The sequence below is a fragment of the Nocardia brasiliensis NBRC 14402 genome (assembly GCF_000308475.2).
Taxonomy (GTDB): domain Bacteria; phylum Actinomycetota; class Actinomycetes; order Mycobacteriales; family Mycobacteriaceae; genus Nocardia; species Nocardia brasiliensis.
Genome location: NZ_BAFT02000098.1, coordinates 57,672 through 171,863, shown reverse-complemented (window position 1 = coordinate 171,863; position 114,192 = coordinate 57,672). Strand labels below are relative to the sequence as shown.

General features: G+C 68.8%; 107 protein-coding genes (2 of these 107 running past the window's edge). 57 read left to right on the top strand and 50 right to left on the bottom strand.

What is annotated here, in order from left to right; all coding sequences use genetic code 11:
* Nucleotides 1-111, bottom strand: partial view of a helix-turn-helix domain-containing protein gene (locus TY25_RS33245; RefSeq protein WP_042262910.1) — the start only. The gene continues 477 nt to the left of window position 1, outside the view; only the first 111 of its 588 coding nucleotides appear in the window; it begins with the start codon at nt 109-111; the stop codon falls past the left edge of the window.
* Between the two features lie 157 nt (nt 112-268).
* Here TY25_RS33245 and TY25_RS33240 point away from each other — a divergent pair, with 157 nt between their 5' ends.
* Nucleotides 269-1,462 (top strand): MFS transporter, encoded by a 1,194-nt coding sequence (locus TY25_RS33240; protein WP_042262908.1) that lies wholly within the window; start codon nt 269-271, stop codon nt 1,460-1,462.
* Between the two features lie 21 nt (nt 1,463-1,483).
* Here the strand turns inward: TY25_RS33240 and TY25_RS33235 are convergent, their stop codons facing one another.
* Entirely contained in the window at nt 1,484-3,367 is a 1,884-nt protein-coding gene (locus tag TY25_RS33235) for an ABC transporter ATP-binding protein/permease (protein WP_088607231.1), read from the bottom strand.
* Between the two features lie 89 nt (nt 3,368-3,456).
* Here TY25_RS33235 and TY25_RS33230 point away from each other — a divergent pair, with 89 nt between their 5' ends.
* The 7 genes from TY25_RS33230 to TY25_RS33200 all read left to right on the top strand — a co-directional run bounded on the left by TY25_RS33230 (nt 3,457) and on the right by TY25_RS33200 (nt 9,549).
* Nucleotides 3,457-3,726 (top strand): DUF2277 domain-containing protein, encoded by a 270-nt coding sequence (locus TY25_RS33230; RefSeq protein WP_014983676.1) that lies wholly within the window; start codon nt 3,457-3,459, stop codon nt 3,724-3,726.
* Between the two features lie 121 nt (nt 3,727-3,847).
* The gene (locus TY25_RS33225; RefSeq protein WP_172595783.1) at nt 3,848-4,432 is read left to right on the top strand and encodes a biotin transporter BioY; all 585 of its coding nucleotides are present in this window, start codon (nt 3,848-3,850) and stop codon (nt 4,430-4,432) included.
* Entirely contained in the window at nt 4,425-5,546 is a 1,122-nt protein-coding gene (locus TY25_RS33220) for a class I adenylate-forming enzyme family protein (RefSeq protein ID WP_042262905.1), read from the top strand. Before TY25_RS33225 ends, TY25_RS33220 begins: the two co-directional genes overlap by 8 nt.
* Nucleotides 5,543-6,670, top strand: a complete 1,128-nt coding sequence (locus TY25_RS33215; protein ID WP_042262904.1) for a thiolase family protein — start codon at nt 5,543-5,545, stop codon at nt 6,668-6,670. Before TY25_RS33220 ends, TY25_RS33215 begins: the two co-directional genes overlap by 4 nt.
* 218 nt (nt 6,671-6,888) lie before the next feature.
* Complete coding sequence (locus TY25_RS33210; RefSeq protein WP_042262902.1) at nt 6,889-7,569, top strand: energy-coupling factor ABC transporter ATP-binding protein; 681 nt, start codon at nt 6,889-6,891, stop codon at nt 7,567-7,569.
* Entirely contained in the window at nt 7,566-8,168 is a 603-nt protein-coding gene (locus tag TY25_RS33205; protein WP_042262900.1) for an energy-coupling factor transporter transmembrane component T family protein, read from the top strand. Before TY25_RS33210 ends, TY25_RS33205 begins: the two co-directional genes overlap by 4 nt.
* Nucleotides 8,161-9,549 (top strand): AMP-binding protein, encoded by a 1,389-nt coding sequence (locus tag TY25_RS33200; protein WP_042262897.1) that lies wholly within the window; start codon nt 8,161-8,163, stop codon nt 9,547-9,549. The genes TY25_RS33205 and TY25_RS33200 overlap by 8 nt, the downstream gene beginning before the upstream one ends.
* On the opposite strand, the gene TY25_RS33195 is transcribed toward TY25_RS33200, so the two are convergent.
* Nucleotides 9,546-9,938, bottom strand: coding sequence for a hypothetical protein (locus TY25_RS33195; protein WP_042263091.1), 393 nt, complete (start codon nt 9,936-9,938; stop codon nt 9,546-9,548). The two genes, TY25_RS33200 and TY25_RS33195, sit on opposite strands and share 4 nt — an antisense overlap.
* 41 nt (nt 9,939-9,979) lie before the next feature.
* Between TY25_RS33195 and TY25_RS33190 the strand changes: the two genes are divergently transcribed.
* Nucleotides 9,980-10,750 carry an AraC family transcriptional regulator gene (locus tag TY25_RS33190; RefSeq protein ID WP_042262894.1) on the top strand — a complete coding sequence of 257 codons (771 nt, stop codon included), beginning with the start codon at nt 9,980-9,982 and terminating at the stop codon, nt 10,748-10,750.
* 3 nt (nt 10,751-10,753) lie between these two features.
* On the opposite strand, the gene TY25_RS33185 is transcribed toward TY25_RS33190, so the two are convergent.
* Entirely contained in the window at nt 10,754-11,788 is a 1,035-nt protein-coding gene (locus TY25_RS33185) for a fused (3R)-hydroxyacyl-ACP dehydratase subunits HadA/HadB (RefSeq protein WP_172595784.1), read from the bottom strand.
* 349 nt (nt 11,789-12,137) lie between these two features.
* Between TY25_RS33185 and TY25_RS33180 the strand changes: the two genes are divergently transcribed.
* Nucleotides 12,138-13,646, top strand: a complete 1,509-nt coding sequence (locus TY25_RS33180; protein ID WP_162184245.1) for a M1 family metallopeptidase — start codon at nt 12,138-12,140, stop codon at nt 13,644-13,646.
* Between the two features lie 60 nt (nt 13,647-13,706).
* On the opposite strand, the gene argS is transcribed toward TY25_RS33180, so the two are convergent.
* Both argS and TY25_RS33170 read right to left on the bottom strand, forming a co-directional pair.
* Nucleotides 13,707-15,470, bottom strand: a complete 1,764-nt coding sequence (gene argS / locus TY25_RS33175; RefSeq protein ID WP_042262887.1) for an arginine--tRNA ligase — start codon at nt 15,468-15,470, stop codon at nt 13,707-13,709.
* Nucleotides 15,471-15,541: 71 nt separating this feature from the next.
* Nucleotides 15,542-16,690: a lactonase family protein gene (locus TY25_RS33170; RefSeq protein WP_201773738.1), complete on the bottom strand. Its 1,149-nt coding sequence runs from the start codon at nt 16,688-16,690 to the stop codon at nt 15,542-15,544.
* Nucleotides 16,691-17,051: 361 nt separating this feature from the next.
* Here TY25_RS33170 and TY25_RS33165 point away from each other — a divergent pair, with 361 nt between their 5' ends.
* Together TY25_RS33165 and TY25_RS33160 are read left to right on the top strand one after the other, a co-directional pair.
* Nucleotides 17,052-17,237 carry a hypothetical protein gene (locus tag TY25_RS33165; protein WP_014983689.1) on the top strand — a complete coding sequence of 62 codons (186 nt, stop codon included), beginning with the start codon at nt 17,052-17,054 and terminating at the stop codon, nt 17,235-17,237.
* Between the two features lie 116 nt (nt 17,238-17,353).
* Nucleotides 17,354-19,231, top strand: coding sequence for a cutinase family protein (locus TY25_RS33160; protein ID WP_042262883.1), 1,878 nt, complete (start codon nt 17,354-17,356; stop codon nt 19,229-19,231).
* A 28-nt stretch (nt 19,232-19,259) separates the two neighbouring features.
* Here the strand turns inward: TY25_RS33160 and TY25_RS33155 are convergent, their stop codons facing one another.
* The 10 genes from TY25_RS33155 to TY25_RS42965 form a co-directional block, all read right to left on the bottom strand.
* Nucleotides 19,260-19,937, bottom strand: a complete 678-nt coding sequence (locus TY25_RS33155) for a GntR family transcriptional regulator (RefSeq protein WP_042262880.1) — start codon at nt 19,935-19,937, stop codon at nt 19,260-19,262.
* Between the two features lie 53 nt (nt 19,938-19,990).
* Nucleotides 19,991-21,415, bottom strand: coding sequence for an amino acid permease (locus TY25_RS33150; RefSeq protein WP_042262878.1), 1,425 nt, complete (start codon nt 21,413-21,415; stop codon nt 19,991-19,993).
* A gap of 31 nt (nt 21,416-21,446) precedes the next feature.
* Nucleotides 21,447-22,448: a proline racemase family protein gene (locus TY25_RS33145; protein WP_042262876.1), complete on the bottom strand. Its 1,002-nt coding sequence runs from the start codon at nt 22,446-22,448 to the stop codon at nt 21,447-21,449.
* Nucleotides 22,448-23,866, bottom strand: a complete 1,419-nt coding sequence (locus TY25_RS33140) for an FAD-dependent oxidoreductase (protein ID WP_042262873.1) — start codon at nt 23,864-23,866, stop codon at nt 22,448-22,450. Before TY25_RS33140 ends, TY25_RS33145 begins: the two co-directional genes overlap by 1 nt.
* On the bottom strand, nt 23,863-24,462 hold the full coding sequence (locus TY25_RS41305) for a (2Fe-2S)-binding protein (protein ID WP_063602781.1): 600 nt from the start codon (nt 24,460-24,462) through the stop codon (nt 23,863-23,865). The genes TY25_RS33140 and TY25_RS41305 overlap by 4 nt, the downstream gene beginning before the upstream one ends.
* Complete coding sequence (locus tag TY25_RS33130) at nt 24,459-24,650, bottom strand: hypothetical protein (RefSeq protein WP_042262871.1); 192 nt, start codon at nt 24,648-24,650, stop codon at nt 24,459-24,461. Before TY25_RS33130 ends, TY25_RS41305 begins: the two co-directional genes overlap by 4 nt.
* Nucleotides 24,647-25,870 (bottom strand): NAD(P)/FAD-dependent oxidoreductase, encoded by a 1,224-nt coding sequence (locus TY25_RS33125; RefSeq protein WP_042262869.1) that lies wholly within the window; start codon nt 25,868-25,870, stop codon nt 24,647-24,649. Before TY25_RS33125 ends, TY25_RS33130 begins: the two co-directional genes overlap by 4 nt.
* The gene (locus TY25_RS33120) at nt 25,867-27,336 is read right to left on the bottom strand and encodes an aldehyde dehydrogenase (NADP(+)) (RefSeq protein WP_081869255.1); all 1,470 of its coding nucleotides are present in this window, start codon (nt 27,334-27,336) and stop codon (nt 25,867-25,869) included. Before TY25_RS33120 ends, TY25_RS33125 begins: the two co-directional genes overlap by 4 nt.
* 25 nt (nt 27,337-27,361) lie before the next feature.
* Entirely contained in the window at nt 27,362-28,273 is a 912-nt protein-coding gene (locus tag TY25_RS33115; RefSeq protein WP_042262866.1) for a dihydrodipicolinate synthase family protein, read from the bottom strand.
* 825 nt (nt 28,274-29,098) lie between these two features.
* Nucleotides 29,099-29,473, bottom strand: a complete 375-nt coding sequence (locus tag TY25_RS42965; protein WP_146154012.1) for a hypothetical protein — start codon at nt 29,471-29,473, stop codon at nt 29,099-29,101.
* 28 nt (nt 29,474-29,501) lie between these two features.
* Between TY25_RS42965 and TY25_RS33110 the strand changes: the two genes are divergently transcribed.
* A complete protein-coding gene (locus TY25_RS33110; RefSeq protein ID WP_042262864.1) occupies nt 29,502-30,719 on the top strand; it encodes a family 2 encapsulin nanocompartment cargo protein terpene cyclase in 1,218 nt (405 codons plus the stop codon).
* Nucleotides 30,720-30,806: 87 nt separating this feature from the next.
* Here the strand turns inward: TY25_RS33110 and TY25_RS42100 are convergent, their stop codons facing one another.
* From TY25_RS42100 to TY25_RS33095, 3 genes are all read right to left on the bottom strand, one after another.
* A complete protein-coding gene (locus TY25_RS42100) occupies nt 30,807-31,463 on the bottom strand; it encodes a TetR/AcrR family transcriptional regulator (RefSeq protein WP_081869254.1) in 657 nt (218 codons plus the stop codon).
* A 235-nt stretch (nt 31,464-31,698) separates the two neighbouring features.
* Nucleotides 31,699-32,256 (bottom strand): QsdR family transcriptional regulator, encoded by a 558-nt coding sequence (locus TY25_RS33100; RefSeq protein ID WP_052383361.1) that lies wholly within the window; start codon nt 32,254-32,256, stop codon nt 31,699-31,701.
* A gap of 73 nt (nt 32,257-32,329) precedes the next feature.
* Nucleotides 32,330-32,755 carry a hypothetical protein gene (locus TY25_RS33095; protein ID WP_042262858.1) on the bottom strand — a complete coding sequence of 142 codons (426 nt, stop codon included), beginning with the start codon at nt 32,753-32,755 and terminating at the stop codon, nt 32,330-32,332.
* Nucleotides 32,756-32,941: 186 nt separating this feature from the next.
* Here TY25_RS33095 and TY25_RS40945 point away from each other — a divergent pair, with 186 nt between their 5' ends.
* Together TY25_RS40945 and ilvD are read left to right on the top strand one after the other, a co-directional pair.
* Nucleotides 32,942-33,706: an alpha/beta fold hydrolase gene (locus TY25_RS40945; RefSeq protein WP_052383360.1), complete on the top strand. Its 765-nt coding sequence runs from the start codon at nt 32,942-32,944 to the stop codon at nt 33,704-33,706.
* A 60-nt stretch (nt 33,707-33,766) separates the two neighbouring features.
* Nucleotides 33,767-35,473 (top strand): dihydroxy-acid dehydratase, encoded by a 1,707-nt coding sequence (gene ilvD / locus TY25_RS33085; protein ID WP_042262856.1) that lies wholly within the window; start codon nt 33,767-33,769, stop codon nt 35,471-35,473.
* A gap of 45 nt (nt 35,474-35,518) precedes the next feature.
* On the opposite strand, the gene TY25_RS33080 is transcribed toward ilvD, so the two are convergent.
* Nucleotides 35,519-36,841, bottom strand: a complete 1,323-nt coding sequence (locus tag TY25_RS33080; RefSeq protein WP_052383359.1) for a phosphatase PAP2 family protein — start codon at nt 36,839-36,841, stop codon at nt 35,519-35,521.
* Between the two features lie 79 nt (nt 36,842-36,920).
* Nucleotides 36,921-38,174, bottom strand: coding sequence for an NADH:flavin oxidoreductase/NADH oxidase family protein (locus TY25_RS33075; RefSeq protein WP_042262854.1), 1,254 nt, complete (start codon nt 38,172-38,174; stop codon nt 36,921-36,923).
* A gap of 145 nt (nt 38,175-38,319) precedes the next feature.
* Here TY25_RS33075 and TY25_RS33070 point away from each other — a divergent pair, with 145 nt between their 5' ends.
* The 3 genes from TY25_RS33070 to TY25_RS33060 all read left to right on the top strand — a co-directional run bounded on the left by TY25_RS33070 (nt 38,320) and on the right by TY25_RS33060 (nt 41,572).
* The gene (locus TY25_RS33070) at nt 38,320-38,895 is read left to right on the top strand and encodes a TetR/AcrR family transcriptional regulator (RefSeq protein ID WP_042262851.1); all 576 of its coding nucleotides are present in this window, start codon (nt 38,320-38,322) and stop codon (nt 38,893-38,895) included.
* 68 nt (nt 38,896-38,963) lie between these two features.
* The gene (locus TY25_RS33065; protein ID WP_042263075.1) at nt 38,964-40,985 is read left to right on the top strand and encodes an MMPL family transporter; all 2,022 of its coding nucleotides are present in this window, start codon (nt 38,964-38,966) and stop codon (nt 40,983-40,985) included.
* Nucleotides 40,985-41,572: a hypothetical protein gene (locus TY25_RS33060; protein ID WP_042262849.1), complete on the top strand. Its 588-nt coding sequence runs from the start codon at nt 40,985-40,987 to the stop codon at nt 41,570-41,572. Before TY25_RS33065 ends, TY25_RS33060 begins: the two co-directional genes overlap by 1 nt.
* Before the next feature lie 4 nt (nt 41,573-41,576).
* On the opposite strand, the gene TY25_RS33055 is transcribed toward TY25_RS33060, so the two are convergent.
* The 4 genes from TY25_RS33055 to TY25_RS33040 all read right to left on the bottom strand — a co-directional run bounded on the left by TY25_RS33055 (nt 41,577) and on the right by TY25_RS33040 (nt 45,150).
* Nucleotides 41,577-42,041, bottom strand: a complete 465-nt coding sequence (locus TY25_RS33055; RefSeq protein WP_052383358.1) for an NUDIX hydrolase — start codon at nt 42,039-42,041, stop codon at nt 41,577-41,579.
* 52 nt (nt 42,042-42,093) lie between these two features.
* Nucleotides 42,094-42,795 carry an NUDIX hydrolase gene (locus tag TY25_RS33050; protein ID WP_052383357.1) on the bottom strand — a complete coding sequence of 234 codons (702 nt, stop codon included), beginning with the start codon at nt 42,793-42,795 and terminating at the stop codon, nt 42,094-42,096.
* A 43-nt stretch (nt 42,796-42,838) separates the two neighbouring features.
* Nucleotides 42,839-44,563: a DUF3556 domain-containing protein gene (locus TY25_RS33045; protein WP_042262843.1), complete on the bottom strand. Its 1,725-nt coding sequence runs from the start codon at nt 44,561-44,563 to the stop codon at nt 42,839-42,841.
* A gap of 167 nt (nt 44,564-44,730) precedes the next feature.
* On the bottom strand, nt 44,731-45,150 hold the full coding sequence (locus tag TY25_RS33040) for a pyridoxamine 5'-phosphate oxidase family protein (RefSeq protein ID WP_172595785.1): 420 nt from the start codon (nt 45,148-45,150) through the stop codon (nt 44,731-44,733).
* A gap of 302 nt (nt 45,151-45,452) precedes the next feature.
* Between TY25_RS33040 and TY25_RS33035 the strand changes: the two genes are divergently transcribed.
* Nucleotides 45,453-45,971 (top strand): lytic polysaccharide monooxygenase auxiliary activity family 9 protein, encoded by a 519-nt coding sequence (locus TY25_RS33035; protein WP_029893104.1) that lies wholly within the window; start codon nt 45,453-45,455, stop codon nt 45,969-45,971.
* Between the two features lie 4 nt (nt 45,972-45,975).
* Here TY25_RS33035 and TY25_RS33030 read toward each other — a convergent pair whose 3' ends face one another.
* Genes TY25_RS33030 through TY25_RS33005 form a run of 6 tightly spaced genes read right to left on the bottom strand, consistent with a single transcriptional unit; the run spans nt 45,976 to nt 52,764 of the window.
* Nucleotides 45,976-47,031 (bottom strand): N-acetylglucosamine kinase, encoded by a 1,056-nt coding sequence (locus tag TY25_RS33030; RefSeq protein ID WP_042263068.1) that lies wholly within the window; start codon nt 47,029-47,031, stop codon nt 45,976-45,978.
* 44 nt (nt 47,032-47,075) lie between these two features.
* Nucleotides 47,076-48,365 carry a 6-phospho-beta-glucosidase gene (locus TY25_RS33025; RefSeq protein ID WP_088606914.1) on the bottom strand — a complete coding sequence of 430 codons (1,290 nt, stop codon included), beginning with the start codon at nt 48,363-48,365 and terminating at the stop codon, nt 47,076-47,078.
* Nucleotides 48,365-49,255 carry a carbohydrate ABC transporter permease gene (locus TY25_RS33020; RefSeq protein ID WP_042262841.1) on the bottom strand — a complete coding sequence of 297 codons (891 nt, stop codon included), beginning with the start codon at nt 49,253-49,255 and terminating at the stop codon, nt 48,365-48,367. The genes TY25_RS33025 and TY25_RS33020 overlap by 1 nt, the downstream gene beginning before the upstream one ends.
* Before the next feature lie 3 nt (nt 49,256-49,258).
* Nucleotides 49,259-50,215: a carbohydrate ABC transporter permease gene (locus tag TY25_RS33015; protein WP_042262839.1), complete on the bottom strand. Its 957-nt coding sequence runs from the start codon at nt 50,213-50,215 to the stop codon at nt 49,259-49,261.
* Between the two features lie 7 nt (nt 50,216-50,222).
* Nucleotides 50,223-51,557 carry an extracellular solute-binding protein gene (locus tag TY25_RS33010; protein WP_042262837.1) on the bottom strand — a complete coding sequence of 445 codons (1,335 nt, stop codon included), beginning with the start codon at nt 51,555-51,557 and terminating at the stop codon, nt 50,223-50,225.
* A gap of 22 nt (nt 51,558-51,579) precedes the next feature.
* The gene (locus tag TY25_RS33005) at nt 51,580-52,764 is read right to left on the bottom strand and encodes an ROK family transcriptional regulator (RefSeq protein ID WP_226887407.1); all 1,185 of its coding nucleotides are present in this window, start codon (nt 52,762-52,764) and stop codon (nt 51,580-51,582) included.
* 225 nt (nt 52,765-52,989) lie between these two features.
* On the opposite strand from TY25_RS33005, the gene TY25_RS33000 reads away from it, so the two are divergent.
* Together TY25_RS33000 and TY25_RS32995 are read left to right on the top strand one after the other, a co-directional pair.
* Entirely contained in the window at nt 52,990-54,399 is a 1,410-nt protein-coding gene (locus tag TY25_RS33000; RefSeq protein ID WP_052383356.1) for a metallophosphoesterase, read from the top strand.
* A gap of 97 nt (nt 54,400-54,496) precedes the next feature.
* Nucleotides 54,497-55,579 (top strand): ADP-ribosylglycohydrolase family protein, encoded by a 1,083-nt coding sequence (locus tag TY25_RS32995; RefSeq protein ID WP_226887406.1) that lies wholly within the window; start codon nt 54,497-54,499, stop codon nt 55,577-55,579.
* A gap of 92 nt (nt 55,580-55,671) precedes the next feature.
* On the opposite strand, the gene katG is transcribed toward TY25_RS32995, so the two are convergent.
* Nucleotides 55,672-57,900, bottom strand: coding sequence for a catalase/peroxidase HPI (gene katG / locus TY25_RS32990; RefSeq protein WP_042262834.1), 2,229 nt, complete (start codon nt 57,898-57,900; stop codon nt 55,672-55,674).
* A gap of 263 nt (nt 57,901-58,163) precedes the next feature.
* Between katG and msrB the strand changes: the two genes are divergently transcribed.
* Together msrB and msrA are read left to right on the top strand one after the other, a co-directional pair.
* Nucleotides 58,164-58,619, top strand: coding sequence for a peptide-methionine (R)-S-oxide reductase MsrB (msrB, locus tag TY25_RS32985; protein ID WP_014983723.1), 456 nt, complete (start codon nt 58,164-58,166; stop codon nt 58,617-58,619).
* The gene (gene msrA, locus TY25_RS32980; protein WP_014983724.1) at nt 58,616-59,131 is read left to right on the top strand and encodes a peptide-methionine (S)-S-oxide reductase MsrA; all 516 of its coding nucleotides are present in this window, start codon (nt 58,616-58,618) and stop codon (nt 59,129-59,131) included. The genes msrB and msrA overlap by 4 nt, the downstream gene beginning before the upstream one ends.
* 79 nt (nt 59,132-59,210) lie before the next feature.
* Here the strand turns inward: msrA and TY25_RS32975 are convergent, their stop codons facing one another.
* From TY25_RS32975 to TY25_RS32965, 3 genes are all read right to left on the bottom strand, one after another.
* Nucleotides 59,211-60,215, bottom strand: coding sequence for an LLM class flavin-dependent oxidoreductase (locus TY25_RS32975; RefSeq protein WP_042262833.1), 1,005 nt, complete (start codon nt 60,213-60,215; stop codon nt 59,211-59,213).
* Nucleotides 60,216-60,233: 18 nt separating this feature from the next.
* The gene (locus tag TY25_RS32970; RefSeq protein ID WP_226887405.1) at nt 60,234-60,527 is read right to left on the bottom strand and encodes an ArsR/SmtB family transcription factor; all 294 of its coding nucleotides are present in this window, start codon (nt 60,525-60,527) and stop codon (nt 60,234-60,236) included.
* A 162-nt stretch (nt 60,528-60,689) separates the two neighbouring features.
* Nucleotides 60,690-61,433, bottom strand: a complete 744-nt coding sequence (locus TY25_RS32965; RefSeq protein ID WP_042262831.1) for a ferritin-like domain-containing protein — start codon at nt 61,431-61,433, stop codon at nt 60,690-60,692.
* A gap of 127 nt (nt 61,434-61,560) precedes the next feature.
* Here TY25_RS32965 and TY25_RS32960 point away from each other — a divergent pair, with 127 nt between their 5' ends.
* The 3 genes from TY25_RS32960 to TY25_RS32955 all read left to right on the top strand — a co-directional run bounded on the left by TY25_RS32960 (nt 61,561) and on the right by TY25_RS32955 (nt 63,931).
* Nucleotides 61,561-62,433, top strand: a complete 873-nt coding sequence (locus TY25_RS32960; RefSeq protein WP_042262829.1) for an NAD(P)-dependent oxidoreductase — start codon at nt 61,561-61,563, stop codon at nt 62,431-62,433.
* A gap of 45 nt (nt 62,434-62,478) precedes the next feature.
* Nucleotides 62,479-62,625 carry a hypothetical protein gene (locus tag TY25_RS41300; protein WP_014983729.1) on the top strand — a complete coding sequence of 49 codons (147 nt, stop codon included), beginning with the start codon at nt 62,479-62,481 and terminating at the stop codon, nt 62,623-62,625.
* Between the two features lie 355 nt (nt 62,626-62,980).
* Nucleotides 62,981-63,931: a hypothetical protein gene (locus tag TY25_RS32955; protein WP_201773736.1), complete on the top strand. Its 951-nt coding sequence runs from the start codon at nt 62,981-62,983 to the stop codon at nt 63,929-63,931.
* Between the two features lie 43 nt (nt 63,932-63,974).
* Here the strand turns inward: TY25_RS32955 and TY25_RS32950 are convergent, their stop codons facing one another.
* The gene (locus tag TY25_RS32950) at nt 63,975-64,967 is read right to left on the bottom strand and encodes an EamA family transporter (protein WP_042262827.1); all 993 of its coding nucleotides are present in this window, start codon (nt 64,965-64,967) and stop codon (nt 63,975-63,977) included.
* A 38-nt stretch (nt 64,968-65,005) separates the two neighbouring features.
* Between TY25_RS32950 and TY25_RS32945 the strand changes: the two genes are divergently transcribed.
* Nucleotides 65,006-65,536, top strand: coding sequence for a CGNR zinc finger domain-containing protein (locus TY25_RS32945; RefSeq protein ID WP_042262826.1), 531 nt, complete (start codon nt 65,006-65,008; stop codon nt 65,534-65,536).
* Here the strand turns inward: TY25_RS32945 and TY25_RS32940 are convergent.
* The 5 genes from TY25_RS32940 to TY25_RS32920 form a co-directional block, all read right to left on the bottom strand.
* Nucleotides 65,533-66,081, bottom strand: a complete 549-nt coding sequence (locus tag TY25_RS32940; RefSeq protein WP_042262825.1) for a YaeQ family protein — start codon at nt 66,079-66,081, stop codon at nt 65,533-65,535. The genes TY25_RS32945 and TY25_RS32940 overlap by 4 nt on opposite strands.
* 12 nt (nt 66,082-66,093) lie before the next feature.
* Nucleotides 66,094-66,582, bottom strand: coding sequence for a hypothetical protein (locus TY25_RS32935; protein ID WP_146154011.1), 489 nt, complete (start codon nt 66,580-66,582; stop codon nt 66,094-66,096).
* Between the two features lie 340 nt (nt 66,583-66,922).
* The gene (locus TY25_RS32930; protein WP_042262822.1) at nt 66,923-67,348 is read right to left on the bottom strand and encodes a hypothetical protein; all 426 of its coding nucleotides are present in this window, start codon (nt 67,346-67,348) and stop codon (nt 66,923-66,925) included.
* A gap of 20 nt (nt 67,349-67,368) precedes the next feature.
* Nucleotides 67,369-68,829 carry a M20/M25/M40 family metallo-hydrolase gene (locus TY25_RS32925; protein ID WP_226887404.1) on the bottom strand — a complete coding sequence of 487 codons (1,461 nt, stop codon included), beginning with the start codon at nt 68,827-68,829 and terminating at the stop codon, nt 67,369-67,371.
* A gap of 44 nt (nt 68,830-68,873) precedes the next feature.
* Complete coding sequence (locus tag TY25_RS32920) at nt 68,874-70,808, bottom strand: ABC transporter ATP-binding protein (RefSeq protein ID WP_042263051.1); 1,935 nt, start codon at nt 70,806-70,808, stop codon at nt 68,874-68,876.
* A 216-nt stretch (nt 70,809-71,024) separates the two neighbouring features.
* Between TY25_RS32920 and TY25_RS42960 the strand changes: the two genes are divergently transcribed.
* The 7 genes from TY25_RS42960 to TY25_RS32895 are packed head-to-tail and all read left to right on the top strand — an operon-like array spanning nt 71,025 to nt 77,488.
* Nucleotides 71,025-71,189 carry a hypothetical protein gene (locus TY25_RS42960; protein WP_156055156.1) on the top strand — a complete coding sequence of 55 codons (165 nt, stop codon included), beginning with the start codon at nt 71,025-71,027 and terminating at the stop codon, nt 71,187-71,189.
* A gap of 11 nt (nt 71,190-71,200) precedes the next feature.
* A complete protein-coding gene (locus TY25_RS32915; protein ID WP_041562616.1) occupies nt 71,201-71,380 on the top strand; it encodes a hypothetical protein in 180 nt (59 codons plus the stop codon).
* A gap of 16 nt (nt 71,381-71,396) precedes the next feature.
* A complete protein-coding gene (locus tag TY25_RS32910; protein ID WP_042262820.1) occupies nt 71,397-71,576 on the top strand; it encodes an FDLD family class I lanthipeptide in 180 nt (59 codons plus the stop codon).
* Between the two features lie 16 nt (nt 71,577-71,592).
* Nucleotides 71,593-71,760 carry a hypothetical protein gene (locus TY25_RS42955; RefSeq protein WP_156055155.1) on the top strand — a complete coding sequence of 56 codons (168 nt, stop codon included), beginning with the start codon at nt 71,593-71,595 and terminating at the stop codon, nt 71,758-71,760.
* 14 nt (nt 71,761-71,774) lie between these two features.
* Nucleotides 71,775-73,088, top strand: a complete 1,314-nt coding sequence (locus TY25_RS32905) for a lanthionine synthetase C family protein (protein ID WP_052383355.1) — start codon at nt 71,775-71,777, stop codon at nt 73,086-73,088.
* Nucleotides 73,089-73,102: 14 nt separating this feature from the next.
* On the top strand, nt 73,103-74,362 hold the full coding sequence (locus TY25_RS32900; RefSeq protein ID WP_052383354.1) for a lanthionine synthetase C family protein: 1,260 nt from the start codon (nt 73,103-73,105) through the stop codon (nt 74,360-74,362).
* A gap of 9 nt (nt 74,363-74,371) precedes the next feature.
* Nucleotides 74,372-77,488, top strand: coding sequence for a lantibiotic dehydratase (locus TY25_RS32895; protein WP_042262819.1), 3,117 nt, complete (start codon nt 74,372-74,374; stop codon nt 77,486-77,488).
* Here TY25_RS32895 and TY25_RS32890 read toward each other — a convergent pair.
* The 4 genes from TY25_RS32890 to TY25_RS32875 all read right to left on the bottom strand — a co-directional run bounded on the left by TY25_RS32890 (nt 77,481) and on the right by TY25_RS32875 (nt 83,789).
* A complete protein-coding gene (locus tag TY25_RS32890) occupies nt 77,481-78,167 on the bottom strand; it encodes a response regulator transcription factor (RefSeq protein WP_146154010.1) in 687 nt (228 codons plus the stop codon). The two genes, TY25_RS32895 and TY25_RS32890, sit on opposite strands and share 8 nt — an antisense overlap.
* Nucleotides 78,168-78,350: 183 nt before the next feature.
* Complete coding sequence (gene dnaE / locus TY25_RS32885) at nt 78,351-81,905, bottom strand: DNA polymerase III subunit alpha (protein ID WP_201773740.1); 3,555 nt, start codon at nt 81,903-81,905, stop codon at nt 78,351-78,353.
* Nucleotides 81,906-82,000: 95 nt separating this feature from the next.
* Complete coding sequence (locus TY25_RS32880; RefSeq protein WP_042262817.1) at nt 82,001-82,945, bottom strand: LysR family transcriptional regulator; 945 nt, start codon at nt 82,943-82,945, stop codon at nt 82,001-82,003.
* A gap of 70 nt (nt 82,946-83,015) precedes the next feature.
* Nucleotides 83,016-83,789, bottom strand: a complete 774-nt coding sequence (locus TY25_RS32875; protein ID WP_042262816.1) for an enoyl-CoA hydratase — start codon at nt 83,787-83,789, stop codon at nt 83,016-83,018.
* Nucleotides 83,790-83,944: 155 nt separating this feature from the next.
* On the opposite strand from TY25_RS32875, the gene TY25_RS32870 reads away from it, so the two are divergent.
* Nucleotides 83,945-84,688, top strand: coding sequence for a glutamine amidotransferase (locus TY25_RS32870; RefSeq protein ID WP_042262812.1), 744 nt, complete (start codon nt 83,945-83,947; stop codon nt 84,686-84,688).
* Between the two features lie 7 nt (nt 84,689-84,695).
* Here the strand turns inward: TY25_RS32870 and TY25_RS32865 are convergent, their stop codons facing one another.
* Nucleotides 84,696-85,163: a DUF6194 family protein gene (locus TY25_RS32865; RefSeq protein ID WP_042262809.1), complete on the bottom strand. Its 468-nt coding sequence runs from the start codon at nt 85,161-85,163 to the stop codon at nt 84,696-84,698.
* Nucleotides 85,164-85,225: 62 nt separating this feature from the next.
* Between TY25_RS32865 and TY25_RS32860 the strand changes: the two genes are divergently transcribed.
* Nucleotides 85,226-85,939 (top strand): MerR family transcriptional regulator, encoded by a 714-nt coding sequence (locus TY25_RS32860; RefSeq protein WP_042263037.1) that lies wholly within the window; start codon nt 85,226-85,228, stop codon nt 85,937-85,939.
* 207 nt (nt 85,940-86,146) lie between these two features.
* Here the strand turns inward: TY25_RS32860 and TY25_RS32855 are convergent, their stop codons facing one another.
* Nucleotides 86,147-86,710 (bottom strand): TerD family protein, encoded by a 564-nt coding sequence (locus TY25_RS32855; RefSeq protein ID WP_042262807.1) that lies wholly within the window; start codon nt 86,708-86,710, stop codon nt 86,147-86,149.
* Between the two features lie 164 nt (nt 86,711-86,874).
* On the opposite strand from TY25_RS32855, the gene TY25_RS32850 reads away from it, so the two are divergent.
* The 4 genes from TY25_RS32850 to TY25_RS32840 are packed head-to-tail and all read left to right on the top strand — an operon-like array spanning nt 86,875 to nt 90,177.
* On the top strand, nt 86,875-88,395 hold the full coding sequence (locus tag TY25_RS32850; protein WP_042262805.1) for a MutS-related protein: 1,521 nt from the start codon (nt 86,875-86,877) through the stop codon (nt 88,393-88,395).
* The gene (locus tag TY25_RS32845; protein ID WP_052383352.1) at nt 88,392-89,672 is read left to right on the top strand and encodes a MutS-related protein; all 1,281 of its coding nucleotides are present in this window, start codon (nt 88,392-88,394) and stop codon (nt 89,670-89,672) included. Before TY25_RS32850 ends, TY25_RS32845 begins: the two co-directional genes overlap by 4 nt.
* 11 nt (nt 89,673-89,683) lie before the next feature.
* Entirely contained in the window at nt 89,684-89,872 is a 189-nt protein-coding gene (locus tag TY25_RS42095) for a hypothetical protein (RefSeq protein WP_156055152.1), read from the top strand.
* Nucleotides 89,873-89,928: 56 nt separating this feature from the next.
* Entirely contained in the window at nt 89,929-90,177 is a 249-nt protein-coding gene (locus tag TY25_RS32840) for a hypothetical protein (protein ID WP_042262803.1), read from the top strand.
* On the opposite strand, the gene TY25_RS32835 is transcribed toward TY25_RS32840, so the two are convergent.
* On the bottom strand, nt 90,140-90,727 hold the full coding sequence (locus TY25_RS32835; protein ID WP_226887403.1) for a TetR/AcrR family transcriptional regulator: 588 nt from the start codon (nt 90,725-90,727) through the stop codon (nt 90,140-90,142). The genes TY25_RS32840 and TY25_RS32835 overlap by 38 nt on opposite strands.
* Nucleotides 90,728-90,962: 235 nt before the next feature.
* Between TY25_RS32835 and abc-f the strand changes: the two genes are divergently transcribed.
* Together abc-f and TY25_RS32825 are read left to right on the top strand one after the other, a co-directional pair.
* Nucleotides 90,963-92,570 carry a ribosomal protection-like ABC-F family protein gene (abc-f, locus tag TY25_RS32830; RefSeq protein ID WP_063602780.1) on the top strand — a complete coding sequence of 536 codons (1,608 nt, stop codon included), beginning with the start codon at nt 90,963-90,965 and terminating at the stop codon, nt 92,568-92,570.
* 86 nt (nt 92,571-92,656) lie between these two features.
* Nucleotides 92,657-93,265: a CatB-related O-acetyltransferase gene (locus TY25_RS32825; RefSeq protein WP_063602784.1), complete on the top strand. Its 609-nt coding sequence runs from the start codon at nt 92,657-92,659 to the stop codon at nt 93,263-93,265.
* Between the two features lie 11 nt (nt 93,266-93,276).
* Here the strand turns inward: TY25_RS32825 and TY25_RS32820 are convergent, their stop codons facing one another.
* The gene (locus TY25_RS32820) at nt 93,277-94,347 is read right to left on the bottom strand and encodes a radical SAM protein (protein WP_226887402.1); all 1,071 of its coding nucleotides are present in this window, start codon (nt 94,345-94,347) and stop codon (nt 93,277-93,279) included.
* A gap of 201 nt (nt 94,348-94,548) precedes the next feature.
* On the opposite strand from TY25_RS32820, the gene TY25_RS44525 reads away from it, so the two are divergent.
* The 3 genes from TY25_RS44525 (at nt 94,549) to TY25_RS32810 (ending at nt 98,999) form a co-directional block, all read left to right on the top strand.
* Nucleotides 94,549-94,680 (top strand): hypothetical protein, encoded by a 132-nt coding sequence (locus tag TY25_RS44525; RefSeq protein WP_256656732.1) that lies wholly within the window; start codon nt 94,549-94,551, stop codon nt 94,678-94,680.
* A 95-nt stretch (nt 94,681-94,775) separates the two neighbouring features.
* Nucleotides 94,776-97,373, top strand: coding sequence for a class IV lanthionine synthetase LanL (gene lanL / locus TY25_RS32815; protein ID WP_052383350.1), 2,598 nt, complete (start codon nt 94,776-94,778; stop codon nt 97,371-97,373).
* Nucleotides 97,374-97,451: 78 nt separating this feature from the next.
* Nucleotides 97,452-98,999 (top strand): sulfatase family protein, encoded by a 1,548-nt coding sequence (locus TY25_RS32810; protein WP_146154009.1) that lies wholly within the window; start codon nt 97,452-97,454, stop codon nt 98,997-98,999.
* 20 nt (nt 99,000-99,019) lie between these two features.
* On the opposite strand, the gene TY25_RS32805 is transcribed toward TY25_RS32810, so the two are convergent.
* On the bottom strand, nt 99,020-100,252 hold the full coding sequence (locus TY25_RS32805) for an ROK family transcriptional regulator (protein WP_042262796.1): 1,233 nt from the start codon (nt 100,250-100,252) through the stop codon (nt 99,020-99,022).
* A 139-nt stretch (nt 100,253-100,391) separates the two neighbouring features.
* Here TY25_RS32805 and TY25_RS32800 point away from each other — a divergent pair, with 139 nt between their 5' ends.
* From TY25_RS32800 to TY25_RS32745, 12 genes are all read left to right on the top strand, one after another.
* Nucleotides 100,392-101,441, top strand: coding sequence for a substrate-binding domain-containing protein (locus TY25_RS32800; RefSeq protein ID WP_042262794.1), 1,050 nt, complete (start codon nt 100,392-100,394; stop codon nt 101,439-101,441).
* A complete protein-coding gene (locus tag TY25_RS32795; RefSeq protein ID WP_042262792.1) occupies nt 101,432-102,946 on the top strand; it encodes a sugar ABC transporter ATP-binding protein in 1,515 nt (504 codons plus the stop codon). The genes TY25_RS32800 and TY25_RS32795 overlap by 10 nt, the downstream gene beginning before the upstream one ends.
* Nucleotides 102,943-104,001 carry an ABC transporter permease gene (locus TY25_RS32790; protein WP_088606911.1) on the top strand — a complete coding sequence of 353 codons (1,059 nt, stop codon included), beginning with the start codon at nt 102,943-102,945 and terminating at the stop codon, nt 103,999-104,001. Before TY25_RS32795 ends, TY25_RS32790 begins: the two co-directional genes overlap by 4 nt.
* 36 nt (nt 104,002-104,037) lie before the next feature.
* On the top strand, nt 104,038-104,937 hold the full coding sequence (locus tag TY25_RS32785; RefSeq protein WP_042262790.1) for an SMP-30/gluconolactonase/LRE family protein: 900 nt from the start codon (nt 104,038-104,040) through the stop codon (nt 104,935-104,937).
* Complete coding sequence (locus TY25_RS32780; protein ID WP_042262788.1) at nt 104,930-105,541, top strand: bifunctional 4-hydroxy-2-oxoglutarate aldolase/2-dehydro-3-deoxy-phosphogluconate aldolase; 612 nt, start codon at nt 104,930-104,932, stop codon at nt 105,539-105,541. The genes TY25_RS32785 and TY25_RS32780 overlap by 8 nt, the downstream gene beginning before the upstream one ends.
* 29 nt (nt 105,542-105,570) lie before the next feature.
* Entirely contained in the window at nt 105,571-106,515 is a 945-nt protein-coding gene (locus TY25_RS32775; protein WP_042262786.1) for a sugar kinase, read from the top strand.
* 11 nt (nt 106,516-106,526) lie between these two features.
* Nucleotides 106,527-107,282 (top strand): SDR family NAD(P)-dependent oxidoreductase, encoded by a 756-nt coding sequence (locus tag TY25_RS32770; protein WP_172595786.1) that lies wholly within the window; start codon nt 106,527-106,529, stop codon nt 107,280-107,282.
* Nucleotides 107,279-108,424, top strand: a complete 1,146-nt coding sequence (dgoD, locus tag TY25_RS32765) for a galactonate dehydratase (protein ID WP_042262781.1) — start codon at nt 107,279-107,281, stop codon at nt 108,422-108,424. The genes TY25_RS32770 and dgoD overlap by 4 nt, the downstream gene beginning before the upstream one ends.
* 340 nt (nt 108,425-108,764) lie before the next feature.
* A complete protein-coding gene (locus TY25_RS32760; RefSeq protein WP_081869251.1) occupies nt 108,765-110,591 on the top strand; it encodes a hypothetical protein in 1,827 nt (608 codons plus the stop codon).
* Nucleotide 110,592: 1 nt separating this feature from the next.
* Nucleotides 110,593-112,089 carry an exosortase/archaeosortase family protein gene (locus TY25_RS32755; protein ID WP_042262779.1) on the top strand — a complete coding sequence of 499 codons (1,497 nt, stop codon included), beginning with the start codon at nt 110,593-110,595 and terminating at the stop codon, nt 112,087-112,089.
* The gene (locus TY25_RS32750) at nt 112,086-113,555 is read left to right on the top strand and encodes a glycosyltransferase (RefSeq protein ID WP_042262777.1); all 1,470 of its coding nucleotides are present in this window, start codon (nt 112,086-112,088) and stop codon (nt 113,553-113,555) included. The genes TY25_RS32755 and TY25_RS32750 overlap by 4 nt, the downstream gene beginning before the upstream one ends.
* Nucleotides 113,552-114,192, top strand: partial view of an ArnT family glycosyltransferase gene (locus TY25_RS32745; RefSeq protein WP_042262775.1) — the 5' portion only. Its footprint extends 1,018 nt past the window's final position; 641 of the gene's 1,659 nt are visible here — the first part of the coding sequence; the start codon lies at nt 113,552-113,554; the stop codon falls past the right edge of the window. Before TY25_RS32750 ends, TY25_RS32745 begins: the two co-directional genes overlap by 4 nt.

The window sequence follows — 114,192 nt, the reverse complement described above, 5'->3', positions numbered from 1 at the left end:
GCCGGTGGCGCGGGCCAGGTCGGCCAGGCTGAAGCCCTGCCGTTCCCGCGCCCGGCGTAGGCGCGGCGCGATCTGCTCGATTACGGCGCCGACGCTCGGTTGATCATCCATGGGGCCGAGTAAACCAATCCGTCCCGGTATCGGCAACATCCTTTGCCGATACCGGGCAGTGAGACCGATGCTCGGCTCGGAGGTGATCCGACATGAACCGAACAACGGATACGGCAACGCTATTCGCGCGGGACGCGCATATCGAGGGAGTCCGGCGATGAGCGCCACCGTACAGCTCACCGACGGCCGGACCGACCGGCTGCCGCTGGGCGTCTATCTACTGGGTTTCAGCCTGTTCGCGATGGGGACCGCGGAGTTCCTGCTGGCCGGGGTGCTGCCGGAAGCGGCCCTCGACCTGGACGTGTCGCTGTCCGCGGCGGGGTTGCTCATCACCGCGTTCGCGCTGGGCGTCGTGTGCGGCGGCCCGCCGTTCGCGGTGCTGAGTCTGCGGTGGCCGCGGCGCACCGCGCTGGTGGTGACCCAGGGCGTGTTCGCCGCGAGCATCGCGGTGGGCCTGCTGGGCGGGTACGAGGTGCTGCTCGTCTCCCGGGTGGTGGCAGGCATCGCGTACGCGGGCTTCTTCGCGGTCGCGTCGGTGACCGCGATCGGGCTGGTCACCCCGGACCGCAACGCCCGGGCGTCCGGGGTGGTGGTGAGCGGGCTCAGCGTCGCGATGGTGGCGGGCGGTCCCGCGGGCACGCTGCTGAGTCATTTCACCGAGTGGCGCGGTGGGTTCTGGGCCGTCGTGCTGCTGACGGTCGCGGGGATCCTCGGCTGCCTGCTCGGAATACCCAGTGCCACAACGGCAGCCGGGACCGTGCCGAGCGTGCGACGGGAGCTGGCCACGATGCGCAGGCCGCGGTTGTGGCTCGTCTACGCGATCACCATCCTGACCACGGCGGCGTACATGATCACGTTCAACTACCTGGCGGCCATGCTCGCCTCGGACACCGGCATCGCGCCCGTCTGGATTCCTGCGGTGCTCGCGCTGTTCGGCGTCGGGGCCTTCCTCGGCCTGTCGATCGGCGGCCGGATCTCCGATCGGCGCCCGCACCTGGCCCTCGGCGCGGGGGCGGCGGCGATCGTGCTGCTGTCGGTGGTCCTCGCGCTCGCGATGACCCAGGTCTGGATCGTGGTGCCGGTGGTGTTCCTGCTCGGCGTCGCGGCGTTCGTGCTCAATCCGGCGCTGTACGGCCGGGTGTTCGCGATCGCGGGGGACGCGCCCACCCTCGCGGGCGCCACCACCGTCTCGGCGTTCCAGCTGGGCATCAGCGGCACCCCGGTGCTGGCCGCGCTCCCCCTCGGCCGCGGCGCCGCCCTCACCTCGGTGTGCGTGATCGGCGCGGTGCTGGCGGTGCTCGCGTTGCCGCTGATCCGGTTCGATCGAGCGCGCGCGGGTTCCCGGCCCTGACCCGCCCGGCCGGCGGCGACCCTACCCGTAGGACCAGCGGCCGCCGCCGGCCAGCTCCAGCCGGGTGTCGTGATACTGATCGACCGTGCTGCGATGCGCGGTGCTCACCAGGATCAGCTCGGGCAGCTCGGCGCGGAGCAAGGTGTAGAGCGCGAACTCCAGGCCCTCGTCCATCGCCGAGGTCGCCTCGTCCAGGAACGCGGCCCGCGGCCGGATCAGCAGCAGTCGCGCGAAGGCCAGCCGCTGTTGCTCACCGGGGGACAGGATGTTCGACCAGTCGGCGTCCTCGTCCAATCTTGTTGCCAGATGGCCGAGTTGAACCCTGTGCAGGGCGTCGGCGACAGCCTTGCCGGGCACACTGTCCGGCGCGGCGGGATAGGTGACGGCCGCGCGCAAGGGGCCCAGCGGCAGGTACGGCAGCTGGGCGATGAACAGTGTGCCGGGGGTTTCCGGCTTTCCGACGAGACCGTCTGTGTAGGGCCACATTTCGGCCAGCGCGCGCATCAGGGTGGTCTTGCCGCTGCCGGACAGTCCTTTGACGACTACCGCGTCACCGGCGCGCAGGCGCAGGTTCAGGCCCTCGATCAGGATCGTGCCGTCCGGTTTGCGCACCTCGATATCGGTGAGTTCCACTGTGTCGGCGGTGATCTGGACCGGCAGCGTCGGCAGTGTCCGGGCCTGCTCGCTCGCCGTGACCAGACCGTCGAGCCGCAGCAGCGTGGCCCGCAGCACCGCGAACTCGCTGTAGCTGTTGCGGAAATACGACAGCGCGCCTTGGATCTGGCCGAAGGCCGTCCCGGTCTGCTGCACGTCGCCGAGTGTCAGTGTCCCGCTGAAGAAATGCGGGGCCTGCAGCAACCAGGGGAACACCACGGCCACCTCGCTGGCGGCCTGGTTCCAGCCGATGAACTGGGTGGTCAGCCGGACCAGGCGGCGATAGACCAGCAGTACTTCGGCGAAAAGCGCGCGCAGGCCCCGCTGTTCGGTCTGCTCGCCGCGATAGAACGCCACCCGTTCGGCGTTGTCGCGCAGCCGGACCAGGGCGTAGCGGAAGTTCGCGGTCACCGCCTGGTAGCGGAAGCCGAGGCCGATCAGCGGGCGGCCGATCCAGAAGGCGACCGCGGTGACCAGCAGCACGTACAGGTAGACCAGAAACACCATGGCCTTGGGGATCTCGACGCCGAAGAGGGTCAGCGTCCCTGACAGATCCCACAGGATTCTGGTGAACGACACCACCGAGACCACCGAGGTGACCGCCCCGAGCGACAACGACCGCGCGCGGCCGGTCATCTCGGTCACGTCGTGCTGGATCCGCTGATCCGGGTTGTCGATCGGCGCATCGATGAACCGGGTGCGGTAATAGGCCCGGCCGTCGATCCATTCGCTGGTCATCCGTTCGGTCAGCCAACGGCGCCACCGGATTTCGAAGCGTTGCCCGAGGTAGAAGTCCAGCTGGGTGCGGGCCACGTCGAGGATGCCGAGCACGGCGAAGACGAGCAGCGAATGCCAGAACGCGTGCTCGGCGTCGGCCAGGGCGGCGCTGTCGCCGCGGCCGAGCGCCTCGGCGGCGTTCTGCAGGGCCGAGAACATGTCGTTGCCCTGATAGGAGAGCAGCACCTTCACCCGGACCGAGAGCACGGCGATGATCAGCAACACCCCGGCGAGCGGGATCGTGCGCCAGGCTGTCCGACCGCGGAAGAACCCGCCGGTGGTCCGCCGGAAGTGCCGTCCCCAGGTGGTGATCCGCAGCAGCACGGTCACGACGATCAGGAAGACCAGGCCGGTGAGCGCGGACGCGAGGAGCACCCACTGCGTGGACGCGACCAGTTCGTCGCTCCAGTCTCGTGACGCGTTCAGCTCGGCCTCCGATCGGGTCCGGCGAGGTCGGGTGCGTGCGTCGGTCACACTACTGCCCACCTGCGCTTATTCCGGGGATCCCGGCGGTCGACGCGTTCGGGCCGCGCGGTGTCGGTGGGGCGGATTAGCCTCGGGGTATGTGTCGAAACATCACCGCCCTCCGGGGGCTGGAACCTGCCGCGACACCGGAGGAGATCCAGGCCGCGGCATTGCAGTACGTGCGTAAGGTCGGCGGCCTGTCCAGCATCTCCGCCACGACGAAACCCGCGGTCGACGCGGCCGTCGCCGAGATCGCGGCGATCACCACCCGGCTGCTGGATCAACTGCCCGATCGCAAGGTCCCGCCGAAGTCGGTGCCGCCGCTGCGCAGGCCCGAGGTGCAGGCGCGGATCCGCGCGCGCGGCTGAGTCTGCGACCACGAGCGCTGCGCCTGCGCGAGCCGGCCTGCGACCGCGGGCGGAGCGGGGTCCGGAAGCGGTGCGGCGCCTGCTATCTTGAACGTCGTTCAAGTCGCTAGCGGAGGAAATCGTGGACGGTGTCGAGGACCCTCGGAGGTCGAGGGTCGGTATTTCCGCGCGGGACATGGCGCAGATCGCGGTCTTCGCGGCGCTGATCGCGGCGATGGGCCTGCCCGGCGCCATCACGGTCGGCTTCAGCGGTGTGCCGATCACGGTGCAGACGCTGGGCGTGATCCTTGCGGGCGCGGTGCTCGGGGCGCGCAAGGGCACGGCCGCGGTGGTGGTCTTCCTCGCGCTGACCATGATCGGGCTGCCGCTGCTGTCCGGTGGGCGCACCGGACTGACCGCGATGGCGGGGCCGAGCGCCGGATACCTGGTCGGCTGGATTCCCGCCGCGCTGGTCATCGGCCTGCTGACCGCGCGCATTCTGCCGAAGTATCCGATCGTGCTCGGGCTGCTGATCAACGCGCTCGGCGGCATCCTGGTGATCTATCTGTTCGGCACCCTCGGCCTGCTGCTGCGGACCGACCTCGACGTCCGGCACGCGATCACGACCAACTTCGCGTTCATTCCCGGCGACCTGGCCAAGGTCGTCGTCGCCTCGATCGTCGCGAAGGGCGTGCACCGCGCGTACCCCGGGCTGATCCGTGCGTGATCCGGAGCTCGGTGGCTCCGGTGCTCGGCCCGCCATCGAATTCGACGGCCGCACTTACACTTACGCCGAACTGGACCGGGCGATCGAGCAGTGGATCGAGCGGCATCCGGGCACGACGAGCTACGACGCGTCGGCGCTAGACGTGCCGGACGCGCTGATCTGCGTCTGCGCGGCCGCGCGGCTCGGCGTGCCGGTGTTCGTCGAGAACCCCGCCGCCCGCCCGGCGCGCACCGATCTTCCGGCCTCGGCATTTCTGCTGGTGACCACCTCCGGCTCCACCGGCCGGCCGCGGCCGCTCGCCAGGACCGCCGCGTCCTGGTACGACAGCTTCCCGGCGTTCACCGCGATCACCGGCGTCACCGCCGCGGATCGGGTGCTGATTACCGGCCCGCTGCACGCGACCATGCACCTGTTCGCCGCGTTGCACGCGCTGTGGCTGGGGGCCTGCGTGACCGACGATCCGGCGCGCGCCACGGTGGTGCACGCGGTGCCCGCGGTGTTGCGCGAGGTGGTGGGCCGCGCGCCCGCGCTGCGGACGGCGATCGTCGCGGGGATCGCCCTGGACGACGGTGCGCGGGCCGCGGCGGCGGGCCTCGAGCTGATCGAGTACTACGGCTCCGCAGAGGTGTCGCTCGTCGCGGCCCGCCGGGTGCCGGAACCGCTGCGCTTGCTCGACGGTGTCGAGGCGGAGATCCGCGCCGGACTGCTGTACGTGCGCACGCCGTATCGGGTGCTCGGCGCGCCGGAGTGGTTCGGCGTCGGCGATCTCGCGGAGCTCGGGCCCGAGCGCGAACTCACGGTGCGGGGCCGGGGCGAGTCCGCGATCAACGTGGGCGGCACCACCGTGCTCGCGGAGGACGTCGAGCGGGTGCTCGGCGCGATCGACGGGGTGGCCGCCGTCGCGGTGATCGGTGCACCGCATGCCGTGCTCGGCGAGATCGTCACGGCCGCAGTGCAACTCGACGGCGAGGTGGGCATCGGCGCGGTGCGCGCGCACGCCCGCCGGGTGCTGCTGAAAGAGGCGATGCCGCGGCGCTGGGTGCCGCTGCCCGCGCTGCCGCGCACGGCTAGTGGCAAGGTGGCTCGGGGTGAGCTGAAAGACTTGCTGGCATGAACCGTCGCCCCGTCCTCGTCGCGCCGCGGCGCACACCGATCGGCAACGCCGGGCACGGGTTCGCCACCCTGACCACGACCGAGCTCGCCGCGCCCGTACTGCGGGAGGTGTACTCGACCTTGCGCGCGGCCGGGATCGACGCCGAGATCGACGACGTCGTGCTCGGCAATTGCCTCGGGCCGGGCGGCGATCCGGCCCGGATCGCGGCGCTGGCGGCCGGCTTCGGTACCGAGGTCCCCGGCGTCACCGTCGACCGGCAGTGCGGGTCCGGACTGGACGCGGTGATGCAGGCGGCGTTGCGCGTGCAGAGCGGTGCCGACGAGCTGATTCTGGCCGGCGGTGTCGAGTCGGCGAGCACCGCGCCGTGGCGGTTCTGGCCGCCGGCCGGGGACGCCGAACCGGTGCGCTACACCCGAGCTCCCTTTGCGCCGCAAGGCTTTCCCGACCCCGACATGGGGGCCGCGGCCGACGACCTCGCGCGCGTGCGCGGGATCAGCCGCGAGCGGCAGGACGCCTACGCGGCGCGGTCGCACAGCGCCGCCGCGGCCGCGGACTTCTCGGCCGAACTCGTACCGATCGGCGACGTCCGGCGCGACGAGCGGATTCGGGCGGGTCTTACCGAGGCGCGACTCGCGCGGCTGCGCCCCAGTTTCGGCGCCGACGGCACGGCCACCGCGGGCAACTCGTGCGGGATCTCCGACGGGGCCGCGGTGGTCGCGGTCACCACCGAGGCGGGTGCGGCAGGACTGCCCGCGCTGCGGATCCTCGGATCCGCCGTGGCCGGGTCCGATCCGGCCCATCCCGGGCTCGGGCCGGTGCCCGCGATCCGGAAGCTGTTGTGGCGCACCGGTGTCGGCGTCGCCGATCTCGGGATCGTCGAGATCACCGAGGCGTTCGCGTCGGTGGTGCTGGCGGTGTCGGACGAACTCGGCCTCGACGAGTCGACGATCTGCCCGCAGGGCGGAGCGATCGCGATGGGTCATCCCTGGGGCGCGTCCGGCGCGATCCTGCTGGTGCGGTTGGCGAGTCAGATGCTGTGCCCGGACGGTCCGGCCCTGGGCCTGGCGGCGTGCGCCATCGGCGGCGGGCAGGGGATCGCGATGCTGGTGGAGCGGGTGTCGTGAGTGAGCGAACCATGTCACAGCGTGCTTCGCGCACGACGGGGCCGAGCGCTAGCGAGGTGCGGTCGTGAGTGAGCGGAGTGAGCGAACCATGTCACAGCGTGCTTCGCGCACGACGGGGCCGAGCGTCAGCGAGGTGCGGTCGTGAGTGAGCGGAGTGAGCGAACCATGTCACAGCGTGCTTCGCGCACGACGGGGCCGAGCGCTAGCGAGGCGCAGTCGTGAGTGAGATCCGGTTCGACAGGGTCGGGCATGCGTTCGGCGAGCGAAAAGTGTTGCGCGGCATCGATCTGCGCATCACCGAGCGCCGGGTCGGCATCATCGGGGCGAACGGGTCCGGCAAATCGACGCTGGCCCGCATGATCAACGGTCTGCTCACGCCGACTTCGGGCACGGTAACGGTGGACGGCGTCGACGTCGCGCGCAAGGGCGCGCAGGTGCGGCGCAAGGTCGGTTTCGTCTTCACCGATCCGGACACCCAGATCGTGATGCCCACGGTGGCCGAGGATCTCGCGTTCTCGCTGCGCCGGTCCGGCCTGAGCAAGGCGGAGGTGGCGGCGCGCGTCCAGGAGATGCTGGGGCGCTTCCGGCTCGATCAGCACGCCGATCATCCTTCACACCTGTTGTCCGGCGGGCAGAAACAACTGCTCGCGCTCGGCGCGGTGCTGATCCGCAGGCCGGAGGTGATCATCGCCGACGAGCCGACCACACTGCTCGACCTGCGCAACGCCCGGGTGGTCGCCGCCGCGCTGGATGCGATGGACCAGCAGGTGATCGTGGTGACCCATCAGCTCGCGCTGCTGGAGGGTTTCGAGCGGGTCATCGTGATCGACGACGGTCTGGTGGCGTTCGACGGAACCCCCGCGGCCGCGGTGCCCGCCTACCGGGCGCTGGTCGAATGATCGGGCTGTACCGGCCGGGGGACTCGCTGCTGCACCGGCTGCCCGCGGGCGCGAAACTGCTGCTGCTGATCGCGGCGATCGTCGCGGCGACGGTGTTGCTGCGCAGTCCGATTCAGGTCGGTCTGGCCGCGCTGGCGGTGGCCGGGTTGTTCGCGCTGGCGCGCATTCCGTGGCGCGTCGCGGTGGCGCAGCTGCGACCGGTGGTGTGGATGCTGTTGATCATCGCCGTCTTTCAGGTGCTGATCACCTCACCGGCGCGGGCGGTGGTGGTGTGCGGCGTGCTGTTGATCTCGGTGGCGCTCGCGGCGCTCGTCACGCTCACCACCCGCGTGACCGACCTGCTCGACACCGTGACCCGGGCGCTCGGGCCGCTGCGCCGGATCGGCGTCGACCCGGAACGGATCGGGCTGCTGCTGGCGCTGGCCATCCGCTGCGTGCCGTTGCTGGCCGGGATCGTGCACGAGGTGGCCGAGGCACGCCGGGCCAGGGGCCTGCAATGGTCGATGACAGCGCTGGCCACGCCCGTGCTGGTGCGGGCGTTGCGCACCGCCGACGCCATGGGCGAGGCATTGGCGGCGAGAGGAGTCGACGATGAGTGAGCTGCTCGCCGCGCGGATCGAGCGCCGCGCCGCCGCGGCCCCGGCGGCCATCGCCGTCGAATCCGGCCCGGAGCGCGTCGCTTACGGCGAGTTCTGGGATCGGGTCATCCGCACCGCGGCCGGACTGCACGGCATGCACCGGGTTGCCGTGCTGCCGACCTCGGATGTCGAATCGCTGGTGGTCGTGACGGCGGCCTGTCACAGCGGGGTGAGTGTCGTGCTGTTGCACCGGCACCTGATGCCGGACCAGCTGGCCACGGTGCTTGCACTCGCGCGGCCCGGCGCGGTGGTCGCCGCAGCCGGGCAGCATCGGCGACTGCGGAAGATGGGCTTCGACGGTCCGGTCCGGACGGCCGCCGAACTGGCTGGGACCGGCCCGTCGGGCCGAGCGCGCCCGGACACGGAATTGCTGGTCGGCATCACCTCCGGCACCACCGGCGCGCCGAAACTGTTCGTCCGCGACCAGAATTCGTGGGCCACCACCCTCGACCGCTCCGACGCCACCTTCGACATCGGCGCCGGTGACCGGGTCGCCGCGCCCGGCGTGCTCGACCATACCCATTTCCTGTACGGGGCGCTGCACGCGCTCACCCGGGGCGCGACCGTGGACCTGCGGCCGGTCATGACCGCGCTGAACGACGGTGCGACCCATCTGTATTCGGTGCCGACCATCGCCTGGGACGTGGTGCGCTCCGGCGCCGGGCCGTTGCCCGGCGTCCGGGAGGTGCTGTCCTCCGCGGCACGCTGGCCGCGTCCCGGCAGGCAGGCGCTGCGGGCGGTGCTGCCGAACGCGGAACTCGTGCACTTCTACGGCGCGTCCGAGTTGAGCTTCGTGTCGTTCGATCGCGGACTCGGTGACACCGACGAGAATTCGGCCGGTGAGCTGTTCGACGGTGTCGACGCGCAGATCAGGGACGGCCTGGTGTTCGTGCGCAGCGACATGCTCTTCGACGGCTATCTCACCGCGGACGGCATCACCGGCGGCCCGGTGGACGGTTGGATGACGGTGGGCGATCGCGGCGCGGTGCGGGGAAATCGCCTGCGGCTCTTCGGTCGCGACAGCGAGATGCTGATCCGGGCGGGACTCAATGTGGAGCCCGCCGCCATCGAGGCGGCGCTCACCGCGCTGCCCGGGGTCGCCGAGGCCGCCTGTATCGGTATCCCCGACGCCCGGATGGGGGAAGCGCCCGCCGCTGCGATCGTCGTCGGCGCGAGCGCCCCGAGCCTGGACGAGATCTGGCGGCATCTGCGCACGACGTTGCCCAGCCCCAGCATTCCGGTGCAGGTCCGGGTGCTCGACAGTTTGCCGCGCACGCCCCGCGGCAAGCTCGACCGGCAGGTGCTCGCTAAGATCTTTGTGCCGCAAGGTGATCCCGGCTAGCCAGCCCATTCGGTAAGCGCCAGTGCGAGTACCGCCACGGCGAGCAGGGCGAGCGCGAACACGTCGATCCGGAAGACGCGTGTGGTCGCGGCGCTCAGTTCGCGCCGCCCGATGCTCATCGCCAGTGCGAGAAAGCTGGTCATGCTGATGCCGACCGCGATCATGGCGGCGACCTGGATCGACGCGAGGAACGCGGCGGCGATGGTGCCGGCCCCGATCATCGCCAGCAGCAGCGCGCGATGTCGCAGCAGCAGCTCCAGGTCGCGGGAACCAGCGCGCGTCCCGTACATCGCGGCAGCCCGGCGCGGGGCGAACGCCACGGTGCCGGGCAGCAGGTGGATCACCCCGATCACCACCAGCGCCGCCCGCGCGACATACTCGAATCCCATTTCCGGCCCGCCTTTCCCGACGTTGTCGTAGTCGTGCAAGCATGGCGATCATGGACGGTGCGCCACTTCCAGAAACGAGCTGTCTTGCGCCCGCGACCGTGTGGTTGTGGCCCGGCCACGCGGTCTATCGCGGCCCCTCGTTACAGCTCGACGCGCACAGCGGCTCGGTGCACTGTCTCGCGGTCGGCCTCGACGCGCCGTTCACCCTGCACGTCGACGGAATCTCGAAAGCCGTTCGCACCGCGTTGATTCCGCCGCGGCGGGAGCATCGGCTGGTCGCGGGCGGCGCGCAAATGCTGTTCTGCTACATCGATCCGACGTCGCCGCACGCGAAGTCGTGCTGGGACCGAATGACCGCGAGCACGGCCGGGATCGGCCTGGCACACAGCAACGAACACGACCTGCTCGCCTTCGTCGCGCGCGCGGAGTTCGACCCCGTGGCCGCGATCGAACTGGCCTGTGGTTCCCGTAGATCCGCGGTGGACCCCAGGATCGCGGGTGCCGCCGCGGCGCTGCTGGCGCACCCGGCCGGCGCGAACTCGGCGGGCGAACTGGCCGCGGCGGCCCACCTTTCGACCTCCCGTTTCCTGCACCTGTTCGCCGCCCAGTCCGGTACCAGCTTCCGCCGCTACCGGCTCTGGGCGCGCATCCTCTCGGTCGGGCGCGCCGTTTCCAAGGGCGCGGACCTGACCACCGCCGCCGTCGAAGCCGGCTTCGCCAGCCCGTCGCACCTCACCGACACGTTCCACGCCATGTTCGGTCTGCCGCCGTCGCGTCTGCTGCCCGGGACGCGACTCGTGGTGCTCGACTGAACGTCAGCGGAAGCGGACGTCCGCCGTGGCGAGGCCGAAGATCTTGCGGCCCGCGGACTTCGCAGTGATGGCGATGACCGCGCTGCGGGTCTCGGGGTCGAGCGACTTGACCCGGCCGGTGAACTCGATGGTGCCGACATTGCGGGCCTCGACGACGGTGTAGTTCGAGAGGCGGACGCCGTAGCGGGTCATCGCGCCCGGGTCGCCGAGCCAGCCGGTGATGAACCCCGCGCCCAGCCCCATGGTGAGCATCCCGTGCGCGATCACGTCGGGGAGCCCCGTGAGGGCGGCGACGTCGTCGTGCCAGTGGATCGGGTTGGCGTCACCCGCGACGCCCGCGTAGTTCACCAGATCACCGCGGGTGAGCCGGGTGGTGCGGGCCGGGAGTTCGGTGCCGACGGTGAGGTCTTCGAAACGAATCGCGGTGTGCGGCACCCGGGTTCGGCTCACCTCGGAGGGGATCGAAGCGACCGGGACGCCGGCCGGATCGACCTTCGGCGCGGCGTCGCCGGGGTTGATCCGGGTGAACACCTCGATGCCGTGCATGATCACCCGCTCGATCGCCGCGCCGATGCCCTCGGCGACGTCCTCGGCGGTGAGCCCGACCACGGTGGTGTGCATGACCTGCATGACCTGCCCCGACTGGTCGGAGAAGATGTTCTTGACGGTGAGCAGATCCTTGCCCGCGACCCGGCGCACCGCCTCGAGTTCGACGTCGCCGATCAGGCGGTCGCCGGTGACCACCGGCTGATACATCTCGAAGACCTGATCGGTCTGCACGAACCCGTCGTATCCGGTGATGACGGTCTCGAAGAGCCGGCGATTGGCCAGCATGGCCGCGATCGAGATGAACGTGGTCGGTGCGACGAGACCGGTGTAGCCGAGTTCGTCGGCCGCGTCCTCGCTCCAGTGCGCGGGATGGAAATCCTGTACCGCCCGCGCGTATTCGCGGATCTTCTCCCGGCCGACCTCGTAGTAGTCGTCGGCCCGGTAGTGGTGCCCGACCAACCCGGCCACGTCGAACGCTGCTTCTGTCACGCCGCTCCTCGTCTCAGACCTTTCAGGCATCCCGATCGGCGCACCGCATCGCGGGCCGATGCGGTCGGCTCCGTCGCCTGAACATGTGTCGGGGGAGCGTATCCGACCGGTTTCGATGCGTCCGACCCAGCTCCACCGGTCGGATCGACCCGGGCCGTCGTGCGAAGAGTTCCGGCGTCCGGAAATTCTTCCGGGCCGGTCGGAATTCCCCAGTTGATCTCCAGTCGAGCGGACCGAAACGATGTGTTTCTCTGGTATCGAAAGATCTTGGGCGAGACGCGAATCCGCGTGCACGACACATTGGAGTTCTTTTATGACGAGGCGTTTTCCCGTGTTGCACTCTGTTTCGGTGCGAGCCGTTCCGCTGCTGGTGGCGGCGGCTTTGATCTCGAGTACAGGCACGGCCGCCGCAGCACCGCTGACCGGTATCGGTGATCCCAATTTCCCGAATATCGGCAGCGCCGCCTACGACGTTTCCAATTACAGCATCGACCTGAAGTTCGATCCGTCCTCGGGCCGGCTGTCCGGGTCGACGACGATCACGGCGAAAGCCAAGCAGGATTTGAAGGCCGGGTCCGCGATCGGGTTCGACTTCCTTTTGCAGACCCAGTCCGTGCTGATCAACAACAAGGCCGCCAAATACACCCTGGGCAAGGACAAGCTGGCGGTGACGCTGCCCGCCAACCTGGCCGTCGGCGCCGAGTTCACCACGGTGGTCGCCTACAACGACATCCCGTCGCGGGTGGCGAACGCGGCGGGCGCGCGCAACTGGGTGGAGAACCCCAACGGCGCGCTGATCTCCAACGAGCCCTTCTCCGCCGAATGGTGGTATCCGAGCAACGATCACCCGACCGACAAGGCGACCTATGCGGTGTCGGTGCTCGCACCGGAGAACATGGACGTCCTGTCCAACGGCGTGGAAACCACTGTGACGCAGAATATTCCGGGCTGGAAGCGGCACAACTGGCTCAGCAAGAACCCGCAGATGACCTACGCGACCTACCTGGCGATCGGCAAGTACGAGCGCGGCGGACAGGGTGCGGGCACGCCCGCCCGGCCCAACCTGACCGCCTACGCGACGGATCTGGATCCGACCGTGCGGGCCAATGCCAAGGCCAGCATCGAGCGGACACCCGAGATCGTCGACTGGCTGGCCAGTCAGCTCACGCCGTACCCGTTCGAATCCACCGGTGGCGTGGTGGACGCGAAGATGGGTGGCTTCGCGCTGGAAACCCAGACCATGCCCACCTACACCGACGGCTTCTTCAAGCGCGGTAAGAACGATTCGGTGGTGGTGCACGAGAACGCGCACCAGTGGTTCGGCGATTCGACCTCGGTGGCGACCTGGAAAGACGGCTGGCTGAACGAAGGTTTCGCCAGCTACATGGAATACCTGTGGTCGGAGAAGAACGGCACCGGCACCGCGGCGGAAATCGCCGATTATGCCTATGCCACCTCGACCCGGATCAATTGGGATGTCGTGCTGACCGATCCGGGGCCGGCCAATGTGCTGCCCGCCGAGTTGTACAGCCGCGGCGCGCTGGCGATCCAGGCCTTCCGCAGCGCTATCGGTGACGACGACGTCTTCTACCGGATGCTGCGCGAATGGCTGACCAAGTACCAGTTCGGCAATGCCAAGGTCGCGGACTTCATCGAGATGGCCAACGCGGTCACCGGGCGTAGCACCAACGCCTTGTTCAAGACCTGGCTGACCGATAAGGGCAAGCCCGCGTACAAGCCCTCCGACGCGACGTTCGACGGTGGCAAGCGGGGCGGCGCGCCGCGCTCGGCCGTCCCGGCGCCGCCGAAGCCGAAGGCGTGGGACGACCTGTACTCGGTCGTGACCGCCAAACAGTAACCGGCACAACAGCAGAGCCGGGCCGCGTGCCACGCGGCCCGGCTCCGCCGTGCGCGGGTGTCACATCCTTTCCGGGGCGGCGATACCGAGCAGGTCCAGACCGTGGGCGAGGGTCCGGGCCGTGAGGTCGCACAGGGCCAGGCGGTTACCACGTTGCGGCTCCTCGGCTTTGAGTACCGGACAGGCGTCGTAGAACGTCGTGAAATCGCGGGCCAGCCGGTAGAGGTAGCCACACAGGCGGTGGGGTTCGAGCGTGCTGCCGACCTCGGTGACGGTGGTGCCGTACGCGTCCAACGTCAAGACGAGGGCGCGTTCGGCCGCTTCGAGCGGGCCGTCGGTGGCGACCGCAGGCGCGGAGGCACCGGCCTTGCCGAGGAGGGACCGGATGCGCGCGTGCGCGTATTGTAGATAGACGGCCGTGTTGCCGGTGAAGGCGACCATCCGGTCGAGGTCGAAGGTGTAGTCCTTGACCCGTGCGGTCGACAGGTCCGCGTACTTGACCGCGCCGATGCCGGATTGCCTTGCGATGGAGTCCAATTCGGCGGCCGTCAGCCCGGGATTCTTCGCCGCGACCACCGCGCGGGCCCGCGCCACGGCGTCGTCGAGCAGATCGCCCAACCGCACGGTGCCGCCCGCCCTGGTCTTGAACGGTGTGCCGTCCGGGCCGAGCACCGTGCCGAACGGGACGTGTTCGGCCTCGATGCCGTTGCGCAACCACCCTGCGCGCCTAGCCGTTTCGAAGATCAGCCGGAAGTGCAGCGCCTGCCGGGCATCGGTCACGTACAGCAGCCGCTGCGCGTGCAGGGTGTCGATGCGGTAGCGGATCGTCGCCAGATCCGTGGTGTCGTAACCGTATCCGCCGTCGCTCTTGCGGACCATCAGTGGCACCGGCGCACCGTCGGGGCCGGTTACCTCGGCGGAGAAGACCACCGTCGCGCCGTTGCTGTCGACCGCGACGCCCTGGTCGAGCAATTGCGCGACGACGCTGGAAAGCATGGGGTTGTAGAACGATTCGCCCACCGAGTCGTCCGGCGTGAGCAGTACGCCCAGCTTCGCGTAGATATCGGCGAATGCGCGCTGCGATTCGGCGACGATAGCGCGCCAGCGAGCCAGGGTCTGCGCGTCGCCCGCCTGCAACGCGACCACCCGCGCGCGCGACCAGTCGGCGAAGTCCGGATCGGCGTCGAAGGCGGCCCGCGCCGCTCGATACAACCGGTCGAGCGCGGATACCCCGGCGCCGTCGGCGACGTCGTCGTGCCGCCAACGCGCGTCGGGGTGCTCGTCGAGATATTGGATGAGCATGCCGAACTGAGTTCCCCAGTCGCCCAGGTGATTCTGCCGGATCACCGCGGCGCCGAGGAAGCCGAGCACCCGCGCCAGGCTGTCGCCGATGACCGTCGTCCGCAGGTGCCCGACGTGCATCTCCTTGGCGATGTTGGGCGCGGAGTAATCGAGCACCGTGCGCCGCCCGTGCTCGGTCGCGGGCACCCCGAGCCGGGTATCCGACAGACGTGCCGCGACCTGCGCCCACAGCACCCGGTCCGGCACGGTGATGTTCACGAATCCGGGGCCGGACACCGCCACCGTCGCCACCGGCCGATCCGGGCCGGGTGCCAACGCCGCGACGAGTTCGGCGGCGTACTCGGCGGGCCTTACCCCGAGCCCTTCGGCCAGGGCCAGCGCGGCATTGGACTGGAAGTCGGCGCGTTCGGAACGTCGGAGCACCGGATCCGCTCCCACCAGTTCCGGGCGGGTACGGCCGATCGCGGCGGAGACGGCGTCGGCAACACGGTCGAGCAGCGGCACAACCCCTGGATGGGTCACGAGACGTCCCTTCTCGGTTGTCGGGACGTGCAGTATCCCAGTCCGGCAGCCGCCACCGACAGCGAGTTTCGCTAGCCGAACAGGGCGCAGGTGGCGGTCGGGAACTCGGCGGCGACCGTAGCGGCGCCGGGCAGGCCGGTGAAGGGATCGAGTGGCAGCGTGGTGATCGTGTGGGACTTCTGGTTCGCGGCGTAGAGCCGCCGGCCGTCGGGGCCGAGGGTGAGCGCGCGCGGGAACTTGCCGCCGCAGGGGGTGGTGGTCACCGGGATCAGCAGTCCGTCACCGATGATCGCGAAGGTGGCGATGTTGTCGTGGCCGCGGTTGGCCAGATAGAGGAAGCGGCCGTCACGGGAGACGACCGGCGCGGACGGGTAGTTGCGCTCGCCGCCGGTGGCGGTGTCCGCGGGCACGGACTGCCCGGGGCGCAGCTCGCCCCGCTCGGCGCGCCAATCACACACGGCCACCGTGGAATCGAGTTCGTTGGCGAGAAAGGCGGTGCGGCCGTTGGGATGGAAGGTCAGGTGCCGCGGTCCGCTGCCCGGTGTCAGCGTGACCTGTGCGTGCTCGGTCAACGCACCCGCGGCGAGCCGGTAGACGTAGACGGAGTCGACACCGAGGTCGACCGCGAGCACCCAGCGTCCGGACGGGTCGAACACCACCTGGTGTGCGTGCGGACCGGCCTGCCGGTCGGGATCGGGTCCGGTGCCACGGTGCCGGGCGACGTCGGTCACCGCGCCGAGACGACCGTCCTCGGCGACGGCCAGCGCGCTGACACTGCCCGAGGTGTAGTTCGCCGTCAGCACCGTGCGCCCGTCCGGCGAGACGCACAGGTGCGTGGGGCCTTCGCCTTGTACCGCAACGGTATTCAGCACCTTCGGCACCGCGGCGCGCAGGTCCACGGCGGTGACGGTGCCCGCGCCCGATCCCTCGTTCACCGCGTACAGGTAGCGCCCGTCCGGGGACAGTGCCAAGAACGACGGGTCCGCGACCTCGACGGTGCGCTCGACGGTCAGTCTGCCGGAGCGCCCGTCCACGGCGGCGACCCCGATCCCGGCGCCGCCCGCGCCGCCCGAGGTATAGCAACCCAGAAAAGCGCGGCGATCATTCGCCGCACCTGCCGGCGCCGGCCACAGCGCTCCGGTCGCGAATGCCGCGCCGACACCCGCTGCCGCGCCCAGTATTCCGAGTAGCTGCCGCCGATCGATATCGTCATCGCGCACGGGACTGTCCTTTCCTCGTGCGGGAATTCCCCGCGTTCGGGAAAGAATGTCTCAATTGCCGGGCTGCCGCAAGGGGTGCAATTCAAATTGCAAGCAGTGCAATGGGAATCGTGGCTCGTTGCGTATTTCGTATTGCGCCGCAGTGGTTCTCGATCGCGAGAAAATAGCGCGTGGCGGCCCGTGCCCCCGGTCGGCGGCCGCCCGGTGTGGAGTGGGGAGAACAGTTTTCGGCCCGGCACCGCCTCTTGCCTGGACCTGCGGGGTAGACGCAACTTCCCCAGTTGAACCGGTCTGGACGCGAACATGGTTGCGGGGGAGTCTGGTTGCTGCAAACACCGGTAAAAGACAGGCGGTTCTAGACATGTCGGCTTTCATCAGCATCATGGATTCGGTCAATATCATTGCCGCTGGCTCGGGTTCGAGTGACGATTCGAGTTCGCTCAGCAGCAGCACCGGTTCGTCCGGCGGCGGGTCGATCGGGGACAGCATCGATTTGCTCAAATTGAGCCTCAAACTGCTTTCCTCCATTGTCGGTCATTTGTCCTGACCTGGAATTCGCGACAATCAGCGCGGCGACCACGGTTGTCGCGCTGAAAGTCGTACGCCCTCTTGCCCGCCCGCCCATGCGGCGGCGGGTACCCGATCGATATCGGTGAGGTTCTGATGCCTGTCCTGCCTTCGTCCAAGCGCTGTGTGGTGGTGGCCACGATGGTGGCCGTCGGTGTCACCCTCGGTGCCACCGGAGTCGCCTCCCCGGCCAGCGTGCACACCCGAACATCCGGCTGTGCGGACACCTTCAATCTGTTCATCCCCGGCACCTGGGAGACCAACGAGGCGGCCGACCCGGCCCAGCCGATCGGCATGCTCAAACCGATCGCCGAGGCGATCCAGCGCGAGCACGGCGCCACGTCGGCCATCTACTTCACGCCCTACATGGCGCGGGCCTTCGACAACGGCCACACCTACGCCGACAGCAAGAACACCGCGCTCACCAACGCGCGTAAGGCGCTGCGCGATTACGGAACCCGCTGCGCCGGCGCGAAGTTCACCATCACCGGTTACAGCCAGGGCGCGGACGCCGCGGGGGACATCGCCTCCGATATCGGCAACGGGCGCGGCCCGATCTCGGCCGACCGGGTGCTCGGCGTCGGGCTGCTGTCCGATCCGGCCGCGGGCACCACCGGCGAAACCGCGGTCGGCCCCCGCACCCCGGGCAAGGGGATCGCCGATCCGCGGCCGCGCGGTATGGGCGCGCTCTCCGGCCGGGTCACCTCGATCTGCGACCCGAACGACCTGTACTGCTCGATCCAGAAGAACGCCAATCCGTTACTCGGACAGCTGGGTTCGCTGCTGAGTAAGCTGCCCAGCGACTCCCGGCTGGCCGGCGCCCTGACCTCGGACTTCTCCAAGGCGGATCTGCCGGGCCTGGCCGCGGCCGTGCGCGACCTGGCCGCGAGCCTGGTCGACCCGCGCGGTGTCGACCTGACCCGGGTGCGCGAGCAGGCGGACACGGTCGAGCACACCGTCCGCCCGCTCGCCGAACTGGTCGGCACCGGCGCGGCCGCGAAGCAATTGGCCACCGCCCCGGCGGGTTCGGCCGAACACAACGCCGGCAAGGTGCTCAGCGGCGCCGCGGAGTCGGATCTGTCCGGCGCCGTGTCGGCGGCCAACAGGATCTCGGGCAACGCCACCGACCTGCTGAACAACGGGGTCGAGACGTTGCCGGCCGGATCACCCGAAGTAGCGGCGCTGAGTGGCCTGTCCGATTCGCTCAACGGGCAGATCGAAGTGCTGATCACGTTGCCCGCGGGCGTCCTGGAATCCGCGGCGGGCATCCTGGCGCTGCTCAAACCGAGCGAAATGGTCAACCAGGCACTGGATGTCGTCGCGAAGGTCACCACCCTCGACTTCCGCGGCATCCTGGACAACCTGGCGCTGCTTCCGCAGAAGGTGCTGGCGCGCGACGCCGCGGGCGCGCACGCCATCGCGGGCACCTTGAACAACCAGTTGCGGCCACTGGTCGACCTGCTCGCCGCGGTCGACGTGAAATGGGTGTCGCAGGTGCTGTCGATGGTGCCCGATTCGCAAGGCCTCCTGCAGATCGCGACGATCGCGGCCGCGGTGCTCTCGACCATCGACATCCCCAAACTCGCCGAGATCGCGGGCCGGATCCAGGAAGTCGCGTGGTCGGTGCTGGAGAAGCTGGCGCCGCCGCCCGGCCAGCAGCCCGACCCCGACGGTGCGGCGGCGGCGCTCTCGGCGCTGCTGCCGATCGGGCAGGACCTGGCCGGGGTCGCGATGGGCATGTTGACGGCGGAACGCAAGGACGCCGGGCTCGACGACCTGACCGCCGCGCTCGCCACCTCGAAACCGTCGCCCGGGATCAACCTGTTCGACCTCATCGGCGACGGCATCAGCGCGGCAATGTTTTTCGCGTCCAACGCGCACGTCAACTACGGCGCGCTGATCGTCGACGAGACCGGTCGCAACGCCATCGGCTGGCTGGGTGACTGGTTGAACTCGCGCATCGGACCGCGGTGACACGGCCGGGCCAGTGCCGGCCTCGGGCTCAGGAGACGTCCTTGTCGGGGGCGTTGCCCGGAGCCCAGAGTCCGCGCACATGCCCGATGTGATTGCGCAGGAAGGACTCCACCTGCGCGTCCTGCCGCTGTTCGATCAGATCGAGGATGGTGTGGTGCTCCTGGGCCGAGTTGTCCAGCTCGCCGCGCGCGACCAGCGCGGCGAGACCGAGCAACCGGGTCTGCGCCCGCAGATCGCTGACGATCTGCGACAGCCGCGGATTGCGGCAGTAGGCGAGCAGCATGAGGTGGAACCGGCGATCGGCGTCGACGTATTCGACCAGATCGCCCCGCTTGGCCGCGTCGACGATCTTGTCGGCCGCCGCGCGCAGCCCCGGCATGTCCGCCTGCGGAATGCGGTCGACGATGGCGCGCACGCTCGGCGGCTCCAACAGTAGGCGGATTTCGGCGATCGCGTCGAGATCCTCGTCGGAGGCCTCGGTGACCCGGAAGCCCTTGTTCGGCACCGAGATCACCAGTCCCTGTTTCACCAGGTCCAGCATCGCCTCGCGGACCGGCGTGGCGGAGACGCCGAAGCGCTCCGACAGCCAGGGCGCGGAGTAGAGCACACCGGGTTCGAGTTCGCCGGAGATGATCGCGGCGCGCAAGGCGTCGGACACGTGGTCGCGCAGCGTCGGGCGCTTGCGGGTATCCAATCGTTCGATCATCTGTGTGCTCCGGTTATCTGCTGGTGGGCCAGGCCCCGTCGGTATCAGAATAGTTAGCCGTCAACGGCGTTCAGCTTGGCGTTGCGGTAGCTGAAGCCGAAGTACAGCGCCACCCCGAGCAGCAGCCAGAGCACGAACCGCAGCCAGGTGACCCAGGTGAGGTGACTGATCAGCCACACCGAGAAGCCGATGCCGAGCAGTGGCACCACCGGCACCCACGGGGTACGGAAGGTGCGCTCGGCCTCGGGGCGTGTCCGGCGCAGCCACACCACACCGATCGCGACGACGATGAAGGCCATCAGAATACCCACGTTGGTCAGTTCGGCGGCCTCCCGGATCGGCAGAAACCCGGCGATCAGCGCGGAGACGACGCCGACCGGCCAGATCACCCGGGTGGGCACCTTGCGGCGCGGATCGGACTTGCCGAAGTAGGCGGGCAGCAGGCCGTCCCGGCTCATCGCGAAACCGACCCGGGTCACGGCGAGCATGTTGGCGAAGGCCGAGGTGGTGACGCCGATGACCGCGCCGACCGCGATGACCAGACCGAGGATGCCCATGCCGATGCTGTCGAACGCGCTGGAGAACGGCGCGGCGACGTCGATATCGGTGTAGTTGACCATGCCGACGATGACCAGGCACACCAGCAGGTAGACCACCGAGGCGATGCCGAGGCTGATCATGATCGCCTTGGGCAGCAGCCTCTTGCCGTCGGTGGATTCCTCGGCCGCGGCGCTCATCGCGTCGTAGCCGTAGACGGCGAAGAACGCCAGCGCGGCACCGGATACCGCACCGCCGACGCCGAGCGGGAAGAACGGCGTGTAGTTGCCCGCCTTGATGTGGAAGGCACCGGCGACGACCACGATCGCGACGATCGCCATCTTCAGCATGACGAGTCCGGTTTGCACGCGCGCCGATTCGCGGGTGCCACGGGAGAGCAGGAACGCCAGCAGCAGGCAGAGCAGCACCGCGAACAGGTCGACCTTGTGCCCGGCGCCGGTGCCCGGCGCGCCCAATGCCCAAGTGGGCAGGTCGAATCCGAAGTAGTGGGTGATGTAGTTCAGATATCCGGAGACCGCGATCGCCACCACCGACACGATGGCCGTGTACTCCAGCAACAGATCCCAGCCGATCAAGAAGCCGACGATCTCCCCGAGCGACACGTAGGCGTAGGTGTAGGCCGAGCCCGCGCGCGGCACCATCCCGGCGAATTCGGCGTAGCAGAGCCCCGCCGCGCCGGAGGCGACGATGGCGATGCCGAACGAGAGCAGCACGCCGGGCCCGGCCACCTCCTTGGCCACCACACCGGCCAGGGAGAACACGCCCGCGCCGACGAGCCCGCCGAGACTGAGCGCGACCAACTGCCACAGACCCATGCTCTTGGCGAAATCGCCGGTGTCGCTGTCGGTTACGGGCATGCGGCGCAGGATCGTCGCGCGGCTGAGCGGCGGTCGCTGGGGTCGGGTGGTGACAGGCTTCATTGCCGGGCCTTTCGAGGGGTGCAGCGGTGAATCAGAAAACGAAACCCTCGGGGAAGGGATCCGACGGGTCGAGCAGGTAGTTGGCGGTGCCGGTGAGCCAGGCGCGGCCGGTGATGGCGGGCACGATCGCGGGGTGGTCACCCACGCTGGTCGATTCGACGGCTCGGGCACAGAACGTGGTACCGATGAACGAATCGTTCTGCAGCACTTGGTCGTCGGTGAGCAGGCCGCGGGCGTGCTGCCGGGCCAGCAGCGCGGACGTCCCGGTGCCGCACGGGGAGCGGTCGAACCATCCGGGGTGAATGGCCATCGCGTGCCGGGTATGGGCCGGCGTCGACGCGGGATCGAGGAACAGGACGTGCTTGCAGCCGGCGATCTGCTCGTCCTCGGGGTGCACCGGGCGCCGGGACTCGTCGATCGCCTGCATGATCCGGAGTCCGGCGGCGAGAATCCGGTCCTTGTGCGCGCGATCGAACGGCAGCCCGACCTCGGCGAGATCGACTATGGCGTAGAAGTTTCCGCCATAGGCCAGGTCGTAGCGCACCGTGCCCAGCTCGGGCACCTCGACCTTGTTGTCCAGGCTGTCGCAGTAGGCGGGCACGTTGCGTAGCGTCACCGAATCGGCGTGGCCGCCGCTGACCGCGACCGCGGCGACCACCCGGCCGGCCGGGGTGTCCAGCCGGATCTCGGTGACCGGTTCGGTGACCGGCACCATGCCCGCCTCGATCAGGGCGGTCGCGACCCCGATGGTGCCGTGCCCGCACATCGGCAGCAGGCCGCTGACCTCGATGAACAGCACGCCGTAGTGACCGTCGGCGGTGGTGGCCGGTTGCAGGATCGCCCCGCTCATCGAGGCGTGCCCGCGCGGCTCGTTGACCAGCAGTTTGCGCAGGCCGTCCAGGTGCTCGGCGAAATAGGCGCGCCGGGCCGCCATGGTGTCGCCGGGGATCGTGCCGACACCGCCGGTGATCACCCTGGTCGGCATGCCCTCGGTGTGGGTGTCGATCGCGGAGATGATCGTCTTGCTTCGCATCAGGATCCTTCGTTGTCGAGATCGGCCAGTTCGCGCAGCCGCACGGGCGCGGCCAGTGGACGCCAGGCCGGGGTGGCCGCGGCGAGACCGGGCATATCCGTGCCGTCGGGGCATGAATGACGGCGCAGCGCTTCGATATTCGCCGCGCACATCCGGCCCTGACACGGCCCGAGACCGGCGCGGGTGGCCAGCTTCGTCGGGCGATAGCCGCCGCCGGTGGTGCGCGACCATTCGGCGGTCAGTTCGGCGTGCGTGGTGCCCTCGCAGCGGCAGCACACGGTGTCCGCCCGCGCCCAGGTCAGCACGCCGGGGCGGATCGGATGCGCGGCGGCGAGCCGGGCGACGAACTGCCCGGCGGTGCGCTGCCGCGCGCGCAACCCGCGGCCGAGGGGAGCGTCCGCGGCGGCCAGCCCGGCGACGGTGCCTTCGATCGCCGCCACCTGAGCGCCGCCGATGCCCGTGAGTTCGCCTGCCGCCCAAACACTCTCGGCGCTAGTGTGCTGCTGGTCGTCCACCTGGACGAAACCGTCCGCAGCGAGCGCCGCACCGGCGGCCACCGCCAGTTCGTGCTGCGGGGTGAAACCGTGTGAGACGGCCACCGCGTCGACCGGCACGGTGTGCTGGGTGCCGGGGATCGGTGCCCAGTTCTCGTCCAAGCGGGCGATCGTCGCTTCTTCGGCGCGGCCGGCACCGGCGACGGCCACCACGGCATGCGCGGTATGCAGCGGGACGCGGTGCCGGATCCCGGCGGCGGCGTACTCGATCAACTCGGCCGCTTTGCCCGCGCTGTGGCGCAGTTCCCAAGGGCGGGTGAGCCATTCGCGCGCGATGCGGGACGCCGGATTGGCCTCCAGAATCGCTTGCACCCGTGCGCCGCCCGTGATCAGTGACTGCGCGACCGGAAGGAGGAAGGGGCCGGTGCCGGACAGCAATACGGACTTGCCGACCAGCAGACGCTGTGTCTTCGCGAGGGTCTGCGCGGCGCCCGCGGTGTACACGCCGGGGAGATCCCAGCCGGGGAACGGGCACACGCGGTCATACGCGCCGGTGGCGAGAATCAGTGCGTCGCCGCGAATTTCGCGATGTGTGCGCCGCTCACCCTCGATGCCTTGCCATAGCCGCACGATCGGGCAACCACCGTCCGGTGCCCGCTCGATCTGATAGACCGCTGCCCACGAAAGATATTCGCATCGCGGGTGCTCGCTCAGCTGCCACCCCAGGCGCTGCGCCGCGACGTAACCGTGCCCGATCCGCAGCGGATTCCGCACCCCGTAGGCGGCAGGAATACGCCGGTTGTACTGACCGCCGAGCGTCTCGTTCGCATCGATCAGCGTTACGGTCGCACCGGACCGCAGGGCGGCCGCCGCGGCCGCCGTTCCCGCAGGCCCCCCGCCGATCACGACTACATGCTTGGTCATCGGGTGCCTCCTCGCGGCCGGTCGTGTCGTTCGTCGATGCCGGGTACGTCGCCCGCGGTCTCGCGGTCTGCCGAACGCTGCGGGTCGCCGCCGTCCGCCGCTGCGGTCTCGCCGTCGACCGATGTGCATTGCGCGCTATCGGATTTCGCGTCGTCGATCAGAGCCGTTGAGCGTTCGGTGTGGATGTCGAACGCGCGAGACTGCGTGTGTGCGATGTGGCTGCTGATCGGAGCTGGCTGCTCGCCATGGGAATTCGGGTCACCGAGCAGAGCCGTGGCGTGCTCGGTGTGGGTGTTCGACGGGTGGGATTGGGTGTGCACGGTGTCGCCGTCGCGGGCGGGGCGGCGGCACAGGCGGATGTCGGGGATGCCGTTGACGGTGGCGACACAGTCGAAGCAGACGCCTATGCCGCAGAAGACGCCGCGCCCACCGCCGGTCGGTGCGGTGCGCCAGTGATCGTGACCGCCGGCCAATAGGACCGTGGCGAGCGTTTGCCCGTGTACGCCGCGCACCGGCACGCCGTCGACGGTGACGGTCAGCGGGCGATCGTCGCGGCCGAGGGGATCGCTGCCCGCAGGGATCAGCTGTGCGCTCACGCGGTAACCTCGCAGTTCAACGGTGCGTTCCTAGGCACGGTGTGCTGCTGTCCGCCGAGACCATCCATCGGCCACGGCATCACGATCGTCTCGGTGACCGCGGTCGCGGTCCGGTCCTGAGAGCTCGGCGGGCCGTACCGGTCGACGCACCGACCGAGCCGGTGCCGTTCGCTGGTGTGGTTGCTCATCGGTGCACTTCCTCAGTGATTTCCGCCGCGCGTACGGCCGGGCGGTCGACGGTGAACGCCGCCAGGTCGGGATGATCCGGACCACCGGTCAATGCCGCACAGATCAATTCGGCGGTGCCGACGGACAGGCCGATGCCCGCCCCTTCGTGTCCGGTCGCATGCCAGAGGCCGGGCAGGCGTGGGTCGGGACCGATCACGGGCAGATGGTCGTCGACGTAAGGGCGAAAGCCTCCGTAGGCGCGCATGATCGCGACATCGGCCAGCACGGGATAGAGCCGAATTGCTTTGCGGGCAATGGCGGCCAGGCTGTCCGGGCGCAGGCGGTTGTCGAAGCCGCATTGCCGGCGGGAGGAGCCGAGCAGCAGCGGGCCGCCGCGCGTCGACTCCACCACGGCCGACGATTGCAGGGCCGTGTCCGAACTGCCGACGGCGCCAACGTAATCCGCGTCGTAGACCTTGTGGAAGACGGTCGGCGGCATGGGTGCGGTGATCAGCACGTCCCCGCGTCGCGGCCGCACCGCGATCGGCGCGCCGAATAGCGCGCCGACCGCTGCCGACCACGGGCCCGCCGCATTGATCACGATATCGGCGTGCCGTGGCCCGCGGGTGGTGCGCACGCCGATCAGTCGTTCGCCACGGCGCAGCGGAGCAACCACCTCGCAGTCGGTCTCCACCAGAGTTCCTGCGGCGACGGCGGATTCGAGCAGCGCGGTCGCCGCACCGGCGGGCTGCACCTGCGCGTCCTCGGGGTAGTGCACGGCGGCGCACACATCCCGGGTCAACGCCGGTTCGGCCGCGGCGAGCTGGTCCGTGTCGAGTTGCTCGCAACGCACGCCCGCGCTCCGCTGCCGCGCGGCGAACTCGGCCAGTGCCGCCGCGCCGGGCTCGGTGGTGGCAACGACGATGCCGCCCTTGGCTTCCCACTCGACGGCCGCCGCATCCGCCGGGTGCCGTGCGCCGATTCGCGCGAGCACCTCGGGCCACAGTCGCCGGGACAGCTGGGCCAGGCGCAGTTCGGGCCCGGGCCCTTTGTCGGAGACGAGAACATTGCCTTCACCGTGTGCCGTGGTGCCCGAGGCGATCCCACCCCGCTCGCAGACGCGCACCGAGGCACCCGCCAGCGCGAGGCGGTCGGCGAGGGCGCAGCCGATCATGCCGCCGCCGATGATCAGCACGTCGGTTCCCCGCAGGGCAGGGGAGCGGGGCGGGATCTCGGTCATTGCGCCGGCGCTCCGTTCACCGACTGCGGCACGGAAAGCGGGTTGCCGGTGCGCAATTCGAGCGGCAGCAGGTCCTCCGGCACGGACTGATAGACCACCGGCCGCAGGAAGCGGGAAATCGACGCGGTGCCGACGGAAGTCGACGACGGTGCGGTGGTCGCCGGGTAAGGGCCGCCGTGCTGTTGCGCGTAGGTCACCGACAGCCCGGTGGGCCAGCTGTTCCACAGCACCCGTCCCGCCACGTCGACGGCCGCCGCGATGAGCGCACGGGTCGTGTCGTCCGCCTGCTCGCCGAACACCGTCGCGGTGAGCTGACCGCCCACCGTCCGGGCCAGGTCGAGCAATTCGGCGGTGTCCCGGTAGGTGACCAGAAGAGTTGCCGGACCGAACATTTCGTGCAGCAGGCGGTCGGGATCGGCCAGCACGGCGCGTGCCGTCGTGGTGAGCAGCAAGGCCTCGTCCGGGCCGCCACCCGCCAGCAGTTCGACGTCCGCGTGGTCGCGCACCTGCCGCACGACAGCGGCGAAGCCCGCCGCGATCTCGTCGTTCAGCAACGCGCCGGTCGGCACCGGCCGGGTCCGGACCAGATCGGACAGCGCGTCGAGGACCGGCGCGTCCACGGGAACCGCGACCAGACCAGGTTTGGTGCACAGCTGACCCGCGCTCGAACTCACCGCGGTCAGCAGTCCCGCGGCGATCTCACCGGCCCGGGTGCGCGCCGCCTGCTCGGTGACGAAGACCGGGTTGATCGAGCCGAGTTCGCCGTAGAACGGGATCGGCACCGGGCGACGGCAGGCCAGGTCGTAGAGCGCACGTCCACCCGCCGTCGATCCGGTGAACGCCGCCGCGGCGATCGCGGGATGGGTGAGTACCTGCACGCCGGCTTCGCGCCCGAGCACCAGACCGAAAGTGCCACTCGGCGCGCCACATTCGAGCAGCGCCTGCTCGATCAGGTCGGCGACCGCGCGGGACAGGAGCGGATGCCCGGGGCTGGCCTTGACGATCACCGGGCACCCCGCGGCGAGCGCGGCCGCGGTGTCCCCGCCCGCGACGGAGAAGGCGAACGGGAAGTTGCTTGCCGCGAAGTTGAGCACCGGTCCCAGCGGAATGTTCATCCGGCGCAGGTCCGGGCGCGGCGCACCCATCGGCCAGTCCGGGTCCGCGGTGTCGATGCGCACGTCCAGGTAGCCGCCGTCGAGCACGGTCCGGGCGAACAGCCGCAGCTGGAAGCCGGTGCGCTGCAACTCCGCGGTCAGCCTCGGCTCGGACAGGTGTGTCTCCCGCATCGCCAGGGCGATGAGTGCCGCGGCGTGCGCGGCCAGCCGATCCGCGATGCCGTGCAGCACCCCGGCCCGGTCCGCCGATCCGACTGCGGCCCAGGGTTTGGCCGCCGCCGCGGCTGCCGCGACGATCGCGTCCACCGTGGTCTCGCCCATCGCTTCCTCCTCACTTGCCGTGTGCATCATGCAACCTTTCCGACCGTCGGGTCGGTTATTGGTAGCCCTTGGCCAGCACGTCCTGGGTGGCGGCCGTGATCTTCGCCGCGAGTTCCGGTGCGAGCGGGACCCGCGGCGGCCGGCACTGCCCGCCGCGACGACCGGCCAGATCCATCGACAGCTTGATCGCGTGCACGAACTCGGTCTTGGAATCCCAGCGCAGCAGCTTGTGCAGGTCGCGGTACAGCGGAAGCGCCTTGTCCAGATCGCGGTTCACGGCGGCGTTGTAGAGCTCGACCGTCGCCTTCGGGATGGCGTTCGGGTAACCGGCCACCCAGCCGACGGCACCGGCGATACCGAGTTCGAGCACCACGTCGTCGGAGCCGACGAGGACATCGAGTTCCGGTGCCAGTTCCTTGATCTCGTAGAAGCGCCGCACGTCGCCGGTGAACTCCTTGACGCCGACGATCAGGCCTTCGACGTGCAACTCGGCCAGGAGGTCGGGGGTCAGGTCGATGCGGGTATCGATCGGGTTGTTGTACGCGACGATCGGGAGCCCGACCTCGGCGACCGTGCGGTAGTGATCGAGCACCGAATCGCGACCGCCGCGATAGGTATTGGGCGGCAACAGCATTACCGCCTGGGCACCGGCGGACGCGGCCTGCACCGCCCACTTGCGCGCCTGCAATGCGCCGTAGGCGGCGATGCCCGGCATCACGGTGCATCCGGCGGGGGCGGCCGCGACGGCCGTGGCCACCACGCGGGCTCGCTCGTCGTCGTCCAGCGTCTGGTACTCACCGAGCGATCCGTTCGGGCTGACCCCGTGGCAGCCGTTCGCCGCCAGCCACGCGACGTGTTCGCCGTACGCGTCGTAATCGACCGAGTAGTCCGCCGTGAACGGCAGGGTGGTGGCCACCAGGACCCCATGCCACGGCTTGGCGGCAGCCGACGAGATCGATCCGGACATAAGAGCCTCCCTCTGCGCGACGAGTCACGACCTACGCCGCGATTCGCGTCATGTGACGTGTGACATTGCACAAGGTAACGGAGTGACCCCTGTCACGCAACCGAAGATTTGTGGTGGGGGTCACCCGCGGGAGGCGGGCCCGGCAACGACTCGGCCCCGCGTCCGCGCGACACGGGGCCGAGTGTTCAGCGGTTTGTCAGAGTCCGCCGAGCAGGAGATGCAGGAGATTTCCGACAATTTCGACCAAACCGGCTACCAAGCCCATTGTTCTCTCCTTGTGGATCTGTGATTCGAAGAAGGGGGTTCCGTTCTTCGAAATGGGAGCTTACCGAGATGGATATTTCCGAGTGGTTACATATTGCTACGGCGAAGTTTCCGGATAAAAATAACGACCGGTATTTGTGATCCGGTACGACCGGGATGCCCGTCTTGTGTGCATTGTGGCAAAAGCGCTGATGCTCAGTGGGTTTGACGGTGTGTCCGGGCGGGTTGCCGACGAGGGGCGGTCGCTGTCCCGGCCCATGGGTACGAGTCTGTTCGTCGGCATCGATTCGCGCCCTGAATAGATCGTCGAATTGAGTTTCTGTCCTTGTGAGTCTTCGAAATTTCCCGCCCGTTGTTTATGAAATGGGCGGTCGTATAAGCCGGATCGGGAGCGCGGCAATCACGACGTAATCGTCGATTTGTAGGAACCGCGAGCCTGGTCTGTGGCGGGAAGGGCACTCGGGGACTCGATCGAACGACGGCTGGGTCGGACACTGGTCGCCTTGTCGCTGAGACATGCATGCGATAGTGTCTCGGCTGGGACATGAGGGTGATGGTGTCTCACGTGCAGGTCGGTTGAGTGGCGGGTGCTGCGCCGCCGACCGCCTGCACCACGTGGAGGAACTGGGGAAGGGGAGTCTCATGCGGAGGAAGTTTGTGACGTCGGTTGTCGCGGCGGCCGTCGGGGGTGTCGCGCCGGTGCCGTCGATACTTCGTGAATTCCTCTGACGACCGAGGAATCTTGGCACTACCCTTGGTGGCAGCGAACGGCTCCAGCGCGAACAGGATCGTGACAGGCCCGATTCCGGTGCGAACCCGGGTGGGCCACCATTCGAGTGAGTTCTCCCGATGACGAGGAACCACGATGGCCGCATGGGTCTGGTAGATGAGTCGGCCCAGGCGGGCAATTGATGTACCGATCGAAAACGCTTCCATCCGTGACAGTGTTCGGGAGGACAACGTGATGCGCCGACCTCAATCGCAATTCGCCACCCCGTCCGGATTGGGGACCTCGGCGTTCCGAATCCCGGGTGCGGTGTTGCCGGCCGCCGTCGAAGCCGACGAAAACGCCTACGTCGCTTGCACTCTCGCCGACCCGCCATCGATTCCCTTGGTGGAGCGCGGAATCGGTAACACCCTATTGCGCCCGGAACACGTTCGCCATGACACCTGCGCGCCGCTGCCGTATATCGAGCGGGAGTGGGGCGACGGTTCGCATTCGCCGCTGTATTGTCCGGCGACCGCGCGGATCGATGAGGAGCTGGGCGCTGAGGTCAATCGGCGGCTGGTGGCGTGGGCCGAAGGCGTCGGTATCCACGAGGGTCGCATGGACAAGTTCCGCGACACCGGGTTCGGGCGGTTGGCGATGCTCACCCATCCCGACAGCGACGACCCGGACCTGCTGCTCGTCGCGGCGCAGATGAATGCCGCGTGGTGGGCGGCCGACGACTACTACGCCGACGAGACGCCGCTGGGCGCGACCCCGACGGAACTGCCGCCGCGGCTGGCGCTGGTGATGTCGGCGATGGACCCGCCGCCGGATGCGGGACGCTTCACCGAACAGCTCGACGAGGCGGTGGCCGCCGATCCTGTTCTCGTGGCGCTGAAGTCGGCCACCGCGCACCTGTCCCGGCACGCGACGCCGTCCCAGGTGATGCGCGCGTGTAACACCACGTTCCAGATGTACGTGAGCTGGACCGCCTATGCGGCGTGGCGCTATCTCGAAACACCGCCGCCCGCATGGCGTTACCTCGCGGCGCGCCAGCACGACAGCTTCTACACCTCGATGACGCTCATCGACGTCGTCGGGGGCTACGAACTCACCGGAAACCTTTTCTACGCACCACTTTTCCACCGCACGCTGATGCAGGCGGGAACGGCGTCGGTGCTCGTCAACGATCTCTATTCGGCCGAAAAAGAGGCGGCCGACGAACTTCCGGACTCCAACCTGGTCCTGCTGATCCAGGCCGAGGAGAACTGTTCGCTCGACGACGCGATCGAACGCACCGTCGCCCTGCACAACGATTTCGTCCGCGGATTCGAGATCAGCCAGCGCGAGCTCGCCGCGATCCCGTCCCCCGAACTGCATCGGTTCCTGCGGGGCGCGCAGGCATGGATGGCCGGTGGCTTCGAATGGCACAGCGCGAGTAGTCGTTACAAGCACGACCCGACTGAACAGTAGGCACAGCGAAGGATGCACGCGCCGGGGAGGTGCGTGCTCGTGAGACAACGGCAGTAGAGTGTCTCGCCATGGAACATGCTCGGTGAATCACGAGGGTATGGACTGCTCGAGCAGGGCTCGTATTCCTGGATCGATGAATTCGAGCATCCAGGTGGATAAGGTCGACATGGCGAGTTCGGGTTTGTTACCAACTCGCCAGTGTGCAGCATATTCGCAAGCGCCGTGCACGGCATGGACAAGCACTTCGATCCGGTCTCGATCGATTTCCCGGCCCGCGGCTTGTGCGGCGAGGGCGAGGAGATCGGCCATTTCGTGACGGGTCCGATCGCGAATTTCGGCTACCCTTCGGTCCAATTCGGGATCGCCACTTCCGGTCATCACGAAATTCAAGACGGCGGGGTCGCTGTCGGCGTGCTCGAACATGGTGGATATCGCGGCGCGCAGAGCCGCCATCAGGTCGCCGTTCTCGCCGCTTTCGACGATGGATGAGCTGATTCGCACGCGGAGTTCATCGGCGGCGTTCTCGAAAACGCGAAGATATAGCTCGGCTTTCGAGCCGGCCAGGTCGTACACGATCGGACGCGATACCCCTGCGGTTCGGACGATGTCCTCCATCGTCGTCTTTCCGTAGCCTTTCTCCGTGAACAGCTGGGTCGCAATAGCCAGAATCTGCTGGTCCCGGACTGCTCGCGGGACCTTTCCCTTCGGATAGCTCGCCGCTTCGTGTAATGGATCGGGACTCATTCCGCTGCCTTCCACGACTGGTTACATGATGTAGGTTACACACTGTAGGTAAATAGCCGGATATTCGCTATTCTGAAGGTGGAGGTTATCGCAGACAGTGTGCGTGACTTTCGGTGACAGTCGATCCGCGGCCGAATGTTTCACCTTGGTCGCGATCGGCGTGTCGATGTGGTTGACAATTTGCCGCTCTGGCGAGGTCGGCGGGGAATCCCGCCGGAGCGGCAAATGTCGACCGCTAGCGGAGCAGCCGGCTGATGATGATCGCCGCGGCGGTATTGTCCGCGGGCTCGCCGGTGATGTAGTCGCGATAGTAAAAGGATTCGCTGACCCGGACGATCGCATAGGCGAGGGTGTGTACATCGATATCGGCGGGCTCACCGATTTCGGCGATGATCAACTCAGCGACGGCGTCGATGAATCGTTCCTGGACCACACCGTGTTTCGAGGTCAGTACGCGCAACGCCACGTCGGTGTGTTCGGCCAGAAAGGTCCGCATCGATGAGCGGGTAGCGCTGGTCTGCATCAAGCCCTGCACCGTGTCCGCGATGCCGGCGGCGCCCCTGCCCCGATTCTTCTTCCGCAGTTTCGCGAGATCCGCGGCGGCGTGCCGCCAGACGACCTCGCCGAGGAGCCGGTCGCGATCGCGATAATGGCGATACAGCGTCGCACGACTCACTCCGGTGACGGTCGCCAGTTTGCGGACATCGATCCAGCCCTCGCTGACGAACATCTCCGAAGCGGCGATCAGTACCGGATCGTCGGGCGCGAGCGCCTCCGCTTCGTGCAACACCATGGGCAAAGTGTCGCACACAAGGCCGGCGACGTCGCACGACTCGGCGACGGTCGCGCGCCGGGCGAAGCCGGGGCTAGCTGGATTGCCTTGCGTCCGTTGCCCGCAACTCGTCCGCCACGGAGACGAGCAGATCCATCGATTCGGTGGAGAGTCCCGCGGTGGTCCGCAGCAGCCGCTGGACACCCGGGGTGAGCAGACGGGCAACCACCGCCCTGTCGCCCGGTGCCATCGGCGACGCCCCGACCTCGAAATAGTCCTCGTGCACGCCGAAGAACGTCACCAGCGCGGCGACCAGGGACGGCGCGGGATTGCGGCGCAGGCCGCGCCGCAGCTGCGACATATACGGCTCCGAGACTTGCTCGCCCGCCGCGACCAGTCGCCGGGTCAGCTCCCGGTTCGACAGCGGTGCACCGTGTTCGCGGGCCCACCGTTGGAACAGTGCTGCCAACTGCGCGGCGAAGCCAACGCCTGCCGCAACCTGGTTCTGTAATCCGTGCATGACGAAAGCCCCCCGCTTGATGAAACATGCCGCAGTCAGTGTCTCACGTGCGACACGTTTTGTCGAGTGTCTCAACCTCGGCGATGCTCACCGATAGGGGGGTCGGTGCAGGTAATCCGGTTTTCGGCAGGGCAGTCGATCGGTACTCTCGTCCAGGATTCGACCGGACGTGACAAGGAGTAACAGGTGCCCATCGCGCGCAGTAACGGACACAAGATCGCCTTCGAGGTGGTCGGCGACGGTCCGCCGGTGGTGTTGCATCCGGGCATGTTCCAGGTCGGGGCGCACTGGGCGACGGCGGGATACACCTCGGTCCTCGCGGCCGGCCACACCGTGATCACCATGGATCCGCTGGGCCTCGGCGCGAGCGATGCGCCCGGCGACACGGCCGACTACGCGCTGGCGCGACGGGTCGACTACATCACCGCCGTGCTCGACGAGGTCGGCGCGGACCGTGCGGCCTTCTGGGGCTACTCGCTGGGCGCGCTGACCGGTTACGCCGTGGCCGTGCACGCTCCCGAGCGGCTCACCCGGCTGGTCGCGGGCGCGTTCGACCCGATCGACGGGTTCGGCTCGGCGCTCGCGCTGATGCGCGGTCAGCTCGGGCTGCCCGACGACGCGGACCTGTACCCCCTGATCGAGCAGGGTTCGCTGGCCGATCCCGGTCTCGCGGCGGTGATCGAGGCGGCGGACCCGGCGGCGCTGCGCGCCAACTACACCGCGTTCTCCCGGGAGCCCGGCCTGAAGGACCGGCTCGCGGAGTCGGACGTGCCGATGCTCATGTACGCGGGCACCGAGGACATCTGGTTCGAGCCGATGCGGACCTTCGCCGCCCAGACCGGCACGCCGTTCTGGGCGCTGCCCGCGCACGACCACGTGGCGTGCTGGAACAACGCGGCCGAGGTGCTGAGCCAGGTGACGCCCTTCCTGGCCGGAGATCGCCGAGTCTGACCAGCTCGTCCGGGCGTGCCCGGCGCGGGATCGGCGCCGGGCGGAGGATGATGGACCATCGTGCCCACTGATCCGAACACGCCCGATATCAAGCCCCGCAGCCGCGACGTCACCGACGGCCTCGAGAAAACCGCCGCGCGCGGCATGCTGCGCGCGGTCGGCATGGGGGACGCGGACTGGGGGAAATCCCAGATCGGCGTCGCCTCCTCGTGGAACGAGATCACGCCGTGCAACCTCTCGCTGGACCGGCTGGCCAAGGCGAGCAAGGAAGGCGTCTTCGCGGGCGGCGGCTACCCGATGGAGTTCGGCACCATCTCGGTGTCCGACGGTATCTCGATGGGCCACGAGGGCATGCACTTCTCGCTGGTGTCACGGGAGGTGATCGCCGACAGTGTCGAGACGGTGATGCAGGCCGAGCGCCTCGACGGTTCGGTATTGCTGGCCGGCTGTGACAAATCGCTGCCCGGCATGCTGATGGCGGCCGCGCGCCTGAATCTTGCGAGCGTGTTCCTGTACGCGGGCTCGATCCTGCCCGGTATCGCCAAGCTGTCCGACGGCAGCGAGCGCGAGGTGACGATCATCGACGCGTTCGAGGCGGTCGGCGCGTGCTCGCGCGGGCTGATGAGCCGCGCCGACGTGGACGCCATCGAACGGGCCATCTGCCCGGGCGAGGGGGCGTGCGGCGGGATGTACACCGCGAACACCATGGCCAGTGCCGCCGAGGCGATGGGCATGTCGCTGCCCGGCAGTGCCGCCCCGCCCGCGACCGACCGGCGCCGCGACGGCTACGCGCGGCGCAGCGGGGAAGCGGTCGTGGAGTTGCTCCGGCGCGGTATCACCACCGCCGACATTCTCACCAAGGAGGCGTTCGAGAACGCGATCGCCGTGGTGATGGCGTTCGGCGGTTCCACCAATGCCGTGCTGCATCTGCTGGCGATCGCGCACGACGCGCGGGTCGAGCTGACCCTGGCGGATTTCGCCCGGGTCGGCCGCCGGGTGCCGCATCTGGCCGACGTGAAACCGTTCGGCAAGCATGTGATGACCGACGTGGACCGCATCGGCGGTGTGCCGGTGATGATGAAGGCGTTGCTGGATGCCGGTCTGCTGCACGGGGATTGCCTCACCGTGACCGGCCGGACGGTCGCGCAGAATCTGGCCGAGATCGCGCCGCCGGACCCGGACGGCAAGGTGGTGCGGGCGATGCGCGCCCCGATCCACCCGACCGGCGGCATCACCATCCTGCACGGCTCGCTCGCGCCCGGCGGCGCCGTGGTGAAGTCGGCAGGTTTCGACTCTGACGTATTCACCGGCACGGCAAGGGTTTTCGACCGCGAGCGGGCCGCGATGGACGCGCTCGAGGACGGCACAATCACCGCGGGCGACGTGGTGGTCATCCGCTACGAGGGGCCCAAGGGCGGGCCGGGCATGCGCGAGATGCTCGCCATCACCGCCGCGATCAAGGGTGCGGGGCTCGGCAAGGACGTGCTGCTGCTCACCGACGGTCGATTCTCCGGCGGTACCACCGGTTTGTGTGTGGGCCACGTCGCGCCGGAGGCGGTGGACGGCGGACCGATCGCGTACGTCCGGGACGGGGATCGGATCCGCCTCGATGTCGGCGCGGGCACGCTCGATCTGCTGGTCGACGCCGCGGACCTCGAACAGCGCCAGGTCGGCTGGGAACCGTTGCCGCCCCGCTATACCCGCGGTGTGCTCGCCAAGTACTCGAAGCTGGTCGGGTCGGCGTCGTTCGGCGCGGTCTGCGACTGAGGCGTCGCGCTCGGCGCGGAAGTACCGCGCCGAGCGTCCCGCGGCTCAGCGAATAACGTTCTCCGCCAGCTGTTCTCGATCGCGGGCGAACCAGGTCGAATAGAACGTGTACACCACCGCGGCGAACGCGGCGAGGACGGTCAGACCGAACGGGACCGGGTGCGTCGCCATCGGCAGGGCCAGATAGCGGATACACAGCAGCAGCACCGTGAAGGTGCCGACGCCCAACGCGACCATGCGCACGCGGTACCGGTCCCAGCCGCGATCCGGTTCGCGCAGCACCGATTCGACGGTCAGGCACAGCGTCGCACCGATGATCAGATCGATGCCGTAGTGCGCGCCGAGGCCCAGGGTCGCGATCAGCGTGCACACCAGCCAGAAGGTGCCGCCCCAGCGCAGCCAGCGCGGGCCGCGGCGCGAGTGGATGAACAGCGACAGCGCCCACGCCGTGTGCAGTGACGGCATGCAGTTGCGCGGCGTGATCCCGTCGAACGGCATGGACCCGACCGAAGCGGGCACCGGCGGCACGACATCGGGCCAGACGTTCGCCAATTCCATGCCGTGGCCCCAGGATCCGAACGCGAGGATCGGTCCGACGACGGGGAACACCACATAGAAGATCGGCCCGATCAACCCGAGCGCCAAGAAGGTGCGCACCAGATGGTGCCGCGGCCACGCGCCGGTGGTCACCCCGCGCAACTGCCAGATGGCGACGACGATGGCCGCGGCGGGCAGCTCGAAGTACACCCAGCGCACGATGCCGAGCGGGATCGGGCCTGCCACGTCGAGAGCGTGGCCGACCAACCAGGACGGGCTGCCGAGCGCCCGATCCGCAAGTTGCACATAGGGATCGAGCACCTGCGGGCAGGCCCACGCGGTGACGTCCAGCCAGATCTCGCCGACCTTGGTCGCGAGGATGAGCAGCGCGCCGAGCGCGATGGTGCGCAGAGCGACCTGTCGCGTCGCGCCGGTCCACCGCCAGGCGGCGATGACCGCGAGCGCGGTGAGCACGATGGTCGGGCCGTTGCCGACCGTGAAGGCGCGGCCCTCGACCGCCCGGATGAGCACGAACACCACATCGATGCCGACCGCCGCGGCGAGCGCGTTGAGCCGGACCCGGGTCGCGACGCCGACGAGCGCGAGCAGGAAACCGGCCCACGGTGTGGTCGCCGATTTCGGCCTGCCGACGTAGTCCCACGCCAGGCTGGTCAGCGGGCCCAGCGCGTTGATGTGCACGGCCACGACCTGGCCCAGGACCAGCACGAGCGCCGCGGCGGCCAGCGCGCACCAGACCAGCGCCGGTCGCAGCCGGCGCGGCGCGAGCTGCTCGGTGTCGGGCGAGGCTCGTTGCGGGTCGTGAATAAGCATTCGGACATCGTAAACACGATGTGAACATGGCTACGCAGGCCGGTTAACAGCCGCCGCGCATTGTCAGGTTCGGCCCGGCTCAGCCGCGCTTGCTGCGGAAGGCGTCGAGCCCGTTGCGGCTCAACATCGTGACGGTGGTCTTCCACCACGGCCGGGCCGGGTCGGGGTCGTTGCCCGCGCCCAGCAGGTGCAGTTGGTCGGTGTGCCACTGCAGGTCCAGGGCGCCGTCGAAGGAGCGCAGGCTGCCGACCTTGGCGAGCCGGCCACGCACTCCGATCGGCACCGTGCGCAGTCGATCGTCGCGTTCGGTGATCAGTCCGGTGGCCGCGTCCGGGGTCAGGCAGGTGGGGCGGCCGAGCCCGATCACGTCACAGTCCGCGGCCGCGAGCGCCGCCACCATGACCGACCGGGAACGGAAGCCACCGGTGACCGCGATCGGCACGCCGGCCGCCGCGGTGCGCACGGTCTGCGCGTAGTCGAGGAAATAGGCCTCGCGGGCGCGGGTGCTGTCGGAGCGAGTGTCGTTGCGTCCCATCATCGCCGGGGACTCGTAACTACCGCCGCTGATCTCGATCAGGTCCAGGTGTTCGTGCGCCAATTGCTCGACCACCGCCCGCGACTCGTCCTCGGTGAAGCCGCCGCGCTGAAAGTCCGCCGAGTTCAGCTTGATACCGACCGCGAAGCCCGGGCTCACGGCGGATCGGATGCGCCGCACCACCTCGAGCACGAACCGGCGCCGCCGCTCGGCATCGCCACCCCAGCGATCGGTGCGCTGGTTGGCCAGGGGCGAGAGGAACTGCGAGACGAGATAGCCGTGCGCGCCGTGGATTTGGACGCCGTCGAAGCCCGCGGTCTCCGCGATCTGCGCGGTGGTGGCGTAGCGATCGATGATCGCCTCGATTTCGGCGTCGGTGAGTGCGCGCGGCGTCGGCATGCCGGGGATCTTCGGTGCGATCGCCGACGGCGCCACCGGCCGGGTGCGGGTGGCGAGTGGATTCGCCTGTCTGCCCGGATGATTGAGCTGCATCCAGATGGGCGCCCCGCCGTCTTTGGTGGCCTTCGCCCAGCGGCTCAGGCCGTCCAGGTCGCGGTCGTCGTCGATCACCACGTTGCCCGGCTCACCCAGATGCCCGCGATCGACCATCACGTTGCCCGTGACGACCAGCCCGAAACCGCCTGTGCCCCAGCGGGTGTAGAGGCGTTCGAGGCGCTGGCCGGGACTGCCGCCCGGATCGGCCAGGCCCTCGCTGAGTGCCGATTTCATCAGCCGGTTGGGCAGCACCTGGCCGCACGGCAGGGTGAGTTGATCGGACAGAGTCACGGTGGCGGGCATGGGCGGTCCTTTGGTAGCCGTAACTGGGTGTAATAGCCATCACGGTAGTAGTATGGTCGTACTACCGCAAGGCCCTCGGATACCGCCGGACATGTCCTAGGCTGGGTATCGGAGCTGGAACCCAGAAGAGATCAGGAGGTCCGCGGTGACCATCCGTCCACGCGAGCGGCTGATCGCGGGCACGATCGACTTGATCAGACGTCGCGGAGTCGCGGGCACCGGCATCACCGAACTGGTGACCTACAGCAATACCGCGCGCCGCTCGATCTATCAGAATTTCCCGCGCGGGAAACAAGAACTGGTCGAGGAAGCCACCCGGGCGGCGGGCAAGATCATGGCGGCCGGCATCGCCGCGAACGCGGGCAAGGGCAGCGCGTCGGTCCGGCTTGCCGCGTTCGTGAAGATGTGGAAGGAACTGCTCGTCACCTCGGACTTCACCGCGGGCTGCCCGGTCGTCGCCGCGGCACTGGCCGGATCGGAGGTGCCCGCGGCCCCGGCCATCGCCGCCGAGTCCTTCGCCGCGTGGGAGGGCCTGCTCACCGATCAGCTGGCCGCCGAGGGCATCGCGGACGAACCCGCCGCGTCGTTGGCGACCATGACCGTCGCCGCGATCGAGGGCGCGGTCATCATGGCGATCGCGGGTCGCACGGTCACCCCGCTGGATCGGGTGGCCGCCCAGCTCGACCGGCTGCTGGCCCTCGAACCCCGCGCGCCGCGGTGATCATGCCCACCCGCTCGCGTGGGTAGCGAGCGCGCCGGGCCCGGTTCTGCCATCGTGTGGTGATGCGCATGTGGGATCGGTTCGCGGCCGTCGTCACCGCCGGCAAATCATGGGTGCTGCTGCTCGCGCTCGTTGCCGTGTCGTTCGGCGTGATCGGTGGAATCGGCGACAACGACGCCGCCGGGCAGGCTCCGAACTCGTTGCCCGGCAGCGCGGAATCGGCCCGCGTCAAAGAACTGCTCACCCAGTTTCCCGACGCGGGAACTGCGCCCGCGGTCGTCGTGGTGACCCGCACCGACGGCGCGGAACTGCGCCCCGAAGATCTGGCGGGCCTGCGCGCGAAGCTGGGGGAGCCGCTCGTCGCGCCTGACCGGAAGGCCGCGATCGGACGGGTACCGGTCGATTCGACGTTGAGCGGATTCGCGCTCACCGATCGCATCGAGGAACTGCGCGACGACGTCAAGGCGGCGCAACCAGCCGAGCTGCGTATCCAGGTGACCGGCGGTCCCGCGTTCGGCGGTGACATCGCCGATTCCTTCGCCGGCGCGAACATCACCCTGCTCGCGGTGACCGCGGCCGTCGTCGCGTTGCTGCTCGTCGCCACCTATCGATCGCCCGTGCTCTGGCTGGTGCCCTTGCTCGTCGTCGGTTCGGCGGACCGGGTCGCCGCCGCCGTCGGCACCGGACTGGCACGGTGGACCGGGCTGGCCTTCGACGGTTCGACCTCGGGCATCACCAGCGTGCTGGTCTTCGGCGCCGGGACGAACTATGCGCTGCTGCTGGTTTCGCGCTACCGCGACGAGTTGCATCGGCATCCCGATCATCGGACCGCGCTCCGGCACGCGGTGCGCCACGCCGGGCCCGCGATCCTGGCCAGCAATGTCACCGTCGTCGCCGCGCTGCTGACGCTGCTGCTCGCCTCGCTGCCCAACACGCGCAGTCTGGGTGTGGGTGCGGCGGCCGGGCTGCTGGTCGCCCTGCTGTTCGTGCTCGTCGCGCTGCCCGCGGCGCTCGCGCTCTGCGGACGGAATGTGTTCTGGCCGTTCGTGCCCCGCGCCGACGACCGGGTCGCGGCGGAAACGGGGATCTGGCATGCGATCGCGGCGCGGGTGGTGCACAGGCCGGTTTTGGTGGCGGGTGCGGCGCTGGTCGCGCTCGGCGCGTGCGCGGCGGGGCTGATCGGTGCCGATGTCGGGCTTTCCCAGACGGATCAGTTCCGCGTCCGCGCCGAATCCGTCGAGGGGTTCGACACACTGGCTGCGCATTTCCCAGCCGGGGCGGCGAATCCGACCACCGTGCTCGCCCGCAGCGATTCGGCTACCGCGGTGGAACAGACTCTGCGCGCCGTGCCCGGGGTCACCGACGCGCGGCCCACCGGGACGTCGCCGACCGGTCTGACCCGCTTCTCGGTCGTGCTGAACGCCGAACCCGGTTCACCGCAAGCCTTCTCGACCATCGAGGCGATGCGCGGTGAGCTGGCCGACGTGCCCGGCGCGCTGGTCGGCGGTGGCGACGCGGAGGGGCTGGACACCCGCACGGCCGCCGAACACGATCAGCGCGTGGTGATTCCGACGATCCTGGCCATCGTGTCGGTGATCCTGCTGGCCCTGTTGCGGGCGGTGCCCGCCGCGGTGCTGCTGGTGGGCGTCTCGGTGCTGAGCGCACTGGCGGCGCTGGGACTCGGCGCGTGGATCAGCCTGCACCTCTTGGGCTTTCCGGCGCTGGACACCAGTGCGCCGCTGTACGCCTTCCTGTTCCTCGTGGCCCTCGGCATCGACTACACCATCTTCCTGGTCACCCGGGCGCAGGAGGAGACGCCCGAGCACGGCAGCACCCAGGGCATCGTCCGCGCGGTCGCCGCCACCGGCTCGGTCATCACCAGCGCGGGCATCGTCCTGGCCGCCGTCTTCTGCGTCCTGGGCGTCCTGCCGCTGATCATCCTCACCCAGCTGGGCATCATCGTCGGCCTGGGCATCCTGCTCGACACCTTCCTGGTCCGAACCGTAGTGATCCCAGCCCTTTTCAGCATCGTCGGCCCCAAAATCTGGTGGCCCAACCCCCTCTCCCGAACGCCGCAGGAAACGCCGTAATGCCCGACGTAGTCGCGCACAGCGCGTTCCGCGGGCGGCAAGCCCACGAAATCCTCGACACATTGCGCCTTTTCGAGCGATGGCAGGACTTCGGCACCCCCGTCCTCGTCGGCGCGGTGGCCTACGAATTGGCGATAGCGCCGGATATCGATGTCGAAATCTATTGCGACAGCCCGCGAATCGAACACGGATTCGCCGTACTGCGGGACTGCGCCCGCGTCGAAGGAGTGCGCAATGCGCGTTTCGGCAACCATCTCGACGATCCGGACGAGGGTTTGTATTGGCGTCTCGGCTACCGCAGGTCCGACGGAACCGACTGGAAAATTGATATGTGGGCACTGCGCCGCGACCATCCGGGACCCTGCGCCGCGCACCTCGTCGCGCCGCTGCGGGCCGCGCTCACACCGCGAACGCGACGCACGATCCTCGAACTGAAATCACAGGTCCACACCGGCGTCATCACGGAGCAGCGTTCCATCGATATCTACCGGGCCGTCCTCGACGGTGGAATCAGTGCTGGCGCAGACCTTTCCGCCTGGGTCCGGGACAACCCCCGCGAACCGCTCACGTTCTGGCGGCCACGCTGAGAGGTTATCTGGCGTCGCCGATGAGGGAGGGTTCGGGCCAGCCGTAGACGCCGAAGTTTTCGCCGCGGCGGTAGAGGTCCAGGCCGGCGCGGGTGCTCTGGATGGTGTTGCCGGGGAGTTCGTCGAGGGGGAACCAGCGCAGCTCCGAGCAGGAGTCGGGTTCGCGGTTGCAGGGTTCGCCAGACCAGGTCCGGGCGCGGAAGACGAACACGATCCGGGTCTGGCCGGGCGGGTGCTGGATGTGGATCGAGGCGACCAGGTCGACGTCGTCCCGCTCCACCTGGACGCCGATCTCCTCGTCGGCCTCGCGAATGATGGCGGTCAGCACATCCTCGCCCTCGTCGAGCTTGCCGCCCGGGGCGTTCCACTGCCCGTCGGCGAACCCGGTGTTGCGCCGGCGCGCGAGCAGTACCCGCCCGTTCTCGATCAGCAGTAGTTGCACGCCGACGATGGTGCGGAAGATGGTCACCAGGCCTCCTGATCGGGTATGGGCACCGAGCATGCCATGTCCGGCACGTTCGCTAGTGCTGGGTCCAGTCCGGTTGGGTGAAGTGGGAGACGCGCGCACTGTCGTGGTCCCGCCCGAGCAGGATGATCTCGCGGAACTGCCAGAGCAAGGCGCCGGTGGGCGCGTGGATCGTCATATCGGCCCCCAGCCGCATCTGCAGCAGGCGCACCTCATCGGGTGCGGCGACCGGCTCGGATTCGTCGCGCAGTTCCGGTTGCGGGACCGCTTGCTGCCGCGACACCCAGTGCGGCACGTCGTCGGCGGCGAGCCGGTCGAGGTTCACCAGGTGCACCGAATGCACCTCGCTCGGGTTCGGGGTCAGCTCGGCGGCGTCGGGCAGCGCCGCGATGAACGGCGTGATCACAAAACCGGAGGAGGCGGGGAAGTCATCGAGCAGACCGACCAGATCGGTGGACGCGGCCGTCATGCCGAGTTCCTCGTGCAGCTCCCGCAGGACGGCCTGTTCGGCGGTCTCGCCCGGATCGATCCGGCCGCCGGGCAGTCCCCACTGTCCCGCGTTGCGCCCCTGGTAGGCCCGCCGGATGACGATCACCGCGGGGGAGCCGTCGGCCTGCCCGACCACGCACAGCAGGACCGCGGCGCGGCGCAGACCCGGCTCGTCGGGCACCTCGGTCCGGACGAACCGACGCAACCGGGTGCGGGCGAGGACGCGGAATTCGTCGACGCTCTCGGGCAGGAACGGTCCGGGAGTCATGCCTTCGATCTTGCCGCACGCCGGCCATAATCGTTCGCCGAGTTCACTTTCCCGGCCCGACGTGCACCGGCACGTCGTCGGCCCAGGGCTGACGGGTGACCATGTCGGCGACGTGGACCACGCCGTGCTCGAACTCGCCGGTGGCGGCGTCGACGAGCCGATAGGCCTGGGTGCGCTTGTGGATCGGCTGAGCGTCCAGCAGCACCACCCGGACCTCGCCGGGTTCGAAGTGGCAGCGCTGCTGCAGCGCGGCGATGAGCTGCTCGTTGTGCATGTGCCCGTCGCCGAAGTTCCAGCCGACGGCGGTGCTGCAGATCCGTTCACCGTCGGTGAGGACGTATTCGTCCTCGTGTCCCGCGGGCATCGCCCGGTGCACCAGCGTGAACAGCGCGCGTCCGTGGGTGTTCATGGCGCGGAAGGCGTATCCCATGTACATCGGGACCTCCGCGCGGTCCTTCCCGTAGAACCGTTCCAGTTGAGCCTGCGGCATGGCGGCGATCGCGACGATGTGCCGGCTGATCTTCGCCGCCGCGGACGGCTTGACGCACCACATCGTGGTATCCCAGTTGCCCGCGTAATACCGCATGCCGGGCAGGAAGGAAATCTTGCGCGGGAACAGGTTTCCGGCGACGACGATGCCCGCGATCACCACGAACAGCACCGCCACCGGCACCGGCCGGGTGAGCGCGGCCAGGCCGAGATCGGCGTGCGCCACGAACAGCACCAGCACCCCGAAGATCATGAAGACGTTCCACTCCAGCGGCACGCCCATCGGCACCGCCGTCAGGATGGCCAGGTGGAACCCGATCATGAGGATCGCGGCCACCGCCGTCACCGGACCGCCGTGCGAAAAGAACAGCACGACCGGCACACTCATCTCGACGACGGTGCCGCCGTGCGCGAACAGCCGGGAGAGGCGCCCGGGCCGCAGATCGTCCGGGAAGTTCTCGAAGAACCTGCGTTTGAGCGATTTACGCCGGAACACCGGGCTGTTCGACATCATCGTGGACACCACGAACGGGAAGTGCTTGTTCAGCTTCGAGGTCGCGGCGCCCATCCAGATCACCACGAAAACCACCTTCGCGGCGACGATCGGATCGGCGGCCGTGAACAAGAAGGCGACCGTCAGCGTGCCGTACACCTCGCCGCGGGCCGCCAGGAATATCACCTTGTCGCGCAACCCGATTGCGGCGAGCAGTCCGAGGATCACCGCTATCTCCCATACGGGCAGCAACCCGACGGAGGTGCTCAACTCCGGCACCGGTCCGGTGCCGTCGGAGCACAGCGCGACCGAAACCGCCACCAGCAGTGCCGCATACAGCGCGATATCGATGATCGTGCGATCGGTGCCCGTGGTGAACGGCACTTTGCCGGGCCAGGGCGGCAGCCGAATCGTCTTGGGCCGCAACCAATACAGGATCGAACCGAGCGGCGGGAAGAATCTGTTGTTCAGCGGCCCGAACCCGCAACCGAGCCCGACCACCTCGAACAAAAGGGTGTAGAGCACCACCTTCTGGAAGACGATCGGCTCCGACCACCAGTCGCCCACCGCGATGAATCCGTCGATGCCCGCGGTGCTCAGCACGATCAGCCAGCCGCCGAGCAGGTAGAGGAAAATCTTGCCGACATAGAACAGGTGCAGTGCGACCGGAGTGCCGAATCCCACTTCGGCCCAATGCCGGGCCATCGGCCGAATCCGTTCGCCGCGTGTGCCTTTACGCCATTGCGGCAGATCGACCACTGGCAGGTCGGGCTCGAGAAAACCCATCAGCACGCTCCGCTCGACAACGCCGGGGCCCACCGGATCAGGACCTCGCGGTCCCTGGATACGTTGGCAGTTGCGACATTTGCTGTCAATCAACTGCCCGGGCAGGTGCACCCACCGGGACAGTTGATTGACATCGACACGGCTCGTGTGGTGGCCGCGGGGATGCGCTACTCCTTGGCGTAGTCCGTGCTCAGCCACTTCTCCGGGCGCAGGCTGACCAGTAGCGAGGATTCGGAGAGGTTCTGCTCGGCGAAGGCCTTGCCCTCGTCGGGGCCGAGGTAGCGCACGGCGATGGCCAGCACGTCGTCCACGGTGGCGCGCTCGATGCTGGTCACCGTGCCCTCCACGGTGACGTACCGGTACGGCGGCTGCTCCACCTGCGCGGTCAGCGAGAACCGCCCCGCGGCCCGGATCAGGCGCTCTTTCACCGAGCCGTTGTCGGTCCAGATCTTCACCTCGCCACCCGGCTCGTACCCGTACCAGATCGGCACCGCGAGCGGCGCGCGATCGGCGCGTTCGATCGCGATCACCCCCACGTGCAACTCGGCCAGGAACTTCTCGCGTTCATCGCTGGTCATCTTCGCCATCGGGAATCCTTTCGGTCGGTGGACTTCCCCACGACGAACCTTGCGACATCGCGATCTATTCCGAGTGCCGGAAGATCGAAATCGGCTATTGCATAATGAGCAATGAAACGGAAATGATCTTCGGCTGAATCGCGGTGAATACCGTTCGGCTCGAGTCTATTTCGTTATTCCCGGTCCCCAGTTGCCTCCCCACTCCTGTGCACTCGACCAATTATATGGCGGCGCTTTAAGGTTCGAATACCTACCGCATCGAGCCGAATATTCGGCCGACTATTGCCCATTCCGGGCACAGGGAGTCACCCATGTTCAACAGAAGAATGCTGTCCATCGTCACGGCGGCAGGTCTGGCACCGTTCGTCGTCGCCGTGCTGCCCGCGGGGCCTGCCAACGCGCACGGCTATATTTCCTCGCCTGCCAGCCGGCAGGCGCAGTGCGCGCAGAACCAATTGCCCTGCGGGCCGATCAAATGGGAGCCGCAGAGCGTCGAGGGCCCCAAGGGACAGCGCAATTGCAGCGCCGGTGACCGGCGCTGGGCCGACCTCGACGACGACAGCAAGCCGTGGAAGGTCCACCAGGTCGGCAGCACGGTGACCTTCACCTGGACCTTCACCGCCCGGCACCGGACCACGAACTACGAGTACTGGATCGGGAACACCAAGGTCGCCGACATCAGTGGCAACAATCGGCCGCCGGGTGCGACCGAAACGCACACCGTGAATCTCGGCAGTTTCACCGGTAAGCAGAAGCTGCGCAGCGTATGGAATATCGCCGATACTCCGAACGCTTTCTACTCCTGCGTCGATCTGCAGATCGGCCGGTAACGGCTCAGGCCAACTGACCCATCTCGCTGGCGAACCCGGACCGGCCCTCCGGCGGCTCCTGCGCAGCCGGATACGCAGCGCGGAGCCGCCGCTGCGCCGCCGGGCTCGCCGCGAGATGGTCCAGCCCGAGCAGCGCCGCGCCGAGAACCGGTGGGGCGACGACGATTCGAGGTTCCGCCAGGGGTGCGGCGGCGGCCAGCCGAGCCCGCACGTTGTCGATCAGCAACGGCTGCCGCGCGGCCAGCACACCACCGCCGAGCACCACGGGCGTCGGTTCGTCGAGTAGTTCGAGCTTGCGCAGGGCGACGAGGGCCAGGCGGGTGATCTCGTCGGCTTGCCGATCGATCAGCCGCAGCGCGGTCGGGTCACCTGCTTCGGCGGTGGTGAACAGCACCCGGACCAGCTCGTGCAGCCGGTGTTCGGCCAGCTGACCGAGGTGGATCGCCTCGGCGACCGCGTTGGCTCCGGCCATCCCGAAATATGCGCCGATGGCGGCGGACAGCGCCGTCGGCTCGCCCCGGCCGTCCTCGGCCCGCGCGGCGTACCACATTGCGGCGGCGGCCATTCCGCCGCCGCCACCCCAGTCTCCGGTGAGCACGCCGAGCGCCGGGAAGCGCGCGGTCCGGCCGTCCGGCCGCAGCCCGGCGCAGTTGATTCCGGCGCCGCAGACCACCGCGACGCCGCAGGGGCCGTCGGTACCGGCACGCAGCAGGCCGAAGGTGTCGTTGGCGACGCCCACCGAGAGCCCCCACGGCCTGCCCGCGATGGCGGCGTGGAAGCGTCGCTCCTCGATGGGCAGGTCGACATTGGCCATGCAGGCGCTCACCCGGGTGGTGAGCACGCCCGCGCGGGTGAGCCCGGCCTGTTCGGCCACCGCGTCGACCAGCGGAGTGAGCCCCGCGATCGCCTGCTCGGCGCCGTCCCGATAGGGCTGATAGCCGCCGCCGCGTGCCGCGGCGAGGACCGTCCCGTCGAGCGCGACCAGGGCGACGTCGGTCTTGCTGTTGCCCGCGTCGATCGCGAGGACGCCCGGAACCTGCTCGTTCTGTGGGAGTTTCATCAAACGCTTCCCCCGCCAGCAGTGCACGGTGTTGGTCGGCATGGTCACGCCCAGCTCAGGTGCGCGCGGTTGTGCGCGATCAGCCGGTCGGTGAGCTGCTCGGCCAATTCGAACTGGCCGACCAGCGGATGGGCCAGCAGCGCGTCGAAGACGAGTTCGCGCCCGCCTTCGACGGCGGCCCGCAACGCCAGTTGTTCGTAGGCGGTGACGTGCGCGATCAGCCCGCCGAAACGCGGCTCGAGCGGCGGCTGCGGCAGCGGACGGACTCCCGCCGCGTCCACCCGCGCGGGTACCTCGAGCACCGCGTCGTCGGGCAGCGACGGCAGGGTGCCGTCGTTGCGGGTGTTGACCACCTGCACGGCCGCGCCCGCGCCGGTGCCGAGCAGCGCGGCGATCAGCTGCACTGCGGCCTCGGAATAGAAAGCGCCACCGCGTTTTCCGAGCAGTTCGGGTTTGGTGTCCAACGCCGGGTCGGCGTACATGGTGAGCAACTGCCGTTCCAGTTCGGCCACCTCGGCGGCCCGGGAACCCTTCGCGCGCAACTCCTCGACGACCGTATCGTGCTGATAGAAATACCGCAGGTAGTACGACGGAACGACGCCGAGGTGCCGCAGCAGCTCGACCGGCAGCCGGGTATCGGCCGCGATCTCGGCGCCGAAATCGGCGAGCAGTTTGGGTAGTGCCTCGTAACCTGTTGCCGCGCCGGGGCTGTCGAGCACGGTGACGCCGCGCTCCCAGGTGAGGTGATTGAGGCCGACGTGGTCGAGCCGGACCAGCTCCGGCTCGACACCCAAGTGCCGGGCGAACTTTCGCTGGAAATCGATGGCCACGTTGCACAGGCCGACCGCCTTGTGCCCGGCGGTCTGCAACGCCCGGGTGACGATCCCGACCGGGTTGGTGAAATCGATGATCCAGGCGTCCGGATTGGCCCGGCGAATCTGTTCGGCGAGTTCGAGCACCACCGGGACCGTGCGCAGCGCCTTGGCCAGACCGCCCGCGCCGGTGGTTTCCTGTCCGACACAACCGCATTCGAGCGGCCAGGTCTCGTCGTCGTTGCGCGCGGCCTGCCCGCCGACGCGCAACTGGAGCAGCACGGCATCGGCACCGTCGGCGCCTGCCGCGACGGACGAGGCGGTGGACACCCGGACCGGATTGCCCTGCTTCGCGAACATCCGGCGGGCCAGCCCGGCGATCAGCGCCAGCCGTCGTGCCGCCGGGTCGATCAGCACGATCTCGTCGATCGGCAGGGTGTCGCGCAGTCGTGCGAACCCGTCGATCAGCTCGGGTGTGTAGGTGGAACCGCCGCCGACGACGGCCAATTTCAGTGCGGGCATCAGCCTTTCACCCCTGTCAGTGTCACGCCTTCGATGAAAGCCTTCTGCGCGAAGAAGAAGATGATGATCACCGGTGCCATCACCAGTACGGTGGCGGCCATGGTGAGATTCCAATTGGTGTGGTGTGCGGCCTTGAAGGACTCCAGCCCATAGCTGAGCGTCCACGCGCCGGGGTTCTCGCTGGCATAGATCTGCGGACCGAAATAGTCGTTCCAGCAATAGAAGAACTGGAACAGCGTGACCGCCGCGATGGCGGGCCGCGCCATCGGCAGCACGATACGCAACAGAATGCGTAGTTCACCGCAGCCGTCGATGCGCGCGGCCTCGAGATAGTCGTCGGGAATGGTCAGCAGGAACTGGCGCAGCAGGAATATCGAGAACGCCTCGCCGAAGGCCAGCGGAATGATCAACGGCCACAGCGAGCCGGTGAGATGGAACTGCTTGGACCACACCAGATACATCGGGATGACGGTGACCTGCGGGGGCAGCATCATCATCGAGATGACCGCCATCAACGCCAGATTGCGGCCGCGGAACCGGAATTTCGCGAGCGCGTAGGCCGCCGGAATGCTCGACAGCAGGGTCAACGCGGTGCCCGCGCCGGCGTACAGCAGCGTGTTGCGCCACCAGCCGAGGAAGCCGGGCGTCTGCCACACCTCGACGTAGTTGCGCCACTGCCACTGCGCGGGCCACAGCTCCGAGGTGAGGGCCTGTCGATCCGTCATCACCGAGGTGAGGAAGACGAAGACGAACGGCAGGATGAACAGCAGCGCGACGGCGATCGCGAGCGAGTGCAGCGCCACCCAATTCAGGACACCTTTGCGGCGTGCGCCTCTGGCCTCGATCGGATCGGCGCGCACGGGCACCGGCAGCGTCGTGGTCATGGTCATGGCTCAGTCCTCCTGCAGGAAGCCGGATCTGCGCCGCAGCAGCAGCGAGGTGAAGGCCATCGACAGGCCGAACAGGATCACCGCGACCACGCACGCCGAGCCGATGTCGAAGCGCTGGAACCCCAGGTTGTAGACCATCTGCGGCAGCGTCCAGGTGGAGCCGTGCGGGTAGCCGGGCTCGAACGGCTCACCGGCACTGCCGATCTTGCCGCTGGCCACCTTCCCGGCGACGATGGCCTGGGTGTAGTACTGCATGGTCTGGATCACCCCGGTCACCACCGCGAACAGGATGATCGGCGTGATGTTGGGCAGTGTGACGTACCGGAACCGGTGCCACGGCCCCGCGCCGTCCAGTTCCGCCGCCTCGTACTGCTCGCGGGAGACGTCGAGCAGCGCGGCGGTGAAGATGACCATCAGATCGCCGATGCCCCACAGCGCGAGCATGGTCAACGCGGGCTTGGACCAGGTGGGATCGGTGAACCACCCCGGTTGCGGCAGGCCGATACTCCCGAGCAGGTGGTTGACCGGCCCGGTGCCGGGGTTGAGCAGGAACGCGAACGCCATCGTCGCGGCCACCGGCGGCGCCAGATACGGCAGGTAGAGCACCGTACGCAGCAACCCCGCCCCGGTCTTGAGCTTGGTGACCAGCAGGCCGATCCCGAGCCCGAAAATCACGCGCAGCGAGACCATGACCACGATCAGCCACAGCGTGTTGCCGAGCCCTTTCCAGAAGTACGGGTACTTGTCCAGGACGTAGTTCCAGTTCTTCAGGCCCGCGAATGTCGGCGCGGCGAAGCCGTCGTACCGCATGAACGAGAAGTAGACCGTGGACAGCAGCGGGTAGGCGAAGAAGCAGGCGAAGCCGATCAACGCGGGGGACAGGAATGCGAGGGTGCGGACAGTGTCTCTGCGGCGCTTGCGTTTCAGCGCCGCGGGGACGGTCCGGTGCCGGAGTGCCATCGCCCGGTCACTTCGCCTGGTCGATCGCCTCGTCGATCTCCTTCGCGGTCGCGGTCAAGCCCGCGCGCAGGTCGGGCTGTTTGCCCGCCTCGTACTCGTAGCCGAAGTTACGCAGCGAAAGCTGGTACGCGCCACCGTTGATGCTCGACGGGGTAGTCGACGAATGCGGGTTCTTCGCGATGTCGAGGAAGGTCTGGAAGTTGGCGTCGACCTTCAGCCGGGGTGAGCTGAGCGCGGCAAGGGTACTGGGCACGTTGTGGATGGCGTTGGCGAAGTCGACCACCGCGTCCGTGTCGGTGGTCAGGAACTTGACCAATTGCCAGGCGGCGGTTTGCTTTCGACTGGAATTGGCGACGCCGATGATGGTGCCGGTCTGATAGCCGCGCCCGTAGGTGGCGGCTTGATCGTCGGGGACCGGGAACGGCGCGGTGGCCCACTCGAAGCTCACCGGGTCGACGGCGAGCGAGGCGGTCCGCCACTCGCCGTCGAAGGACATCGCCACCTGGCCGGTGTGGAAGGGGTTGTTGGCGCTGAACTCGTCACCGAAACCGGTGCGGTACTTCTCCAGCTTGTCGAAGCCGCCGAGCGCCGCGATCATCCGCTTCTGCCACTCGAACATCGCGGCCACCCTGGGATCGGTGGCGATGTTGGACTTGCCGTCGGGTCCGAAGTAGTCCGCGCCGTACTGGCCCAGGTAGTGCATCACCGAGGTCTCGTAGCCGTGATAGTTCGGCATGAAGCCGAGCTGCCGGAAGGTATCCCCTTCGGGGATGGTCAATTTCACGGCGGCGGCCTCGAACTCGCTGAACGTCTTGGGCGGCGCGGTGATACCGGCGGCGGCGAACGCGGTCTTGTTGTAGAACAGGCCGTAGGTGTCACCGAGCAGCGGCAGCGCGCACTGATTGCCTTGGAACCGGGTGTATTCGAGCATCGTCGCCGGGAAGGTGGCCACGGGGTCGATGCCGTCCTTGCGCAGGAACGGCGTGAGGTCGGCCCACACCTTCGCCGAACAGAACTTGCCGACCTGGTCGGTGGTGAAGGAGGACACCACATCCGGCGCCTCCGGGCCGCCCGCCCGCAGCGCCTGTTCGCTCTTGTCGTCGGCGATGTTGCCGACCACCTTCACGTCGATGTTGGGGTGCAGTTTCTCGAACGCGGCGACATTGGCCTCGATGGCCTGTACCTCGTTGTCCTGGCTCCAGCCGTGCCAGAAGGTGATGGTCACGTCCTTGCCCTCGGCCGAACCATCGTCGCCGCCACCGGAATTGGTGCCGGTACAGGCGCTGACCAGCAGGGCGACGGTGGTGCATGCGGTGAGCGCTGCGAGTGTTGTTCTGCGCATGTGACGGTACTCCTGGCGTCGATCAATGAGTCGAGAAGACGGCGTCTCTCGTAGTGGCCAAGGCGCGCTGGAGCGCTCCGTGCAGCACCGGCGAGCCCGGCACGGTGCTGGCGCGCACCTCGGTGCGCGGCATGGTGAGTTCATCGAGTGCGTCCTGCACGAGCGCGCGCAGCCGTTCGCCGCCCGCGCTCGGCATCGCACCGGCCAGGATCAGCACCTCCGGGTCGACGACCGAGACGATGCTGGCGAGGCCGAGCGCGAGCCGGTCGGCGAGTTCACGCAGGAAGGCGTCGCCGGCGTCCGGCGTCTCCAGCGCCTCGGCCACGACCAGTGCGGCGGTCGGCGCCGTGAGTCCGTGCCGGCGGGCGAGTGCCAGCACACCGGGTGCCCCGGCGAGTTTCTGGAATCCGCCCGAGTTCTTCCGGCGGACGTCGTGCACCACCGGCGCGCCGGGCAGCGGCATGTAGCCGACTTCGCCTGCGCCGCTGTGGAAACCGCGATGCAGCCGACCGGCGATCACGATCGCCGCGCCGACGCCCTCGCCGGTCCAGAGCAGCGCGAAATCCTCGCACCCCTGCGCCGCGCCGTGCGCCTGTTCGGCCATGGCGGCGAGGTTCACGTCGTTCTCGATCGAGACCGTCGTGCCGATCGCGGCTTCCAGTTCGGCGACGAGCCTGGGGGAGTGCCAGCCCGGCAGGTGGGTGGCGTAGCGCAGCTTCCCGGTGGCGGGGTCGAGCGCGCCGCCGATCCCGATCACCACCTCGCGCACCGCGTCCGCGGCGAGTCCGGCCAGTCCGATCGTCTCGGCGACGGCCTCGGCCACCTTCGTGAGTGTCTGCGCGGCCTGCCAGCCCTTGGTGCTGACCTCGTGCTCGGCCAGCGTGGCACCGGTGATGTCGGCGACCGCCAGACGGATCGAGGTGTTGGTGACGTCGACCCCCGCCACATATCCTGCGGCCGGATTCACCTGGTAGAGCTGCGCGTTCGGGCCCGGCCCACCCGCCGCGGTACCCACCGGCACGACCAGTCCGGCGGCCTCCAGGCGGCCGAGCAGCTGGGACGCGGTCGGCTTGGACAACCCCGTCAGCGTGCCGATCTGGGTGCGTGAGAGCGGGCCGTTGCCGAGCAGCAACTCCAGGGCGGCGCGGTCGTTGATCGCGCGCAGCAGGCTCGGCGTCCCCGCGAGGGGGTGTCGGGGATAGGTCACGCGATACACCCCATTCCGGATCCGGTGGCGACGCCTGGAAGAACTATTAGGAAAGTTTCCAATTGATGTGAGCTAGGACACTAAACCAGGCTCGACGGCATGTCAATCGGAGTGCGTGTCGAATGGCCAAGTACTGGAGGCGGACTCGTCAACTGCGCAGTCCGGGACGTTCAACTCGCGGTTATACCGTTCGGCTGTAACCGGTGCACAGCAGACGGAGATCCCATGCTCGACCCACGACTTCGGACCGCCTGGCTGGCGAATGTGGCAGTCGGCGCGGCGGCTGTGTCCGTGCGGACCCCGATCTATCTGCGGCCTGCGGCCCGGCGCACGGATTCGGTAGGCACGCACAGTGGTTCGATCATCGCGTCGGATCTGGAGGTGGTGACGGTCACCGCAGAATCGGTGATCCTCACCTGGACCACCCGCAAGCGCGACGGCGGCGGTAGGCTGCGGCCCGCCCCCGCCGACACCGAGGTACGTCTGGCCCCGGTCGACGGGCAAGGCCGGGCGCGCACCCGCTACCTCGACGCGACGCCGACTCCCTATCACTACGCCGAAGTGACCGGACTGGAGCCGGGGCGCGGCTACCGCTTCGAGGCGTACTCGAACGGCCACCGCGCCGGACCGGCTCGGACGCTGGTGACCCGCCAGTCCGGAACCCCGGAATCCACCGGTGTTTTCACGACCGCGCCGCCGCCCCCGGGGCGGCTGCTGCGCACCCTCGCGCTGGCCAACGACGTGCACTACGGCGAGCAGGTCAGCGGTCTCGTGCTCAGCGGATTGCCCACCGGCCTGCGCCACGACACCGGTCGGTATCCGGAGGTCATGCTCGATGCCCTGCTCGACGACGTGCGCAGGCCCGACCGCGCGGCCGATCACCTGATCCTGGCGGGTGACCTCACCGACAGCGGCACCCTCGAGCAGTCGCGGGGAGTCCGGGCCCGGTTGGATTCCTGGGGTGCGCTCGGCGCGGACTACTTCGTCTGCCGGGGCAACCACGACAAGCCGCAGGAGCGGCGCGGGGTACGAACCGACCACTGGGGCACCGTGTTTCACGCCCGGCAACAGCTGGTCGAGTATCGACTCGGCGGCCTGCGCCTGATCGGGCTGGACACTACCCGGCTGCGCGGGTCCGGTGGCACCATCGTCGCGCCGCAACTCGGTCGGCTCCGCGACATCCTGTCCGCCGACCCGGACTGCCCCACCGTGGTTTTCGGCCACCATCCGGTGACTTCGCATGCGGCGGTGAGCAATCCGGGCGGCCCGGGGTTCGTGCTCGACCGCGCCGACGCCGCTGCGCTGCAGGCCGTCTACCGCGCCGCACCCGGCGTGTTCTTGCAGCACAGTGGCCACACGCATCGCAACCGGGTGAACCGCCCGGATGCCGGGACCGGTGTCGAATTCCTCGAAGTCGCTGCGGTGAAGGAGTATCCGGGCGGATACATGCTGCTGCGCCTCTACACGGGCGGCTACACGCTGAACTTCTACAAGACCCGCTCGGCCGCCGCCCGCAGCTGGAGCACCCGCACCCGCCGGCAATACTTCGGGCTGCATCCCGACCACGCCCTCGGCAGCTGTGCCGACCGCAACCACGGCGCTCGCCGCGACTTCTCCGGTGTGGCCCCGCGCTGAACAGCGGATTCGCCGAGCCCGGCACACGGTGAAACACCACTGGGTATGATCCGTCGAACAGTGGTGGCGGGCATGTTCATCCGGATCGGGAGGGACTGTGGTGGGGGATTACGCGACGATCTTCGATCGGGTGCGCGGCTCGTTACTGGGTGGCGCCGTCGGTGACGCGCTCGGCTGGCCCATCGAATTCCTGCGGCTCGAACAGATCCGGGCACAGCACGGCCCCGACGGCGTGACCGGCTTTCTGCCCGCGTATGTCCGGGACGAGGCGCAGCAGATCACCGACGACACCCAGATGACGTTGTTCACCGCGGAGGGACTGCTGCGCGCGACGCCCGGCGTGGACGCGCTGCCCGCGCTGCGCCGGTCCTACCTGCGCTGGTTGCAGACGCAGCGGCAGGACGAGCCGACGGCGCAACCCGACGGCTGGCTGGCGAGCCTGCCGTTCCTGTACGCGGTGCGTGCGCCGGGGAACGCGTGCATGTCGGGGCTCGGCAAGCAGGCCCGCGGGTACATCGCGCCGAGTCCGCTGGGCGAGTCCGGTCCGGTGAATCCCGAGTCGAAGGGGTGCGGCACGGTGATGCGCTCCGCGCCGTTCGGCTTGGCCGGAATGGGTTCGGAGCGCGCGTTCTCGCTCGCCGCCCAGGCGGCCCAGCTGACCCACGGCCATCCCACCGGTTACTTCGCCGCGGGTGCGTTCGCGGCGCTGATCGACCGGGTGGTGAGCGGTATCGAACTGCCGATCGCCCTGCAGCAGACCCTCGCTCAGTTGGCGGAGTTCCCGAAGGCCGCGGAAACCGTTGGCGCACTGGAACGCGCCATCGAGGCGGCCGAAACCCCCGCCACCGCCGAACAACTCGAAACCGTGGGCGCGGGTTGGATCGCCGAGGAATGTCTGGCGATCGCGGTCTACTGCGCGTTGCATGCGGCCAAGACGGGCGACCTGCGCGCGGCACTGCTGCTCTCGGTCAACCACTCCGGCGACTCCGACTCCACCGGCGCGGTCGCGGGCAACCTGATCGGCGCCGTGCACGGGTTGTCGCGGCTGCCGATGGATCTGGTCGCCGCGGTCGAGGGCCGCGACGTGCTGATCCAGGTCGCCGACGATCTCGTGATGAACTACGGGCTGGGCGAGCGAGCCGCGGTCGCCATCCGATACCCGATCGACGAAGGTCTCTGAACTTCCACCACGCGCGCAGCCCCGCACACCGGGTCGGCGTGCGGGGCTGCGGGGGAGTGGTCACCGACCGGTGTGCCGGTCAGCGCACCAGGTCAGGCGAGGTCGAAGCGGTCCAGGTTCATCACCTTCACCCAGGCGGCGATGAAGTCCCGCGCGAACTTCTCCTTCGCGTCGTCGGTGGCGTAGACCTCGGCGAGCGCGCGCAGCTGCGAGTTCGAGCCGAAGACCAGATCGACCCGGCTGCCGGTCCAGCGCACCGCGCCGCTGTCGCGATCGGTGCCGTCGTAGCTGCCCTCGTCGCCCGCCGGCGCCCACCGGGTGCCCATGTCGAGCAGGTGCACGAAGAAATCGTTGCTCAGCACACCCGGGTTCGCGGTGAACACGCCCGTCGCGGACTGTCCGTGGTTCGCGCCGAGCACGCGCAGTCCGCCCACGAGGACCGTCATCTCGGGCGCGCTGAGGGTCAGCAGGTTCGCCCGATCGATGAGCAGGTACTCGGCAGGCAGCCGATTGCCCTTGCCCAGATAGTTGCGGAAGCCGTCGGCCGCGGGTTCCATCGCGGCGAAGGACTCCACGTCGGTCTGTTCCTGCGTGGCGTCGGTGCGTCCCGGCGTGAACGGCACCTCGAGTTCGAAGCCCGCGCTCTCGGCCGCCTGCTCGATCGCCGCCGAACCGGCCAGCACCACCAGGTCGGCGAACGATACCCGGGTGTTGCCGGTCTGGGCCGCGTTGAACGACTCCTGGATGCCCTCGAGCACCGGCAGCACCAACGTGAGCTGGTCGGGTTCGTTGACCTCCCAGCCACGTTGCGGCTGCAGCCGGATGCGTCCGCCGTTCGCGCCGCCGCGCTTGTCACTGCCGCGGAACGACGCCGCCGCCGACCAGGCCGTCGAAACGAGCTGTGCGACAGTCAGACCAGAGGCGAGGATCTGGCTCTTGAGCGCGGCGATATCGGCCGCGCCGATCAGGTCGTGGGTGAGGGCCGGAATCGGGTCCTGCCACAGCAGCGTCTCCTGCGGCACCAGCGGACCGAGGTAGCGCACGACCGGTCCCATGTCGCGGTGGGTGAGTTTGAACCAGGCTTTGGCGAACTCCTGCGCCAGTTCCTCGGGGTGTTCGAGCCAGCGGCGGGTGATCCGCTCGTAGCTCGGGTCGAAGCGCATCGAGAGGTCGGTGGTCAGCATGCCCGGCTGCTGAGTCTTCGCCGGATCGTGCGCGTCGGGCACCAGGCCCGCGCCGCCGCCGTCCTTGGGAATCCACTGGTGCGCGCCCGCCGGGCTCTTGGTCAACTCCCACTCGTAACCGTAGAGCGTCTCCAGGAAGCTGTTGTCCCACGCGATCGGGGTCGGCGTCCAGGTGACTTCGAGACCGCTGGTGATCGCGTCCTTGCCCGCACCGGTGCCGAACGAGCTCTTCCAGCCCAGGCCCTGCTCTTCCAGCGGCGCGGCCTCCGGCTCCGGACCGACGTGATCGGCCGGGCCCGCGCCGTGCGCCTTGCCGAAGGTGTGCCCGCCGACGATCAGTGCCGCGGTCTCGATATCGTTCATCGCCATCCGGGCGAACGTCTCGCGGATATCGATGGCGGCCGCGAGCGGATCCGGATTGCCGTTGGGGCCTTCCGGATTCACGTAGATCAGACCCATTTGTACTGCGGCCAGCGGCTTTTCGAGATCGCGGTCACCGCTGTAGCGGCCGTCGCCGCCGAGCCAGGTCTGCTCCGGACCCCAGTAGACGTCCTCCTCGGGCTCCCACTGATCGACCCGGCCGCCGCCGAATCCGAAGGTCTCGAAGCCCATCGACTCCAGCGCGACGTTGCCGGCGTAGACGATCAGATCCGCCCACGAGAGCTTCTTGCCGTACTTCTTCTTCACCGGCCACAGCAGCCGGCGGGCCTTGTCCAGGCTCGCGTTGTCCGGCCAGCTGTTCAGCGGCGCGAACCGCTGCATGCCCGCGCCCGCGCCGCCGCGTCCGTCGCTGACCCGGTAGGTGCCCGCCGAGTGCCAGGCCATCCGGATGAAGAACGGTCCGTAGTGCCCGAAATCGGCCGGCCACCAGTCCTGCGAGGTGGTCATCACCGCTTCGATATCGCGCTGCACCTCGGCCAGGTCGAGGGTCGCGAACTCCGCGGCGTAGTCGAAGTCCGGATCCATCGGGTTGGCGACGGCCGGGTTCTTCTGCAGGATCTTCAGGTTGAGCTGGTTCGGCCACCAGTCACGGTTGCCACCGCCCTCGGTCGGGTACTTGAGGCGACCGGCCACGGGGCAACCGCCTGCGGCGGGTTCCGTGTTCGCCTCGGCGATGGGCGGGTGTTCTACGGGCACGGATATTCCTTTCGCGATGCCTCGGGCTGCGGGTCTCGCGCACGAGACACCCCGAAGTTGTGGATACGTTCAGAAGTATGAATCATTCCAGTCTTGGCCGCGCGGTTTTCCCCGGATTGCTCGAACAGCGCACGTCGATCGGGTGCCGGGGCTGTTGCGCGGCCGCGTTCCGGCGAATAATGACCGAAGTGTGACGCCCGGCTGCACGGGGACTTTCCGGATCGGACCGTTCGTTGTACGGGAAGCCGATATGAGGAGGTCATGTGGCACAGGAATACAACCGGAACCCCGCGGCGGTCTCCGCGCTGTCGCCGGAGCAGTACCACGTCACCCAGGAGAACGGGACCGAGCGCGCGTTCACCGGCGAGTACTGGGACAACCACGAGCCGGGGATCTACGTGGACGTGGTGTCGGGCGAGCCGCTGTTCGCCTCGGTCGACAAGTTCGACAGCGGCTCCGGCTGGCCGAGTTTCACCAAGCCGATCGATGCCGCGAACGTGGTCGAGAAGCGGGACTTCAGCCATCTGATGATCCGGACCGAGGCTCGCTCGGCGCATGGCGACAGCCATCTCGGGCATGTGTTCAAGGACGGCCCGCGCGCCGCCGGCGGCCTCCGGTACTGCATCAACTCGGCGGCACTGCGGTTCATCCACCTCGATGATCTCGAGGCGCAAGGGTACGGACAGTACAAGGCACTTTTCACGAAGGAGGACGCGTGAGCGACACGCGAAAGGCGATTCTGGCCGGCGGCTGCTTCTGGGGCATGCAGGAATTGATCCGCAGGCAGCCGGGGGTGGTGTCGACGCGCGTCGGCTACACCGGCGGCAGCAACGACCACCCGACCTATCGCAATCACCCGGGTCACGCGGAGGCCGTGGAGATCGTCTACGACCCGGCGCAGACCGACTACCGGGCGTTGCTGGAATTCCTGTTCCAGATCCACGATCCGACGACGAAGGACCGGCAGGGCAACGACATCGGCAGCAGCTACCGCTCGGCGATCTTCTATCTGGACGACGAGCAGAAGCGCGTCGCGCTGGACACCATCGCCGACGTCGACGCCTCGGGCCTGTGGCCGGGCAAGGTCGTCACCGAGGTGACGCCGGCGAGTGAGTTCTGGGAGGCCGAGGCCGACCACCAAGACTACTTGCAGAAGTACCCGAACGGCTACACCTGCCACTTCCCCCGTCCGGGCTGGAAGCTGCCGAAGCGGGCGGCTGCCACGCAGTAACCGCGGTCGAACGAGTTCCGGCCGGTACCCCTGTCGCTGGGGTACCGGCCGGAGTCGTTGTGCGGCAGGAAGATTCCGGTCAGCCGACCGCGGGCGCACCGGCCATGGCGGCCGCGGTCAGCTCGACCGAGCGCACCCGGTCGGCGATGCCGGTGGCGTGATGGGCGGTGATGAGTTCGTCGGCGTCGATGGACGCGGCGAAATCGTCCAGGTAGGCCCGGACATCGGCGGGCGTGCCGACCGCGGTGTATTTCGTCATCGCGGTGAGTTGCCCGCCGTTGGGCGAGGCGAGGAACGCGTCGATGTCCGCGTCGGAGAAGTCGGCGCCCGCCGCGCCCCGCTTGATCATCATCCGGGCGCGCGCCCGGTAGGCGACGGTCTTCTGCTGCGCCGCGTCGTCGGCGTCCGCGGCGGCGAACACGTTGACCCCGGCCATCACGTACGGCTCGGCCAGCTGCGCGGACGGACGGAACACGTCGCGGTAGACCGACACCGCCTGGTGCAGCGCGTCGGGTGCGAAGTGCGACGCGAACGCGTACGGCAGGCCGAGCTGCCCGGCGAGCTGTGCGCCGAACAGTGACGAGCCTAGAATGTACAGCGGCACAACGCCTTCCGCACGCGGCACGGCGCGCACACCCGGTACCCGGGTGTTCCCGGTCAGGTAGCCCTGCAACTCCAGCACGTCCTGTGGGAAGGAGTCCGCGGACGCCGGATCGCGGCGCAGCGCGTACATCGTCTTCTGATCGCTGCCGGGTGCGCGGCCCAATCCGAGATCGATCCGGCCGGGGAACAGCGTCTCCAGCGTGCCGAACTGTTCGGCGATCACCAGCGGGGAATGGTTGGGCAGCATGATGCCGCCCGCGCCGAGCCGGATGGTCGCGGTGTGCTCGGCGACATGACCGATGAGCACGCTGGTCGCGCTCGACGCGATGGATCCCATGTTGTGATGCTCCGCGTACCAGACGCGGCGGTAGCCGCTTCGTTCGGCGGCCTGCGCCAGCGCGACACTGTTGGCGAAGCTGTCGCGCGCGGTCTGGCCGGGCGCGATCGATGCCAGGTCGAGGATGGACAGGGCGATGGGCATGGGGACGCCGCCTTTCGATCAGAGAACGCGCTGCAGTTGTGCGGTGAAGGCCCGGATGCGGGCGTCGTCGCGGCGGTAGTAGATCCATTGACCGCGGCGGGTGCCGGTGACGAACCCCGCGCGCTGCAGGATCGCCAGGTGTGTCGAGATGGTCGAGGCCGAGGTGCCGGCCTTCTGCTGGATCAGGCCCGCGCAGACGCCGAGTTCGGCGGTGTCGCAGGCCCGTCCGGGGAAGTGCACGTCGGGCTCCTTGAGCCACTCCAGCACCCGCAGCCGGGTCTCGTTCGCCAGCGCCTTGCATTCGTCCAGCACGCGCACCGTCCTTCGATATTTCGCTAATTAACGAAACTACGCCGCGTTCTGCTGCTCGGCACCATGATGCAGGTCACTCCGGGCCGCGCTGCCGCACTGTGCGACCACGCCTGAGGCAACGCAGCCGCGCTCGATTTCATGCCCGTGCGCCAGGGGCGCGATTCAGCCCCCGGACGGACCGCCGACCCCGGTCGGTTGCGGCCGTGCCGACAGGGCGGTCGGCGCGATGGTGTCGAACAGCCGCAGGACGTCGCGAACGAATTCGATGCGGCCGACGCCGAGCCGGGCCAGCGCGGGTCCGTGGTCCGCGGCGACCACCACCGTCGAGCCGACCAGGAACAGCCACCACAGCGCCACGATCACCCGTCGCGCGCCGGGCGTGGTCGTGGCGAACGCGACGCGCAGGCGCTGGCAGTGGAACGGCACGTGCCGGAGCTCGTCGTTCAGGATCAATCCGGCGACCTGCGTGGTCAGCGGATCGTCGGTGCCGTCGCGCAATGCGCGGTAGTAGCGCAGCGCGACGATCTCCGCGACCATCAGCACGGTCAATTCCAGTCGCAGCCCGAGCATCCGGCGCAGTCGCACGAAAACGAGGTCGCTCCAATGGCTTCCGATGGCCCGCCAGCCGCCGGCGCGCAGCAGCAAGCCCAGCATCCGCGCGTGATTGATCTCCTCGGCGATGAACAGTCGTACCGCCGCGGCGTACTCCGGATCGCCCGCGCGCTCGGCCTTGGCGATGAGATTCGCGCCGTCGCCGCTCTCGCCGACCTGGAAGCGCTGCACACTGCGCGCGACGGCCGGATGCAGCCGCGCTCCGCTCGCCCATGCCGGATCACCGAGCGCGGCCCTGGCCACTGCCTTCGCCTCGAATTCGGTTGTCCACCGCGAGAACTCGTGTACATCCACCTGCCGACCTCCATGCTCGTCGAGCGCGCCCCCGCAGTGGCGAACCCGTGTTCCGGCAAACCTAAACAGCCGGTGTGGAGCTCGGAAGCACACTTCGTGGAGATCCTGTGCAGGTAGGGTCGCGGCAATGGCGAAGATTGCTTTCCTGGGGACCGGCCGGATGGGTACGGGGATGGCGGCGCGGCTGATCGCCGCCGGGCACGACGTCGCGGTGTTCAACAGATCGCCGGAGAAGGTCGCGGACCTGGTGGCCGCGGGCGCGGCCCGGGCGCAGACACCGCGGGCGGCGGCCGAGCAGGCCGACGCCGTCTTCGCGATGGTCGCCGACGACGCCGCCTCGCGCGCGGTGTGGCTCGGCGCGGACGGTGCCCTCGCGGCGGCGGGCGCGCCCGGCCGATTCGTGATCGAGTGCTCGACCCTGTCCCGACCCTGGGTGCTCGAACTCGCGAAACAGGCCGCGACGCAGGGATTTCGGTACATCGACTCGCCGGTCACCGGGCTGCCCACGGCTGCGGCGGCCGGAGAATTACGCCTGCTGATCGGGGCCGCGCCCGCGGACCTCGACGCGGTGCGACCGCTGCTGGAACCGTTGTGCGGCAGCATCGTTCACTTCGGCGAGGTCGGCGCGGGCACCGCGTACAAGCTGGTGCAGAACCTGCTGGGCTCGGTGCAGATCGCGGCGACCGCGGAGGCGCTGCGGATCGCCGAACTCAGCGGACTCGACCTGCCTGCGGTGGTCGACACCCTCGCGCTGAGCGTCGCGGCCAGTCCGACGGTGACACGGGTCAGCCGGTTGATGCTGGACGGCGTGCACGACCGCGATATCGCGTTCACGGCCGCGTTGCGCTTGAAGGACACCCGCATCGGGATGGAACTGGCCGAGGCCGTGCACGCGCCCGCCGCGCTGGGGCATGCCGCCTTCGACCTCTTCGGGCGGCTCGTCGAGGCGGGCCACGGTGAGCTCAACGAAACCAAGGTCATCGATCTTTTACGGGAATGATCGCGCCGAGCGCCTAGACTTCGTTTCGAAAAGGAAGGACAGCTCATGAAGCGGAACCTGAATTGCCCGTGTGGCGAGGCGATCGTCGGCGTGGACGAGGACGATCTGGTCGAGAAGACACAGGCTCACCTCGCCGCGAACCATCCGGGGCACGAGTACTCGCGCGACGAGATCCTGTTCATCGCTTACTGATCGAAGCGTGCATAGCGGCCGCTGCGCCGCTGCAGGCGAACTGGGGAGGAGTGGGGACATGCCACTCCTCGTCCCGGTACGCCCTCAGTTCTAGTGCCGCACAGGCTATTTCATAATCACGCTCACTTCTGCCGGGCGCGCGGGTCGCGGGCGGGTGCGCCGTGCCGTCGACTGCTTCGTTTGCGCGACATATTGTCTCGATTACATTCGAGCTCGAGTGACCTCGCCGCAGCGCGAGTCGGCTCCCCACACCGTGTGAAACGGCAAATCCATTGCCGCGCAGCCGTGCCGGCCGTTCGCGCTGTATCCCGCCGCCGTCGCGCCTGCCGCGCGGCTCCTCCGAAGTGGGGTCCCTGTGAACCGCAAACTCTCTGTGCCCATCGTCGCCGCCTGCCTCGTCCTCGCCCTCGGACCCGGTTCACTGGCCGTAGCGACGCCCCTGTCCGGTCTTCCCGAAGCGGCTCCGGCCGCGCCCTACTGTTATGAGGAGCCCTCGCAGCCGCAGGCCGATATCAGCGACCTGAAAGCTCGCTTCAATCGGTCCAATTGGATGCCGACGCTGCAGGCCATGTACAAGCGGCGCTGGCCGAGCGGGGAGAAACTCGCGATCGCCCAGGCCAAGGACAAGTACTGGAATCAGTTCGTGGACACCAGCAGTTTCGAGGCGTTCGCGGAATCGATGATGGTGGCGATCCATGAGGAGACCCACATGTGGGATCTGGACGGGGCGCGCACCGTGTGGGATGTGCGCACCGCGTCGTGGGTCAACGCCACCCAGCAGATCCTGGACATTCCGCTGCACGGTGGCTTCCCGCGCAAGGAGATCCTGCCGCTGATCAAGGACAAGCTCAGCGACGACATGGACGGCATCTACCTGCGGGACCGGCAGCAGGGCGACTATCGTCTGCAAGGCGTCCTCGCCGAATTGAACGCGGGGCTGACCGGTCTGCCCGCGGTCACCGTGGTGCAGGAGTACATCAAGGGGATCGGCGCGAGCAATGCCCGCGACATCGCCGCGACCAACCTGCGGTACCTGCTGCTGTACCTGCGTGTCGCGAAGGACAAGCATCCGGACTACTGGGCGAAGATCAAGAGCGAACCCAAGGTGCGTGAGCTGGTACTGACCCAATTCCTGCGCACCGCTTACTGGTTGGAGAAGTCCGCGCCCTACACCGGCAAACTCGGTAGCCCGGACGCGGACAAGATCACCGCGAAGAATTATGCCCCGGAAAACATCTCGATTCTGGAGGAGTTCACCGGTCGCAAGGTGCGCACCGACGCACAGAAGAATTGCACCGTCTCCTGACGGGCCCGGCCGGGATCGCCGACGGTGATCCCGGCCGTTCGGTTCAGCGGTGTTCCGCCGCGACCTCGCTCGGCGCCGCGTCGACGGCCGGGGTGCGGGCCGCATCGGCCAGCTCGCCGCGGCGCACGACCACCACGCCGGTGAGAATCAGCACGCCGCCGAGCAATTGGATCGCCCGGGGCGCCTCACCGAGCAGCACCCAGGCGAAGGCGAGTGCGGCGAGCACCTCGAACAGCGCGACGAACGAGGCCAGCCGGGAGCCGAGCAGGCGGGTGGCGACGATGCCGGAGACGTAGGCCAGCGCGGCGGTCACCGTGCCCAGAATCAGCAGCACCGGCCAGAGGGATGCGGTGAAGTCTTGGAAGACAACGGGATTCGTGGTGGCGTGCAGTGGCACGAGCCCGATCGCGCCCGCGGCGAGCAGTGTGAGCCCGCCGATGAGCAGCGCGCCCGCCGCCAAGACGGTGCCCGGCAGTGTGCCCTCGCCCTGTGCGGAGAGCACGAAGTACGCGGCGGCGCCGATCATGGCGGCCAGGGCCCAGGCGATGCCGACCCAACTGGTGGACAGCCCGGACCGCAGGTCGATCACGAGGGCGAGGCCGATGATGCCGAGCAGGCCGCCCGCGACGGTGGCGACGCCGGGACGCTGCCGATGGCGCAGCCAGAGCCAGCCGACCACCGCGATCGGGGCGGTGTATTCGATGAGCAGCGCCACCCCGACCTCCATCTCGGCGACCGCGTTGAAGTAGGCCAGCTGCGTGCCCGCCACGGCCAGCAGACCGTAGGCGACGATCAGGGACGCGTTGCGGCGCAACAGCTGCCAGTCGCCGCGCAGCTGGACGAGGGCGATCGGCAGCAATACGACCGCGGCGATGAGTACCCGGACCGCCACCACCGATGCGGCGCTCCAGCCGGCGTTCATCAAGCCGCGCGCCAGGGAACCGGAGAGGCCGAACGACGACGCGGACAGCAGCGCGAAGAGCAGCCCGGATCGGACACGCCGCTGAACGGCGCTGTCATGAGCAATGGTCGTCATGGGTAATGACGCTAAGGCGGTGTGTGTAAGATGTCAACATGACTTTTGCTCATGACACCGAGGCGTCGCTGCTGGCCGCGGTCGAGCTGGTCAATTCGGCCGAAGAACCCGATACGCTGACCGAAATCGCCCAGCTGGAAGAGTTTTTCGTCAGGCACGTGTACACCGGCGTGCGGACCGGCGACGCCGCCGAGCTCGCGGCGGTGCGCGCGCAACGCGCTCCGCTGCGCACGCTGCTGACCAGTGATCGGGACACCGCGGTGCGGCTGGTCAACGAGACCCTCGCCGAGCATCGGGCGACGCCGCAACTGGTCCGCCACGACGGGTTCGACTATCACATCCACGCCGTCTCGCCGGACGCGCCGCTGCCCGTGCGCATCGCCGTCGAGACCGCGATGGCGATGATCGACCTGATCCGCTCCGACGAGCTGAGCAGGCTCTCACTCTGTGCCGACAGCGCGTGCGAGGGCATCGTGCTCGATCTGTCTCGCAATCGATCCCGGCGCTACTGCAGTACCGCGTGCGGCAACCGCAACGCGGTCGCCGCTTATCGGGCGAGGCGGCGCTAGGGCTGCCCGATGGTGTGCCCCTCGACCGATGTGCTGAATCCGGTGCCGTTCAGGTCGAGGTAGAGCGAGCGTTCGGTGACCGACAGGGTGACGGTGTTGCGGCGTTCGACGGCGGCGACGGCCGTGTCGATGAAGTCCCGGTCGAAGCTGTAGAGCGGGATCTCCGCGGCGCGGTGGATGCGTTTTCCGGCGAGCTGGGCGAGCACCTTCGCCGGATCGCGATGGGTGTAGACGGCGGTGCGCTCGGCCGCCTTGCTGCCGCGGTGCAGCCGTTCGGCGTCCGGGGCGCCGACCTCGATCCAGGCGAGGAGCCGGCCGGTGAGGTCGCGCACCAGCACCGCGGGTTCGTCGGTGGAGGACACGCCACCGTCGCTGAACGCGATGCCCTCCTGGTATTCGAGGCAGTAGGCCAGCAGCCGGGTCAGCATGAACTCCGCGGTTTCGGACGGATGCCGCGCCAACCGCAGGTCCAGTTCCTGGTAGACGTCGCGATCGACGTCGGCCAGCTGGACGGTGAAGTTGTGCAGGGTTGCGCTGAGGGCCATAGGAGCAGGAGCTTAGTTCGGCGGCCAGAGCACCGGCTCGGCCGGGCAGAGGCTGGCCGAGCGGGTGCTCGGCACCGGTCCGGTCCCGGGGGCGAACACCCACTGGGTGATCGGTCCGGCCGCCTGCCAGCGCAGCGCGCCCGCCCCGTCCGCGACCACCTGATACACGGCCTCGCTGCCGTCGATCAGTTGACTGCCCACGCAGTAGTCGTTGTATTCGGTGCCCGGTTGCTGCGCGCCGAGGCTGAACGTGCCGGTGGGGCGGGTGCGCGAACCGGGATTCGCGACGGTGCTCGGCGCGCCGGTCACCGCGCCGCGCACCCAGACCGGCGTTCCGCGATCGGCCGCGCAGGTGAAGATCCGGCCGCCGGCCGTCACATCCATACCTTGCGCGTAATCCGTCCCGGCCCACAGGCATGCGGTGGCGGGCGCGGCCGTCGCGCTGCCCGCCGCAGCCCCGGCCAACCCGAGTGCGGCGAGCGCCGCCACGGACGCGGCCATACCCCGACGCCACCGCGACGACGCGGCCTGACCCATGACTTCACCAGCGAGAGAATCGTTTTCCACGTTGCCCATGCCTCGAAGGTAGGAATCGATCGGCCCCGCCCGAATCCCACCGCAGCGCCATTCCGGGCTGATACTGCGGTGGTAGGGGTGCAACCCGGATACCACCCCTGACCGAAACCCGGAGTGGCGCGGGCGTTCCCGCGCGCTCGGCGGACGGAAGGCCCAGCTGGCGACTCGGCCGACGGCCGCGCGGACCCGGACCGCGATTCGGGGACCGGCGGCCGATCCCGAGGCGGTCCGGGAAAATTCAGGGCGGCAGGACGCGAGTCCGCGGCTAGTTCAGTGCCTGTAGCACGCCATCGGCCACCGCGTAGGTGCCGATGAACAGCTTCAGCATCCAGTGCGCGCCGTGCAGTGCGGCGATCGGCCGGGGCACGCCGGCCTCCCGCCCGAGGAAGACCGCGACCGGCACCCCGGCGATGAGGCCGAGTACCGCGCCGAGCACCGCCGCGCCGGGCAGGTCGCCGACGCCGCTGACCGCGACGATGCCCGCGAGCGCCACGGCCAGCACAGCGTGTCCGGCCGAGCTGAGCAGCATCGTCCGGGCGGACCAGGTTTCGCCGGTGCGATACCCGAGCGGTGCCGCGACCTCCGCCAGGAACGCGCGAAACATCGCGTCCAGCAAGAACATCAGCAGGACGGCGACCGGAAAGGTCCAGAGCGAATCGGCGGCGATCGCCGGTCCTGCGATGGCGAGCATGCGACAGCTGTCGGTCGAAGCTACTGGGCGAGCTGTTTCACCAGGCGGTAGAGGAACTCCCGGCTGGCCTCGAGCCCGGCGATCGGTGCGCGTTCGTTGATGCCGTGAATCCGCCCGGCGTCGGCGGGCACCATGAACAACCCGCTCACCCCGTACATCGGAATGCCTTTGCTCCGCGCGTATTTGCTGTCGGTCGCACCCGTGGACATGAAGGAGCTGACGGCCGCGGTGGGGAAGAGTTCCTTGGTCAGCGACGTGACCGCGGCGAGCACGTCACCGTTGATCGGCGAGATGCCGCCCGCCAGATCGAGATTGCGGGTGATGGTCAGTTTGCCGCCGTCGGCGAACGCCGCGCGCAACTGCTTGTCGATGTCGTCGGGGTTCTCCTGCGGGAGAATTCGGCAGTTGACCGTCGCTTTGGCCTTCTGGGGCAACGCGTTCTCCGCCTCGCCCGCGGTCAGCATGGTCGCTACACAGGTGGTCCGCAGCTGGGCGTTGTACTCGGGCAGCGCCGAAAGCCGTTCGATCGCCTCCGGACTCGGGTTGCCCGCGGCGACCGCGCGCATGTCCTCGGCCTCCGGCCCGCTGCGACTGGCGGCCAGCGCGCCGAAGTTGTCCCGGGTCGCGTCGCTGAGCGAGGCCGGGAACCGATAGGCGGCAAGGCGATTCAGCGCGGCGCCGAGGGTGTAGATGGCGTTGTCCGGCGTCGGCACCGAACTGTGCCCGCCGTTCTCTTTGGCCTCGACCTGGTAGGTCACATAGGTCTTTTCGGCCACCTGCACGCCTTGCAGGGTGGGTTTGCCGTCGACCAGCAGGGCCCGGCCACCCTCGTTGAGCCCGTACTCCGCGCTCATCAGGTCGGCTTTGTTCTCCATCAGCCATTTCGCGCCGTTGTCTTTACCGGCCTCTTCGTCCGCGGTGAGCGCGAGCACGATGTCCCGGTTCGGCTTGAACCCCTCGCGCTTCAGCTGCACCAGGCCGGATATCAGCGCCGAGACCATGGCCTTGTCGTCGATCGAGCCGCGCGCCGCGTAGAAGCCGTCCACCTCCGTGAGCTGGTACGGATCGGTGGTCCAGCCGTCCTCGCGCTTGGCCTCGACCACATCGAGGTGCCCGAGCAGCAGCAGCGGTTTGCGCTGGCCGGTACCGGTGAAACGGAGCACCAGGTTGCCCTTGCGGGCGACCGGCTCGAAGATCTGGATATCGGACTCGGCGAATCCGGCGTCGAGCAGCCGCCGCTTGACCGCTTCCGCGGCCACGGTGGTGCTGCCGGTGGAATGCGAGGTATCCGTCTCCACCAGCTGCTTGTAGATCTCGTGGAAGAGTTTCGTATTGTCCTGCGTCGTCGCGCTCGACGCAGAGCTCGTCTCGTTCTTCGCGGCGGAATCGGAATCCGAGCTGCAGGCGGATGCGGTGAGCGCCGCGACAAGTCCCAGTGCGGCCACCGAAATCAACGGGGTACGGCGACTGAATACAGACACTTCCTGAAGCTAGCACGGCCCCAGGTGCTTCGCGTCGGGAACGACTACCCCGCCTGCGTGCTCGGTTCCGGCTGGTAGGCGGCGGCTTGCAGGGTGAACAGTTGCGCGTAGCCGCCGTCCGCGGCCATGAGTTCGCAGTGCGTCCCCACCTCGGCGATGCGGCCGTGGTCGAGCACGACGATCTTGTCGGCGTGCCGGATATTGGCCAGACGGTGCGTGATCAGGATGGTGGTGCGGTTGCCCGGCTCCCGTCCGGTGCCGCGGCTGAGTTCCTGCAGGGACTCGAACACCGCGTGCTCGGCGCGCGCGTCCATGGCGGCCGTCGGCTCGTCCGCCACCAGCACCGGCGCGTCGCGAAAAAGACCGCGCGCCACACTGATTCGCTGCCATTGACCGCCGGACAGATCCCGGCCCCTGGCGAAGCGCCGGGAAAGGACGGTCGCCTCGCCCGAAGGCAATTCATCGATCACGGCGTCCGCACCGGACTTGCGCGCCGCTTCGCGTAGCGCCGCCCCCGGATTCGCGCGCTCGATCCGCCCGATGCGGATGTTGTCGCGCGCGCTCATCGGCCAGCGCGCCGGATCCTGCATGACCACCGCGACACTGCGGTAGATCGACTGCTCGTCGACGGTGGCGAGGTCGACGCCGTCCCAGCACACCCGCCCGGCCGTCGGCAGGTACAGGCCGGTGATCAGACGCGCCAAAGTGCTTTTGCCCGAGCCGTTCTCGCCGACCAGGGCGACGACCTCGCCGCGCCTGATGGACAGATCCACCGTCCGCAACGCGGGTTCGTCCTGTCCCGGGTAGGTGAACGAGACCGCGTGGAGCGTTATTTCGTGCGGGTCGGCCGGGGCGATGCAGTGCGAGGCGGGCCGCGTGCGCCGCTCGGTCTGTTCCAGCAGGTTCGAATAGAAGTCGAGATAGAGGATGTTCTCGTACAGGCTGTTCACGCCGATCATGGTTTGCGACAGGGCAGTAGTAGCCATCCGCATCGCGACGACCGCGGTGCCGGCCAGCGCCAGGGGCAGTGCGTCGAGATAGAGCAGCAGTCCGAGTACCCCGTAGGCGGCGCCGGTGCCGAGACCGGCGATCGCGCGCCCGGCCAACCGCACCCGCGCCTTCGCCAGTTCGACCCGGCTGGTCTCCGCGGTGATCTGCGTGCTGATCCGGCGATACTCGCCGAGCAGGGCCGGGCCCGCGGTACACGCACGCAGTTCGGCGGCGGTCTCCCGATCGGAGAGCAGTTCGCTCGCGAGGGCCGTGCGCAGATGCCGGGTCACCAGGCGTACATACGACTGATAGGAAAGTTTCGCGGCGCGGGCCGAGGCCCACACGTCGGGCAGCACCGCCAGCAGGACCAGCGGTGCGAGCGCGGGATGCAGCACCGCGGCCGTGCCCACTGCCGCGCACAGGTGGACGAACGCGCCGGACAGATCGGTGATCGCCTCGACGCAGCGGGCGATGCTGCCCATCCCGCGTTGCAGTCCCTGCCGGACCAGGTCGGCGTACTCGCTGTCCTCGAAGGCGATCAGCTCGACGCGGGCGATGGCGGTGTGCGCCCGGTCCCGCGCCCGCTGTTCGACCCGCGGCTTCAGCAGGGCTTCGGCTGTGGCGGTACCGCTTTCGATGAGCGCGCGGGCCGAGAGCGCGGCGACGACCGCGCCGACCGCGGGCAGGGCGGACAACACCCGGTGCGATGTCGGCCCCTGCGCGAGCAAGGTGGTCAGGACATCGGCGGTGGCCAGCAACCCGAACGCGGTCGCAGCGCCGCTCGCCACCGCGAGCACCGCCGTGAGGAGGGTCCAGGGCCGGGAAGCCTGCCAGGCCAGGCGGATCACCACGCGGGCGCCCGCGGGTAAGGCGAGCAGCGTGCGCCCCAGCCCGGCCGCGGCCACCTGCTTGTCCACCGTCATCCAGCTCGGTGTGCTCAGCTCGTCCACGCCGACCAGCGGGGCGACCGCGGATTCGGTTGTGCCCATGCGGTTCTCCGTGTTCGCCGCGTCGCCCCGTAGTCGCACCACCGATCCAGGTTCGTCCGCCGGTGCTCCCGTCCGGCAGAGGCGGCGGCCGGGAAAGATCGGGAAATCGTCCCGGCTCGCCGGGATCACCTGCTCTGTCGCCCAGGGATGCCTGTGCCGCACGGTGGGAGACGTGTATTCCACGGCGGTACTCGGGCCGACGCGAAAGGAAGCCAGATGAGCGCTCCGATAGACGAATTCGATCTCGATATCCGCCTCGGCGAGGTGCCGGCACCGGCGCCGCACGCTGCGCCGATGGTGATGCGCACAGCGGAAGGGACCTGTCCCTCCGACGACTGCAGTAGTTACCCGATGTGCAAGACCACCGAACGGACTTGCTGAAAGAAGGAACCATGTCCGCACCAGTTGACGATTTCGATCTCGATATCCGGATCGGCGACCCGAGCCGATTGCTCGACCCGGCCATGGCCGCGCGGACCTCGGATTTCGAGACGTGCGCCGATTCGCATTGCGCGACCTGCGGCTCCGCCTGCAATACCGAGCATCCGCCGCGCTGTACCAAGTACTGCTGACCCGGAGGAGAACGAAATGTCGGTGCCCGTAGACGAATTCGACCTGGACATCCGCATCGGCGATCCGACCCGTGTGGTCGAGCCGGGGATGGTGACGAAAACGACCGACGCCGAGTGGTGCAGCGATTCGCACTGCCCGACCTGCGGTACGACCTGTCCGACGCACCACGGCCCGCGGTGCACGGCCGACTGCTGATCATGAGGGAGACGAAATGTCTTATCCGGTAGACGAATTCGATCTCGACGTGCGGCTCGGTGAGCTGTCCGGGGCGGTGCCGGAGTACGTGACGGCGGCGGCCTATCCGCCGCCCACCACGGTGCACTGCCCGACCGACCGCAGTAGGTGTTGTCCGCTGCCCGGTGTCGATTTCGAGTACTGAGAGGAACCACCGGAATGGACGCGGACCGTGCGTCGGTGATCGTCGATGAACTCCACCCGGCCGGGCGGCCGTGGCGCAGCCTGTTGCCCGCCGACCTGGCGGCGTCGGCGATCGCGGTATCCGTGGAAGTCGGGAAGCGGCTGCGGGATACCGCATCGACGCCGGAGTCGGGCAGCGCGGGGTGCGCCGTGTTGTTCGACCAGCTGGATCGGCTGGGGCCGGACCACGGTTGGGCGGTGCATTCGCATGCCTGCCTGACCGCTGCCGCGCGCACCGCCGAACGGGCCGAGCGCGGACGGCTCGGCCTGTTCGGCGGCCTGTGCGAGGTGGCTTTCGCCGCTGACGCGTTGTCCCGCGACGGCACCCGCTATCGTCGGCTGCTCGACGACCTGGACGAGGTGATCGCGCGGGCGGCGGCCGCGCTCGGCACGACGATCGCCGCGCAACCCACTGGCCTGCCCTCGGCGGCGTTCGATGTGATCGCCGGCTTGGCCGGCGCCGGAGCCTATCTGCTGCGTCGTACGGGACGCGCGCGCATCGATGACGCGCTGTGCGAGGTGCTGGCGGGATTGACAGCTTTGTGCGGCACCCTCGATGGTGTCCCGAACTGGCACACGCTGCCCGCCGCGATGGTGCCGAACAGCCCGATGGCGCGAGCCTATCCCACCGGTGTGTTCAATTGCGGCCTGGCGCACGGTGTCCCGGGTCCACTGGCGGTGTTGGCGCTCGCCGAGTCGGCGGGTATCTCGGTCTCCGGCCAGCGGGCGGCGGTCGCACGGGTCGCGCACTGGTTGGCCGCGCAGCGCCACGACGACGCGTGGGGACCGAACTGGCCGACCGGGCTGGCGCTGCCGGACTCGACCGGCACGACGCCGACCGCCTACGGCCCCACGCACAACGCATGGTGTTACGGCAGTCCGGGCGTCGCGCGAGCGCTGTGGTCGGCGGGCGCGGCGCTGGCCGATCCGCAGCTCGGCGAGCTGGCGGTCGCCACCATGCGCGCGGTGTACCGCCGCACGCCGGACGCCCGGCGGATCGACGGTTCGCCCGGCCTGTGCCACGGCGTCGCCGGTCTGTTGCAGATCACCTTGCGTTTCGCCGCCGACACCGGGGATCCGGACTGTGTCGCCGCGGTACCCGCCTTGACCGCTCAGCTGCTCTCGATGTTCCAGCCGGAGCGCCGGTACGGCTATGTCTCGATCGCTGAAAACGGCCCCACCGCAGACGATCCCGGCCTGCTGGACGGTGCGGCGGGCGTCGCGCTCGCGCTGCTGGCCGCCGCCACCGACCTCCCACCTACGTGGGACCGAACCCTGCTGCTGTCTTGAACCGGGCCTCGACTATGACGTGGCAGAGCTTGCTGCCCGCAGCGATGGCGGAGCGGGCGGTCACGGTGGCGCGGGCGGTCGCGCGCCGCCTCGCGCCGCCGGAAAGCCTGCCTCCGTCGCCGGACCGGCCGGGTCTGCTGCGCGACGGCGCATCCGGTGCTGCCGGATGCGCGGTGCTGCTGAGCCGCTTCGACGGCCGCGACTGGGATCGCGCCGCCCACCGCTGCCTCACGGCGGCCGCGCGCGAGATGGCGGACGCCGAGGTCCGGCTGCCGGGCATGTTCGACGGGCTGACCGGGTTGGCCTTCAGCGCACTGCTGTTGTCACGCAACGGCACTCGCTATCAGCGCTTGCTGGCCGAGCTGGACCGCGGCATCGTGCGTGACGCGACGAGTCGTGCGGCGGTGCTGGCGCACGCCCGGCACGGTCTGCCGTTCGAATCGTTCGATCTCGTCTCCGGTATCACCGGTACGGGCGCATACCTGTTGCGGCGCAACGCCTATCCCGCTGCGCTGCGGGCGGCGCTGACTGGTCTGGTCGCGGTGTGCCGCTGGGAGCACGACCTGCCCAACTGGCACACGCCGGCCTGGAGCATCGCGCCGAAAACCCCGATGGCAGACTCTTTTCCCGGTGGCGTGCTGAACTGCGGTCTCGCCCACGGCGTGCCGGGACCGCTGGCGCTGCTCTCGCTGGCCGAGCTGTCGGGCATTTCCGTGGCCGGACAGCGGGAAGCGATCGCGATGGTCGGGCACTGGCTGGCCGCGCACCGCGCCGACGACGCGCACGGACCCAACTGGCCGACCGGTATCCCGCTGCCGGGTACCACGGCGATCGGGACGCGACCGCGCAATGCCTGGTGCTACGGCGGGCCCGGGGTTGCCCGCGCACTCTGGTTGGCGGGCAACGCGATCGACGCCGCCGAGCTACGGTCCCTCGCCGTCGACACGATGGTCGCGGCATCGAGCCGGTTCGCGGCGACGGCCGAGCCGGACCCGGCGCCCGCCCTCTGTCACGGCGTCGCGGGCCTGCTCCAGATCACGCTGCGCTTCGCGCACGATACGGGCGATCCGCGATTCGCCCGTGCCGCAGTCGAACTGACCGACCGGCTGCTCGCGGGGTACGACCCGGCGCACCGGTTCGGCTTCCGCTGCGCCGGCGAGCTGCCCGCGGATCGGCCCGGCCTGCTCGACGGCGCCGCGGGGATCGCGCTCGCCCTGCTCGCGGTGAGCACCGGCGCAGCGCCGGACTGGGATCGAATGCTGTTGCTGGCGTGAGGAGATGAGATGGCGACGACCGACTCGGACATGTACCGGCCACTGGACTGGCTGGTGGTCCGTACTCCGCTGCTGCCCCTCGGGGAGTATCTCGCGCTCGACGCCGATCCGGCGGCCGACTGGCCTGCCCGCACCGCTCCCGGCACACTGGTGCCCGCCGATCCCCGGGTCCAGCGGGCGCTCGCGGTGGGCGGCGGGGAGCTGTTGCGGGCCTTGGAACGTCCGTGCGCCGACGTTCGCGCACGGCAACGCCTGGCCGGAAAGCTCCAGCGGTACCTCATCCGGATGTCCAGCCGGCCCACCCCGTTCGGCATGTTCGCCGGGGTGGGTCTCGCGGGGTGGGGTCCGGCCACCGACCTCGAGCTGGCCGACGCACCCGCCGTGCTGCGGACCAGGCCGGACATGGGTTGGCTGCTCGACTTCGTGCAGACGCTGGAGCAGCGCGACGAGATCCGCGCGCAGCTGCGCCTGTGCGCCAACCCGTCCGCCTTCGTGCAGGCGGATCGGGTGTTTCTCAGCGAGCGCACCCCCATCGGGGAGGCCGCCGAATCGGGGCGCGCGATGTCGTTGCGCGCCACCACGCCGGTACGCCGGGCGCTGGCACGTGCGCGGACCCCGACGCGCTATCGCGATCTCGTGGACGAACTGGCCGCGGAACTCGACGCGAGCGCCGACCGAGTACGCGGTCTGCTGGACCAGCTGTGCGAACAGACCCTCTTGCTCACGGATCTGCGGCCACCGGTCACCGCCGCCGATCCGGCAGGCTATGTCGCCCGCCGCCTCGCCGAGATTCCCGCCGCGGGTGCGGCCGCGACCGCCCTCGGCGAGCTGCTCGAACAGCTCGCCGACTGGGATCGGCTCGACCACGATCAGGCCGCCGCCGGGTACCCGAAGCTGCTGGATCGAGCCCACTCGGTGCACGCGGTGGCGACGCCGAAAGGACCGTTCCAAACCGACATGAGCAGACCGTTCACCGGGCGGCAGGTGAATTCCGCGGTCGCGACCGAAGCTGTCCGTGCGGCCGAACTCACCATCCGGTTGAGTTCCTGGCCGGCCGGAACGGCCGAATTGGACAGTTACCGAGCGGCTTTCACCGAACGGTACGGTCCGGATCGGGAAGTGGGGCTGCTCGAACTGCTGGACCCGGAGATCGGACTCGGCGCACCGCGCAAGGCCGATAAAGGCGGGACCGACGACGAGCGACGGCAGGTGCGCCACCGCACGCTGACCGATCTGGCGCTCGATGCGATCAGAGAGCGCAAGTCCGTCGTCGAACTCGACCCCGCGACCATCGCGAAACTCGAACTGCAGTCGGCCGACCCGGCGAAAGTGCCTGCCTCGCTCGATCTTTCGTTGTTCGTGGTCGCGGATTCGGTGGCGGCGGTGGACGCGGGCGAGTTCCAGGTGGTGGTCGGTCCCAACCTCGGGGCCTCGACCGCGGGCCGGGTGCTCGGCCGCTTCGCCGACCTGATCGGACCGTCGGCCGAACAGGCGTTGCACGAGGCGGCGGCGGCCGAAGCGCGGTGCCGACCCGGGCGGCTGTGGGCCGAGGTCAGCTATCTGCCGCGACCCGGCCGGCTGGCGAATGTCACGATTCGCCCGCTGGCCCGCGAGTGGGAGTTGCCCTTCGACACCACGCCGGGCGCGCGGGCGGAGCGGGTGATTCCGTTGTCCGAGTTGGTGGTCGGGCTGCGCGACGGCCGATTCGTGGTGCGCTGGCCGCGTACCGGACAGGAGGTCGTCACCTGTGCCGGGCACATGCTCAACGCGCAGGTGGCGCCCGCGGTGGTGCGGTTTCTCGACGAGATCAACCGGGACGGCAGGCCGGTGCCGATGACCTTCGATTGGGGCCCGGCAACCGGGTTCCCGTTCCTGCCGCGGATGCAGGCCGGCCGGGTCGTGCTGGCGCCGGCGCGGTGGCGCCTGCCCGTCGACGACCTGGCGCCGAAGTCGGCGGCCTCGTTCGCGACCGCCTTCGCCGCGTGGCGGCAGCGCTGGCAGCCGCCGCGTCACCTGTATCTCGCGATGGCAGACCATCGTCTGCTGCTCGACCTGGACGTCCCGGATCAGGTCGAACAGATCCGGGACGAGGCCCGGCGCACGCCCGGCGGCAAGCTGTATCTGGAGGAGGCACTACCCGGGCCCGGGCACGCGTGGCTGCCCGGCCCCGACGGGCGCTACCTCAGTGAGCTGGTGGTGCCGCTGGTGCGCACCACCGTCGAATCAGAACCCGTTCGCGGGCAAGCGCATTCGGCTCCGTCGGGCACCTCGGCGGCGCGGTTGCGGCCGCCGGGCAGCGATTGGCTGTTCGCGAAGCTCTATCACGTGCCGACGTTCGAGGAGGATCTGCTCGCACAGCAGATCCGGTCCTTCTGCGCGCAAGCGGTCGCGGACGGGTCGGCCGACAACTGGTTCTTCCTGCGCTACACCGACCCCGATCCGCACCTGCGGATCCGCTGGCACGGCGACCCGGACCGGCTGACCGATCGGCTGGCGCCCGCGCTGTTGCGCTGGGGGTCGCGATTGGTCGCCGAAGGGTACTGCCGCAGAGTGTCGGTGGACACCTACGACCAGGAAGTGGAACGCTACGGCGGCCCGGCGGGGACCGCGGTGGCCGAGGACCTGTTCGCCGCCGACAGCGCGGCGGTGCTGGAGTTGCTCGCGCTGGTCGATCGGCGCGTCGTCACGCTGGACCGCACGCTGCTGGGGATGGTCACGGTGGACGACCTGGTCACCGCGTTCGACATGACCGAGGCCGAGCGGATCGACCTGTACCGGAACGGTGTGCTCGAGCGGCGCGCCACCGCGGACGAATACCGCAGGGAGAATGCGACATTCAGGTCACTGCTCGGCGATCGGCGTTGGCTGGCGAGTCAGCCCGGGGGTTCCGCTGTCGCGGAGATACTGGATCGTCGCCGAATTCTCCTGCAGGCAGCGGTATCCCGGCTCGACCTGCTCGCGGACCGGGGTGAACTCACCAGGTCGCGACCGGAACTGGTACGCAGTTTCGTGCACATGCACTGCAACCGGCTGCTCGGCTGCGGGCATCCACCGGAGCAGCGGGTGCTCGGATTGCTGTGGCGCACCAGGGAAAGCCTGCGGCATGCGCCGGTGGCGCTCAGCTGAGCGCCACCCCGAAGCCTGCCTCCCGTGCGCGCAGGATCGCATTCGCGCGATCGCACACCCCGAGCTTGAGAAAGATCGCCGACAGGTAGTTGCTCACCGTCTTGGAGGCCAGATGCAGCCGTCCCGCGATCGCCGCATTGGACAGGCCCGCAGCGACCAGTTCGAGCACCTCGCGTTCGCGGACGGTGAGGTCGGCGAACGCGACGACCTCCACCGTGGCCGGCTGCGCGGTGATCCGCGCCAGCGCCTCCGCGCTACCCGGGCTGAACACCGCCCATCCGGCGGCCGCGCCGGCCACCGCCCGGACGATGCCTTCCGCGGTGCTCGACTTGTCGACATAACCGCGCGCGCCCGCGTTGATCGCGGCCCGCACGGCGCCGTCGTCCTCGTCCATGCCGAACACCAGCACCGCCAGTCCCGGACAGGAGCGCAGGATATCGGTGATCACTCGGTGGGTCCGCTCCTGCGACAACAGCAGGCCGAGCACCACGACATCCGGTCGCTCGCGCAGCGCCTGCCGGGTCAGTTCGCTGACCGTCGCCGCCTCCCCGACAATGGTGAATTCGGCGACCGCGGCCAGCATCGACCGCAGACCCGCACGGACCACGGCGTGCTGGTCGGCCAGCACCACGGTGATCTGTGGAACCGGTGCTTCGGGCACCGAGTCGTCTGGTGCCACATGCCATCCGGTGCTCTGCGCCGACCGGAGCCGCCGGTGACCATTTCTCGTGTTCACGCCACCCCCGGACGGGTTCGAACGTCGGATGTCTCAACTGACTGAGAATGGCCGCCGCCGCCGCACAGGGGAAGATCTCGGACCGCTGGTCGAACCTCCTCGCGCCGATCCGACGGAGCGCGGCGTTCAGGTCAGGACTTTGACGCCCCGGACCGCGCGTAGCTCACCGAGCAGCGCCGGGCTGACCGTGACCGGGTAGTCCTCGATCGCCAGCATGGTCCGCCGCTGCCGGTAGCACAGCGCGAGATGCACCGGCGTGCCGCCCGGATGGGCGAGCAGCACCGACTTCAATTCCCGCACGCTGTCACGATCGGTGTTGCGGGCGTTGATCTCCAGTGTCAGGGGTGACTGCCGCCGGTGCTCGTCCAGGTGGGTCAGGTCCAGTGCGGCCAGGTGCGTGCCGAACAGCGCCAGTTTGTCCTCTCGCCAGTTCACCCGTCCCTCGACGACCACCACCGCGTCCACCATCAAGTCCGCCGCGAACAGGCTGTAGCTCTTCGGGAAGAACAGCACCTCCACGGCGGCGTCGAGGTCCTCTATCACCGCGATCGCCCAGCTCTCGCCCCTCTTGTTGACGCGTCGCTCCAGCGCCGAGATCATGCCCGCGATGGTGACGGTCCCGTCCCGCGGCGGATTGGCGAGCAGCGCCGCGATCGGCTTCGGGGCGTGCTTGCGCAACAGGTGATCGGCACCGTCGAGGGGGTGGCCCGAGACATACAGGCCCAGCATTTCGCGTTCCAGCGCGAGCAATTCGTCGCGCGGCCACTCCGGTGCGTCGAAACTCAGATGCGCCAGGGGAGACGATGATTCGGCCTCCGCGTCGCCGTCGCCGAACAGATCGAACTGGCCAAGCGCCTGCTGGCGCTTCAGTCCGGTGACGGCGTCCACCGCGTCCTCGTGGATATCGGCGAGCGCTTTGCGCGGGTGACCGAACGAATCGAACGCACCCGCCTTGATCAGCGATTCCAGCACGCGCTTGTTGCAGCAGACCAGCTCGGACTTCTCGACGAAATCCGCGAACGACGCGTATTTCCCTTTCCGCGTGCGGGTTTCGATGATCGACTCGACCACATTGGCGCCCACGTTGCGCACGCCGCCGAGCCCGAACCGGATATCGGTGCCCACCGCGGCGAACCGCAGCGAGGACTCGTTGACGTCCGGCGCCAGCACCTTGATGCCGAGCTGGCGGCATTCGGACAGATAGACGGCCGACTTGTCCTTGTTGTCGGCGACCGAAGTCATCAGTGCCGCCATGTATTCGGCGGGATAGTTGGCCTTGAGGTAGGCCGTCCAATAGCCGACCAGCGCATAGCCCGCCGCGTGCGATTTGTTGAACGCGTACCCGGCGAACGGGAGCACGGTGTCCCACAGGGCCTGTACCGCCTCGTCGGAGAAGCCGTTGTCCCGCATGCCCGCTCGGAAGCCCTCGAACTCTTTCTCCAGTACATCGAGCTTTTTCTTGCCCATCGCCCGGCGCAGCACATCCGCGCGGCCCATCGAGAACCCGGCGACCCGCTGCGCGATCTGCATGATCTGCTCCTGATACACGACCAGGCCATAGGTTTCGGCCAGGATGTCGCGCAGCGGCTCGGCGAGCTCGGCATGGATCGGCGCGATCTGCTGCCGGTCGTTCTTGCGGTCGGCGTAGTTGTTGTGCGTGTTCATCGCCATCGGTCCCGGCCGATACAGCGCGTTGACCGCGACGATGTCCTCGAATCCGGTGGGGATCAGCCGCCGGAGCAGATCGCGCATCGCGGCGCCGTCGAGCTGGAACACGCCCAGGCTCTCGCCGCGACCCAGCAGCGCATAGGTTTTCGCGTCGTCGGTGCCCAGTGTGTCGAGATCGACCGTCTCGCCGCGATTGGTCCGGATGTTGTCGATCGCGTCGCCGATCACGGTGAGATTGCGCAGGCCGAGGAAGTCCATCTTGAGCAGCCCGACGGCCTCGCAGGACGGGTAGTCCCAGCCGGTGATCATCGCGCCGTCCTCGCGCCGCCACAGCGGCACCACGTGCAACAGCGGTTCTGCGGACATGATCACCGCGCAGGCGTGCACGCCCGCATTGCGGATCAGCCCCTCGAGGCCGCGCGCGGTGTCCATGATGGTGGCGACGTCGCGATCGGTGTCGAGCAGCGCGCGTACCTCCGCCGCCTCCGGGTAGCGCTCGTGCGTCGGATCGGTGATACCGGACAGCGGAATATCTTTGGCGGCGACCGGCGGCGGCAGGGCCTTGGAGATGCGATCCGCGATCGCGAAACCGGCTTGGCCGTAATGCACCCGCGCCGAATCCTTGATGGCCGCTTTGGTTTTGATCTTGCCGAAGGTGATCACCTGCGCCACCCGGTCGGCCCCGTACTTCTCGGTCGCGTAGCGCACCATCTCGCCACGCCGGCGATCGTCGAAGTCCATGTCGATATCGGGCATGGACATGCGCTCGGGATTCAGGAACCGTTCGAACAGCAGGCCGTGCACGATCGGATCGAGGTTGGTGATGCCCATCGCATACGCCACCAGCGATCCGGCCGCCGACCCGCGTCCCGGGCCGACCCGAATGCCCTCGGCGCGTGCGTGTTCCATCAGATCGGCGGTGATCAGGAAGTACGCGGGAAAGCCCTTCTCGACGATGATGCCGATCTCGAATTCCGCCCGGTGCCGGTACTCCTCGGTGACGCCGCCGGGTAATCGCCGGGCGAGACCGCGCATGACCTCCGCGTGGAACCACGAGTTCACGTCGTGGCCAGGGGGCGGCGCGTAGACCGGCATCCGGTCCCGGTGTTGCCACACTTCGGCATAGGACTCGACCCGCTCGGCGATCGCGACGGTGTTGTCCGCCGCCCCGGGCACTTGCGTGTCCCAGTAGGCGCGCATCTCCTCGGCCGAACGCAGGTGGTAGCCGTCGCCGTCGAATTTGAACCGGGTCGGATCGTTCAGGGTCTTCCCGGCCTGCACGCAGAGCAGCGCGGCGTGGGCCTCGGCCTGATCCTTGCGCACGTAGTGCGAATCATTGGTGGCCAGCGGCGGCAGGTCGAGTTTGCGGCTGATCTCCAAGAGCCCGTCGCGCACCGATCGCTCGATCGGCAGGCCGTGATCCATCAATTCCACGAAAAAGCTGTCCCTGCCGAAGATGTCGCGATAGTCGGCGGCGGCCTGCAGCGCCTCGGCGTGCTGTCCCAGGCGCAGCCGGGTCTGTACTTCGCCCGAGGGGCACCCGGTCGTGGCGATGATTCCGGCGGCGTGCCGGGCGATCAGCTCACGGTCCATCCGCGGTTTGCGGTAGTAGCCCTCCATGCTCGCCAGCGAGGACAACGCGAACAGGTTGCGCAGGCCCTGCGCGGTGCGTGCGAGCATCGTCATGTGGGTGTACGCGCCGCCGCCCGAGACATCGCCGCCGATGCCCTCTCCGTTGGCGCCGCGCTGACCCGACTGGCCCCAGAACACCGGCTTCTTGTGCAGCCTGCTGCCGGGAGCGACATAGGCCTCGATGCCGATGACCGGTTTGATGCCGACTTTCGTGGCGTGCTGGTAGAACTCGTCCGCGCCGAACATGTTGCCGTGGTCGGTCATACCCACCGCGGTCATGCCGAGTCGGTCCGCCTCGTCGAACAACGGCTTGATCTTCGCCGCGCCGTCGAGCATCGAGTACTCGGTGTGCACGTGCAGGTGAACGAACGAAGACAACAGACGCCCTCCAAGGCTGCGACCCGGGTTCGGATCGCCCTATTCGAGCCGAGGGGGTGCGGGGCGTCAAACAATCGACAGGCGTTGCGGGACAACCATCAGTTGTCGGCCCAGCGTCCGGCGCCGGCTTCGGCCGGCGGCAGCCACTGGGTCCGCGGATCGAAGGGGCGGAACCCGGCCGCGACGTAGTCGGCGAGCTGGCGCAGCGCGGCGCGGTGGTTGTCGCGATGCCACAGCATCGAATGGGGGTAGCCGGGTGCGGGATCGACGACGGGAAGCTGCACGATCTCCGGATGCCAAGGGGCGCGCAGGCGTTCGCCGGTGAACACGTAATTGTCCGTGGTGCGGGCGATGTCGTCGAGCAGATGATCCAAGCCGAAGTCGGGGCCGGTGGTATCGATGGTGAGACCGAAAGTCCCGGCGAGATCGTCGTAATACCGGGCCCATTCGCTGCCCGGCACATTGCTCGGCATCCGGGCGATCGAATCCGCCAGTTCACGCAGGCGGACCTGACGGCGGGTCGCGAGGGGGTGCTTGCGGCCGACCAGGATGTGCAGCGGTTCGAAATAGGCGGGAATATGGGCGATCACGGGGTCGAGCGGACCGAGCGCGCGGGCGAACGCGACATCGATCGTGCCGTTGACGAGGGCGGGTAATCCGCTGCGCAGGCCGCTGGAGGTGATGATGTCGATCTCGAAATCGGGGTGGTCTACATGGAAGGATCTGATCAATTCCGTTGCCGCGAGCCGAGTTCCGAGCACATCCACGCGCAGCGGGCGCTCCCGCTCGCGCACCGCCGCGGTGGCCTGGTCGGCGAGCGCGAGCAAGGCTCGGGCCTGGGGCAGGAAGGCCGCGCCGACCTCGGTCAGGCCGGTCCCGGTGCGGGTGCGCTGCAGCAGTGTGGCGCCCAGTCCCGCTTCGAGTTTCGCGATGCGCTTGGAGATCGCCTGCTGGGTCAGTTTCAGTTGGTCTGCGGCGTCGCCGAAATGCTGATGATCGGCGATCGCGAGGAAGGCGCGCACGGCACCGAGGTCCAGTTCCACCCGGGGCTGTCCTTTCACAACTATCAGTTGTCGACAGCGGGCACGGTACGGCATTCGGCGGCAGCGGCGCTCAGTACCCGCGCCAAACCGGTGTGCGCTTCTCGAGGAACGCGTGCATGCCCTCCTGCGCGTCGCAGGTCATGGCGTTGGTCGCCATCACCTCACCCATCTGCTCGTAGGCCTGGGGTTGTGGCAGGTCGATCTGGTGGTAGAAGGCCTGTTTGCCGATGCGCAGCGTCGAAGGGCTGGCCTGTGCGATCGACTCGGCGAGTGCGGTGGTGCGTGCGGCCAGGGCGTCGGCGGGGACCACGTCGTTGATCAGGCCCCAGTCCGCGGCGGTCGGCGCGTCGATCACGGCGCCGGTCAGCAGCAGTTGCATGGCTCGTTTGCGGCCGATGGCTCGGCTCACCGCGACCATCGGCGTCGAGCAGAACAGGCCGATCCGGACGCCGGGCGTCCCGAAAACGGCGTCGGGAGTGGCGAGGGCGAGGTCGCAGGTGGCGACGAGCTGGCATCCCGCGGCGACGGCGGGCCCTTGCACGGACGCGAGCACCGGCTGCGGGATCTGCTGGATCGTCTGCATCAATTCGATACAGGCGGCGAAGAGGGCGCGTTCGTCGTCGAGCGAACGGTCCACCAGTTCGCCGAGATCGTGACCCGCGCAGAAGGCGCGGCCCGCCGCCCGGATCACCACCACGGCGATCTCGCTACTGCCGCCGAATTCCCGCACCGCGGCGGTGAGCTCGGCCATCATGTTGGCGGACAACGGGTTCCGCTGATCGGGACGGTTCAGCGTGAGATACCCGATCCGAGCTCGCTGCTCGGTCACAACGTAGCTGCTCATATCGGCATGTCTACCAGTCGGGCCGTCCGTCGGCGGCGCTTTCGCAGCGGCGGTCCCGGTCTGGAACGTGCTGCTGCGCCGGAGTCGCCGCCCGGTTCGAACACGCCGACAGTCGGGGGGCTCCCTTCCCGCCACCGGTCTTGCACAATCGGTGCATGCCCAAGCCTTTCCTGCTGCTGCAACTGCGGCCCGAGCGTGCGGCCGCGGATGACGAGTACCACGCCATCCTGCGGGCCGGTGAACTCGACGCCGGCGCGGTGGTGCGCGTGCGGATGGAGGAGGGCTTCCCCGATCTCACCCTCGACGACTACGCCGCGGTCATCGTCGGCGGCGGACCCAGCAATGTCGGTAATGCCGACGCCGAAAAGTACGACTATCAACGGCGCTTCGAGCCCGCGTTGAAGAAGCTGCTCACCGAGGTGGTCAGCCGTGACTTCCCCTACCTCGGAGCCTGCTACGGGCTCAGCGTGCTCGCGGATGTGCTGGGCGGCACGGTCAGCACCGAGAACTACGGCGAGACCGCGGGCGCGCAGACCATCGAACTGACCGACGAGGCCCGCGAAGACCCACTCCTCCAAGGGATTCCGCAGACCTTCCGGGCCTTCGTCGGTCACAAGGAGGCCTGCCAGGCGGTGCCGCCCGAGGCGGTGCTGCTCGCGGGTTCCGTCGACTGCCCGGTCCAGATGATCCGCGTTGCCAGCAATGTCTATGCCACCCAGTTCCACCCCGAACTGGATGGCGACGGCCTCGCCCTCCGCATCGAGATATACCGCCACGCAGGCTATTTCGATCCGGACGAGGCCGACTATCTCACCCGCCTCGGCCATCAGGAATCCATCACCGCACCCAAACAGATCCTGCGCCGCTTCGTCCTCCGCTACGGCGGCGCGGCGACCTGACCGGGGGCTATCCGACCGCTGTGCGTCGCGGGTATCGGGAACGCGCGCGGTCGTAGGCGGTGCGGAGGAGCCGGCGTGCCGAATCGCTGGTTCGGGCAGCAGGTTCGACGACAGAGATCCACGCCGCGGCGGCGTAGGTGGGGTGCGGAAGGAAGATGTCGGTGCTGCTGTAGTCGAGATCGGCGGGCACCTCGCGGGGCGGGTAGCCGAGGGTTTCGGTGAAGGTGTCCTTACCGACGGAAATGTTGAGGCGGAAGGCGTCCGGGCGGTTCAGGCGAGAGTTCTGATCGTCGGGATAGTCCTTGGTGACGATGGTGGCGAACGGCTGGGTGTTGGTCGGGACGACGCCGTCGGGGGAGTAGTAGAAGAACTTGTCGCCCCAGGCGATCTCCGGGGTGCCGTCGCCCGGACCCGGGGCCAGGACGAGGATGCCGTCGAGGCCGGTGAGCAGGTCGATGATCTCGTCTATCGTCATAGGTTCGAGCGTCTCATTCAAGTGCTTGTGTGGACCTGGGCCGCAGTGACGAGGAGTTCTGCGTGAAAAACCTCAACTCGCCGGTCATGCGCACCGCCGACGTCGCCCGCCGCGCGGGGTACTCGGTGCAGCAGATCCGCAATCTCGAACGCGACGGTGTGCTGCCGCCAGCCGAGCGCACCCCGACGGGACATCGGGTCTATCGCGAGGCACACCTGCACGCCGCGCTGGCCTATCGTGCGCTCGCCGCGGGTACGGGTACGGGTCCGGTGGCGGCCAAACAGATTCTCCGTACCGTGCACACCGGCCCCCTCGCCGAAGCCCTCGCCTTGCTCGACGCCGCACACGCCCGGCTGCACACCGAACGCATCGAACTCGCGCACGCCAAAGCGGCCGCCGATGCCATCGCCACCGAACCGATTGCGGCAGTGCGTGATTCCGACTCGATGACGGTATCCGAGCTGGCCGGTGCGCTGGGCGTCCGCGCGTCGACGCTGCGGTACTGGGACGCAGCAGGTCTGGTCGTCCCCGAGCGTGACCGAACCGCACGACGCTACACCCCGAGCCAGGTTCGTGACGCTCGCATCATCCACCAACTCCGGTGCGCCGGCTACCGAATCCCGCAGTTACGCAAGGTTCTTCCGGAGCTGCGGCGGGGCCACGACGCTGCCGACGTGCACGCTGCGCTCGCCGCCCGGGACGCTGCGCTCACCTCCCGTTCCCGCGCCCTGCTCGCTGCCGCCGCCTCCCTGCATCTGCTCGTTGCCGAGTCCTGAGAGGTTGTGGGTGAGTTCGGTTGGGGTTTCTTGCGTTTGGGCTTGTTGGCGGGCTTCCGATGGGTGACTTGCCCAGTGAGGTGTACCTGCCGCGGGAGTTGCATGCATGGTGCTGGGCGCGTCGTGTGCCGTACCCGGCTGTAGAGGTCTGTGGGCCTCCGACTCGCGTAGGAAACACGCCGCAGCTGAGCAGCGGCCGCAGCGCGGCTAGCCGTGGACGGTGGCGAGGAACTCGCGCACCAGCGGTACCGCTTCGGCGGGGTGCTCGGCTCGCATCGTCTCGCCGATCGATTCGAACTGCCACACCCCGTCGCTGCGGTACACCTTGCACATCACCAAGCCGGTGTGCGAGCCACCGGCGCTCAGGTCGTAGCGGGCGAGTTCGATGCCGGACACGCTGTCGATCAGGCGGCAGAACGCATTCTCGATCTGCTCGAAGGTCTGGCCCGTGTAGCAGGTCACGATGAACACCGCGGCGGTGATCTCGGGCGTCATCCTGGTCAGATCGACGGTGATGATCTCGTTGTCGCCCTTGCCCTCGCCGGTCGTGCTGTCGCCGAGATGGCGCACCGCGCCGTCGCGCGAGCTCAACTGTTCGTGGTACACGACATCGGCGATCTGATCGCCGGCGAAGAGCAGCGCGGATGCGTTGAGATCGATGTCCTTGCCGGGGGCGCCGAACCAGCGGCCCGGGCGGACCGGATCCCAGCCGAGCGCCATCGTCACGTAATCGAGGGCGGCGCCGTTTTCGTCGCGAAGCGTAGTGAACATCGGTGTCTCCCAACGTCGATCGGCCCGCCCCGCGTGCGCGGGCCGGGTTTGCCGACCAGACTTCCCGGCGCACCTACCCGTAAAGATGCCGTAAATATGCCCGTAAAGCAAATGAGTTAGGTGATATAAGCGGCTGATCACCGACGATGAGCGAGGGGGCATCGATGTCTCGATTCGGCAGCATCCTGTGGCCTGCGGGCAGCCGAGCGGCTCTGGCCGTCGACGCGCAGACAGTGCGGGACCTGAATCTCGAGGAAATCTTCACCATTGTGACCCGCGGGGATCCGATATTGGCGCGCTCTGTGCGCGCGCCGGTGGCCGATCTGGACACTGTGACGTTCCGGCAGGAGATATTTCGCGATCTCGGTCGCGCGGCGCTGCGGGCACCCTTCGAAGAATTCGCGACACAGCTGCGCATCGTGCACGCGTTCGCGACCGCGTCGGCCGAACAGCATCATCGCAGCACCGGACACCGGCTGTATCTCGATGCGGTGGTCGGCTACGGCAGCGCGCTGCGGGCGCTGAGTGTGGCGCTTTCGGCCGTGCCCGGCACTTCCCGAGGATTGCGGAGTTGGCAGACCTACCTCGAAACATACTTGGCCACCGATCAATTCGAGGAGCTGATGGCTGACGCGACGCGTGTCCGGGCCCGGCTCAACGCCGTCCGCTACACCATCTCCATCGACGGCCAGCAGGTGGCGGTGGCCCGGGACGACACCGCGCAGGACTACAGCGCGACCGTCGAGCAGGCCTTCGCGCCACTCGTGCACGGGTTCCGTCCCGATCCCGCGCCGCCGGAAATACTGTCCACCACAGTGCATTACGTGGAAGAGCAGATCGCCGACCGCGTCGCCGAATTGTTCCCGGCCGAATTCGCCGAGCTGGCGCAGTTCTGCGCCGCGCACCCCGAGTTCCTGGATCCCTCCGTCGAATCGTTCTATCAGGAACTGCGGTTCTATCTCTCCTTTCTCGAATTCGTGGATCATCTGACCGGCGAAGGGTTCACGTTCAGCAGTCCGCGGCTGACCGAGCGGTTCGAGGAGATCGCGGTGACCGGGGGCTACGATCTCGCGTTGGCGGTGCAGCTGCGTGGCGCCCGACAATCCGTGGTGCCCAATGATTTCCGGCTCAGCGGTAGCGAGCGGGTGCTGGTGGTGACCGGGCCGAACCAGGGCGGCAAGAGCACCTTCGCCCGCATGTTCGGTCAACTCGCCTATCTGGCGGCGCTCGGTTGCCCCGTGCCCGCGGCCAGTGCCACGCTCATGCTCGCCGACCGCCTGTCCACCCATTTCGAGCGCACCGAGAGCGTCGAGCACTCGGCGGGCAAGCTGCACGACGAGCTCACCGAGGTGCACGGCGCGATCCGCGCCTGCACCGCTCGCTCGCTGATCATCATGAACGAGACGTTCAGCTCGACCACCACGGCCGACGCGCTGCAGATCGGCGGTGCGGTACTGCGCCGCATCATCGAGCGGGGTGCGGTCGCGGTGTATGTCACGTTCCTCGACGAGCTGGCGAACCTGCACCCGGCCGTGGTCAGCATGGTGGCCGGGGTCGGTGACGATCCCACCACGCGCACATTCCGGATCGTGCGCAGACCTGCGGACGGCAAGGCGCACGCGGCCGCGATCGCGGATCTGTTCGGACTCGGTTACACCGCGATAGCGGAACGGATCGCGCGATGAGAGTCGGCCTGCTGGAACCGGATTCCGCCGGGGCGCACACGGTGCCGCACGGCGCGACGGTGGTGCGGGATCTCGAGCTCGCCATCGTGTTCGACGCCATGGCGGCCGGTGATCCGTTCCTGCGCGAGAGCGTCGAGTCGATCATGGTGCACGCGTCGACCGAACCGGCGACGATCAGGTATCGCCAGGAAGTGCTCGCCGATTGCCTCGCCGACCCGGCCGCGGTCCGCCGCCTGTACGCGCTGGCGGGCGCGAGCGAAAGCGTGCGCCGCTGGACGATCGGTCGTGGTGGTGCGCCGCGAGCCAAGCTGAATCTCTCGCTGGAACCGCTCGCCGAACTGCTCGGCCACCTCCGGCAGGTGCGTGCGGCGTGCGCGGCCCTGGGCCTGCGGTCGGCGGGTTTCGCGCGACTGTCGGCGCTGGTCACCTCGTCGTTCCGGGACGAAGTACTCGATGCGGTCGAATCGCACGTCGACGCACTGCATTTCGAGCACGGCATAGCACTGGGCGCCGGGCTCGGTACGGGGAACAAGCCGGCCGGCATCGTGTTGCACGAGCCACCGCGACCGGCACGGCGCGGCCTGTTCGGCGGCGATCGGCGCGCGCGGCACGGCTTCACCATCCCCGGCCAGGACGAGAAGGGGGCGGAGTACCTCGCCCGGCTGATCGGGCGCGGCCTGTATCCGGTGGCCGAAATCGTTTCGCACGCCACGGATCTGATCGCCGATTTCCTCCTATCGCTGCGCACCGAGCTGGCGTTCTATCTCGGCTGCGTGAACCTGCACGAGCGGTTGACGGCCTCGGGGTATCCGCTGTGTTTTCCCGAGCCGCTGCCGGTCGGCCGACCTGAGTTGCGCTGCCGGGAATTACGCGATCCCACCCTGGTCCTGTCCTCGGATACGCCGGTCGGTGCGAATACGGTCGACGGATCGGGGCGTTCGCTGATCCTCGTCACGGGCGCGAACAGCGGTGGCAAATCGACCTTCCTGCGCAGCGTCGGCCTCGCTCAGGTGCTGCTGCAAGCCGGAATGTTCGTGCTCGCGGACAGTTTCGCGGCGGATGTGCGGTCCGGCATCTTCACCCACTTCCGGACCCAGGACGACGCCACCATGACCTACGGGAGGCTGAAAGAGGAGCTGGCGCGGATCCGGGAGATCACCGATGCGATCCGGCCCCCGCCCTGCTGCTGTGCAACGAGCCATTCGCGTCCACGAACGAGCGGGAAGGAACCCAGATCGGCGGGCCGATCCTGCGGGCGCTGCACGATGCCGGCGTGAAAATCGTTTGCGTGACCCATCTTTACGATCTGGCCCGGGAGTTCCACGACGGGCAGACCGGGGCCGAGCTGTTCTTGCGGGCCGAACGGTTGCCGGACGGCACACGCACCTTCCGCGTGGTCGAAGGCGAGCCGGTGGCCACGAGCCACGGCGGTGACGTGTTCCGCCGCGTCTTCGGCGACGACCGGATGTCGGTGTAGCGCACTATGGACGGGAGGCGTCACGGATTCCCCGCGACGCGGATGGAGGCGGTCTCATGTCGGATACCAACAAGCGCAATCTCCTCTACTTCGAAAGTCCGTCCATGCGTGGGCTGTACGAGGCGATCGACGAGTGGCAGCAGTCCGCCGAGCGACGGCTGCTCTCGCTCAGCATCCAGCGCGACGGTGACAATTACTGCTGTATCGCGCTGACCAATCCGTCCGAGGTCGTGATCACCAGCCCCGACGGGCACAATCACGCCAACGTCAGTCGGTTCGGGACGTTGGCCGTCGACGCGGTTTAACCGCCGCCCTTTCGGTTCCGGTGAACGCGCCCGCGCGCGCGGCGAGCGCGGCGGTCGCCGCGGCGTGGGCGGGCAGGCCCGGATCGGGCGGGGTGCGCAGCAATATCAGCTGGTGGTAGAGCGGCGCGGTCGCGGCGATCAGTAAGGCGCGGGCGTCGACGCCGGGGTCGAGTTCGCCGCGCCGGACCGCGCGTTCGACGACGATCTCCGATTGGGTGTACCGGCCCTCCCAGAGTTGCCGCAGGGCGTCGGCGGCTGCCGCGGACCGGAACGAGACCGCGATCAGCGCCTCCGCGATGGAGGATTCCTCGGTCAATGAGTCCTGGATCTCCTGGTTCAGTGCGGTCAGGTCACCGTGCAGGGTGCCGGTGTCACGCGGGTGCCAGTCGAGATCGCTCGCCGCGGCGAAGACGTCGGTGATCAGTCCGGCCACATCGCGCCAGCGGCGATACACCGTGGTGCGATGCACGCCCGCGCGCGCGGCGACGGTGTCGACCGTGAGCGCGTCGTAGCCGTGCTCGGTCAGTTCGGCGCGCACCGCGTCGAGCACCTGATCTCGGATGCGCGCGGTACGGCCGCCCGGGCGCGGCCGAGGCGAGGAATCAGCTGGGGGTGACGAGGCAAGAGGCAATGTCGATGATCCGGTTGCTCTAGGGGGAGAAGCTGTGGCACCATATTAACGCAACATTCGTCGCACTAGTGAGGTAGGCCGATGGTCATTCGAAGTGTTCACCCGGTCCTGCGGTGCTCGGTCACCGCGTCCTCGAATGCTTCGGAGTGTGCCCATGCCAACCCAGATCACCGCGCACGCGGTCACCAAGTCCTTCCACGGCCGTCGCGTACTCGATGAGGTGACCTGTGTGCTCGCCGCGGGCGAGCGCACCGGGATCATCGGCGAGAACGGCTCCGGCAAGACCACCCTGCTGCGGCTGCTCGCCGGCCGGGAACAACCCGACGAGGGCGAGATCGTCGTCCACGCCGACGGCGGCATCGGCTACCTCGCGCAGGACGAATACCTGCCACCACAGCTGACCGTGCAACAGGTCATCGACCGCGCCCTGGGTGAACTCCGTGCGATCGAGCACCGGATGCGCCGGCTCGAGTCCGCGATGGGCTCCGGCGACGAATCGGGGCTGGCCGAATACGGCGAGCTGACCACGGTTTTCGAACTTCGCGGCGGCTACGACGCGGACGCGCGGGTGGAACGGGCGCTGCACGGCCTCGGTCTCGGACTCGTCCGGCACGAACGCACCGTCGGCGAACTGTCCGGCGGCGAACAGGTCCGGTTGCGCCTGGCCGCGGTGCTGGCCGCCGGATCGGAAGTACTGCTGCTGGACGAGCCGACCAACCACCTCGACGACGACGCCCTGACCTGGCTGGAAGACCATCTGCGCACCCGGCGCGGGACCACCGTGACGGTGTCGCACGACCGGACCTTCCTGGAACGGGTCGCTACCACCCTGCTCGAGGTCGATGCGGACCGGCGGCGCGTCGTCCGCTACGGCAACGGCTACGCGGGCTACCTGGCCGAGAAGGCGGCGGCGCGGGCACGCTGGGTGCAAGCCCACGTGCAGTGGCAGGCCGATGCCGATCGGCTGCGTGAGTTCGCCGCCACCACCGCGCGTCGCGTCGCCCCGGGCCGGGCGATGAAGGACAACAACAAGATGAGCTACGACCGGGCCGGCGGCCGGGTCCAGCAATCACTGGCGAGCCGGGTCCGCAACGCCGAGGAACGGTTGCGCCGGCACCTCGCCGAACCGGTACCGGCGCCGCCGGAACCGTTGCGCTTCCGGCCCGCACTGCACGCGGGACGAATTCAGGGCGCGGTGCTCGAGGCCACGGACGTCGCGGTCGAGGGCAGGCTGGAACGGATCGGTGTCACGGTGGCGGCGGGGGAGCGCTTGCTGATCACCGGGCCGAACGGGGCGGGCAAGTCCACGCTGCTGCGGGTGCTGGCCGGCACGCTCGCGCCGGATCGCGGCACGGTGCTGCGGCGCGGCCGGGTCGGATATCTCGCGCAGGAACCGCCGCCCGCCGCGCCCGGCGAGACACTGCTCGCCGCCTTCGGCCGGGGGCGCGGCGGCGGGGCCGATCAGCACGCCGAGGTGTTGATGTCGCTCGGCCTGTTCGACCGCACCCGGCTCTCGGCTCGGGTGGCGGATCTGTCTACCGGGCAGCGGCAGCGACTCGCGTTGGCGCGCTTGGTCACCGAGCCCGTCGACGCGTTGCTGCTCGACGAACCCACCAACCACCTGTCACCAGGCCTGATCGAGGAGTTGGAGGCAGCCTTGGCCGACTACCGTGGCGCGCTCGTGATCGTCAGCCATGATCGGCGGCTGCGAGCGCGCTGGCATGGCGCGCACCTCGCCCTGCGGACCTGCGTCTCCGTCTGATCAACCGATTACCCACGCACCGAAGGAGTTCCACCGTGCCCGACAGTCCCGTGCGGCTGCCCGCCGACCCGACCGTGCTGCATCCCATGCCCGGCCAGCCGCGCGTGGTGCAACTGCGGCCCCTGCTCACCTCACCCCTGATCGAGGTCGGGGACTATACCTATTACGACGACCCGGACGACGCGACCGCGTTCGAAACCCGCAACGTGCTGTACCACTACGGGCCGGAGAAGCTGATCATCGGGAAGTTCTGCGCGCTGGGCACCGGCACGCGGTTCATCATGAACGGCGCCAACCACCGGATGGACGGCCCGTCGACGTTTCCCTTTCCCACCATGGGCGGTTCCTGGGCAGAGCACTTCGACCTGCTCACCGACCTGCCGAATCGCGGCGACACCGTGGTCGGCAACGACGTGTGGTTCGGCAACGGCGTCACCGTGATGCCCGGTGCGCGGATCGGGCACGGCGCGATCATCAGCACCGGCTCCGTGGTCACCGGCGCGGTGCCCGACTACGGCATCGTCGGCGGCAACCCGGCCCGGCTCATCCGAACCCGCTACAGCGACAACGACATCGCGCGTCTGCTCGCCGTCGCGTGGTGGGACTGGCCCACCGAACATCTCACCACGCACATCCGGACCATCATGGCCGGCACCATCGACGACCTGGAGGCCGCCGCGGCATCCTTGACCTGACGCGAAACACCTTATACGACAGGAGCTTTGCTCGCGGTAGGAACGCCAAGGGGGGTGAAGGCAGGGCGGCGGTCCAGGCGCGCCCGGTCGACGGGCGCGGCGAAATGGTAGTCCAGGCGGCGGGCTGCTTCGGCCCAATCGCGCATGGTGCGGACGTCGGTGAGGGTCCGGACGACGAAAGGGTCCGACCAGCGCGCGAGTGCGCGCTCCCACAGGACCATCGGTGGTTCGTCGAGGACACTGCCGACGGTGCCCTCGTAGATCGGCATCGCGTGCACTTCGCCGTCGGGCCGGACGTGCATGATGGGCAGGACGCTGCCCTCGGCGACATGGTCCGGGTGGATCATGTCGTGCCAGTGGTCATCGATCCGGATATCCAGTCCCGCAGGCGCGATACTGCGCAGGTGCGCGAGATACTCAGGGCTGAGCAGGCGTTGGGATTCGGTGTCGTCCAGCAGTTCGTGCTCGACGAACCCGGCACGGTTGGCGAGTCCGGCGGGCATGGTCACGGTGAACACCAGATGTCGCAGTTCGGAGAACCGGGGCGCGATGGTCGTGCAGAACTCCTCGACCTGATGCAGGTTGCTGCGCATGATCGACACCTCGATGCCGAGCGTGCCGGGGGTCTGCCCCTCGGCTTTCATCCGGCGCGTGGTGTCGTCGAGGAGTTGCACCGCGGCCAGGCCTCGCTCGAAGGCGCGCGCCCGGCCCCGGATGCGGTCGTGCACGTCGGCGGTGGCGCCGTCCATGCTGACCGCGACGGTGCTGAAGTGCCGCAACGACTCTTCGGCCTTGTGCGCGTCCATGGGTAGGCCGCTCGTGTAGAGGATGACAGAAATGCCCGCCTGTGCGAAGCGCTCGGCGATCTCGAAAACGCCGTCCACCAGCAACGGTTCGCCACCGGCGAGCGCCACCTCCTGCGGATGCAGCGAAAGGAACGCCTCTGCCATGCGCAAGAGTTGGTCGCGCGTCGGATGCAAGGTCGGCCGCCGGCCCGATTCGGAATAGCAGTGCACACAGCGCAGCGGGCACGCGTAGGTGATATCCCAGATTATTCCTACCGGACCTTGGCTGACGTCCACGGGAAACCCCTTCCCCCAGAATAATTCGGTTGAGTGCCGCTCACGGTAGTGCGGCGCCGGAGCCAGAGCGACCCGCTGGTTCGGTGAGCGGACCGGCGCATGGCAATTCGGCTACCGCTCGCCGAACAATGGTGGCGCGTCCGGTAATTCAGCCGGTTGCTGTCGGGCCTGTATCGACCCGATTCGAGAAAGGAAGCGACGATGGAGCGAGAAATCGAGCAGCTGAGCACGGATGTGGCTGCGCTGCAGACGCTGCCGGAACGTGATCACGGCGCCGGCGCGGTCATCTGGCCGGACCCCACCCGGGGCTCGGCCTGCCACGGTGATCAGTGATCCAGGGGTTTTCCGTGTGACGTCGCGGAGGGGAGTGCTGTCCCCTCCGCACGCACAGTGAAAGGTGCTACCGCGCACAGGAATCGGGGACGGGGATGGTGAATTCGGTAGCCGGGTCGACGCTCGTCGATCTGGCGCAGCGCCACCTCGCGGGGCGCTCCGATCGGCGCATCTGGACCGACAGCGTCTGGTGCCATCTGCGCCCGGTGAATTATCGCCCGCCCCGACAGGGGTGGAAGCTGCATATTTCGGCCACGGTCGGTTCGGCCGCCACCGTACTCGACCACACGCTCGGCATTGTGCTGCGCACCGAATGTTCGGGTAAATTCGCCGCCTCGCTCGAGCAGGTGCGCCGATTGAATTCGGCCGACTATCCGCGCGGTGGCGCAGGCAAATTCATCACCGTCTATCCCCGCGACGACGCACAGCTCCGCGTCCTGGCGGCGCTGCTGCACGAAGCCACCGCCGGGCTCGCCGGTCCGGCGATTCTGTCCGACCGGCCCTATGCGGCAGGCAGTCTGGTGCATTACCGCTACGGGGAGTTCCTCGGCGAGGACGTCATCGGTGACGACGGCGACTACCTGCCGGTGCTGACCGCGCCGGACGGCAGCAAGGTCGAGGACCGGCGCGACGCGTGGTTCGCGCCGCCCGAATGGGCGGACGATCCCTTCGGCCGGTCCCGCTCGACGGGCAACGCGACGGGCGGTGTGCTGCTGGCGAATCGATTCGAGGTGCGCCGGGCGATCGTGCACGCCAACAAGGGCGGCGTCTTCGAGGCCATCGATCGGCTCACCGGGGCGGAGGTGGTGGTCAAACAGGCGCGGGCCGGCGTCGGCGACGGCCCGCACGGCTGGAACGTGCAGGACGCGCTGCGCAACGAAGCCGAGATGCTGGACCTGCTGAGTCCGCTGGCGCCGCGCCGACTCGCCCTCTTCGAGCAACAGCACGACCTCTTCCTGGTACAGGAGATGATCGCGGGCACCACCTTTTTCGAGTGGCGCAGCCGCAGGCACGGTGCACCGGACTGGCGCGCGACGGCGCTGCGGCTCACCGAGTTGCTGGCCGCGGTGCACGCCCGCGGTGTCGTCCTGCAGGACTTCTCGGCCTCGAATGTGATGGTGCGCCCGGACGATTCACTGGTGCTGGTGGACCTGGAGTTCGCGAGCCGGTCCGGCGCGACCCGGATGACCGGCTGGACCCCGGATTACGCGGCACCGGAGCAGATCGCGGGTGCCGCGGCCGATTTCGCGGCGGATCGTCATGCGCTGGGCGCACTGCTGTTCCTGCTGTGCCTGGGCGCCGAGCCGAGCTTCGCGCCCGACGATCCGCCGGCCAGGAGCAAGGCCGCGCGCATCGCGCGACTACTCGAGCCGGCCGCCGAGACCGACCCCGAGATCGCCGCGGCGCGTCCGCTGCTGCTCGGCCTGCTCGCGGACGACCCGGCCGAGCGCTGGTCGCTCGACCGCGTCCGCGACCTTCTCACCGGCGACCAGCAGGACCCGCCGCGACCACGGCCCCGGCACCGGACGACTGATATCGACCGCCTGCTGGACGACGGCATCGACTATCTCCTCGACACGATGACGCCAGCCGGGGAGCGGCTGTGGCCGGTCAGCAACGGTGGTAAACGCAGCGATCCGTGCAACGTCTACCACGGTGCGGCCGGTGTCCTCGCCACCTTGACCCGCGTCGCCGAGGTCCGCGGCGACGCGCGAGTGCTCGCGGCATTGCCGATCGCCGCCGACTGGATCGCCGACCGGACGACCGCACGAAACCCGGTGCCCGGACTGTATATCGGCCGCTCCGGTACCGCGGTCGCGCTGTGCGCGGCAGGCCGGATCCTGGATTGCGAACGTCTGGTCCGCGCGGGTACGCAGCTGTTCGGCGAGGTTCCGCGCGACTGGCCGAACAATGATGTGACCCACGGTCTCGCCGGTGCCGGATGCGCGGCGCTGTTGCTCTGGTCGGCGACCGGCCGGGCCGAATTCCGCGACCGCGCAGCCGAGTACGCGGCACTGCTCACCGAACGCGCCGAGCGCTGCGACGGTGTGCTGGTCTGGCCGGTGCCCCGTGACTACGACTCTCGCTACGCAGGCTCCGTCGACTACGGATTCGCGCACGGCACAGCGGGAATCGGCGCGTTCCTGCTTGCCGCGGGCAGTCGGCTGGATGAGCCGCGGTGGCTGGAGCTTGCCACCGAAGCAGCCGAAAGTCTGTGTGGCGCAGTCGTGGACACGGATGTGGGCGGGTTGTGGCCGATCGGGCCGCGGGATACGACGCGCCTGCTCGATCACTGGTGCAGCGGATCGGCGGGCATCGGCACGTTCCTGCTGCAGTACTGGCGGGCGCGCGGCGACCGGCGGGCGCTGTCCTGGGCCGAGCGCGCCGCGGACGCGGTGTGGGCGCGCCGCTGGCGGGCCGGGTCCACGCTGTGCCACGGCCTCGCGGGCAGCGGTGAATTGCTGCTCGATCTGTTCGCGGCGACGGGAGACAAGCGCGCGCGAGTGCGGGCCGAGGGGGTCGCCGCCGCGCTCGCGATGCGGGCCGGTAGGCATCGGGGACATCTGCTGGCCGCGGATGAGACGGGAAGCGCCTATGGCGCCGACTACGCCGTCGGCGTGGCAGGCTGGGTCGATTTCCTGCTGCGGCTAAAGCACGGCAATCCCAGGGCGTGGCTGGTCGAACCAGGCTGACCACACCGGGCATCGCCGAGTACTTCGCGTGGCGAAACGAAATGCGGAACAATCGCTGTGCACAGCGAAGGGTTCGCCATGAACGTAGCCGATTCGGATCGACCCGAGACGCCCGTCCGACGCCTGGATCGGCGCCGCGTACTCGGCATGATGGCGGCCGCGCCCGTTGCGGTGCCGTTGCTCCGCGCGGCCGCGGCGACGGCCGCACCCCGGCCGCGGCCGAACATTCTGGTGCTCATGACCGATCAGGAGCGGGCGGATGTGGTGCTGCCGCCGGGATTCGAGCTGCCGACGCGGGCGCGGCTGGCGGCGAACGGTGTGCGCTTCGCCATGCACCACACGCCCACCGCGCCCTGCTCGCCTGCGCGCTCCACCCTCTTCACCGGACTGCACGCCCCGGTGAGCGGCATGCTCGACAACGTGCGTGGCAACGATCTGATGGGCACGGTGCTGGGCGCGATCCAGACCTGGAGTCCCGACCTCGACACCACGGTCCCGACCCTCGGCACCGTGTTGCGGGCCGCCGGCTACCACACCACCTACATCGGCAAATGGCATCTGTCCGACTCGGTGGCCGCCGATCCGACGGCGTTGCCGGGGTACGGGTTCGACGAGGCCCACGACATCCTGTCGGCGGGCGGCCCGAACGAGGGCACCCGGCAGGACCCGGCCGTGGTCGGCCGCGCCGTCGACTGGCTGCAACGCCACGGCGGTGATCCGGAACCGTGGCTGTGTGTGGTGAGCATGGTGAATCCACACGACATGATGTTCTGCCCGCGCCTCTACCGGTTCGAGGACGTGCCGGAGTACGGCGCCGACGTGCCGCCGAATTTCGAATCCGATCTGACCACCAAGCCGCGGGTGCAGAGCCGGTGGCGCACCGTCAACGGCATCGTCGGCGGACCCATGCCGACCGAACTCGATTCGCCGGATGCGCATCGGCAGTGGCGGCGCTGGGGCAACTGGTATCTCGAATTGCTGCGCCGCACCGACGAATTGAGCGGGCAGGTGCTGGCCGCCCTGGAGCGCGGCGGAGCCGCGGCCAACACCGTGGTGGTGCAGGTCGCCGATCACGGCGAACTCGGTGGCGCCCACGGTCTGCGGCAGAAGGGGGCGATGATCTATCGGGAGAACAACCGGGTACCGCTGGTCATCGCCGATCCCCGGGCTCCGGCCGGGCACGGCAGGACCGCGAATGCGCTGACCTCCCATATCGATCTGGTGCCGACGCTGGCGGCGTTGGCCGGGATCGACGGTGCCGCGGCGAGTTCGGGGCCGGGCCGGAATCTGGTGCCGGTGCTGGCCGATCCGGTGCGCACGGTCCGGGACGCGATCCTGCTCACCTCGGACGCGAAATCCAGTGGGGGACAGTTGCCGGGCAGCCGGTACTGTCTGCGCGGCGCGATCACCGCCCGCTACAGCTTCGGCCGCTACTCCACTCCGGAGCAGCTCGACGGGCCGCGCGACGAATTCGAATACGAACTCTACGATCGCCAGGTCGACCCGCTGGAGCTGCACAATCTCGCGCACGGCGGCGGCGCGGCCGGACTGGTCGAGGACTTGAACGATCTGGTCGATTCACTGCTCGCGCGGAAACTGCGCCGCCCCGACGCCGAAACCCGTTGAGTCGCAGTGGTGCCGGACCGTCAGGTCGCCGAAGTGCGCAGCGCGCGGCGGGCTGCGATGGAGCCGAACGTTTCCCGGTCGGCGAGAAATCCATCGAGCGCGAAGGTGGCGGCGCCGAGGCTGGCCGGATTGTGCGGCAGCGCCGAGAGTTGCAGTGTCACCGCGTCGAAGGGGTCGGTCATCGCGTGATAGGCGGCCACCCGCCGGGTCACCTCGAGCAGCGGCGGGCCGAGATGATCGGCGATCAGATCACCGAAGACCATGGTGCGCGGGTTGAACAGATTGACCAGATTGGCCACGGCGACACCGAGATAGTGGCCGGTCCGGTCGATCACCGCCAAGGCGACCGGGTCCTCGCGACCGGCCGCCGCGGCGATCGCCGCGATGGTGGCGGCATCGTCGGACCCGAGCATCGGGCTGGCCGGGTCGAGTTCGCGCAGGGTACGCACGATCCCGGGCGCGCCGACGTAAGCCTCCACGCAACCTGTTCGCCCACAACGGCATTCGCGCCCGTCGAGGACGAGATTGGTGTGGCCCCACTCGCCCGCGCTGTTGCTGACACCGCGATAGAGCATCCCGTCGACGACCACGCCGATGCCGACGCCCGCGCGCAGCGTCACCACGATCAGATCGTCCACATCGCGGCCCGCGCCGAACCAGAGATGCGCCGCGGTACTGGCTTTGAGTGGATTGTCGAGATAGAGCGGATGCGGGAGCTGGTCGTCGAGCAGTTCCTTGAGCGGCACATCGTGCCAGTGCCAGTACGGCGAGAAGACCGAGATCCCGCCCTCGGGCTCGACCAGGCCCGGCACGCTCAAGCCGGCGCCGAGCACCTTGTCGGCGTCGCCGGCGGTGAGTTCGCGGATGCCGCGAATGATGAGCGCGGCGACGTCGTGCGGTTCGGTGGCGGCCGGGTCGACGGGGATCTCCACCGCGCGCAACGCCGTCATGGCCAGGTCGAAAAGGTCGAAGTGGATGGCTGTTTCGGCGATGTCGACGCCGACCAGCAGGCCGCGGTCGGGGTTGATCGCGAGCCGGGCCCGGGGCCTGCCGATGCCCGGCGCGTCGTGACCGAGCTCGACGAGCACACCCACGTCGAGCAGTTCGGCGATCATGTTGCCGACCGTGGCGAACGAGAGCCCGGTCGCGCGGGCGATGTCCTGCCTGCTGATATGGCCGTCGGCGGCGTACACCGCCTGTAGCACGCCGAACCTGTTGCGGCGCCGGATGTCGCGCGCGGTCAGCTGGTACACGGTCGGGTCTCCTCCTGCGCTGGTGGCGTCAACATACCGAACTACTTCGACCAACAGTATTTACAACAGTTAGTAAAAGTCTTACTGTAACCCGCATCACTATGCGACGCGAGTATGCGTCAGATCACTAGGAGTGCCCATGTCCTGGACCCATCGACGACGTTGGACCAGTGCCGTGCTGTGCGGAATCTCGCTCGCCCTGGCTGCTACCGCCTGTTCGTCGGGCAAGGAAAGTGCGTCGCCCGCCGCGGGGCCGCAGCAGCAAACGGGCGCGATCAGCCTGGTCTACGCCCAGAAGCAGGGCGATCAGGAGTACTTCATCGGCGAGGCCGAGGGGGCCAAGGCCAAGGCGCAGGAACTCGGCATCGATCTCAAGGTGGTCAATCTGGGCAACGACGCGAACAAGGCGGTCACCGAGGTCAACAATGCGATCAACCAGAAGGCCGGCGGCGTGATCGTGGTGGTCCCCGACCCGTCGGTCGGCCCGCAGGTCGCCCAGCTGACCAAGGCCGGCGGCGTCGCCCTGCTGACCTCCGACGACCAGGTCTGCACGACCGGGCCCGATCCGTCGAAATGCGCGAAGGACCAGCTGGTACCCCGGGTCGGCTTCAGCGGGGCGCAGATGGGCACCGAGGTCGGCCGCCGGGCGGGGCAGGACTTCAAGAAGGCGGGCTGGAAGCCGGAGGAGACCGCGATCGTCGAGGCCTGGAAACAGGACGTGAGCGTGTGCACCGACCGGGTCGAGGCGAACAAGAAGGCGTTCCGCGAGGCCGCGGGCGTGGACGTCCGCGTGATCGAGGTCGGCACCGACAACACCCCGTCGGACGCGCAGAACAAGATCTCCGCGACCGTCGCGGGCAACCGGTCGGTCAAGAACTGGATCGTGATGGGCTGCAACGACGAGAACGTCAGCGGCGGCGTCGCCGCCATCCAGAACGCCGGATACGCCGCGGACAACGTGCTCGGTGTCGGGCTCGGCGCCTATCTGGCCTGCAAGGAATGGCGCGGCGGCAAGCCGACCGGTTTCAAGGCGGCCCTGTTCATCAACGGTAAGGACGTCGGCGCGTTGGCGGTGCAGACCATGCACGACTACCTGAAGAACGGCAAGGCGATGCCCGCCGAGGCCTTCGCCCCGACCACCATGGTCGACGCGAGCAACTGGCAGCAGGCGGGCGTCACATGCAGCTGAGCGGCCTGCGCGCCACCGGCCTCAGCAAAAGCTTCGCCGGGGTGCCCGCCCTGCGCGAGGTGAGCCTGGACTTCCCGGCCGGCGCGGTGACCGCGCTGATGGGGGAGAACGGTGCGGGCAAATCGACCCTGATCCGGATTCTCGGTGGCGATCACCGCCCGGACGGCGGCCGGCTCGAGCTCGACGGCGTGCTGCTCGATCAGGCCACCCCGGCCGCCGCGCGGGCGGCCGGGATCCGGGTGATCGGCCAGGAGCCCGAGATCGTGCCGCATGTCTCGGTCGCCGAGAACGTCTACCTCGGCGCGCTGCCGCGCCGGGCGGGCCGGCTGCTCGATCGGGCGGCCCTGCACGAGCGGATGCGTACCGATCTGGCCAGGCTGGGCTTCGACCGGGATCTGGATCCGAGCACGGTAGGCTCGAAACTGACTGCGGCACAGCGGCAATTGGTCGAGATCATGCGCGCGCTGACCACCGACGCCAAGGTGATCGCCTTCGACGAGCCCACCTCCTCGCTGTCGGATCACGAGACCGAGTCACTGTTCGCGCTGATCGGGCGGCTGCGCGAGCGCGGGCTCGCGGTGATCTACGTGTCCCATCGGATGCGGGAGATCTTCCGCCTCGCCGACCGGGTCGCGGTACTGCGCGACGGTGCGCTGGTCGGGGTGCGCGCGACCGCGGAGACCACCGATCAGGAGATCGTCCGCATGATGGTCGGCCGGGATCTGTCCACGCTGTTCGCGCGCGGTCCGGCCACGCCGGGCCGGGTCGTGCTCGACGTGGAGGCGGTCACCACCGACGACGTGTCCGACGTGAGCCTGCAGGTGCGGGCCGGGGAAGTAGTGGCGCTGGCCGGGTTGGTCGGCGCGGGCCGCTCCGAGCTGGCCGGTGCGCTGGCCGGGGACCTGCCGATCCGCTCCGGCACGGTGCGGATCGACGGCAAGCCGGTGCGGTTGCGCCAGCCGCGCGACGCGGTGCGGGCCGGGGTCGGCTACGCGCCGGAGGAGCGCAAGGCGCAGGCGCTGCTGCTGCATCGTGGTGTGCGCGACAACATTTCGCTCGCGATGCTGGACCGGTTGCGCCGGCTGCGGTTCGTCAAGGCGGGTGCCGAGCGCCGGCTCGCGCAGCAGTACGTGGCATCGTTGCGGGTGCGCACGCCCTCGATCGAGCAGGAGGTGCGCAAACTCTCGGGCGGCAACCAGCAGAAGGTGGTGCTGGCCCGGTGGCTCGCGCGTAAACCCAAGGTGCTGATCCTGGACGAGCCGACCCGCGGCGTCGATGTCGGCGCCAAGGCCGAGATCTACCGCATCATCGAGGAATTGGCCGAGGCGGGCGTCGCCGTGCTGGTGATCTCCTCGGAACTACCCGAAGTGCTCGGCCTCGCCGACCGGATCGTCGTCATGCAGCAGGGGCGCGTCACCGGTGAACTGGACCGCGGCGCGGCCAGTGAAGAGGCGGTGCTGGCGCTGGCCATGGCCGCGGACCTGACATCTCTAGGAAACCAATGACGGAGCAACAACTCACAGCGGTGCCGGTGGCACCGGCCAACGCCCAAGTGCCCGAGCGTAATCGCTATGCCGCCGCGCTCACTCCAAGGCGCATACTGCACGCGATCGGTCCGGGAAACCTCAGCCTGATCGGGGCGCTCGCGGTCATCGTCGCGATCTTCGGCTCACTCAACGACGGCTATCTCGATCCCGCGAATCTCGCCGGAATCGGTGACGCGGTAACGGTTTTCGGCCTGCTCGCGGTGGTGCAGACGGTGGTGATCATCTGCGGCGCCCTGGACATCTCGGTGGGCTCGCAGGCCGGCGTCGCCTCGGTGCTCAGCGCGATGGCGTTCACCGCGACCTCGGGCAACGCCTTCCTCGGCATCCTGGCCGCGATCGGCATCGGGCTGGTGCTCGGGCTGGTCAACGGATTGATCATCGTGTACGGCCGGGTGAATCCGGTGATCGCGACCCTGGCCACCTTGGCCGCGTACAAGGGTCTGGCCCAATTGATCTCGGGCGGCAAGGCGCAGGGCTTCGTGCTCGACAACGACGTCTTCATCTTCCTGGCCCGCGGCAAGATCATCGGGTTGCCGGTGCCGGTGATCATCCTCGCGATCGTCGCGGTGGCGGTGCACGTGCTGCTGAAGTACACCGATATCGGCCGCAACATCTACGCGATCGGCGGCAACGACACCGCCGCAAGACTTTCCGGCATCAATATCAACAAGTACCTGATCGCGGTGTTCGTACTCGCCGGGGTGGTGGCCGCGATCGCGGGCATCATCCTGACCGCGCGCACCGGATCGGGCCAGCCGGTCTCGGGCAGCGAAGGTCTCGAACTCAAGGCGATCACCGCGGCGGCGCTGGGCGGCTGCGCGCTCAAGGGCGGAAAGGGCACGGTCGGCGGCACGCTGCTCGCCGTCGTCCTGCTCGGCGCGCTGGACAACGGCCTGAACGTGGTGGGCGTCAACACCTTCTGGCAGAACGTCGCGCAGGGTTCCCTGCTCGTCGCCGCCGTGGTGATACAGCAGCGGCGCAGCGGTGAGCGCGCCGTCGGATTGCCGACCTGACGCCCCGTCGCCGAGTCGACTTCTCAGGAGTGGATCATGATCAGTTTGCGCGCGCAACCGTGCACCCCGGCCCCCGGACACCTGTGCGAAAGCCCGGTGTGGGACAGCCGGACTCAGGAATTGCTCTGGGTGGACATCCGAGGCGGGCACATCCATCGCGCGAGCCTCGACCGGGCGACGCTCGATCTCGCGCACCGGTCGACCGTGAGTTTGGCGCCGCCGGTGAGCGCGGTGGTGCCGTGCCTGTCCGGTGGACTGCTCGCGACCGCGAGGGACACCATCTACCGGATCGACCACGGCGAGGTCGGCCGGGTCGCGCGAATTCCGTTGCCGGACGACGGGAACCGGCGGCGGTTCAACGACGCGAAGGTGGATCCGCGCGGGCGGCTGCTCGCGGGCACGATGTCGGAGGACGGTGTCGCGCGCAGCGCCGCGCTGTACCGGCTCGATCCCGACGGCGCGATGAGCATCCTGCGCGAGGGCATCACGATCTCCAACGGCCTCGGCTGGAGTCCCGACGGCGCGACCTTCTACTACGCCGACAGCCCCACGCAGCGGGTCGATGCCTTCGACTACGACCTGGACACCGGAACCTTCACCGGCAGAAGGACCTTCGCCCGATTCGAGGACGGCGACCCGGACGGGCTGACCGTCGATGCCGCGGGCTGGGTCTGGGTGGCGGTCTGGGGCGCGGGACAGGTCCGTGCCTTCGATCCGGACGGCACGCCGCGCGCGGTCGTCGACGTCGGCCCCTCGCAGGTCTCCAGCTGTGTTTTCGCCGGTCCCGATCTGGACGTGCTGGTGATCACCACCGCCGCGGAGGGGCCCGCGGTGCTCGAGCCCGACTCCGGACGGCTGTTCGCCTGCGTGCCGGGCGCGATCGGCCTGCCCGGCGTCCGGTACGCCGACACCGCACTGGTGCGTAACCATGGCTGAGGATCCCCTGGAGTCGGCGACACCGGTCATCGCGATCCTGCGTGCACCAACGGCGCAGCGCTTCGCCGAGGTCACCGCCGTGCTGCACGAATCAGGCATCACCGCAGTGGAATTCACGCTCACCAGTGTCGGGGCCTTGGACGCGATCCGCGCGTGCGCGGGCTTCGCGTATCGCATCGGCGCGGGTACGGTCCGCACCGCCGCGGACGCGGCCCGGGCGGTCGACGCCGGCGCCGCGTACCTGATCACCCCGATCATGAGCGAGGAGGTGATCGCGGCGGGACTCGACCTGGGCGTCCCGGTGATCTCGGGCGCGTTCACCCCCACCGAGATCCAGCGCGCGTGGACCGCGGGCAGCACCATGGTCAAGCTCTTTCCGGCCTCGACGGGCGGCCCCGAATACCTCCGGGCGGTCCGGGCGCCGCTGCCGGAGATTCCGTTGGTCCCCACCGGTGGCGTGGGACTCGACGAGGCGCAGGCGTATCTGGACGCCGGGGCCACGGCGCTGGGCATCGGATCACCGCTGATCGGCGATGCCTGCGTGGGTGGCGATCTGGACGCACTGCGGGAGCGCGTAGCCGTGCTACGCGCGGGGTTGTCGTGATGTGCGCGGCGGTTCGGGAGCGGAATGTCATGCGGGGCACTCTGGTAACTCTCGGCGAGGCGGTGGGGGTGGTGGCCGCGGTCGAGCCGGGGCCGCTCGCGCCCGGCGCGGCGCTGCGGATGGACTTCGCGGGCGCGGAGGCGACCGTCGCGATCGGCGTGAGCAGGCTTGGGCATCACAGTGTTTGGGTGGGCAGCGTCGGCGACGACGCCGTGGGCACGATGGTGCTGGACCGATTGCGGGCCGAACGCGTCGACGTGTCCCGGTGCCGGATCGACCCTGAGCTGCCGAGCGGTCTGATGGTGCGGGAACGCCGCACCGCCGACCACATCCGGGCCACCTACTATCGGCGCGGACTGGCCGGGTCGAGGCTGTCGGTCGCGCAACTGGACACCGAGCAGATCGCCACCGCGGGCGTCCTGCATCTGACCGGGATAACCCCGGCGCTGAGCGCCTGTGCGTGCGACGCGGTGCATGCCGCGCTGGACGCGGCCGTCGAAGCGGGCGTGCCGGTTTCGCTCGACATCAACTATCGCAGTGCGCTGTGGTCCAGAGCGGACGCCGCCGCGGAACTGGCAAAGCTGGTGTCGCACTGCGACATCGTCTTCGCCGGGCTCGACGAGGCCGCGCTGCTGGTGCCCACCGCGAGCGCGTCAGCGATGGCCGAATCGCTTGCGGCACTGGGTCCGTCGCAGGTTGTCCTCAAACTCGGCGGCGACGGCGCGCTGGCGCTGCACCGCGGCCGGGTGATCCGGCAGCAGGCGATCCCGGTGACCATGGTCGATCCGGTGGGCGCGGGTGATGCGTTCGTGGCCGGCTACCTCGCGGGTGTGCTGGACGGCACGTCGGTGCGGCACAACCTGCGACTGGCCGCCACCTGCGGCGCGTTCGCGGTGTCCGTGCCCGGCGACTGGGCGGGCCTGCCGTCGCGCCGGGAGCTGGACCTGCTGAGCGGCACCGACATTCAACGATGAAAGGAAGGCCTGTGAGTCGTCTGGCAGAACGCGTCGCGGTGGTCACCGGGGGCGCCTCGGGGATCGGCGCGGCCACCGCATCGCGGTTGGCCGCCGAGGGGGCCGCCGTGGTGATCGCGGACATCGCCGAACCGGCGGGCGAGGAGGTGGCCGCGAAGATCCGTGCCGCGGGTCAGCGCGCCGAGTTCGTCTGGTGCGACGTGTCGCAGGAGCAGTCGTGGGTGTGGTTGCGCAATCGGGTCAACGAGGTGTTCGGACCGCTGGATGTGCTGTGCAGCAACGCCTCCCGGCAGGCCACCATTCCCGCGGACGAACTGTCCCGGCGGCAGTGGGACGACGGGCTCGCGATCAATCTGACGCCGCTGTTCCTCGGCGTGCACACCTTCATCGACGATCTGCGTCTGCAGGCCGGGAACGTGGTCGCGATCTCCAGTGTGCACGCGCAATTCGGGTTGCCCGGGTACCCGGTCTATGCCGCGGCGAAAGGCGGCCTGACCGCGTTGGTCCGGCAGCTCGCCGTCGAATACGGCGGTGCGCGAGTGCGTTTCAACGCGATCCTGCCGGGACCGGTCCTCACACCGGTGTGGGACGACGTCGACGAGGAGGGCCGCAGGCTGTCCGCCCGCGCCACCGTGCTGGACCGGCTCGGTGCGCCCGAAGAGGTCGCCGCCGCGGTGGCCTTCCTCGCCTCCGACGACGCCTCCTTCATCACCGGCGCGAACCTGGTGGTCGACGGCGGCTGGAGCGTACGAAAGGAATCCCGGTGAAGATCACCGCATTGACCACGTATCTGGTCGCACCGCGCTGGTGTTTCCTGCGCATCGATACCGACGAGGGCATCACCGGGTGGGGTGAGCCGGTGATCGAGGGGCGGGCGCACACCGTCGCCGCGGCGGTCGGCGAGCTCGCCGATTATCTCGTCGGCAAGGATCCGATGGCGATCGAGGCGCACTGGCAGGTGCTCACCAAGGGCGGCTTCTATCGGGGCGGTCCGATCCTGTCGAGTGCGGTCGCCGGTATTGATCAGGCCCTGTGGGACATCACGGGCAAGGCACTCGGCGTGCCGGTGTGGCAGTTGCTCGGCGGGGCGGTGCGCGATCGGATCCGGGTGTACAGCTGGATCGGCGGCGACCGGCCCGACGACGTCGCGGCGGCCGCGGTCGAACGAAAAGAGCAGGGCTTCACCGCGATCAAGATGAACGGCTCGGCCGAACTCGACGCGATCGACACTCCGCGCGCCACCACCGCCATCGTCGATCGGGTGGCCGCGGTGCGCGCGGCCACCGGCGACGAGTTCGATATCGCGGTGGACTTCCACGGCCGTTTGTCGGTCGCGATGGCGCGGCGGGTGCTGCCGCTGCTGGAGCCGTATCTCCCGTTCTTCGTGGAAGAGCCGCTGGTGCCGGAGGTCAGCGAGCGGATCGGCGAGATCACCGCCGCGACGAGCATTCCCATCGCCACCGGCGAAAGGTTGTTCTCCCGCTGGGATTTCCGGACCGTGCTCGACCGGGGCGTCGCCGTGGTGCAACCCGATCTCTCGCACGCGGGCGGCATCTCCGAGGTCCGCCGCATCGCCGCGCTCGCCGAGAGCCGCGATGTGGCGCTGGCCCCGCATTGTCCGCTCGGCCCGATCGCCCTGGCCGCCAGCCTGCAGGTCGGCTTCGCCACGCCCAATCTGCTCATCCAGGAGCAGAGTCTCGGCATCCACTACAACGAGGGTTCGGACCTGCTCGACTACCTCGTCGATCCTGCCGTGTTCGCCTACCGCGACGGGTACGTCGACCTTTTGCGGGCACCTGGCCTCGGCATCCAGGTCGACGAGACCGCCGTGGCGCGCGCCGCGGAACTGGGTCATCGCTGGCGCAACCCGATCTGGCACCGCAAGGACGGGTCGTTCGCCGAATGGTGAGGTCGGTGCCCGGCTAGCCGAGGTCGCGGCGGTCCGCGGTCCGCGGCTCGGGCATGTCGAGGCGGTATTGCCGGTGCTCGGCTATAGGCTCCGCTCGGGTGGTGCGGCATGTCCGCGCAATCTGCCAGCAACGGACTGCCGACCGGGACCGACTCGCAGGAGGCCGCGCGTGACTTTCGGGGCATGCTTACAGCTTGGGCGTCGCGCACGCAGGACGTGCCTGCTCGGGGTGGGCGTGGCACTGGCCGCGGTAGCCGTCGCGCCACCAATCGCAGTAGCTCAACCAGCACCGGCACCACCTGCCCCGGCCGAGGCGCCGCCGACGCCGGCGGCCGGGGACATGAGCTTGCCGTTGTCCGACCTCGGCATGGGCACCGCCCTGACCTTCCCCGGGCAGCAGTTCGAGCGCAGCATCGCGCTGCCGCTGCTGCCCGGTATGGCACCCACCGCGTTGACAGGCACGATCCAGCTACCGCCGCACGTGGCGCGCGGCACGCTAGAGGTGCACTCCGGTACGCGCCTGCTCGACCGGGTGGAGGTGCCGCAGGACCCGCGGGCCCCGGTTCGGCTTTCACTGGCAGGTGCGGAACAGGAGAACAACGCGATCTCGGTGACGCTCACCTCGTCGCTGGTCTCGGAACCGGGCACCTGCGTGACGGATTGGCTCGGACGTCCGATGACGCTCTCGGACGCGGCGGTCGGATACTTCGGCGCGGAGGCGCAACCGGCGACCGTCGCCGAATTCCTGCCGCCGGCCCTGCGGCAGTTGACGGTGTACGTCCCGGCCACGCCGTCGGAGACGGAAAGCGCCGCGGTCCTCACGCTGACGACCGCGCTGATCGCGCGCTACCACGGTCAACCGCTGACGGTGGACGTGCGACCGGTGCAGGCCGGCGCGGCAGTCCCCGACCACGCACCGGGGTTGCTGGAGCGTCAGATCGAGATCGCGGAGTCGCCCGACGCGGGGCTGCGGGTCACCACGAGCGCCCAGCCGGTCCTGCGGATCACCGGGAACGGTTCCGCCCTCGATGACCAAATCCGCTTGCTCACCAGTGCTTTGACGAAGATCGCGATCACCTCGGGTGCGACCGCTGTCGCCCTGCCGCAGGCGCCGCAGCTCGCGCCGGACTCGACGACGCTGCTCGCGCTCGGCGAGACCCAGCTCAGTGCGACCGCGATCGGTTCGGTGAGCGTGGATATCGGCATCGACCAGACGCGTCTCGGCCGTGCGTCCCGCGACATCCGAATTCGCCTGCTGGGCAACTACACTCCGCTGCCCAGCACCCTGAGCGGCAATATCACCGTGACGGCGGGCAGCAGGTACATCGACAGCTGGCCGGTGGACGCGAGTGGGCGCATCGAACGCTGGATCGATCTCCCCGACGAGGTGCTCGGCCGCTACACGACGCTGACCGTCACCTTCCATCAGACGGGGCTCACGCACGGCTGCGGCCTGGAGCAACCGGTCACCCTGACGATCGATCCCGACAGTGAGGTGACCAGCGCCTCGGCCGCGCCGCCGGTACCCGGCGGCTTCGGCGCGCTGCCGCAGGCGCTGCTGCCCGGCTTCCAAGTCGGTTTGCGCACACCGGGATTCACCGACACCCTGCGCGCGGTCAAGATCCTCACCGGGTTGCAGCGGCTGACCGCGGTGCCGCTGCGGCCCGAATTGGTCGGCTTCGACGCCGCCGCCCGCGGCAAGCAGCCCGCCGTGCTGATCACGGCCACCGGCGATCTGCCCGACTCGATCCGGCTGCCGCTCAGCCAGGACGACGACACGTTGACCGTGACCGACGACAGTACCCGAGCCGCCGTGCGGATCGATCCGACGGTTCCGTTCGGGTCGCTGCAGACGACCTGGTCCGGCGGGCGCACGGTGGTGGTCGCCACCTCGACGGAGGCGCCGGAGCACCTCGACCGGGCCCTGGACTGGCTGAACGCGGATTCGCGCCGCTGGTACCGGCTTTCGGGTTCGGTGCTGTTCCAGACGGGCGACCGGGAGCCGGAGTTCTTCGACCCGGCGGCGGTGGCGCCGACCGCGACCGGGGCCTCGATCTCGAACGATTCCGTCGCCCGGATGCTGGCGATCGCCGCGGGCGTGCTGCTGGCCGTCGGCGTGCTCGTCGCGGCGGCGGTGCTGCTGATGCTGCGTCGCCGCAGGCGCTGAGATGGCGCGCTCGGCGGGGCCCCGGCACGCGCGCGCGACGGTCGCCGGCGTCGTCCTGCGGTGGGTGCTGCTGATCGGGGCGGCCACCGCCGCTGCCTTCTGGTTCACCTGGGCCGAATTGGTGCAGGACATCCGGGAAGGTTCCTATCTCGGCTATATCTATGTCCTGCCGGTGCTCGCGGGTTTCGCCGCCGTCGGCATCGCGCTGCGCCGCGGGGCGGAATTGCCGATCCACGACCGGCAGACCGACATTATCGTCGGACTGATCGGGCTCGGCATGAGCGCCGCGGTGCTCGGCCTGCTGGTGCCCCGCTACCGCTATCAATACGAACTGCTGCACCTGGATGTGCTGGCCGCGTGGCTTTTCCTGATTGCGGCGTGCGTGCTGCTGTTCGGGCTGCGACCGGTGTTCCGGTTCTGGCCCGCCTGGCTGCTGTTGCTCGCGGCCTTTCCGCCGCCGTACGCGTTGCTCATGGTCGCCCTGGGCGGCGACCGGGTCGCCGCCGGCGTCGGCACCGTGCTGCTCGCGGCCTTCGCGGCGGGCATCGGGTCGGCGCGCACCCGCACGCGTGCCGCGGTCGCCTCGGCGGGTGTGCTCGTGCTCGGCGGGGTGCTTCTCGCGGTGCTGCGGGTGTGGTTTCCGGCCGCGCCGATCCTGGCGTATCAGGCGGTTCCCTCGGTGGTGGCGGTGTTCACGGTCTGCCTCGTGATGTATGTCGACGTGCGTCGCGGCCGATCGATGAAACCGCTGGATCGGCAGCTGGAACCGCTCACCGCGGCCCAGTCGCGCAGTGCCGCACTGACCGTGGTGATCGTCGCGGTGTTGCTCGCCATCATCCCACTGCCCGCCGACTACGACCGGAGCTTTCCCCGGGTGCCGGGTCTGGTGATCGCCCGCCCGGACTCGGCGCCGCCCGGCTGGCAACTGCTGAAGGAGCAGGAGTATCCCTGGGCGCGAAGGTATCTCGGGCAGGACGCGGTGTTCACCCGCAGGATGATCCGGGCCGAGCGGGGTAATCCCGACTGGGACAAGGAATCCCGGCGCCGCCGGGTGGCGATCGACACGGTGCGTTCCAGCGACGGCGACGCGATCGACCGCTACCCGGAGTTCGTGCTCTATCGGCTGGTGCAGCCGCGAATCAGCCCACCGGCGCTGATCGACCTCGGACACGGCATCACCGCGCGCCTCAACACCGTGCTCGACGACCGCAGGCTGCTGAGCTGGACCTGGCTGAGCTGGAACTGGAGTGGCGAGGGCGGCGCGGAACGGATCAGCCTGATCGCGGCCGACAACCACCTGCCGGAAGCCGAGTTCCCGGTGCCGCAACGCTCGATCACGGCGAACTTCGACAACTTGATGAACCAGTTCCTGCGGGGCAACGCCATCGTCCTGGATTCGCAATCCAGTTCGGTGGCAGCCGATTCCGAGCACAAGGACCGGGAGATGCTGACGACACTCGCTCAGAACATCGTGCGCGCCAGGACCGAGCAGTCGTGACGGCCGCACTCGATCCCGAATCCGAGCCGTTCAAAGCCCGTGCGCTGCATGCGGCGGTACACGGGTTGCGCGAGTCCGATCCACTGGCCTCGGCGTCGGTCGCGTTCCTGCCGTGGCAACGCAACACGCTGCTGTGCGCGCTGCTCGTGGTCCTGGGCTGTGCGGCGGTGTTTCCGCTCGAAACGCTGACCGTGCTCGTCGCGGTGTGCACGCTCGGCTATCTGGCGGTGCTGGGCGATCGCATCCTGATCTTCGCCCGAGGCATGGACCGCGACGCGATCATGACCGTGGACGACGACCGCGCCCGCGCGCTCGCCGATGCCGAACTACCGCCCTACACGATCCTGGTTCCGGCATACGGTGAGCCCGAGGTGGTGGGCGATCTCATCGGCGCGCTGAGCGCCATCGACTATCCCCGCGATCGCCTCCAGGTGCTGTTGCTGCTGGAGGAGGACGACGCGCCGACCATCGACGCGGCGCGCGCCGCCGGAATAGGTACAGGCGGACACGAACACATCACCGTGGTGCTGGTTCCCGCCGCCGATCCGCGCACCAAACCCAAGGCGTGCAACTACGGGCTGCACCGGGCCACCGGCGATATCGTCACGATCTACGACGCCGAGGACATCCCCGATCCGCTCCAATTGCGCAGGGTGGTCGCGGCTTTCGCCGAACTGCCGCCGTCGGTGGTCTGCATCCAGGCCAAGCTCGCGTTCCACAACGCCAAGCAGAATCTGCTCACCGCCTGGTTCACCATGGACTACGGGCTGTGGTTCGGATTCCTGCTGCCCGGGTTGATGCGCAGCCGCGCGCCGATTCCGTTGGGCGGCACCTCGAATCACTTCAACCGCGAGGTGGTGACCGCGATCGGCGCCTGGGATCCGTACAACGTCACCGAGGACGCCGACCTGGGCGTGCGCATCGCCGCCTCGGGATACTCGACCGCGGTCATCGACTCGGTCACGCTGGAGGAGGCCAATCCCGATCCGATCAACTGGGTCCGGCAACGATCGCGCTGGTACAAGGGGTACCTGCAGAGCTGGCTGGTGCATACCCGGCGGCCGATCCGGTTGTGGCGCAGCATCGGTACGGTCAGCATCGTCCGGTTCACCCTGATTCTCGCGGGCACGCCGATCATCGCCTGCCTGAATCTGGTGTTCTGGTTCATCAGCATCGCCTGGATCCTCGGTCAGCCCAGCGTGATCGGCCGCCTGTTTCCCGCCGTCGTCTATTTCCCCGCCTTGATCGCGCTGGTCATCGGGAACGCCGCGACGATCTATATGAATCTGCTGGCCTGCCGGGAGAACAACCGCCCCGACCTGCTGGTGGCCTGCCTCACCTCGCCGCTGTACTGGCTGCTGATGAGCATCGCCGCGACCAAGGGCTGCTGGCAGCTGCTGCGCAATCCGTCGTACTGGGAGAAGACTTTTCACGGCCTCGGCACGTCGTCGGAGGCGGCGAAATGACGGCCGGACGGGTGCGCGTGCCGATCGTGGTCTTCGGCGCGGCCACGGCCCTGTATCTGGTGACCGGCATCTGGTTGACCGCGGGCCGCGGCTTCCTGATGGGCGATGCGCTGAGCCGGGTTTCGGCGACCCAGGCGGCCCTGTTCAGCCGGGATCCGCACCTGTCCGCCATCGGCTTCGTCTTCACGCCGCTGACGTCGCTGGCCCAGCTGCCGATGGTCGCGTTCGAGCCGCTGGTGCCGGCGATCACCACCTGGGGACTGTCCGGGGTGCTGATGTCGGCACTGTTCATGGGCGGCGCGGCTGCCATGATCTACGGCATCGGCGCCGATCGTGCGGCCCCGCCGTGGCTGACCCTGTGCGTCACAGTGCTTTTCACGGTTAATCCGATGATCGTGTTCTACGGTGGCAACGGCATGAGCGAGGCCCCGTTCCTGTTCTGCCTGTGCTGGGCGGTGCGCAGGCTGATGCGCTGGGTGCACACCGACGGCGCGCACGATCTCACCGCCTGCGGCATCGCGCTCGGCCTCGCCTATCTGACCCGTTACGACGCGGTCGCGCCCGCGGCGGCCGCCGCGCTGCTCGTCGGTGTGCTGAGTGGTCGGCGCAGGCGCGGCAGCGAGTACCGATGGTCCGG

Excerpts from the sequence above, each read along its gene's own strand:
- TY25_RS33240 (WP_042262908.1), top strand. The coding sequence starts at position 269 with ATGAGCGCCACCGTACAGCTCACCGACGGCCGGACCGACCGGCTGCCG.
- TY25_RS33230 (WP_014983676.1), top strand. The coding sequence starts at position 3,457 with ATGTGTCGAAACATCACCGCCCTCCGGGGGCTGGAACCTGCCGCGACA.
- TY25_RS33215 (WP_042262904.1), top strand. The coding sequence starts at position 5,543 with ATGAACCGTCGCCCCGTCCTCGTCGCGCCGCGGCGCACACCGATCGGC.
- TY25_RS33205 (WP_042262900.1), top strand. The coding sequence starts at position 7,566 with ATGATCGGGCTGTACCGGCCGGGGGACTCGCTGCTGCACCGGCTGCCC.
- TY25_RS33200 (WP_042262897.1), top strand. The coding sequence starts at position 8,161 with ATGAGTGAGCTGCTCGCCGCGCGGATCGAGCGCCGCGCCGCCGCGGCC.
- TY25_RS33195 (WP_042263091.1), bottom strand. The coding sequence starts at position 9,938 with ATGGGATTCGAGTATGTCGCGCGGGCGGCGCTGGTGGTGATCGGGGTG.
- TY25_RS33190 (WP_042262894.1), top strand. The coding sequence starts at position 9,980 with ATGGCGATCATGGACGGTGCGCCACTTCCAGAAACGAGCTGTCTTGCG.
- TY25_RS33165 (WP_014983689.1), top strand. The coding sequence starts at position 17,052 with ATGTCGGCTTTCATCAGCATCATGGATTCGGTCAATATCATTGCCGCT.
- TY25_RS33160 (WP_042262883.1), top strand. The coding sequence starts at position 17,354 with ATGCCTGTCCTGCCTTCGTCCAAGCGCTGTGTGGTGGTGGCCACGATG.
- TY25_RS33155 (WP_042262880.1), bottom strand. The coding sequence starts at position 19,937 with ATGATCGAACGATTGGATACCCGCAAGCGCCCGACGCTGCGCGACCAC.
- TY25_RS33150 (WP_042262878.1), bottom strand. The coding sequence starts at position 21,415 with ATGAAGCCTGTCACCACCCGACCCCAGCGACCGCCGCTCAGCCGCGCG.
- TY25_RS33145 (WP_042262876.1), bottom strand. The coding sequence starts at position 22,448 with ATGCGAAGCAAGACGATCATCTCCGCGATCGACACCCACACCGAGGGC.
- TY25_RS33140 (WP_042262873.1), bottom strand. The coding sequence starts at position 23,866 with ATGACCAAGCATGTAGTCGTGATCGGCGGGGGGCCTGCGGGAACGGCG.
- TY25_RS33130 (WP_042262871.1), bottom strand. The coding sequence starts at position 24,650 with ATGAGCAACCACACCAGCGAACGGCACCGGCTCGGTCGGTGCGTCGAC.
- TY25_RS33125 (WP_042262869.1), bottom strand. The coding sequence starts at position 25,870 with ATGACCGAGATCCCGCCCCGCTCCCCTGCCCTGCGGGGAACCGACGTG.
- TY25_RS33120 (WP_081869255.1), bottom strand. The coding sequence starts at position 27,336 with ATGATGCACACGGCAAGTGAGGAGGAAGCGATGGGCGAGACCACGGTG.
- TY25_RS33115 (WP_042262866.1), bottom strand. The coding sequence starts at position 28,273 with ATGTCCGGATCGATCTCGTCGGCTGCCGCCAAGCCGTGGCATGGGGTC.
- TY25_RS42965 (WP_146154012.1), bottom strand. The coding sequence starts at position 29,473 with ATGGAAGCGTTTTCGATCGGTACATCAATTGCCCGCCTGGGCCGACTC.
- TY25_RS33110 (WP_042262864.1), top strand. The coding sequence starts at position 29,502 with ATGCGCCGACCTCAATCGCAATTCGCCACCCCGTCCGGATTGGGGACC.
- TY25_RS42100 (WP_081869254.1), bottom strand. The coding sequence starts at position 31,463 with ATGAGTCCCGATCCATTACACGAAGCGGCGAGCTATCCGAAGGGAAAG.
- TY25_RS33100 (WP_052383361.1), bottom strand. The coding sequence starts at position 32,256 with ATGGTGTTGCACGAAGCGGAGGCGCTCGCGCCCGACGATCCGGTACTG.
- TY25_RS33095 (WP_042262858.1), bottom strand. The coding sequence starts at position 32,755 with ATGCACGGATTACAGAACCAGGTTGCGGCAGGCGTTGGCTTCGCCGCG.
- TY25_RS33080 (WP_052383359.1), bottom strand. The coding sequence starts at position 36,841 with ATGCTTATTCACGACCCGCAACGAGCCTCGCCCGACACCGAGCAGCTC.
- TY25_RS33075 (WP_042262854.1), bottom strand. The coding sequence starts at position 38,174 with ATGCCCGCCACCGTGACTCTGTCCGATCAACTCACCCTGCCGTGCGGC.
- TY25_RS33065 (WP_042263075.1), top strand. The coding sequence starts at position 38,964 with ATGTGGGATCGGTTCGCGGCCGTCGTCACCGCCGGCAAATCATGGGTG.
- TY25_RS33060 (WP_042262849.1), top strand. The coding sequence starts at position 40,985 with ATGCCCGACGTAGTCGCGCACAGCGCGTTCCGCGGGCGGCAAGCCCAC.
- TY25_RS33050 (WP_052383357.1), bottom strand. The coding sequence starts at position 42,795 with ATGACTCCCGGACCGTTCCTGCCCGAGAGCGTCGACGAATTCCGCGTC.
- TY25_RS33045 (WP_042262843.1), bottom strand. The coding sequence starts at position 44,563 with ATGGGTTTTCTCGAGCCCGACCTGCCAGTGGTCGATCTGCCGCAATGG.
- TY25_RS33040 (WP_172595785.1), bottom strand. The coding sequence starts at position 45,150 with ATGGCGAAGATGACCAGCGATGAACGCGAGAAGTTCCTGGCCGAGTTG.
- TY25_RS33035 (WP_029893104.1), top strand. The coding sequence starts at position 45,453 with ATGTTCAACAGAAGAATGCTGTCCATCGTCACGGCGGCAGGTCTGGCA.
- TY25_RS33030 (WP_042263068.1), bottom strand. The coding sequence starts at position 47,031 with ATGAAACTCCCACAGAACGAGCAGGTTCCGGGCGTCCTCGCGATCGAC.
- TY25_RS33025 (WP_088606914.1), bottom strand. The coding sequence starts at position 48,365 with ATGCCCGCACTGAAATTGGCCGTCGTCGGCGGCGGTTCCACCTACACA.
- TY25_RS33020 (WP_042262841.1), bottom strand. The coding sequence starts at position 49,255 with ATGACCATGACCACGACGCTGCCGGTGCCCGTGCGCGCCGATCCGATC.
- TY25_RS33015 (WP_042262839.1), bottom strand. The coding sequence starts at position 50,215 with ATGGCACTCCGGCACCGGACCGTCCCCGCGGCGCTGAAACGCAAGCGC.
- TY25_RS33010 (WP_042262837.1), bottom strand. The coding sequence starts at position 51,557 with ATGCGCAGAACAACACTCGCAGCGCTCACCGCATGCACCACCGTCGCC.
- TY25_RS33000 (WP_052383356.1), top strand. The coding sequence starts at position 52,990 with ATGCTCGACCCACGACTTCGGACCGCCTGGCTGGCGAATGTGGCAGTC.
- TY25_RS32975 (WP_042262833.1), bottom strand. The coding sequence starts at position 60,215 with ATGCCCATCGCCCTGTCCATCCTCGACCTGGCATCGATCGCGCCCGGC.
- TY25_RS32960 (WP_042262829.1), top strand. The coding sequence starts at position 61,561 with ATGGCGAAGATTGCTTTCCTGGGGACCGGCCGGATGGGTACGGGGATG.
- TY25_RS41300 (WP_014983729.1), top strand. The coding sequence starts at position 62,479 with ATGAAGCGGAACCTGAATTGCCCGTGTGGCGAGGCGATCGTCGGCGTG.
- TY25_RS32950 (WP_042262827.1), bottom strand. The coding sequence starts at position 64,967 with ATGACGACCATTGCTCATGACAGCGCCGTTCAGCGGCGTGTCCGATCC.
- TY25_RS32945 (WP_042262826.1), top strand. The coding sequence starts at position 65,006 with ATGACTTTTGCTCATGACACCGAGGCGTCGCTGCTGGCCGCGGTCGAG.
- TY25_RS32940 (WP_042262825.1), bottom strand. The coding sequence starts at position 66,081 with ATGGCCCTCAGCGCAACCCTGCACAACTTCACCGTCCAGCTGGCCGAC.
- TY25_RS32935 (WP_146154011.1), bottom strand. The coding sequence starts at position 66,582 with ATGGCCGCGTCCGTGGCGGCGCTCGCCGCACTCGGGTTGGCCGGGGCT.
- TY25_RS32930 (WP_042262822.1), bottom strand. The coding sequence starts at position 67,348 with ATGCTCGCCATCGCAGGACCGGCGATCGCCGCCGATTCGCTCTGGACC.
- TY25_RS32920 (WP_042263051.1), bottom strand. The coding sequence starts at position 70,808 with ATGGGCACAACCGAATCCGCGGTCGCCCCGCTGGTCGGCGTGGACGAG.
- TY25_RS42960 (WP_156055156.1), top strand. The coding sequence starts at position 71,025 with ATGAGCGCTCCGATAGACGAATTCGATCTCGATATCCGCCTCGGCGAG.
- TY25_RS32915 (WP_041562616.1), top strand. The coding sequence starts at position 71,201 with ATGTCCGCACCAGTTGACGATTTCGATCTCGATATCCGGATCGGCGAC.
- TY25_RS32910 (WP_042262820.1), top strand. The coding sequence starts at position 71,397 with ATGTCGGTGCCCGTAGACGAATTCGACCTGGACATCCGCATCGGCGAT.
- TY25_RS42955 (WP_156055155.1), top strand. The coding sequence starts at position 71,593 with ATGTCTTATCCGGTAGACGAATTCGATCTCGACGTGCGGCTCGGTGAG.
- TY25_RS32905 (WP_052383355.1), top strand. The coding sequence starts at position 71,775 with ATGGACGCGGACCGTGCGTCGGTGATCGTCGATGAACTCCACCCGGCC.
- TY25_RS32900 (WP_052383354.1), top strand. The coding sequence starts at position 73,103 with ATGACGTGGCAGAGCTTGCTGCCCGCAGCGATGGCGGAGCGGGCGGTC.
- TY25_RS32895 (WP_042262819.1), top strand. The coding sequence starts at position 74,372 with ATGGCGACGACCGACTCGGACATGTACCGGCCACTGGACTGGCTGGTG.
- TY25_RS32875 (WP_042262816.1), bottom strand. The coding sequence starts at position 83,789 with ATGAGCAGCTACGTTGTGACCGAGCAGCGAGCTCGGATCGGGTATCTC.
- TY25_RS32870 (WP_042262812.1), top strand. The coding sequence starts at position 83,945 with ATGCCCAAGCCTTTCCTGCTGCTGCAACTGCGGCCCGAGCGTGCGGCC.
- TY25_RS32865 (WP_042262809.1), bottom strand. The coding sequence starts at position 85,163 with ATGACGATAGACGAGATCATCGACCTGCTCACCGGCCTCGACGGCATC.
- TY25_RS32855 (WP_042262807.1), bottom strand. The coding sequence starts at position 86,710 with ATGTTCACTACGCTTCGCGACGAAAACGGCGCCGCCCTCGATTACGTG.
- TY25_RS32850 (WP_042262805.1), top strand. The coding sequence starts at position 86,875 with ATGTCTCGATTCGGCAGCATCCTGTGGCCTGCGGGCAGCCGAGCGGCT.
- TY25_RS32845 (WP_052383352.1), top strand. The coding sequence starts at position 88,392 with ATGAGAGTCGGCCTGCTGGAACCGGATTCCGCCGGGGCGCACACGGTG.
- TY25_RS32840 (WP_042262803.1), top strand. The coding sequence starts at position 89,929 with ATGTCGGATACCAACAAGCGCAATCTCCTCTACTTCGAAAGTCCGTCC.
- abc-f (WP_063602780.1), top strand. The coding sequence starts at position 90,963 with ATGCCAACCCAGATCACCGCGCACGCGGTCACCAAGTCCTTCCACGGC.
- TY25_RS32825 (WP_063602784.1), top strand. The coding sequence starts at position 92,657 with ATGCCCGGCCAGCCGCGCGTGGTGCAACTGCGGCCCCTGCTCACCTCA.
- TY25_RS44525 (WP_256656732.1), top strand. The coding sequence starts at position 94,549 with ATGGAGCGAGAAATCGAGCAGCTGAGCACGGATGTGGCTGCGCTGCAG.
- lanL (WP_052383350.1), top strand. The coding sequence starts at position 94,776 with ATGGTGAATTCGGTAGCCGGGTCGACGCTCGTCGATCTGGCGCAGCGC.
- TY25_RS32810 (WP_146154009.1), top strand. The coding sequence starts at position 97,452 with ATGAACGTAGCCGATTCGGATCGACCCGAGACGCCCGTCCGACGCCTG.
- TY25_RS32800 (WP_042262794.1), top strand. The coding sequence starts at position 100,392 with ATGTCCTGGACCCATCGACGACGTTGGACCAGTGCCGTGCTGTGCGGA.
- TY25_RS32795 (WP_042262792.1), top strand. The coding sequence starts at position 101,432 with ATGCAGCTGAGCGGCCTGCGCGCCACCGGCCTCAGCAAAAGCTTCGCC.
- TY25_RS32790 (WP_088606911.1), top strand. The coding sequence starts at position 102,943 with ATGACGGAGCAACAACTCACAGCGGTGCCGGTGGCACCGGCCAACGCC.
- TY25_RS32785 (WP_042262790.1), top strand. The coding sequence starts at position 104,038 with ATGATCAGTTTGCGCGCGCAACCGTGCACCCCGGCCCCCGGACACCTG.
- TY25_RS32780 (WP_042262788.1), top strand. The coding sequence starts at position 104,930 with ATGGCTGAGGATCCCCTGGAGTCGGCGACACCGGTCATCGCGATCCTG.
- TY25_RS32775 (WP_042262786.1), top strand. The coding sequence starts at position 105,571 with ATGCGGGGCACTCTGGTAACTCTCGGCGAGGCGGTGGGGGTGGTGGCC.
- TY25_RS32760 (WP_081869251.1), top strand. The coding sequence starts at position 108,765 with ATGAGCTTGCCGTTGTCCGACCTCGGCATGGGCACCGCCCTGACCTTC.
- TY25_RS32755 (WP_042262779.1), top strand. The coding sequence starts at position 110,593 with ATGGCGCGCTCGGCGGGGCCCCGGCACGCGCGCGCGACGGTCGCCGGC.